Annotated in this window: 89 protein-coding genes and 1 riboswitch (2 of these 90 running past the window's edge); of the genes, 46 read left to right on the top strand and 43 right to left on the bottom strand. The window is 46.4% G+C overall.

Features of this window, described 5'->3' with window-relative positions; translation table 11 throughout:
* From CLV42_RS21150 to CLV42_RS21165, 4 genes are all read left to right on the top strand, one after another.
* Positions 1 to 1,283 carry the 3' portion of a TonB-dependent receptor gene (locus tag CLV42_RS21150; RefSeq protein ID WP_245901706.1) on the top strand. It extends 688 nt beyond the left edge of the window, so only the last 1,283 of its 1,971 coding nucleotides appear in the window; its start codon lies off the left edge, out of view; its stop codon occupies positions 1,281 to 1,283.
* A 3-nt stretch (positions 1,284 to 1,286) separates the two neighbouring features.
* Positions 1,287 to 2,414 carry a DUF5074 domain-containing protein gene (locus CLV42_RS21155; RefSeq protein WP_106603932.1) on the top strand — a complete coding sequence of 376 codons (1,128 nt, stop codon included), beginning with the start codon at positions 1,287 to 1,289 and terminating at the stop codon, positions 2,412 to 2,414.
* 19 nt (positions 2,415 to 2,433) lie between these two features.
* The gene (locus CLV42_RS21160; protein WP_211303506.1) at positions 2,434 to 3,345 is read left to right on the top strand and encodes a hypothetical protein; all 912 of its coding nucleotides are present in this window, start codon (positions 2,434 to 2,436) and stop codon (positions 3,343 to 3,345) included.
* Between the two features lie 110 nt (positions 3,346 to 3,455).
* Positions 3,456 to 4,601, top strand: a complete 1,146-nt coding sequence (locus CLV42_RS21165; protein ID WP_245901707.1) for a family 20 glycosylhydrolase — start codon at positions 3,456 to 3,458, stop codon at positions 4,599 to 4,601.
* A gap of 292 nt (positions 4,602 to 4,893) precedes the next feature.
* Here CLV42_RS21165 and CLV42_RS21170 read toward each other — a convergent pair whose 3' ends face one another.
* On the bottom strand, positions 4,894 to 5,982 hold the full coding sequence (locus CLV42_RS21170) for a fatty acid desaturase family protein (protein ID WP_106603934.1): 1,089 nt from the start codon (positions 5,980 to 5,982) through the stop codon (positions 4,894 to 4,896).
* Between the two features lie 290 nt (positions 5,983 to 6,272).
* Between CLV42_RS21170 and CLV42_RS21175 the strand changes: the two genes are divergently transcribed.
* Positions 6,273 to 6,476, top strand: a complete 204-nt coding sequence (locus tag CLV42_RS21175; protein WP_089836665.1) for a cold-shock protein — start codon at positions 6,273 to 6,275, stop codon at positions 6,474 to 6,476.
* Positions 6,477 to 6,587: 111 nt separating this feature from the next.
* The gene (locus CLV42_RS21180) at positions 6,588 to 7,664 is read left to right on the top strand and encodes an NADH:flavin oxidoreductase/NADH oxidase (RefSeq protein ID WP_106603935.1); all 1,077 of its coding nucleotides are present in this window, start codon (positions 6,588 to 6,590) and stop codon (positions 7,662 to 7,664) included.
* 85 nt (positions 7,665 to 7,749) lie between these two features.
* Here the strand turns inward: CLV42_RS21180 and CLV42_RS21185 are convergent, their stop codons facing one another.
* From CLV42_RS21185 to CLV42_RS21205, 5 genes are all read right to left on the bottom strand, one after another.
* A complete protein-coding gene (locus CLV42_RS21185) occupies positions 7,750 to 8,151 on the bottom strand; it encodes a bactofilin family protein (protein ID WP_170117592.1) in 402 nt (133 codons plus the stop codon).
* Between the two features lie 46 nt (positions 8,152 to 8,197).
* A complete protein-coding gene (locus CLV42_RS21190; RefSeq protein WP_106603937.1) occupies positions 8,198 to 9,253 on the bottom strand; it encodes a ParM/StbA family protein in 1,056 nt (351 codons plus the stop codon).
* A 334-nt stretch (positions 9,254 to 9,587) separates the two neighbouring features.
* Positions 9,588 to 10,562: a terpene synthase family protein gene (locus tag CLV42_RS21195; RefSeq protein WP_106603938.1), complete on the bottom strand. Its 975-nt coding sequence runs from the start codon at positions 10,560 to 10,562 to the stop codon at positions 9,588 to 9,590.
* A 158-nt stretch (positions 10,563 to 10,720) separates the two neighbouring features.
* Positions 10,721 to 12,493 (bottom strand): ATP-binding response regulator, encoded by a 1,773-nt coding sequence (locus CLV42_RS21200; protein ID WP_106603939.1) that lies wholly within the window; start codon positions 12,491 to 12,493, stop codon positions 10,721 to 10,723.
* 232 nt (positions 12,494 to 12,725) lie between these two features.
* A complete protein-coding gene (locus tag CLV42_RS21205) occupies positions 12,726 to 15,326 on the bottom strand; it encodes a M1 family metallopeptidase (protein ID WP_170117593.1) in 2,601 nt (866 codons plus the stop codon).
* A gap of 157 nt (positions 15,327 to 15,483) precedes the next feature.
* Between CLV42_RS21205 and CLV42_RS21210 the strand changes: the two genes are divergently transcribed.
* Together CLV42_RS21210 and CLV42_RS21215 are read left to right on the top strand one after the other, a co-directional pair.
* Positions 15,484 to 17,133 carry a hypothetical protein gene (locus tag CLV42_RS21210; RefSeq protein WP_106603940.1) on the top strand — a complete coding sequence of 550 codons (1,650 nt, stop codon included), beginning with the start codon at positions 15,484 to 15,486 and terminating at the stop codon, positions 17,131 to 17,133.
* A 596-nt stretch (positions 17,134 to 17,729) separates the two neighbouring features.
* Positions 17,730 to 18,710, top strand: a complete 981-nt coding sequence (locus tag CLV42_RS21215; RefSeq protein WP_106603941.1) for a terpene synthase family protein — start codon at positions 17,730 to 17,732, stop codon at positions 18,708 to 18,710.
* Between the two features lie 35 nt (positions 18,711 to 18,745).
* Here the strand turns inward: CLV42_RS21215 and CLV42_RS21220 are convergent, their stop codons facing one another.
* Both CLV42_RS21220 and CLV42_RS21225 read right to left on the bottom strand, forming a co-directional pair.
* Positions 18,746 to 20,539, bottom strand: coding sequence for an ATP-binding protein (locus CLV42_RS21220; protein ID WP_106603942.1), 1,794 nt, complete (start codon positions 20,537 to 20,539; stop codon positions 18,746 to 18,748).
* Positions 20,540 to 20,788: 249 nt separating this feature from the next.
* The gene (locus CLV42_RS21225) at positions 20,789 to 21,952 is read right to left on the bottom strand and encodes a cytochrome P450 (RefSeq protein ID WP_106603943.1); all 1,164 of its coding nucleotides are present in this window, start codon (positions 21,950 to 21,952) and stop codon (positions 20,789 to 20,791) included.
* A gap of 222 nt (positions 21,953 to 22,174) precedes the next feature.
* Between CLV42_RS21225 and CLV42_RS21230 the strand changes: the two genes are divergently transcribed.
* Positions 22,175 to 22,537 (top strand): hypothetical protein, encoded by a 363-nt coding sequence (locus CLV42_RS21230; RefSeq protein WP_106603944.1) that lies wholly within the window; start codon positions 22,175 to 22,177, stop codon positions 22,535 to 22,537.
* 96 nt (positions 22,538 to 22,633) lie between these two features.
* Here CLV42_RS21230 and CLV42_RS21235 read toward each other — a convergent pair whose 3' ends face one another.
* The 3 genes from CLV42_RS21235 to CLV42_RS21245 all read right to left on the bottom strand — a co-directional run bounded on the left by CLV42_RS21235 (position 22,634) and on the right by CLV42_RS21245 (position 29,457).
* Entirely contained in the window at positions 22,634 to 24,142 is a 1,509-nt protein-coding gene (locus CLV42_RS21235) for a reverse transcriptase family protein (RefSeq protein ID WP_106603945.1), read from the bottom strand.
* Positions 24,143 to 24,575: 433 nt separating this feature from the next.
* Positions 24,576 to 26,234 (bottom strand): hypothetical protein, encoded by a 1,659-nt coding sequence (locus CLV42_RS21240; RefSeq protein WP_106603946.1) that lies wholly within the window; start codon positions 26,232 to 26,234, stop codon positions 24,576 to 24,578.
* A 10-nt stretch (positions 26,235 to 26,244) separates the two neighbouring features.
* The gene (locus CLV42_RS21245) at positions 26,245 to 29,457 is read right to left on the bottom strand and encodes a HEAT repeat domain-containing protein (protein WP_106603947.1); all 3,213 of its coding nucleotides are present in this window, start codon (positions 29,455 to 29,457) and stop codon (positions 26,245 to 26,247) included.
* 169 nt (positions 29,458 to 29,626) lie between these two features.
* On the opposite strand from CLV42_RS21245, the gene CLV42_RS21250 reads away from it, so the two are divergent.
* Together CLV42_RS21250 and CLV42_RS21255 are read left to right on the top strand one after the other, a co-directional pair.
* A complete protein-coding gene (locus tag CLV42_RS21250) occupies positions 29,627 to 30,025 on the top strand; it encodes a DoxX family membrane protein (RefSeq protein WP_106603948.1) in 399 nt (132 codons plus the stop codon).
* 3 nt (positions 30,026 to 30,028) lie between these two features.
* Positions 30,029 to 30,967 (top strand): polysaccharide deacetylase family protein, encoded by a 939-nt coding sequence (locus CLV42_RS21255; RefSeq protein WP_106603949.1) that lies wholly within the window; start codon positions 30,029 to 30,031, stop codon positions 30,965 to 30,967.
* Between the two features lie 131 nt (positions 30,968 to 31,098).
* Here the strand turns inward: CLV42_RS21255 and CLV42_RS21260 are convergent, their stop codons facing one another.
* Positions 31,099 to 31,554 carry a YhcH/YjgK/YiaL family protein gene (locus CLV42_RS21260; protein ID WP_106603950.1) on the bottom strand — a complete coding sequence of 152 codons (456 nt, stop codon included), beginning with the start codon at positions 31,552 to 31,554 and terminating at the stop codon, positions 31,099 to 31,101.
* A 105-nt stretch (positions 31,555 to 31,659) separates the two neighbouring features.
* Between CLV42_RS21260 and CLV42_RS21265 the strand changes: the two genes are divergently transcribed.
* From CLV42_RS21265 to CLV42_RS21280, 4 genes are all read left to right on the top strand, one after another.
* Complete coding sequence (locus CLV42_RS21265) at positions 31,660 to 33,102, top strand: sensor histidine kinase (protein ID WP_106603951.1); 1,443 nt, start codon at positions 31,660 to 31,662, stop codon at positions 33,100 to 33,102.
* Positions 33,089 to 33,787, top strand: coding sequence for a response regulator transcription factor (locus CLV42_RS21270; protein ID WP_106603952.1), 699 nt, complete (start codon positions 33,089 to 33,091; stop codon positions 33,785 to 33,787). The genes CLV42_RS21265 and CLV42_RS21270 overlap by 14 nt, the downstream gene beginning before the upstream one ends.
* 85 nt (positions 33,788 to 33,872) lie before the next feature.
* Positions 33,873 to 36,440: an outer membrane beta-barrel protein gene (locus CLV42_RS21275; RefSeq protein WP_106603953.1), complete on the top strand. Its 2,568-nt coding sequence runs from the start codon at positions 33,873 to 33,875 to the stop codon at positions 36,438 to 36,440.
* 6 nt (positions 36,441 to 36,446) lie between these two features.
* On the top strand, positions 36,447 to 37,136 hold the full coding sequence (locus CLV42_RS21280; RefSeq protein ID WP_106603954.1) for a hypothetical protein: 690 nt from the start codon (positions 36,447 to 36,449) through the stop codon (positions 37,134 to 37,136).
* Positions 37,137 to 37,164: 28 nt separating this feature from the next.
* On the opposite strand, the gene CLV42_RS21285 is transcribed toward CLV42_RS21280, so the two are convergent.
* On the bottom strand, positions 37,165 to 39,627 hold the full coding sequence (locus CLV42_RS21285) for a TonB-dependent receptor domain-containing protein (protein ID WP_106603955.1): 2,463 nt from the start codon (positions 39,625 to 39,627) through the stop codon (positions 37,165 to 37,167).
* A gap of 329 nt (positions 39,628 to 39,956) precedes the next feature.
* Between CLV42_RS21285 and CLV42_RS21290 the strand changes: the two genes are divergently transcribed.
* The 3 genes from CLV42_RS21290 to CLV42_RS21300 all read left to right on the top strand — a co-directional run bounded on the left by CLV42_RS21290 (position 39,957) and on the right by CLV42_RS21300 (position 42,944).
* Positions 39,957 to 41,084 (top strand): sensor histidine kinase, encoded by a 1,128-nt coding sequence (locus CLV42_RS21290; RefSeq protein WP_106603956.1) that lies wholly within the window; start codon positions 39,957 to 39,959, stop codon positions 41,082 to 41,084.
* Positions 41,085 to 41,088: 4 nt separating this feature from the next.
* Positions 41,089 to 41,835: a LytR/AlgR family response regulator transcription factor gene (locus CLV42_RS21295; RefSeq protein WP_245901708.1), complete on the top strand. Its 747-nt coding sequence runs from the start codon at positions 41,089 to 41,091 to the stop codon at positions 41,833 to 41,835.
* Positions 41,836 to 42,386: 551 nt separating this feature from the next.
* Entirely contained in the window at positions 42,387 to 42,944 is a 558-nt protein-coding gene (locus tag CLV42_RS21300; protein WP_106603957.1) for an NADPH-dependent FMN reductase, read from the top strand.
* Here the strand turns inward: CLV42_RS21300 and CLV42_RS21305 are convergent.
* From CLV42_RS21305 to CLV42_RS21315, 3 genes are all read right to left on the bottom strand, one after another.
* Complete coding sequence (locus CLV42_RS21305; protein ID WP_106603958.1) at positions 42,916 to 43,917, bottom strand: outer membrane beta-barrel protein; 1,002 nt, start codon at positions 43,915 to 43,917, stop codon at positions 42,916 to 42,918. The genes CLV42_RS21300 and CLV42_RS21305 overlap by 29 nt on opposite strands.
* A 93-nt stretch (positions 43,918 to 44,010) precedes the next feature.
* Positions 44,011 to 45,171, bottom strand: a complete 1,161-nt coding sequence (locus CLV42_RS21310) for a BamA/TamA family outer membrane protein (RefSeq protein ID WP_146154448.1) — start codon at positions 45,169 to 45,171, stop codon at positions 44,011 to 44,013.
* Between the two features lie 32 nt (positions 45,172 to 45,203).
* Entirely contained in the window at positions 45,204 to 45,482 is a 279-nt protein-coding gene (locus CLV42_RS21315) for a SelT/SelW/SelH family protein (RefSeq protein ID WP_089836566.1), read from the bottom strand.
* A 235-nt stretch (positions 45,483 to 45,717) separates the two neighbouring features.
* Here CLV42_RS21315 and CLV42_RS21320 point away from each other — a divergent pair, with 235 nt between their 5' ends.
* On the top strand, positions 45,718 to 47,709 hold the full coding sequence (locus CLV42_RS21320; protein WP_106603960.1) for an ATP-binding protein: 1,992 nt from the start codon (positions 45,718 to 45,720) through the stop codon (positions 47,707 to 47,709).
* Between the two features lie 226 nt (positions 47,710 to 47,935).
* On the opposite strand, the gene ypfJ is transcribed toward CLV42_RS21320, so the two are convergent.
* Complete coding sequence (ypfJ, locus tag CLV42_RS21325; protein ID WP_106603961.1) at positions 47,936 to 48,793, bottom strand: KPN_02809 family neutral zinc metallopeptidase; 858 nt, start codon at positions 48,791 to 48,793, stop codon at positions 47,936 to 47,938.
* A gap of 159 nt (positions 48,794 to 48,952) precedes the next feature.
* Between ypfJ and CLV42_RS21330 the strand changes: the two genes are divergently transcribed.
* The 3 genes from CLV42_RS21330 to CLV42_RS21340 are packed head-to-tail and all read left to right on the top strand — an operon-like array spanning position 48,953 to position 54,040.
* Positions 48,953 to 50,821, top strand: a complete 1,869-nt coding sequence (locus tag CLV42_RS21330) for a DUF4132 domain-containing protein (RefSeq protein WP_106603962.1) — start codon at positions 48,953 to 48,955, stop codon at positions 50,819 to 50,821.
* Positions 50,822 to 50,862: 41 nt separating this feature from the next.
* Positions 50,863 to 51,717, top strand: coding sequence for a formate dehydrogenase accessory sulfurtransferase FdhD (gene fdhD, locus CLV42_RS21335; RefSeq protein WP_106603963.1), 855 nt, complete (start codon positions 50,863 to 50,865; stop codon positions 51,715 to 51,717).
* Positions 51,718 to 51,727: 10 nt separating this feature from the next.
* Positions 51,728 to 54,040, top strand: a complete 2,313-nt coding sequence (locus CLV42_RS21340) for an FdhF/YdeP family oxidoreductase (RefSeq protein WP_106603964.1) — start codon at positions 51,728 to 51,730, stop codon at positions 54,038 to 54,040.
* On the opposite strand, the gene CLV42_RS21345 is transcribed toward CLV42_RS21340, so the two are convergent.
* Together CLV42_RS21345 and CLV42_RS21350 are read right to left on the bottom strand one after the other, a co-directional pair.
* Positions 54,026 to 56,101 carry a BamA/TamA family outer membrane protein gene (locus CLV42_RS21345; protein WP_146154449.1) on the bottom strand — a complete coding sequence of 692 codons (2,076 nt, stop codon included), beginning with the start codon at positions 56,099 to 56,101 and terminating at the stop codon, positions 54,026 to 54,028. The genes CLV42_RS21340 and CLV42_RS21345 overlap by 15 nt on opposite strands.
* 78 nt (positions 56,102 to 56,179) lie before the next feature.
* A complete protein-coding gene (locus CLV42_RS21350; protein ID WP_170117594.1) occupies positions 56,180 to 56,941 on the bottom strand; it encodes a DUF695 domain-containing protein in 762 nt (253 codons plus the stop codon).
* 144 nt (positions 56,942 to 57,085) lie between these two features.
* Between CLV42_RS21350 and CLV42_RS21355 the strand changes: the two genes are divergently transcribed.
* A complete protein-coding gene (locus CLV42_RS21355; RefSeq protein WP_106603967.1) occupies positions 57,086 to 59,563 on the top strand; it encodes an outer membrane beta-barrel family protein in 2,478 nt (825 codons plus the stop codon).
* A 25-nt stretch (positions 59,564 to 59,588) separates the two neighbouring features.
* A complete protein-coding gene (locus CLV42_RS21360; RefSeq protein WP_106603968.1) occupies positions 59,589 to 60,065 on the top strand; it encodes an acyl-CoA thioesterase in 477 nt (158 codons plus the stop codon).
* 168 nt (positions 60,066 to 60,233) lie between these two features.
* Here the strand turns inward: CLV42_RS21360 and CLV42_RS21365 are convergent, their stop codons facing one another.
* From CLV42_RS21365 to CLV42_RS21375, 3 genes are all read right to left on the bottom strand, one after another.
* Positions 60,234 to 62,021, bottom strand: a complete 1,788-nt coding sequence (locus tag CLV42_RS21365; RefSeq protein ID WP_106603969.1) for an ABC transporter ATP-binding protein — start codon at positions 62,019 to 62,021, stop codon at positions 60,234 to 60,236.
* A gap of 407 nt (positions 62,022 to 62,428) precedes the next feature.
* Entirely contained in the window at positions 62,429 to 62,683 is a 255-nt protein-coding gene (locus CLV42_RS21370) for a hypothetical protein (RefSeq protein ID WP_106603970.1), read from the bottom strand.
* A gap of 102 nt (positions 62,684 to 62,785) precedes the next feature.
* A complete protein-coding gene (locus CLV42_RS21375) occupies positions 62,786 to 63,037 on the bottom strand; it encodes a hypothetical protein (RefSeq protein ID WP_106603971.1) in 252 nt (83 codons plus the stop codon).
* A 100-nt stretch (positions 63,038 to 63,137) separates the two neighbouring features.
* Between CLV42_RS21375 and CLV42_RS21380 the strand changes: the two genes are divergently transcribed.
* The 3 genes from CLV42_RS21380 to nfi all read left to right on the top strand — a co-directional run bounded on the left by CLV42_RS21380 (position 63,138) and on the right by nfi (position 65,977).
* Positions 63,138 to 63,809 carry an MgtC/SapB family protein gene (locus CLV42_RS21380; protein ID WP_170117595.1) on the top strand — a complete coding sequence of 224 codons (672 nt, stop codon included), beginning with the start codon at positions 63,138 to 63,140 and terminating at the stop codon, positions 63,807 to 63,809.
* A gap of 13 nt (positions 63,810 to 63,822) precedes the next feature.
* Positions 63,823 to 65,034, top strand: coding sequence for a DUF763 domain-containing protein (locus CLV42_RS21385; protein WP_106603973.1), 1,212 nt, complete (start codon positions 63,823 to 63,825; stop codon positions 65,032 to 65,034).
* Between the two features lie 250 nt (positions 65,035 to 65,284).
* Complete coding sequence (gene nfi, locus CLV42_RS21390; protein WP_106603974.1) at positions 65,285 to 65,977, top strand: deoxyribonuclease V; 693 nt, start codon at positions 65,285 to 65,287, stop codon at positions 65,975 to 65,977.
* A 9-nt stretch (positions 65,978 to 65,986) separates the two neighbouring features.
* Here the strand turns inward: nfi and CLV42_RS21395 are convergent, their stop codons facing one another.
* The 5 genes from CLV42_RS21395 to CLV42_RS21415 form a co-directional block, all read right to left on the bottom strand.
* Complete coding sequence (locus CLV42_RS21395; protein ID WP_106604033.1) at positions 65,987 to 66,616, bottom strand: class I SAM-dependent methyltransferase; 630 nt, start codon at positions 66,614 to 66,616, stop codon at positions 65,987 to 65,989.
* 214 nt (positions 66,617 to 66,830) lie between these two features.
* A complete protein-coding gene (locus CLV42_RS21400) occupies positions 66,831 to 67,598 on the bottom strand; it encodes a TIGR03915 family putative DNA repair protein (protein ID WP_106603975.1) in 768 nt (255 codons plus the stop codon).
* A gap of 127 nt (positions 67,599 to 67,725) precedes the next feature.
* Positions 67,726 to 68,982 carry a putative DNA modification/repair radical SAM protein gene (locus CLV42_RS21405; RefSeq protein WP_106604034.1) on the bottom strand — a complete coding sequence of 419 codons (1,257 nt, stop codon included), beginning with the start codon at positions 68,980 to 68,982 and terminating at the stop codon, positions 67,726 to 67,728.
* A 386-nt stretch (positions 68,983 to 69,368) separates the two neighbouring features.
* On the bottom strand, positions 69,369 to 70,283 hold the full coding sequence (locus tag CLV42_RS21410; RefSeq protein WP_106603976.1) for an EamA family transporter: 915 nt from the start codon (positions 70,281 to 70,283) through the stop codon (positions 69,369 to 69,371).
* Between the two features lie 56 nt (positions 70,284 to 70,339).
* Positions 70,340 to 72,031, bottom strand: a complete 1,692-nt coding sequence (locus tag CLV42_RS21415) for a hypothetical protein (RefSeq protein WP_106603977.1) — start codon at positions 72,029 to 72,031, stop codon at positions 70,340 to 70,342.
* Positions 72,032 to 72,177: 146 nt separating this feature from the next.
* On the opposite strand from CLV42_RS21415, the gene CLV42_RS21420 reads away from it, so the two are divergent.
* The 4 genes from CLV42_RS21420 to CLV42_RS21435 are packed head-to-tail and all read left to right on the top strand — an operon-like array spanning position 72,178 to position 75,746.
* Complete coding sequence (locus tag CLV42_RS21420) at positions 72,178 to 73,065, top strand: decaprenyl-phosphate phosphoribosyltransferase (RefSeq protein ID WP_106603978.1); 888 nt, start codon at positions 72,178 to 72,180, stop codon at positions 73,063 to 73,065.
* Positions 73,065 to 74,396 (top strand): FAD-binding oxidoreductase, encoded by a 1,332-nt coding sequence (locus CLV42_RS21425; protein WP_106603979.1) that lies wholly within the window; start codon positions 73,065 to 73,067, stop codon positions 74,394 to 74,396. The genes CLV42_RS21420 and CLV42_RS21425 overlap by 1 nt, the downstream gene beginning before the upstream one ends.
* 31 nt (positions 74,397 to 74,427) lie before the next feature.
* Positions 74,428 to 75,159: an SDR family oxidoreductase gene (locus CLV42_RS21430; RefSeq protein WP_106603980.1), complete on the top strand. Its 732-nt coding sequence runs from the start codon at positions 74,428 to 74,430 to the stop codon at positions 75,157 to 75,159.
* Positions 75,156 to 75,746, top strand: a complete 591-nt coding sequence (locus CLV42_RS21435; protein ID WP_106603981.1) for an HAD family hydrolase — start codon at positions 75,156 to 75,158, stop codon at positions 75,744 to 75,746. The genes CLV42_RS21430 and CLV42_RS21435 overlap by 4 nt, the downstream gene beginning before the upstream one ends.
* Positions 75,747 to 75,833: 87 nt before the next feature.
* Here CLV42_RS21435 and CLV42_RS21440 read toward each other — a convergent pair whose 3' ends face one another.
* The 4 genes from CLV42_RS21440 to CLV42_RS21455 form a co-directional block, all read right to left on the bottom strand.
* Complete coding sequence (locus CLV42_RS21440) at positions 75,834 to 76,604, bottom strand: acyl-CoA desaturase (protein WP_106603982.1); 771 nt, start codon at positions 76,602 to 76,604, stop codon at positions 75,834 to 75,836.
* Between the two features lie 311 nt (positions 76,605 to 76,915).
* Positions 76,916 to 77,938: an oxidoreductase gene (locus CLV42_RS21445; RefSeq protein WP_211303507.1), complete on the bottom strand. Its 1,023-nt coding sequence runs from the start codon at positions 77,936 to 77,938 to the stop codon at positions 76,916 to 76,918.
* 79 nt (positions 77,939 to 78,017) lie between these two features.
* The gene (locus CLV42_RS21450) at positions 78,018 to 78,908 is read right to left on the bottom strand and encodes a helix-turn-helix domain-containing protein (RefSeq protein ID WP_106603983.1); all 891 of its coding nucleotides are present in this window, start codon (positions 78,906 to 78,908) and stop codon (positions 78,018 to 78,020) included.
* A 20-nt stretch (positions 78,909 to 78,928) separates the two neighbouring features.
* On the bottom strand, positions 78,929 to 80,542 hold the full coding sequence (locus tag CLV42_RS21455) for an ABC transporter substrate-binding protein (RefSeq protein ID WP_245901709.1): 1,614 nt from the start codon (positions 80,540 to 80,542) through the stop codon (positions 78,929 to 78,931).
* A 143-nt stretch (positions 80,543 to 80,685) separates the two neighbouring features.
* Between CLV42_RS21455 and CLV42_RS21460 the strand changes: the two genes are divergently transcribed.
* A complete protein-coding gene (locus tag CLV42_RS21460; RefSeq protein ID WP_106603985.1) occupies positions 80,686 to 82,326 on the top strand; it encodes a M1 family metallopeptidase in 1,641 nt (546 codons plus the stop codon).
* A 74-nt stretch (positions 82,327 to 82,400) separates the two neighbouring features.
* Here CLV42_RS21460 and CLV42_RS21465 read toward each other — a convergent pair whose 3' ends face one another.
* A complete protein-coding gene (locus CLV42_RS21465; protein WP_106603986.1) occupies positions 82,401 to 83,066 on the bottom strand; it encodes an NADPH-dependent F420 reductase in 666 nt (221 codons plus the stop codon).
* 183 nt (positions 83,067 to 83,249) lie between these two features.
* Positions 83,250 to 83,987: a menaquinone biosynthetic enzyme MqnA/MqnD family protein gene (locus tag CLV42_RS21470; RefSeq protein ID WP_106603987.1), complete on the bottom strand. Its 738-nt coding sequence runs from the start codon at positions 83,985 to 83,987 to the stop codon at positions 83,250 to 83,252.
* A 65-nt stretch (positions 83,988 to 84,052) separates the two neighbouring features.
* On the opposite strand from CLV42_RS21470, the gene purB reads away from it, so the two are divergent.
* Positions 84,053 to 85,393, top strand: a complete 1,341-nt coding sequence (purB, locus tag CLV42_RS21475; protein WP_106603988.1) for an adenylosuccinate lyase — start codon at positions 84,053 to 84,055, stop codon at positions 85,391 to 85,393.
* Between the two features lie 372 nt (positions 85,394 to 85,765).
* On the opposite strand, the gene CLV42_RS21480 is transcribed toward purB, so the two are convergent.
* Positions 85,766 to 86,122 carry a YraN family protein gene (locus CLV42_RS21480; protein ID WP_106603989.1) on the bottom strand — a complete coding sequence of 119 codons (357 nt, stop codon included), beginning with the start codon at positions 86,120 to 86,122 and terminating at the stop codon, positions 85,766 to 85,768.
* Positions 86,123 to 86,199: 77 nt separating this feature from the next.
* On the opposite strand from CLV42_RS21480, the gene manA reads away from it, so the two are divergent.
* On the top strand, positions 86,200 to 87,426 hold the full coding sequence (gene manA, locus CLV42_RS21485; RefSeq protein WP_106603990.1) for a mannose-6-phosphate isomerase, class I: 1,227 nt from the start codon (positions 86,200 to 86,202) through the stop codon (positions 87,424 to 87,426).
* 32 nt (positions 87,427 to 87,458) lie between these two features.
* Entirely contained in the window at positions 87,459 to 88,055 is a 597-nt protein-coding gene (locus CLV42_RS21490) for a DUF6580 family putative transport protein (protein ID WP_106603991.1), read from the top strand.
* Positions 88,056 to 88,194: 139 nt separating this feature from the next.
* Here CLV42_RS21490 and lepA read toward each other — a convergent pair whose 3' ends face one another.
* Entirely contained in the window at positions 88,195 to 89,985 is a 1,791-nt protein-coding gene (gene lepA / locus CLV42_RS21495) for a translation elongation factor 4 (RefSeq protein WP_106603992.1), read from the bottom strand.
* A 131-nt stretch (positions 89,986 to 90,116) separates the two neighbouring features.
* Between lepA and CLV42_RS21500 the strand changes: the two genes are divergently transcribed.
* From CLV42_RS21500 to CLV42_RS21510, 3 genes are all read left to right on the top strand, one after another.
* Positions 90,117 to 90,377, top strand: coding sequence for an acyl-CoA-binding protein (locus tag CLV42_RS21500; RefSeq protein ID WP_106603993.1), 261 nt, complete (start codon positions 90,117 to 90,119; stop codon positions 90,375 to 90,377).
* Between the two features lie 80 nt (positions 90,378 to 90,457).
* Positions 90,458 to 91,690: an ornithine--oxo-acid transaminase gene (gene rocD / locus CLV42_RS21505; RefSeq protein WP_106603994.1), complete on the top strand. Its 1,233-nt coding sequence runs from the start codon at positions 90,458 to 90,460 to the stop codon at positions 91,688 to 91,690.
* 42 nt (positions 91,691 to 91,732) lie between these two features.
* Positions 91,733 to 92,377, top strand: coding sequence for a VIT1/CCC1 transporter family protein (locus tag CLV42_RS21510; RefSeq protein WP_106603995.1), 645 nt, complete (start codon positions 91,733 to 91,735; stop codon positions 92,375 to 92,377).
* Positions 92,378 to 92,796: 419 nt separating this feature from the next.
* On the opposite strand, the gene CLV42_RS21515 is transcribed toward CLV42_RS21510, so the two are convergent.
* Both CLV42_RS21515 and CLV42_RS21520 read right to left on the bottom strand, forming a co-directional pair.
* Positions 92,797 to 93,195, bottom strand: a complete 399-nt coding sequence (locus CLV42_RS21515) for a hypothetical protein (protein WP_106603996.1) — start codon at positions 93,193 to 93,195, stop codon at positions 92,797 to 92,799.
* 7 nt (positions 93,196 to 93,202) lie between these two features.
* Positions 93,203 to 95,398, bottom strand: coding sequence for a S9 family peptidase (locus CLV42_RS21520; RefSeq protein ID WP_106603997.1), 2,196 nt, complete (start codon positions 95,396 to 95,398; stop codon positions 93,203 to 93,205).
* Between the two features lie 250 nt (positions 95,399 to 95,648).
* Between CLV42_RS21520 and CLV42_RS21525 the strand changes: the two genes are divergently transcribed.
* Entirely contained in the window at positions 95,649 to 95,891 is a 243-nt protein-coding gene (locus tag CLV42_RS21525; protein ID WP_089838637.1) for a hypothetical protein, read from the top strand.
* Position 95,892: 1 nt separating this feature from the next.
* Here the strand turns inward: CLV42_RS21525 and CLV42_RS21530 are convergent, their stop codons facing one another.
* From CLV42_RS21530 to CLV42_RS21540, 3 genes are read right to left on the bottom strand one after another with little or no spacing between them, the layout of a single operon-like run.
* Positions 95,893 to 96,801, bottom strand: a complete 909-nt coding sequence (locus CLV42_RS21530; protein WP_106603998.1) for a YihY/virulence factor BrkB family protein — start codon at positions 96,799 to 96,801, stop codon at positions 95,893 to 95,895.
* A 49-nt stretch (positions 96,802 to 96,850) separates the two neighbouring features.
* Positions 96,851 to 97,279 carry a hypothetical protein gene (locus CLV42_RS21535; RefSeq protein WP_106603999.1) on the bottom strand — a complete coding sequence of 143 codons (429 nt, stop codon included), beginning with the start codon at positions 97,277 to 97,279 and terminating at the stop codon, positions 96,851 to 96,853.
* A 59-nt stretch (positions 97,280 to 97,338) separates the two neighbouring features.
* Positions 97,339 to 99,798 carry an AsmA family protein gene (locus CLV42_RS21540; RefSeq protein ID WP_170117597.1) on the bottom strand — a complete coding sequence of 820 codons (2,460 nt, stop codon included), beginning with the start codon at positions 99,796 to 99,798 and terminating at the stop codon, positions 97,339 to 97,341.
* Between the two features lie 102 nt (positions 99,799 to 99,900).
* Between CLV42_RS21540 and CLV42_RS21545 the strand changes: the two genes are divergently transcribed.
* Positions 99,901 to 101,682, top strand: a complete 1,782-nt coding sequence (locus CLV42_RS21545) for a glycoside hydrolase family 15 protein (protein WP_106604036.1) — start codon at positions 99,901 to 99,903, stop codon at positions 101,680 to 101,682.
* A 90-nt stretch (positions 101,683 to 101,772) separates the two neighbouring features.
* Here the strand turns inward: CLV42_RS21545 and CLV42_RS21550 are convergent, their stop codons facing one another.
* A complete protein-coding gene (locus CLV42_RS21550) occupies positions 101,773 to 103,944 on the bottom strand; it encodes a bifunctional alpha,alpha-trehalose-phosphate synthase (UDP-forming)/trehalose-phosphatase (protein WP_106604001.1) in 2,172 nt (723 codons plus the stop codon).
* Positions 103,945 to 104,362: 418 nt separating this feature from the next.
* Here CLV42_RS21550 and CLV42_RS21555 point away from each other — a divergent pair, with 418 nt between their 5' ends.
* Positions 104,363 to 105,313 (top strand): aldo/keto reductase, encoded by a 951-nt coding sequence (locus CLV42_RS21555; protein ID WP_106604002.1) that lies wholly within the window; start codon positions 104,363 to 104,365, stop codon positions 105,311 to 105,313.
* Between the two features lie 327 nt (positions 105,314 to 105,640).
* Here the strand turns inward: CLV42_RS21555 and CLV42_RS21560 are convergent, their stop codons facing one another.
* Together CLV42_RS21560 and CLV42_RS21565 are read right to left on the bottom strand one after the other, a co-directional pair.
* On the bottom strand, positions 105,641 to 106,591 hold the full coding sequence (locus CLV42_RS21560; RefSeq protein WP_106604003.1) for an NADP-dependent oxidoreductase: 951 nt from the start codon (positions 106,589 to 106,591) through the stop codon (positions 105,641 to 105,643).
* 23 nt (positions 106,592 to 106,614) lie between these two features.
* Entirely contained in the window at positions 106,615 to 107,901 is a 1,287-nt protein-coding gene (locus tag CLV42_RS21565; RefSeq protein ID WP_106604004.1) for a voltage-gated chloride channel family protein, read from the bottom strand.
* Positions 107,902 to 107,954: 53 nt separating this feature from the next.
* Positions 107,955 to 108,040, bottom strand: a riboswitch (Fluoride riboswitch).
* A 134-nt stretch (positions 108,041 to 108,174) separates the two neighbouring features.
* Between CLV42_RS21565 and CLV42_RS21570 the strand changes: the two genes are divergently transcribed.
* From CLV42_RS21570 to CLV42_RS21590, 5 genes are all read left to right on the top strand, one after another.
* Complete coding sequence (locus CLV42_RS21570) at positions 108,175 to 109,044, top strand: phosphatase PAP2 family protein (RefSeq protein WP_106604005.1); 870 nt, start codon at positions 108,175 to 108,177, stop codon at positions 109,042 to 109,044.
* Between the two features lie 260 nt (positions 109,045 to 109,304).
* On the top strand, positions 109,305 to 111,014 hold the full coding sequence (locus CLV42_RS21575) for a CHAT domain-containing protein (protein ID WP_106604006.1): 1,710 nt from the start codon (positions 109,305 to 109,307) through the stop codon (positions 111,012 to 111,014).
* A 39-nt stretch (positions 111,015 to 111,053) separates the two neighbouring features.
* Positions 111,054 to 112,088, top strand: coding sequence for an AAA family ATPase (locus CLV42_RS21580; RefSeq protein ID WP_106604007.1), 1,035 nt, complete (start codon positions 111,054 to 111,056; stop codon positions 112,086 to 112,088).
* Positions 112,089 to 112,095: 7 nt separating this feature from the next.
* Positions 112,096 to 113,289, top strand: a complete 1,194-nt coding sequence (locus CLV42_RS21585) for a hypothetical protein (RefSeq protein ID WP_106604008.1) — start codon at positions 112,096 to 112,098, stop codon at positions 113,287 to 113,289.
* Positions 113,286 to 115,343, top strand: partial view of a caspase family protein gene (locus CLV42_RS21590; RefSeq protein ID WP_106604009.1) — the 5' portion only. 1,266 nt of this gene lie beyond the right edge of the window; 2,058 of the gene's 3,324 nt are visible here — the first part of the coding sequence; the start codon lies at positions 113,286 to 113,288; its stop codon lies beyond the right edge, outside the window. The genes CLV42_RS21585 and CLV42_RS21590 overlap by 4 nt, the downstream gene beginning before the upstream one ends.

Here is a 115,343-nt window from a genome sequence, read left to right on the forward strand (position 1 = left end):
CAGGTTTGTATGGGCAATTAAAAGACAGCAGCAGCTGGCAGGCAAAAGTGTATTATTATAATTCCACACGGGGATTGCCAGGTGCTATTGTCAGCAATAAGTTCCTGAACGGACAACATCAGTGGGACAGGAATCTGTTTATACAATCATCCTATAAGAAACAATTCGGGAAACGGTATACCATGCTGCTGAACGCGAAGTTCATGTATGACTATGTCCGTTACCTGGATACGGCCATTGTTACGGTGGATGGCCCCTTGATGAACCGTTATCAGCAGAAGGAATATTATTTCTCCTCTGCCAATCAGTATAAGATCACGTCTTTCTGGGATGTGGCTTTGTCTGCCGACTTCCAGGTGAATGAAATGACGGCTGTTAACCTCGATCATTTTGCGATTCCCACCCGTTACAGTACGTTGGCAGCAGCAGCAACGCAGTTGCACCTGGGACCAGTAGAGCTGCAGGGAAATCTGCTGGCTACCGTCGTGAACGAAACCACCAAAGCATATACAGCAGGCCGGGATTTTCATAAGTTAACGCCTACCATACTAGTCTCCTGGCAGCCTTTTCGGGAAGAGGACCTGAAAATAAGGGCATTCTACAAGAACAGCTTCCGCATGCCGACCTTTAACGACATGTATTATAGCACGGTGGGAAATCCCGCTTTGCGGCCGGAGTCTGCCAAACAATATAATATCGGGACAGGGTATACGAGGAGCTCAGGCGGGTTCCTGCAATTCTTTTCGCTGCAGGCGGATGCGTATTACACGCATGTGAAAGATAAGATCGTGGCTTCTCCGGGACGTAATTTTCAATGGATGATGCAGAATATCGGCGCTGTAGATATTTATGGTATTGACGCCAGTGTCCAGTTATCGCCTGTACTGCTGCCCGCTGTGAAAACAGATTTCTCTGTGAAGTATACTTATCAGAAGGCCCTGGACAAGAGCAATCCGGCAGAGGTCAATTATAAGGACCAGATTGCCTATATTCCGGTACATAGCGGATCATTCATTGCGCATGCCTCCTGGCACAAGTGGGATGTGAATTATAGTTTTATTTATGTCGGAGAAAGATATTTCCTGAATACCAATATTCCGCTATATTACATGGAGCCCTGGTATACCAGTGATGTCTCTGTGACGACCAGTTTGTTATTTGGTCGAAAGCTGGTGAAGCTGACCGGGGAATTAAATAATGTATTTAACCAGTATTATGACGTTGTGATTAACTACCCGATGCCAGGGCGTTATTACCGTCTTACTGCCAGTATAAATTTTTAGTCTATGCGTTTTTATATATCACTGCTGGTTGTGTGTGGTTTGCTTACGGGGCTTGCTGCCTGTCGTAAGGGTGCGTCTGTCGTACCGGGTGATGACACACATGTGGGGGCTGACAGCCTGCGTAATGGCTTTTACCTGCTGAATGAGGGTAACATGGGTATGAACCTGGCCACACTGGATTATTATAACAGCAGCACGGGTATTTACAGCAGCAATATTTACAGTGCTATCAATCCCGGTGCCACCAAAGAGCTGGGGGATGTGGGGAATGACCTGCAGATCTATGGAGGTAAACTGTATGCAGTGATTGCCCTGTCTGATAAGGTGGAAGTGATGGATGTGCATACGGCAAAACGTATCGGGCAGATCAATGTGCCCTCCTGTAGGTATATTACTTTTTACAAGGGGAAGGCTTATGTTAGTTCGTACGCCACTACAGCAGGTGGAACATCCGGCGTGAATGGCTATGTAGCCGAGGTTGATACAGCTACCTTACAGGTGATCCGTACTGCAGGTGTAGGCCGGCAGCCGGAGGAAATGGCGATATCGGGAGATAAGATGTATGTGGCTAATTCGGGGGGATATAGCGCCAGTAATTTTGAAAGAACGGTGTCGGTACTCGATATGAATACGTTTAAGGAGATAAAACGTATAGATGTAGCTGTTAATCTGCACCATGTAAAGGCAGATAAATACGGCGATGTTTATGTCACTTCCCGGGGGGATTATTATGACCTGCATTCAAAGCTGTTTGTGATAGATACCCAGCGGGATATTGTAAAAGACTCTTTAGCAGCTGCAGTCAGTGATATTTGGATCTCGGGAGATAGTGCGTATATCTATGGTGTTGAATGGAGTTATGTGACAAACAAGAATACCATCAGCTATGGTATTGTTGATATCAAAAACGAACGTATGCTCACCAATAAGTTTATTACAGACGGGACTGATGCACAGATAACGACGCCTTCCGGCATAGCTGTTGATCCGACTACCAAAGAGATCTATGTAACAGATGCAAAGGATAACCTGCTGCCGGGAACATTGTATTGTTTTAGTCCGGCGGGTAAAAAGAAATGGAGCGTGACCACGGGAGATATTCCGGGGCATTTTGCTTTTGTACGGAATTAACCATTCAACCTGATTGCTTATGCGTATTACCAGAATAATCATTTTAACCGGGCTGCTGGCAGGGGTGCTTGTTTCCTGCTCGAAAGATGATGGAGACCAGCCGGGAGGAGCCGGTATCAGGCCCATTACAGATAGCAGTAGTCCCTATATCAGTGTGGTATATGACTATCAGCCTGCGCCGGGACAATTCGTCAATGAGAGTATCGGCACTCCGGCAGGCGCACAAAAGATCATTGGAGGAACATCAGAACTGCTGCACCTTGGCGCGTTTGGTGGGTATGTAGTATTTGGGTTTGACCATTCTATCCTCAATAAAAGCGGCGCTGATCTGGCTATTTATGGCAATCCGGTAAAGCCGCCTGTGGAGCTGTCGGAACCGGGTATTGTGATGGTGAGTAAGGACGAGAACCGGAACGGTAAGCCTGATGATACCTGGTATGAGCTGGCGGGCAGTGAATATCGTGCAGCCACCACTATCAGGCATTATAAGGTGACTTATTTTAATCCGGGTGGTGTGAAGGATGTTCCCTGGAAGGATAACCAGGGGCGTTCTGGTGCGGTGTTGATCAATACTTTCCACAATCATTCGTATTATCCTTTATTTGCGGCGAACCAGGATTCTATCAGCTTTGAAGGCACCTTACTGAAAAGTACCTCCGGCGTGCTACCAGGAACGGATACTTATGTGAATACGGGGTTTGCCTGGGGGTATGCGGACAACTGGGGTACCGATCCTGTAAAAGATCCTTATGCCACTAACCTGTATAATTCATTTGATCTGTCCTGGGCAGTGAATAGCAATGGGGAGGCAGTGAGCCTGTCTGCCATTGATTTTGTAAAAGTGTATACCGGTCAGCAGGACAAAGGTGATGCGGCGGTAGGGGAGACCTCTACTGAGATCAGGGGTGCCGTTGATCTGAATATGAAATAATTTGCTACTAATTTTTGTTATTTTACGAGGGCTGTTCGCTGAAGGTGGACGGCCCTTTCCATTATTTATGTTCACGTTCAAAATTCAATTCCATGCTTAAAGCCACATTTATGAGAAATGTGCTCCTGCTCTGTATGCTGGCGGCCGTTCTGACTGCGTTCAGGTCTACCAGCAGAACAACAGCCACTCAGGCGCCTGTACCTGACAGTATTATGCCCGTAAGAGGTTTTTGTATCGGAGCGCCCAGGAAGGCTGCGCTCGATGATTTTATCAAATTTATTAAAGAAGAACTGGTTACCCGTAAGGTCAACACCCTTATCCTGCGTGTGGATTACAACTATGAGTACGAAAGTTATCCTGAACTGAGGGAACAGGGGGCGTTATCGAAGGCTGATATCAAAAAGTTGGTGCAGGTATGCCGTCAGAACAAGATCAACCTCATTCCGCAACTGAACCTGTTGGGGCATCAGTCCTGGGCCGGACAGACGAATAACCTGCTGACCAAGTTCCCGCAGTTTGACGAAACGCCCTGGGTAAAGATGCCGGAAAAGTATGAGTGGCCTAATGCTGATGGACTGTATTGTAAGAGTTATTGTCCGCTGCACCCGGAAGTGCACGACGTAGTATTCAAGCTGATGGATGAGCTCTGCGATGTGTTTGAGAGTACAGCTTTCCATGCAGGGATGGACGAAGTATTCTACATCGGAGAAGCGAAATGTCCCCGCTGTGGCGGCCGTGACAAGGCAGAATTATTCGCAGGAGAAGTAAGCCTGTTACGTAACCATCTAGCAGAAAAGGGAAGGAACTTATGGATATGGGGCGACCGTCTCATAGATGGTAAAACCACTGGCATTGGTATGTGGGAAGCTAGCCTGAACAATACCTATCGCGCTATTGACCTGATCCCTAAGGACGTGGTGATCTGCGACTGGCATTACGACCGTCCTGATAAAACGCCAGTGTATTTTGCTATGAAGGGCTTAAAGGTGATCACCTGTCCCTGGAGGAAGCCTGACTTTGCCACACAGCAGGTAAAAGACATGCTGGAATACCGGGCATCTTCAACGCCGATCATGAAAGACAGGTATCAGGGGATGATGCAGACGGTATGGTCTGGTCCGGAAGACTTCATGGATGAATATTATGGCAGGAAACAGCCAAGGCCGCGTGAAGATGGTAAGCCTGCGGATACGGTACATACGCAGACAAAGTGTTTCCGTCAGCTATTTACTGAGATCAATAAGGCGACAATGTAAGCCTGAATTGTTATAAAATAAAAACGGGCGGTCTTGTTAAAGACTGCCCGTTTTTTTAGTGATGTAAGGTTACTTTTCTGCCATTATGAAGAGGGTTTGATACCGCTCTAACTTCGTTCGTATACCGTCTTAAGAATGTTTCACCTATGTTCATCTTACGTTAATCCTACGTCTTTGAACGTAGGATTAACGTAAGATGAACATAGGTGAAACATTGTTTGTACCTGATTATGACGAAGTTAAGGCATATTTTGTTAGGTGCTTGATTGTGTCAAGCAATTAATTGCCTATGTCAACCAGCCAATGCCGGAACCGGTTTCCTACCAAGATCGCGCATAAAGCGGAAGTGGGAGCGTACGGCAGATGTCATGGTAGGCAGGCAGTTATATTGTACGTTGAACTCAGCGCATTTGGCTTCGACGATCTTACTTATTTCAGGGTAGTGTACGTGGCTGATACGGGGGAACAGGTGGTGTTCCACCTGGTAGTTCAGTCCGCCGACAAACCAGGAGATGATCTTATTGCCAGGGGCAAAATTGGAAGTGGTATTGATCTGATGGATCGCCCATTCGTTCTCGATCACTTTCGCTTCGTCGCCGACTACTTCGAAATTAGTCTCTTCTACCACATGTGCCAGCTGGAAAACGATGGCCAATGTAAAGCCCATCACTATGTGCATCGCGGTAAAGCCAATCGCCCAAGCCTGCCAGCCAACTGCGGCAACCGGGATGGCCACATAAAATATGAGATACAGCACCTTGCTGGCCCAGAACGTCACATGATCTTTCATCTTCATTGGCTGCAGCGGTGTTCTATATACTTTGCGGCTAAGGTATTTGACAAAATCCATAATAAATACCCATGCAAAGGAAGAGATCGCGTATATCGCCACAACGTAAATGTGCTGTATACGGTGAGCCGGTGTCCAGGTCTGTGTGCTGCACTGGCGCATTAACGGACTCTTCGCGATATCATCGTCCATACCGTCTACATTCGTATAGGTGTGATGGATCACATTGTGTTTCTGTTTCCAGATGAAAGCATTTCCTCCCAGGGCGTTCAGTGTGAGTCCGAGGAGATTGTTCACTCTTGAATTTTCTGAATAGCTACCATGGCATGCGTCGTGCATGACATTAAAACCGATACAGGCCAGGACAAAGCCCAGTATTGCCGAGAGGGCAGTGCCTAGTAATGCGGACATTGGAAAGGTGAGAAGAGAAAGATAGAGCACCACTGCCAGTGGGATCAGTACAATTGTCTTTATGTAAAGATGCCGGTTGCCCGTTTTTTTAATGTTGTTTTCTACAAAGTATTCTTCTACCGAGGCTTTCAGCGATTGGAAGAAGAGTGCCTTTTTGTTGTTGAATGTAACTTTGGCCATAAAAAAGCTTAAAAAGAGAATTTAGTTCGCGAATCTGTTGTAGGTGGTAATAGTTGGCAATTGATGACAGAACTGAAGAAGAAGTTGAGTCGTTCAAATTCAAAAAAAGTTACATCCCCGTATTGCACAGGCACAAAGTAGACATAAGAATCCATATATAAAAATGTTATAAATATGTTAAACTTATAATACCGGGCAATAGAGGAAAATATTGAGAAATAATGAGTTTTATTTGGTACAGAATGTTTTATGAGTTACCTTCAATCTTTACAAATTTTCAAATAGTACAAATGAACACAAAATTCCAGGGAACTGTAAAGTTCTTTAACGAGACAAAAGGCTTTGGCTTCATTAAACATGAAGAGTCCAATAAAGAGACTTTTGTACACGTAAACGGTCTTATTCACGAAATCCAGGCAGATGACAGAGTAGAGTTCGAGCTGCAGGAAGGTAGGAAAGGTATGAATGCCGTTAACGTTAGACGTATCGACTAAGCTTGCTTTTTCATACATTTAGCAATGAACCCTCAGGCGATGCCTGGGGGTTTTTGTTTTGTATTATTTCTTACCTTTTGTGACTAAAAACGTAAACAAAACAACAGATTGATGGCAGCACTTTTCTCTCCTTTACAGATCAGGAATGTTACATTCAGGAACAGGATCACGGTTTCTCCGATGTGTGAGTACAGTTCAGAAAATGGTTTTGCCAATGACTGGCATTTGGTGCATTTAGGAAGCCGTGCAGTTGGCGGGGCAGGGCTGATTATTACAGAAGCGGCGGCAGTTAGTCCGGAGGGGCGGATATCACCTGCCGATCTCGGTATATGGGACGATGCGCATATTCCTAATCTGGAAAGGATCACCAGCTTCCTTTCTGCTCATGGTGCAGTGCCTGGTATACAACTCGCGCATGCCGGAAGAAAGGCGAGCACAGATGTACCGTGGAAAGGCATCAAACTGGTACCCGCTGATAAGGGAGGTTGGGAAGAGATCTATGCTCCCAGTGCTGTTCCTTTCTCAGAGAAATATGGGCAACCTATTGCTTTGACAACAGCAGGTATTCATAAAGTGATCGCTGATTTTAAAGATGCTGCCGTACGTGTATTAAAAGCGGGGTTCAAAGTGATAGAACTGCATGGTGCGCATGGATATCTCCTTCATGAATTCCTGTCTCCGCTTAGTAATCAACGGACGGATGAATATGGCGGTAGTTTTGAGAACAGGATACGGTTATTGCTGGAAGTGGTGGCAGCTGTGAGAGAAGTCTGGCCGGAAGATTATCCGCTGTTTGTAAGGCTATCTGCGACGGATTGGGCAGATGGTGGCTGGGACCTGGAGAGCAGCACGGAACTGGCGCGCATACTAAAAAATAAAGGCGTAGATCTTATTGATACCTCCTCAGGAGGGTTAGTGCATCATCAGAAAATAACTGTTGGGCCCTTGTATCAGACGCCGTTTGCTGAGCATATCCGTAAGGAGACCGGTATATTGACTGGTGCAGTTGGAATGATTACCACAGCAGCAGAGGCGGAGTCGATTATTGCAGAAGGGAAAGCTGATCTGGTGGTGATGGCGAGGGAGTTTTTGAGGGATCCATATTTTCCTATGCGTGCGGCGCATGAGTTGAAGGATGAGTCATTCGTTTGGCCAGTGCAGTATGAGAGAGCGAAGTTGAGGAGTTAATAAAAAATGATCAATTACAATGAGCAAGTCGTACGCTAAAGCGTAGGTCCTCATCCAAACTTGTAATTGATCATCTAAACTATTCTTAAAACCACGAACTCGCCTGCTCTTCATCTTCAGCCGGCTGTGGCTTTTCAACATCTTCTTCAACAGGTGGGGGAACAACATCATCGGCTTCGGTTGGATGCTTACGGATAGCGCCTTCAATAACGGCATCCTGCTCCACTTCCAACACCAATGCGGTCACATCACCTTTTACATATGCTTTATTGCTGATGACAGCTTTGTTGGTCACAATAATATCCCCATAGACTTTACCGTAGGTAACCAGATCTGTTGCATAGATATTACCGCGGATGTTTGCGCTTTTACCTATGACCAGCATGCCCTCAGTCCGGACATCGCCTCTTATGTTACCATCAATACGTCCGGGAATAGTGGATTCGACAGCGCCCTGCACGGACACCTGGCTTGGGATCAGAAACATGTCCTTTCCAAAAGCCCTTTTAATTAAGTCTTTCAAGGGAAGCACATCACAAGTTTGAGACAGCAGATAAAGTTTCTTCTTCAAAAATAGAAATGATCGAGGACGCATTGCCAAGGTCAAGTCCCACGCTGCGATGATGTTTATCGTCTGATATTCTCAATGAGTTGTACAGATAGCCGATGCTTACAAGATTTTCAGGATTAGGCGCTACTTCTACAGGAATAAAGTCTTTGAACTCTTCCATAAAAGCGTCCGTCAGTTCGCGGTAGTATGCACCTCCACCCATCAGGTAGATCTTGCTACAGTTTTCAAAGTCCTGGTCGGTAAAATAGTTTCTCATCAGCGGAGAGACTACTTCCTTATAATACTGGGTCAATAAAGCCTTGCGTACATCCTTCAGATCAATGCGTTTCCTGTTGGTAAAGATAGAACCTTTCATGAAAGCATCGTCCAGCTGGTGCTCATTTTTCATGTCCAGGTAGTACTGTTTGTTCAGCTCACGGGCCAGGTTGTTAATGGCATATTTAATACCGTGAGAGCTGAAGCAGGTACGGTGAATGAGACCATCAGCTGTTGCCATACCGCCTTCAATGGTACCAAAGCCAAAGCTGACAGCGATGAAATTTTCGGTTTTAGGATCATTGACGGTCTTCTTCAGGCCGATGATACCACCTACAATCTCGGGGATCACTTCATACCGTTCAATGTCCAGCATCCCTTTTTTGATGGCGCCTTTATTGTTAAAAGTATGAGTATCGTATTCTATGAGAAAATGACGCTTGTTCAGAAAGTTCTCTGCTGCGCTTTTGTAGATATTGTAAGTAGAAAAAGGAAAGCCCATTGTAATGGACAATGGTTGCTGTACTTTATCCAGCACGTTCACCAGTCCTGCTTTGAAGAGGATTTCATAATCATCCTCCTGTGGAGCGGCATTGGTGATACGACCGGGATTGATCCCGCCACGCCTTGCCAGGTTTCCGACGATATACCAATTCTCATCTTTTTTGATCTTCAGGCCATTCAATAAGTCTTTTGAGGAATTTTCTGTGTTACCATACGCAGTTTCGAAAACGCTCGGAAAGCTAATGGGTGATACTTTCATGATAGCAGGATTATTATATATGATTAAAACTCAGGTTCTTGTTTTCAATAAATTCAAGGTTCAATCTGTCACGATAACTCCAGGGCCTTAGGTTTTTTCACAGGGGAGGGGCATTACTCCCGCACTACAACAACATTAAATATATAAAATTATATTAAACATTACCAAGCAGAAACTGAACACTTTTTAAAATATATTGATTATCAGACTTTTGGAGGGTTAACAAATTGCTATGAAATGGAAGTGTCAGGAGAAGAACCGGATAAGTTGCAGGAGGACGAATGATGAGGAGAGGTACCTGGCAGGAAAAGGTTCCCGCCAGGGGAAAGTGGTCTTATCTGGCCGTGTAATTGAATTCATACCTGGCAGTGTCATAAATGGACCAATCCATAAAACCCCGTACCATTGTACCTAATGCATCCAGGTGACGCTGGATGGAATAGTCAATGTGTGAGCCAAAGGAAGGTAGTTGCGTTCTCAGCTCGTTGAAAAGCGCTATTTCCCGGTTATGGATAGCCGCTGTTTCGGCAATGGCTTCCTCAAGGCTGATCTGCTGTTCATGTTCAATTACCACCACAAGGTTGTGATCATCTCCGTGAGCCAGTTCTTTGGACAGGGAGAAGAGGTCGTTGGCCCAGCATACTGCCCGCCGTGCAAGATCTACCAGCTTCTGGAACTGCTCATTCTGCAGTACAAAAATGGGGAGGTAGGTCTGTGCCGCTACTTCCAGCATATCTGTACCCAGATTAGCGCCGCTAAAGAACGGACGCATCTGCATGTACTGGAAAACGGATGGATGCCTCCGCTGTTTTGCATTTTCAGCTTCCCAGACGGCTGCTTCGAAGGTCGCCTTAAGACTAAGGGTGAACTGACACTGCCACGATACAGTACTCAATTGCCGCATCTTATTCCAGAAATCGCTGAGGGCGGCCAGCACAGGATTAATATCCCGGCCAACGAATTTGTCATACCGTAGCACGTTCACAAAATCTGTGATCACTTGTTGCAGATAGCCCTGTTCGCGGTACCCTGCTGTTTCAGGAGTAACATGGTCCAGCAGATCGTCCAGTACGAAGAGCCAGGTGTTCAGATCGTTGGCCGTGCACAGGAAGTCCAGCTCTGCATCCGGGTAGGTGCGGGCAGTCATCCATGCAAATTTGTACTTACGGAAGCGGTCGTACGCCTCGTCAGATTGTAACAGATTGAATTCCTGCAGCCACGCAGATGTGTGCTGGTCAATTTCTGATACGAATGGACTGATTTTGGCCTCAAAAGGGCAATTGAGTAACGGAACGTTAATTGGTTGCATAAAAATTGGGTTTAAAAAGTGAGAGGAGTAAAAAACTAATTCAGACAAAAATGTACTCTGATGACGCGACATAATCGCAGTCAAATGACGTGAAATTGAGGAAGATGAGTAGTTGTGCGGCCTGTACCAGGGTAGTCAGGAATCGGGAGAAGAAAAGCTTATAACAATGCCGGGCTATTCAGGCATTGTTTGAGTGCAACATTCAGTAGTTTAAAATCGACCGGTTTGATCAGATAGGCAGTAGCACCTGCCTCGATAGTGGCGATCCTGTCTTCTTCGAAAACATCGCCTGAAATGACAATCACAGGAACTCTGCTGAGCATAGGAGTGCTTCTTACATAGGCCAGGATCTCTCCGGCTTCCATATCTGGTAAATGCCTGTCTGCCAGGATAATATCAGGAGTATAATGATGCAATAATTCTATCGTGTCTGCGCCTGTACCGCAGGATTCCAATTCACATCCGAGCCTGCGCAGGTACTGCGTCAAATAAATCCGGCTCATATCGTCGTCTTCTATAACCAGCACCTTCACACCGGTGTAGACAGCGTTGTCTGTGTGTGTTTCAGGTACTTCTTCCTGAGCAACGGGTACAGCACAGGCCTGTAACGGAAACGTAAAACTGAATTCGGTTCCTTTACCTACTACACTCTCTACCGAAATATCGCCTCCCAGGAGCGTAGCCAGGTGCCGCGCAATGTGCAGTCCCAGGCCAGTGCCACCGGAAAAGCTGTTCCATCCGGTAATAAAAGGATCGAAGATAGGCGCTATCTTGTCCTCACTGATGCCTTCTCCCTGATCTTTTACTTTGATACTGCAGGTGTCATTTTCAACGGTAGCCGATAAGGTGATCGTGCTGTTATCTGCCGTGAATTTTACTGCGTTAAACAAGAGGTTGTTGATGACCTGGGTGAGCTTGACCTTATCTGTTACGAGGAGTGTAGGGAGTTTCCGTTTGTTATAATTCAGCACAATGCGTACGCCTTTTGTTTTGGCGATATATTGGCCCGTATCTACGATATTGTTCAGTAAACCTCTTATTGCAAAGGCTTCATTATGTACCTCATGCAGCTTGCCAGCTTCTATTCTTGATAATTCCAGCACATTATTGATCACATCCAGTGCATGATGACTGGCGGCGCAAAGATGTTCCGCCTGCTTTATATAGGCCGTATCATTATTATTCTTCGCATCCATCAGCAATAACTGGCTGATGGAATAAATGGCATTCAACGGTACGCGGATCTCATGGTTGGTTTCCCGGAGAAAAACACTTTTGTAGTTGTTGGCCTTTTCCAGTTCGCCGGTTCTGAACTGCACTTGTTTTTCCAGGTTCTCACTATGCTCTTTCTGTGCGTTCAGCAATTCATCGTTATGTTTTACATAGAACATGATGATGAGAATATTCAGCGATACAATAACCAGGATAGCAGAATAATGAATGATGATCCTGCTTACAGGGGTAAAATCATATGGGGGAATGATACCTGCCAATCGGTTTACTTCCAGCATAATCAGCGTGATCAGCGCTACTACAATGCAGGTAGTACGGAACATTTTATCTTTTACGATGAGCAGGGAAGTACCTATCAGGAATATAGCCAGCAAACTGGCTTCTACAACACCCGCGAGCAGACAGCCAAAGTAGAATGTAGCTGCATTATGGATCATCTGCAGATAGAATGCAGCTATGTCGTACTTCCTTTTTTTATTGAGGAATATAACGTAGAAACAGGCCGATCCTTCTACGAAAGTACCCAGGAAAAGACCAAGCTTTCCGGAGACAATATAGAAGAATGTCCCAAAGAATAGTGCCATTACACCGGTGACTATGGCAAGAATGTTTACTTTAATGATCCTGCTCCTTTCGTTTAAATCAAGGGTATCTGCACCAATCAGGGTAACTGCTCGAAATATCCCCTTTATACTCATTCGCAATCGGGTTTACTGGAATTACTTCCGGGGTTTGTTAGTGTTGTTATAGGTCTCTATAATATAAAATCTATATGATATAAAAGTTGTCCTGTTTAGTTATGGCCGAATAATAATCCACAATATAAATAATTACCAACAAAAAAAGCCAAAGGGAGAAGCCCTTCTGGTGATAATGAGTACTTATCACCAGAAGGGCTTCTCCCTCAACAAATAATCTTTTCTGTATACGTTATTTAAAATCAGTATCCGTGATACCGCTGTTTATTTTGATGTCGTCTACCTTGAAATCAATCTGTTGTCCACCGATGTTATTCTTCAGCAGGAAAGGGAATTTCACACCATTTACCTCTCTGTAATCACTTGCTTCAATGGCGCCGGTTTCCTGTTCTCCATTGCGGCTTATTTTCTTTACGAGGAAGCCTGTGGCAACATCATAATAAAGTTCGGTAACCAGATCATCATCTTCTTTTACGGTGATGAGATAAGTGTCTTTACCGTTGTCGTCAGTTACAATGTTGGGCGACAGATGTATCTCAACACCATCTTTCAGGTAATCTACTTCAGGGATCAGGGCAAGATTCGCTCTGATGCGTTCTCTTGACGCCGCATCTACCGGAACAGGGTTGCCCATCTGTATAGCAGAAACGCTATCTCCGTTTACAACCAGTTTAGTAGCATGAACGTTCATCATAGGAATGAATACATCCAGCATGAATTTGTCGGGCGATTTGAATTTCCTTGTCATTTTGATCTCAGTGCCCTGCACAGTGCCTGTAGCAGTGGTCACCTGGTCTTTGATCGCTTTTACCTTATCGATACCGCCAATGGCTTGCAGGTACTTGTTGAGAACGTCTTTTGCGGTAACATTAGCTGGTACTTTCTTGGAGCCGCCTGCCCAGATATTGTTGGACGGATCAATATCCGGGAACGCTTTGTCAGGGTCTATTACCACTTTGGTGATCCTGGAGTCTGAATTTTGTTTGAATGTCCAGGTGGAACCGCGTTGCCAGATTTCTGCAGGCAGTTTTACTGTGTCGGTATTTCCTTTGCTGTCGGTGATAGCAAGAACTACCGGAAGTGCCATCTGTTCGAGGTTTTCTATGGTGATCAATGCGCCTTTAGCAGGATCATTGTTTACATATTTTACATCTTTCACTGATTGGTCCAGCTTCCAGCTGTTGAGGAACCAGCCTCTCCAGAACCAGCTCAGGTCTTCACCAGCTACGTTTTCCATGGTACGGAAGAAGTCCCATGGTGTAGGATGTTTAAATGCCCAACGTTCTATGTAAGTACGGAATGCATATTCGAAGCGTTCTTTACCGAGTACATAATCGCGCAGGATGCTAAGTCCCATAGCTGGTTTGTAATAAGCTGCAATACCCAGGTAGCTGCTTTGGATCACGTCGGGAGTGCTCATGATAGGATCTCCGCTCATGGCGCGGCCCATTGACTGTCCCTGTTGTTTCTGGTAAAACTCCCCATTGTTGAACACCTTACCGGAACCATCGTTGATGAACGTATTGAAGCCTTCATCCATCCAGGCGTATTTCCTTTCGTTTGAACCTACGATCATCGGGAACCAGTTGTGACCAAATTCATGATCGGTTACACCCCATAATCCACCGCCAGTGCTTCTGTGGGAGCAGAATACGATACCGGGATATTCCATACCACCTACGATACCAGCCACGTTAGTAGCTACGGGATAGGTATATTCAAACCATTGTTTGGAGTAGATCTCTATACAACCTTTTACGAATTCTGTAGATCTGGCCCAGCCATTAGGCGTTACAATGCTTTCTACAGGATATACTGACTGTGCCAGTGCTTTTTTGCCGCTTGGGAGGTTGATACGGGCTGCGTCCCATACGAATGCAGTAGAAGCTGCCCAGGCCACATCGCGTGCATTTTTACAGATAAAATGCCAGGAGTGCATGCCGCCTCTTGGTTGTGCAGCTACCACTTCAGCGCTGTCTCTGATCATAACAGTTTTGTCGCTGTTCCGCGCTTTTGCCAGTTGCGCCTGTTGTTTAGGCGTCAGTACCTGCGCCTCATTCTGTAACTGGCCGGAACCAGCTACTATCATGCCGGCAGGAGCCGTGATGGTATAATCGAAGTCGCCATATTCCAGGTAAAACTCCGAAGCACCCTGGTAGGGAATGGAGTTCCAGCCCAGTATATCATCGTATACCTCCATACGTGGATACCACTGTGCCACCTCATAGATCCATCCGTAGCGTGTATTCAGACGCCCGGTACGGTCAGTACCGTATTGTGGGACCTCATATGCGTAGTCTACATAGATCTTTGCAACGGCGCCATCTGCTTTCAGGGCTTCCGGCAGGATCAGCTGCATACGGGTATCTGTGATGTTATATTTTACGGCTGTTTTCTTACCGTTGATCACTACGTTTACCGCTTTGATGTTATAACCTTCTGTGAAGGAACGGTTGGCAAAACGGCCGCCTGTTACCACGGTGGTAGCTGCGCCACGGGAGTCTTCCCGGTAGATGTTCTGATCGAGCTGCAGCCAGAGGAAAGGCAGTTTATCAGGGCTGCTATTCTTGTATGTGATGGCTACTGAACCACTGATACGATGAGTAGCGGTATCGAGGACCGCGCTGATGGTGTAGTCCGCCCTGTTCTGCCAGTATTTGTGGCCAGGGGCGCCGGAAGCGCTGCGATACTCGTTGCCGTTGGTAGGATAAAACAGGGGACTAAAAGCCTCGTGCTGGTCATACTTTGAAGTCGCCGTTGTCTGTCCTACTGCAGCATGGACAAAACATGCCAGCAGAAAACCAGAGCAGAGCAGGATTTTGTTGATTGTCATTAGCGTTTCGATTTGGAAATAGCCATAAATATAAGATAATGCTGTTAAGCAAGTAGAGAAAAAGCAAAAAGGACGGTGCAATTTGTCTAGCGGCCAACACACATTTGAAAAATATTATATCTTTACTGTCAGAACGATAGACTTTAACCTATAACCTATGAAAATTTTCCGGACAGGCATGGGCCTGTTTTTCCTGCTATTCACCAGCCACTCTTTTGCACAAACAAATACACCCGCACCGTCAGTACAGCTTAGCCCTACGTTTCCGGAGCCTGGAGAGGGGTTTGACAAGATTGTGCTGCTACCTGGCGGGAATACCTGTTACCTGCATTTTGACAAAAAGCAGGGCATCATAGCGAATATTTATAACGAGCAGCGTGCCGTTGCCGCTACAGAGGTGATCAGGGGAAAGTTATGGGATGCTTCCAATCTGAATGATACTGAAATTGACGGGATCTATTCTATCAATAACCAGGTGGTGATCTTCCTGCAACAGCTGGTAAAGTTCAAACCGAACCTGTATCGCCTGGTGCTGGATGGCAGCAATGGTAAACTCATACAGGAAGATAAGCTGGGTGAATTGCCTACTGTATTGCACAAGGATGTGATGGTGCAGGATAATTTTGCTTCGCATGATTTCTATGTATCCAAAGACCCAAATAGCGGTTACTATGCGGTGGCTTCTTTTGCCGGTGGAGAATTGCAACGTAGGGAATCTTCCGCAGAAAGGGTACAGATACTTCATTTTACGCCGGAACATCAGTTGATCAGGCGTAGTTTCTATGCTGTTTCCGAAGAGAACTATCCTTACCTGGGCTATATGGATATGGCAGTACAGGGTGGAGAGAAAATATACCTGGCTACTGTAGCACTTAACAATCGCAGGAGCCTGAAAGATACGAGCGTAGTGGTCGTGATATCTGCTATTGGCAAAAATGACAGCAGTTTCACGCATACCATGTTGCCTTATACGGCTAACTTTACCGATGTTCATGCTTCCGTGCAATACGCGTCTGCGGTGAACGGCCTGCAGGTATTGCTGACCACCACCGATAACCAGTCGGCTAAAACTGCTGTTCCGGGCACTTACATGAACTACCTGGATGCGGGTACGCTGGCGTTTAAAGCCAATCAGCTGCTGGCAACGGATAAGATCAGCGCCTTTGCACAACAAAAGATGAAATATACCGGTGCTTATACCGGTCAGCCGCAGGCCCTGATCACACATGAAGATGGCAGCAGCACGGTATTGTTGGAAACTATGGACCAGTTTACTACTCCCGGCAGCAACGCATGGAATAAGACCCATACGAATATGAACGATATTGGTGTCAGCAATATTGACGCCGGTGGACATGAGCAATCCGGTTATGGATTGATAAAAATGCAGGTAGCTAATGGGACGTATGAGCCCTTATATTTTCATCGGAAAGAGAAAGGGCAGTGGTTCTTCCGAAACAGGATACAGGTACTGAACACGACGCCTTATTTGTCGTATGATTATCTGCCAACGTCTAAAGCGACCTATATTATCTTCAACGACTATCTCGCTTACCTGGATCAGGGGGGTACTTACCAGGATAAAAAGCCGCTGAAATATCTGACGGAGGCAAATGCGGTTTGTTACAGATGTACTGATGTGAGCCAGGAAAGACTGTTTTTATTTGGTACGCCTGAAACCTTCAAGGGATACTATTGTATGCTGGGAGCATCCGATTACGATGAGAAGAAATATACTTATGCGACTATCATGATCACGCGGAAAGGAGAGGAGAAGAAGGCGTGTATTGCCTGGGTGAAGTTCTGAGAAGAAGCCCCGTATAATCAGAAGAGGATGTATTCAATTGCTGTTTGAATGCATCCTCTTCTGGTTTACGCTAAGTAGCTTCGGTTTCAGTATGGGATGGCGGTCGGCGCCTCTCTGGAATGCTATTGAGCGTTGTCATGCGAGTCAGGGCTGGGATATCTATTGGGCAGCACCGGTCGTGTCACCGGAGAGCCGAAGGCCCGCCATTCCCATCTGAAACCGGTGCTACTTCCGCTGTCGCTGCTATAATTAAGCGTGTACATTATTATGCCCCCAATGTGCTTTTTGTAATTGTAATTATGGACGATGTACAGGCTATCTGCAGAGACTAATTATCCTTACTGGTTATCATTCCTGATTATCTTCACTACAATTGTTTTAATTGTTTTATGATCACTGAAAAATCAGCCTGATCAGAGTTGTGCAAGTATTTGATTTATTCTCCATAAACATGTATATTCCGTTACGCTGTATAAATCCTGTCTGCAGTGTATGCAATAAGCCCTGACTGGGTCTCTTACTTTGTCATGTGATTCACAAGCCCCCCTGTGTAGTGTTCGTTCATTTTCATTATCTAAAACTCAATTCTTCCTATTATGTACACACATCAGTTGCCGGGCTTATACTGCCCTTTTCCGATTGCCCTTAATCCTCATGTAGACAAAGCAGACAGACACACTACTCTTTGGGTAAAAAAACACCAGCTCGTTCCTAATGAAGAAACGTGGACTTATTATCACAGACAAAGATTTACCTGGATGGTGGCCAGGATGTTCCCAACCGCCGATCTGCATGCATTGAGCATTGCGGCTGATCTCAACACTTTACTGTTTGTACTCGACGACCAGTTTGATGAACATGGTGAAGGTACTGATGTGATAAAGCAAAGCGAACAGTTTGAAAGGCTTGTTCATGCACTGATTGGTATTATGAAAAACAACAGGCAGATTTCCTTCGAAAAAGGCGGCCCTGTACTGAGCGCAGTGAGCGACTTTTGGAGAAGGATCCGTAAGCTGGGAAATCTTGGCTGGCAGGTACGTTTTATTGAAAGCCTGCAGCAGGCGTTTGCAGCCAATCTATGGCGCATTGAGCAGGTAAGCCGTGCTCAGTTGCCAACATTGGAAGAGTATATGAAATGGCGTCCTATTTTCAGCGGAGCCAGTTTTTTTGCCTATCTGCTGGAAGCCATTGAAGGCTTTTCCTTACCAGACTATGTATTTCTTGATGGCACTGTGCAGCAGCTGATACAACTTTGCAGCAACACGATCTGCTGGGCCAATGACCTGTTTTCATTCAATAAGGAACTGGAACAGGGCGATGAAATGAATATTGTGATGTTGATCCGTAATACCAGGGACTGCACAATTGATGAAGCCATTACAGCCACGGTACAGATACATGATGAACAGGTGAGGGCGTTTGAACGTTTGTCCCGCCGGCTACCGTCCTTCGGCGCAATCACTGATGCTGAGTTACGCCGTTACATTGATGCATTGGCTGTAATGATGAAAGGTAATATTGACTGGAGTGTAAAAGATACGGAAAGGTATCATTTTACCATGCTGGAAACAGCATGATTTAACAGAACGCCCATCGCTGATTATAGGGGGAATCAGGGGTGGGCGTTTGCTCTCAGGTATTTGGACAGTGTACTATGCAACACCTTGAAATCTATCGGCTTTACAAGATACTCGTTTGCTCCTGCCTGTAAAAGCTCTTCACTGTTTTCCTTAAAGGCGTCACCACTGGCGATGATTACAGGCACATTTTTCAGCACATCGTCTGTACGGATCTGCGCTAATGTATCTTTACCGCTCATACCCGGAATATGGGAATCCAGGATGATGATATCCGGCCTTGAAGCCCTTGCCAGCAGTAATCCTTCCAGACCATCAGCTGCCAATATGATACGGCTGCCCATACCACTGAGGAAACGGGATAATACCATCTGGCTCATTTTATCATCTTCTATGATGAGGATGCTGGTATCTGTCAATGCCACAGATCTGCTGTCGTTATCTATTGCATTATTACATATTGCTGAGGGTATCTTCAGCGGAAGGATAACGGTGAAGGTCGTGCCTTTACCTATTTTGCTGTAGACTTTGATCTCTCCACCCATAGAAGTGACCAGGTGACGTGTAATATGCAATCCCAGGCCGGTACCTTCCAGGAAGATATTCCTTTCTGTCACGAATGCATCAAAAATAGTAGACTGCCGTTCAGTGCTGATACCTTCGCCCTGATCAGTTACCTGCAGGCACCATTTGTACTCATTCTGGAAGACGTCGAGTGTTACCGTACTTTCCTGCCGGGTGAATTTGATAGCGTTGGATAAGAGGTTGTTCAGCGTTTTGGTCAGCAGGATCTTATCGCCCATGATCAGCTGGGGGATCTCGGGATCAAGCGTGGCTTTGACCTTTACGGTCTTCACACTTGCTACATACTGATGCATGTTGATGATACCCTCCATCCATTCCTTTACATTCAGTGGGCCTGCCTGTGGGGTATCCAGCTTACCGGCTTCTATACGGGAGAATTCCAGCACATTGTTGATGATATCGCGCGTATTGTAGCTGGCGGCATATAGATGGTCTGCCAGTTGGCGGATAGGGGCCAGTGAGCGGTCCTGTTCCACTTTCAGCTGTAACAGCTGACTGATGCCAAAGATGGCATTCAGGGGGGTACGGATCTCATGGCTGGTTTCCCGTACAAAGACAGTCTTGGCATCTGTGGCTTTGGCCAGTTGTGCGGTAAGGATCTCGAGATCTCTGTTATGTTCTTTTACGGTGTCCAGCATTTCCTGGACATGCAACATTTCCCGCATCCTGAGTCTTTCGATGTTCCTCACGTAATAGTAGATGACCAGCAGGTCGAGGATCAGGATACTGGGAATGGTGACCCATCTGATAATGAACTGGGCGTTTGTATGATCTTCAGGAGGTACAACGGGAGAAATGAAACCGTTATACATGTTGATCTCGCCGATAAGAAAGGCAAAAATAGTAAAAGCGATGCTGAAGACGCGTCTCGGTTTATCCTTTTCAAATACCAGGAGGGAAAGTCCTACGAGGAAGATGAACAGGAGATGTACTTCGGTGACTCTTCCCATAATAGCGCTGTAGTACTGGATGCTGACATTATTGATAATGATCAGCGATACTCCGGCGGCCGTGTACTGGCCCAGACCATTCATGAGAATAATAGCCGATAACAGGCTGCATTCTATCACAGCCGGGGCTGAAATAGCGACATTGCCTGTAGTAATAAAGCAGCCGAGGCCGAACGCACCCGACATGGCGGCGGTAACGAGTGAAAGGGTATTCACTATTTTGATCGTGCGTCTCTTGTCTTCGTCATGTACTTTACTGTAGCCAGCTGTGGTTAGTAGTTGTAATAGATTCATGCACCAATCATTTACGTTAATAAGGGGACATACAATTACGGAATAATACAGGTTCCCAACTTGTACTTAGTTCCTTGCTGTCAAGTTTTTTCAATCCGGATGTCAGTTAGTAGCTAGTCTGTCTGTAAGCAGTGGGTATAGTTCGAAAATTTTGGGGCCAGTTCCACCTGCAATTTACATACATTCAAATTATATTACTTAGTATAATGAGTATACTTTTTACGTTGTTTCCTTTAGTACTCAATCATATTATTTTTGTTCAAATACAATAGGCAAGTCCAGGAATCCTGCCACGATGGTACTGGGATTCCTGTTGGGAGTAGTGCCCGGCTTCAGTTGTATGTTTTTCATCTTTTCAAAGACGATCTCAAAAGCGATCTTTGCTTCCATTCTGGCCAGCATGGCGCCGATGCAGTAATGCGGACCATGTCCGAAGCTCACCATTTTGATATTGTCCCTGTTGATTTCAAAGGTATCCGGGTCAGTAAATACGGATGGGTCACGGTTGGCTGCTGTCAGCCATACGTTCATAAAATCTCCTTTTTTGATGAGCTGTCCGCCCAGCTCCACATCCATCTTAGCGATGCGGCACATGCTCTGAACCGGGGGCTCATAGCGTAACACTTCATTTAAGGCGGCGGGGAGGAGCTGCATGTTGTTCATCAGATGCAACTGTACTGCAGGTATGGTCGCGAAGGTGTACATAGCGTTGGCAAGGAAGCCATTGGTGGTTTCATTACCTGCTATCAGGAGGGCTATACAGAAGGCAAGTGTGTCGGGCATACTGAGTCTTTCTCCATCTACTTCAGCCTGTAATAGATGGGAGATAAGATCAGCGCGTGGCTCTTTGGATCTTTCTTCCAGTAAGGTCATAAATAGTTTGCCCATTTCCTGCTGGGCCTGGAAATAAGCATCCATGCCTATTACTGCAGGATCGCTGGAGATAGCATTGATCCAGGCATTCACCTGATCATGGTCCTGATCAGGCACCCCCAGTAATTGTGCGGTAACCCTGCCTGGGAGTGGAATAGAGAATGCTTTTACGAAATCCATTTCGCCTTTTTGCAGGTGAGGTTCCAGGAGTTCATTACATTCCTGCCGGATCCAACTTTCCAGTCTGGAGATAATGGATGGAGAGAAGGCCTTTGTTACCAGCGCGCGCAGCTGGCGGTGACGTGGAGGATCTGTCTGGTTCAGATTGCTGCCAAGCAGATTATCATCCGACTTAGGCATGTACTCATTGGAAAAAACTTCATAGTCGCTGAGGACCCTTTGTACATCTTTGTGATGAAATACTTGCCAGGCGCCCTGGCCACCAAAATAGAACCTGAATGATGGATCAAAATAAACTGGTTGCTCTTCCTGCATCTGCCGATGCCAGGATAGAGGGGATACTAGCGTAGTTGGAGTCATACAATCTTGAGTTGTCGTAGCGTACAGATTCGGTTATTGTCCCTGATATAAATAAGATAAGATTAAAACGAGTGCTATATGATAGCTAATTAACATACACCTGACTAAAATAGTTTAATGTGCTGAAGAAAAAGTTAATTGGTTGTTAACGACTTAAAATTTCTCCCCTTGTAAATGTCATTTTCAGAAAAACTAAATAGATTGCTGCGATAATACCTCAATATGAAATACTACTTATCCATTACTATTGCTGCGCTATTCAGCTGTTACGGATGTGAACAATCCGCAAAGCCCCACACCGACGATCCATATGCTTTGGCTGATACGGCAGATTATAAACTTACACAGACATTACAGGGGCAGGGAGGAGTTTATCTGAAAACGGAAGTTTATACGCATAAGAAAGATACATCGCGTTCTTATGTAAAGGTCTTTAACTACAATCAACAGATAGCCGCCGTACAATTTTATAAGCGTGAGAAGAAGGATGGACCAACGATCACCTATAACGAAAAAGGTCAGCGACAACTGGGTACTTACTACAGAAATGATACGATGATAGATATGCATCCATTTAATCAATAAAATTGCTTAATTTTACGATCAGAGATTTACTAATCCTCTATCATAAGAAAGCCCCGTATACATGAAGTATACGGGGCTTTTTGCTATTATAAGCTGTTATAAGATATCCCACCAGGGCTTCTCTCCGTCATTAGTCGTATTATTTTCATTACTGGAAGATGGTGCCGGAGGCGCATCTGATTGTGTTGCAGCAGCGCGTACCTGTGTTTTGATATCATCCCGGTTCAGCAATAGGCGCCATTTATCTTTCAGCTGTTTGCCGGCTTCAGGTTTTACCATCAATACATAGTTGATATAACCCTCCACACTGCTAACGATATTACCTTTACCCCATTGTTTACCTGTTAATCCTGATACTGATATCTGGTGCAGCAGTGCCCTGAACTTCCGTAATGTTTCCCTGTCCAGGCTCAACTTATCATTTACCACAATACCGGTTACTTCTCTCTTATCGCCCTTACGCATTACCTTTAACTTGTCAGGATGGATCACAAAGCCTTCTTCCTTTACCACCTGTTTTACACCCCATATCAGTTTTCCTGCGTCGTCAGCAGCAGGTTCCTTGGCAGAAAAGGTCATATCATCCGCATAGCGGGTATAAGTATAATTGAACCTGCGGGCAAGACCTTCAAAACGGCGGTCCAGGCGGAAGCAGATAATATTCGTAATAGCAGGACTGCAAGGGGCACCCTGGGGCAGATGACGGTTGGTATTAGCTACATAATAGTCCTTTCCATCAAGCGCTACCTGGTCAACTTCCGGTTCTGTACACAACAAGGCGAGTATAGTGGCTACCTGTTCGCTGTAACCCAGTTTGCAGAACATGCCTTTCACACGTTTGTACTCAATAGTGGGGAAGAAGTCGCGCAGATCGATATTAATGACAATATCCTGTGCTACGTGATGTACAGCATTGGTAACGATGGACCTTCCTGGCACAAAGCCATGCGCGGCGTCGCTGTTGGGTACTTTATACAGGATATTCTCCAGTATCCAGTGCTGTGTAGCTTTGAGCTGTGGCATGGGAGCGGAGATCAGGCGTTTACCACCGGATTTTTTCGGTATATAGAACCGCTTATAATGTGTGATATGTCCCACTTTCCTGTTAAAGGCCAGGAAGCGTAATTTACCTATGCTGATACCCATTGCAGCTGCCAGCGCAACGCCGTCGTGGAAGACAGGCAGACCTGTCGCAGTGAGGCGTTCAGTATCAGAAACAGTTTTATTCAGGCCCTGGGATACATCTTCTCCCAGGTATACGATCTGCTTTTCTTTCTGTTCAGCCCATTGAGCAGCTTTCTCTTTACGCTTTTCTTCGTTGCGCAGTTTGGTCTCCGCTCTTTTTGCTTTCGCTGCCGCCATGCGTTGCTTACGCATTTCGATCAGCATCTTTTCCCGGTTCTGGTAACGGCGTTTCTCTTCCATTAACTTGTTAAGTTCTCTGGTAAGGTCGGCCTCCCTATGTATCAATACCTCCGAAGGGGAAGGCATCAGTGTATTTTTTTTCCAGAAACCAAGGCGGGTCATTTCTTCCAGGATGACTTCATCTCTGGTGGATGCTCTGATACGGTCATATAACTGCTGACGCGTCAATCCTTCTGCCATAATCTTTCAGACGGTTTATTGCTGATAAAAGCTGGTATGTTGATGAATAAGCGGGGAGGAAGAAGAGAAGATGGGTTTAACAGAAAACCAATGTAAAGAGGAAATAGCCTTCGTGCAAGCCATTGACTAAATCAATCAACTCCAGGGCGGGGCGTACCTACCGGTAATTTGGAGCCCCCGGGGCTCGTACCGTAAATTACTGGTAGGTACGCCCCGCCCAAAGTAAAGATTGCATTTAGTGAAGCATGATAATGTCATGTTACCTGAGTGACGAAACATCACTCTTCCTGAAACCAGGCGCAAGTGCAAACTTTCCTCTTTACAAAGATCTTTTTTTCTGAATCGAAAGATAGAGAGATTTATTTAAACAACAAATACATATTGCTTTTTTTTCTTTCATTTCTTTCTACATCCTCATCTTCCTTTACTCCGCTTATGCGTTATTGTTACTTTTATTCTTTTCATGTGTCATACGCAGTGCCAGCATATGTTCACAGGGCCCTTTATAAAGCTTGTTCGTGATGTAATCATAACAATCACAATGCCCTGTGCTCATCCTTTCATCGCCATCTATGACGATAACAGGATGGTATGTACGGCGTTCTGCGGTGATCTGTCCTTCTACCTGTAATCCTACTGATGGTACCTGCTGTGCTGAGAAGGTGATCTTGCCTTCCTTCATCAACCGGGTTGCAGATTCTTCCTTCGGATTGGAGAACCTTAACTGATCCAGGGGTAAAGGTTCTCTGCTGAGTTCACGTAAGCGGTATAAACCGGTATGCAGATCGTAGATGACTTTTCCTGCCTGCGTATAAATACCCAGGGTGGCCAATACTTCAGGAACAGATACACCTGTTCTTGCGGATATTTCTTCCGGTTTGCCCATCCACATCTGTTGTAGCTCACTGTATACACGGAGCTTGGTGGCATCTTCCACTGTAGCTCTTGGCGCCATCAGGTCAAACTGGCCGGCACGTGACCAGTCATTGGCTGTCCATCCGGAAAGGCCCAATGTGAATTGCATATCACCCAGGTCTGCTACATAGAAAGAAGGTAATCCGCTTCCTGTCAGATGTACCGTGAATTTCTTTGCTACCGGGATAAGGCGTTCGAGGATCAGCAGGCGCCTGCGGCCCCAGATACGGATCTCCCTGCGCTGTGGACCGGTATAAATAGAACGTGCACAGATAATCTCTTTATTCCAGGGTTCGAATATGGCTTTCACAGGTTTGCCCGGGTCCAGCACAAAACGGATGGAACGAGGACCTTTTTTCTCTTTGAACCTGCGCAGCCAGCTACAGAAGTTGTACACATCCATAGGATGCAGGTCAAAGCTGGCAGCAGGCAACGTCATGGCAGAACTTACCTGCAGGAATCCGCGTACCCAGCTATCCGGCAGGTCTATCTTCACTTCACGGAACATCTCTTCCTGTGTGGTCTGTACAGAGAAGCCTGCAGGATCTACGGTGAAGGTGGTTTCCTTATAATCGCGGATCTTCTGGAATTCATTATACAGTGCGGCGGAGTAGTCTATGTTGGTAGTACCACATTTGAACTCGTTCACCTCTTTGAATACATTATAACTGGCGCTCAGTTTACCATAGGCAGATTCGTCCTGGCTAAAGCATTCGAAGAATATCTCATCCGGATGTACGCTGATGACAGGGTCCAGTACGAACCAGGCATCCCTGTCTTTCTGGTACAGGTAATCAAAGTATGCCTTGCGCGCTTTGTAGTAAGGCGCCTTCACCCTTTCTTTCTCCTGGAAGATGCTGCGTAATTCCTCGTTCAGCGCTGTGATACGGTTATTGGCAGCGGCAGCATCATAATGCCCCATATATTCAGCCAGCCACATCGACTCCTGCTGGGCGGCCCATTCCTTATAGGCGGTTTTATCCTTAGGTTTGAAACGAAGGTCGGAGACCACTACATCATGCAAAGCAGAAATAGCTTCGCGAAAAGCGATTTTCTTACGCAGTTTACCGGCAAAGAATGTCGGCTCACGATGGGTATCAGGTGCAAAAGAGATCCCAGCTGATGTGGCATTGCTATAAACCTCGGTTTGTCCGCTATATCTGTAGTTAAATAACATCTTCAGGGGTTTAAGATTGTTTCACAGGAAATGCTGTAAATCGTACCGGCAGGTCCAGCCCGGGATATGACTGATGAATATTACGCATAATGGCAATACAGCGTGCTTTGTCGCCGATAGCCACTGTAGCCGATATATCAGCAATAATGTTTCCTATGTAGGTAGCTGCTTCCTGCGATTGCAGCGCTTCTTTCTCCAGAAAATTGAAGATCCGCTCCTTAGCCACGCGTGCTTTGTTGACCCTCGATAATACAGACCTGAAATAATGTTCCAGTTCCTTCAGATAAGACAGGTTACCGGCTGCATAATTCTCCAGGTAATTGGTCGCAAATAACTGCATGGCCACCCCAGGATGCTGGCTGAGTTTCATGAGGTAAACAGGACCATCTTCTTCACGGAAGAAGCGGGTCAGCAATTCACGTCCGAAAGCCTGAACAGTAGGATTCACACTGTCGGCAATAGCGACCAGCGATTCAGGCGACCAGTCAGTCGCTTCAAATTTCGTCCGGAAGAATTCAGCTGCAAAGGCGCGGGTATCATCCCAGGTGGCGTCCAGCAGGGTAACAGCAGCGTCTCTTTCATAGCGGATGCGTGTAACGTGCTGTTCGAAGAACCGCCAGCACCATTCCCTTACTGCCTGCAATTCATGATTACCGGCAGCAATGACCTGTTTGATGGTAAGGTTCTCTGCAGGGATATATTTTTCCAGCACCAGCACTCCGAAGGCCTGGGCAGGACGGTAATTGGAATACAATAAACGTAAAGCGGTGGCCTGGTCAATATCCTGAAGATGCCCCACCAGTTCATTGCTTAATACCAGTGCCAGGTCTGCGTGCAGGCCATCAGTAGTTTCCTTACGCATTAGTAGTGGCACCAGTTCATTGACCAGCCATACGGCCAGCGCGGCATACTTTTCCGCAAGGCGTTTCAGCAATGGGCGTATAGCATTCCGTACATCCGTATAAGGAGCCGTGCAGCAGTAGAACAGTAGTCCATGACGTTTTACCAGTTCTGTTTCACTGATCGCGGTGATAACGTCAATACCGGCAGCTCTTACAGGTTGATAGGCATGTTCCAGTAAACTATGCAACAGGCTGTCGGTAATATGATCCAGTTTAACCTCCTGCTTTTTCAACAGCAGCAATCGCGCGGCAAATGCCTGTGCTGCGGCTACCTGACTTTGCAACAGGTCTTCAATGATCTTAAAGTCAAGGTGCATCAGCGCAGCCCCGAAGTATTGTTCCAGGATACGGCAGCCGTCTGTCAGCGTATCGTTGATCTGATTGTCAGCATCTTTGAAAGAAAGGAGATAAGCGATGGTTTTACCAGCCAGCAGTCTGACTTTCTCTTCCGGCAATTTCACCTGTGCCAGTTGCACTCTTGCGAAAGCACGTACGTCTTCATACGGACAGAAGATCAGTTCACGGATGAAGTCAACATCTGCCAGGCAGAGGTCTGGTCTTGCGGCTGCCCATTCCATGCCTTGCCCGCGTGCTTCAGCGGAGGTGCTATATAATAGGGCCAGTATAATAGGCAGCGAAGGATTATTGATATCAAACTTCTCGCGGGCCAGCTGCAAACCATATTCCTGTGGCAGGCGGAAAGGATTGCCCAACAAGGCACGTATTACCTGGCTGTCCATCTTTTCCTTCAAGGTGTTATAGTCAGGATGTTGCAGCAACTGATGCAGGGCAAAGTCATGGATCTCATCGAGTTTGCCTTTTACCAGCAGCTGAATGAATGCCTGTGGGAGTTGTCGCCAGAGATGCAGGAAGGGTACTTCACTATCAGCATCGGAATTTCTAACAACTTGCTCAGCCGAGATAGCCGGCTGTACATCATTGTGTTTACGGCTACGGAACAGAGAGGCTACTTTCTTCAGCAGGCTTTCTCCTTTATTCTCCTGCTTTGGCTGATTGGAACCAGTAGTATTATTGGATGCTTTCATCCATAATGTTCCTTCTGGTACCAGTTGAAGCTCTTTACTATTACCCTGGAGGATATAGTTTAGTAATACTGCTTTGGCATTCGCCGGATGATTGGTAGTAGCAGGGCTGTAGATGGAATTGTAAGGGGCACCGCTCCACCCGTAAGTCTGGGTAATGGGACCGGTATGTTTGGTTACATCATATTGTAATAACATCGCGGTGGCGAACCTCACATACTGAATATCATCGCGTTTGCCCATTTGTTTTAACCTCCGCAATACACGGCGCCGCAGATAAAGACGGGTATTCTTTCTGTATGGTTTATTCTTTTTGTTGGAGTAAGACCCATCTCCCGGGTTTTCCTGTTCCCTTTCAAAACGCTCTGTCAACAGTGAGACCAGTTCATGATCATCTCTTAATTCAGCCTGTTTGAAAAGGTGACGGATATGTTGGAAGAAGTTGATTTTCAATGGTAATGTGCCGAGGAAATGCAATAAGACTTCCCGTACGGTTGGATTGGCAATACTCACTATGTACAGATCTTCCAGTAAAGGATAGGCAGGTTGTACCAATAGCTTTACCCTTTCTTCCAGTAGTTGCTTCAGTTGCTGCTTGCTACCAGATTTCACTGCTTCCTGGAACTCCGGAAGCAGTCCCTTTTCAATCTGCACTATATAATGCTTACGTTCTTCTTCAGGCAGGAGGAGTAGCAGTGCATGTACGGCAATCTGCCGATGGTAGTAAGGATAGCTGCTATTCTCCGCGTATGCTTTCAGTGTAGGGACGTCGGCGTCGCTACCGCAGCGCCCCAAGGCCCATAAGGACGCATAACGCTGCATGGCATCCTCCCGCTCGATCAATTTAGCGATATAGGGAGCGGCTTCCTTGAGACGCAACTCACCGGCTTTCCAGATGACACGGGATGTCTTCCATTCTGTTTTGAATTTGGAATGCCTTTTCAGTGCATATTCCAGGCGTTTCAGCATGGCTACGTGAACAGGGTTTTGCACCTGTGATGTATCAGGAGCAACAAATTCAGCTACCGGTCCGGCATCCTGCTCGGCACTGTACCCCTTGGAGCGTTTTTCTTTTTCCAGGGCGTCATAGATGGCGGTGGCTGATGGCAGATCCACCGGGGACACTGTTTTACTACCTTCTTTTAATGCGCTACCCCGCTTACCATAGCGGAAGTTAACTACATATTGTCCGGGGCCAACTTCACATAAATCAATCTCATAGGTCTTGTCCGAATTCCCCTCTCTAAAGAAAAGCTTTGTTTGCTTTATAAATCGCATGAGCTAACAACATTAAACACAGTAGGCAAAATAATATTATTTTTTATATGAATGGATAATTTTTTATCCAGCCTTCCCGAAAAAGTACAGGATTATCCTCTGATCTTACAAGCAACAAGATCGCTCTTCAACCGAAATTTGTCTCATCAAACAGTTAAACATACACACAATGATCAACAACACAATCAGCTTTTTAATACTGCGGGTAGCCATTGGCGCCACGATGTTCGGACACGGATTAGTGAGATTACCCAAACTCGACAAGTTCAGTGGCTGGATGGTGAAAAGCTTTGAAAACTCCATGTTGCCAGCTTCCCTTGTGAAACCTTTCAGCTATGCACTTCCCATCGCAGAATTCCTGATAGGACTACTGCTTATCATAGGATTGTTCACCAGGCAGTCGCTGGTAGCCGGCAGTATCGTCATGATAATGCTGATATTAGGCACTACTTTGATCGAGAACTGGGAAGCGCTTGTTTCTCAATTGATCCATGCTGCCTTCTTTGCCTTGCTTTTAAGTTACATCACATACAATAGTTACGCAGTGGATAATCTCTTTAAGAAATAACATATGACTACCAGAAAAGAATTTCTCAAAACCGCCGGTCTGTTAAGTATGGCCGGTATGGTCGGGCCATCTGCTTTAGCGGCCAGTCCTGCCAGACAAACAAAACCAGTATCTTCCTGGGCCGATGGCTCCCGGCTTGTAGTGAGTGTATCCATGCAGTTTGAAGCAGGCGGGCAACCGGTAAATGCAGAAAGCCCATTCCCGCAGAATATGGCCAAAGGATACAAAGACCTGCCTTCCGAAACATGGTACCAGTACGGCTATAAAGAGGGTATTCCACGCATGCTTGACAATTGGGATAAACTTGGTATCAAGGTGACTTCACATATGGTTGGTTCCGCAGTACTAAAGAATCCGGCACTGGCCAAAGAGATCGTGCAACGCGGACATGAAGCTGCTGCCCATGGAAGGGATTGGGCTACACAGTATACGATGTCTTATGAAGAGGAAAAACAATTCATTCTCGACGGTGTGAAAGCAGTAGAACAGGTAACGGGCGTTACACCCAAAGGCTATAACGCCAACTGGTTGCGCAGGGGCGAGAATACCTTAAAGATCTTACAGGAACTGGGATTCACTTATCATATCGATGATCTCAGCAGAGATGAGCCGTTTATTATCCAGGTAAATAACAAAGATTTTGTGGTAGTGCCTTATACGCTGCGCAACAATGACATTGTGTTGATCTCCGGTCAGTGGTTCTCTACAGACCAGTTCCTGCAGCAGGTGAAGATGGAATTTGACCAGTTGTATGAAGAATCAGCCTATCGCAGGAGAATGATGTCTGTCAGCTTTCACGACCGCATTGGTGGATCTCCGCAAATGGTAAAAGCGGCTAGTGAGCTGTTCACTTATATGCAGAAGCATAAAGGTGTGGTGTTTAAGAGAAAAGATGAGATAGCGAGACTGGCGTTGGCAGATAAGAGTACGATAAGAGAATGATCCTGATAGAAGCCGAACATTTAATGATAGCGCCCGTATTCCTGTGGATACGGGCGCTATCATTAAATACGATTATGTTGTTTTACGATATTATCGATTCCACAGGTTGAAAGCACAACGTTCCTCCGGTATTATAGTACGCTGATCTTCATCACCACCTTCTTTACTGCAACCGGATCTTTTACCCTGATGTTTGGCATATGCAAATCTGTAGGGAAGAAGATGGCAAACATGCCCTGCTCCAGCTTTGAAAAGAAAGCAGGCGTCTCGCCGAACAGCATAAAATCCGCCGTATCATCATACGCTTTTGATGGCGTCTGGTTCCTCAGAAAATCATGCCCTATCAGTTCCTCACCGCTTACGATATATTGTACGTCGATATATTTCTTATGAGACTCCATTTGCTCGCCTTCCGTAGAGATCGTATCATACTCATTTACAATGGCGATGATAGCCGTACCATCAATTTCATATTTACCCTTCTCTACTTTGGAAAAGTCTGTCTGTTGCAGATATTCAAAAGCTTTTACGAATTTAGGGCCAAGGCCGTGGTAAAGCGCTGCGTTCTTTAAAGTATCGATAATCATGTAGCTCTATTATGCGCTGGCAAGATACGATCAAATGTGAACAAACGTTAATGATTGTTAAAGAATCCGTGGCCGGAAATATTAGAAAGTTAAATTTGCCGGAATATGAGTAAGGTCAGGAAAAGAATATGGTGGATCGCTATACCGGCGTTACTGGCGGTACTGCTCTTCCAGTTGTACTGGTTGCGACAGACCTATCAGTCGCAGCAGGAGGCTTTTGTGGCCACTGCTACTGAAGCATTCCATAATGTATATGACAATGCGATCATTGTTACGGCCAAGGTAAAGTCAGGCGATCCGGAGGCAGAAAAGAAATATACCGTGAAGGCTACAATCGATATGGACAGATCCTCTAAAGGAAAGCCAAACCCTGCTGATAGACTGACCGGCCCTAAAGCTTTCATAATTTATGATTCGACAGAAGAACAGGAGAATAAGTTAACGCCGCAAGACATTCACCTGGATACTTCCATCGCGAACACAAAGATGTCTTTTGACACGATCTCTCCACTGGCACATTTCGTTTCCACTGTCTTTTCCTATTTTACAGATGTATCACCAGATATTGATACACTGAATAAGTACTATCGCAAAGAGTTAGATAAAAGGCATATTCCGCTGCATTTCAAGATTTTAATGGGCAGGAAAGCAATCGACACTACTGTCAACCGGCCTACCTTCATGATCTACCCGGGCATGAATAACCCGGAAAAAGCGATTGGGTTACAGTTCAGCGGACTTACTACCTATGTGTTGAAGCAAATGAGCAGCGCCATTATTCTTTCCATCTTTATTGCTTTCCTGATCATCGGATGTATCTGGACGCTGTGGCGTATCATCCTGCGACAGGAAAAGCTGGAGAGCATGAAGCGGGAATTCATCAGCCATGTGACACATGAATTAAAAACGCCTGTATCTATTCTGAAAGCCACTAACGAGGCCTTGCTCACTTTCCGGGGGATAAATGATCCGGATAAGACAGAACGTTATCTGCGTCATTCCAAAGGGGAACTGGATAAACTACAAGACCTGATCGATAAGATCATGCAGGTGACCAGGGAAGAGCAGGAACATCAGCCATTGTCTGTAACACGTGCGGATATTAAAGCCGTGGTAAATGATGCTGTTATCCGCTTTTCCCATCTTCCGGATGTTACTATCGGCCAACAGTATGACATACAGGACAGCCACTTTCAGACCGATAGAACCGCTTTTAATACCATCCTGAGTAATCTGCTTGATAACGCGGTTAAATACAATGACAAGCCACAAAAAGAGATACTGGTGAGCGTAAAGGAGCTTACAGGACATTACAGCTTTACGGTAAAAGACAATGGGAATGGTATCGAAAAACAACACTTCCCATTCCTCTTTGATAAATTTTACCGGGTTGTACAGGGCGACCGCCATGATACAAAAGGATACGGCCTGGGGCTCAGTCATGTGAAAGCATTATTACACCAATTACATGGCAGCATCAGCATTAGCAGTATGCCTGGCAATGGTACTACCTTTATTTTCCAATTACCGAAACATGAAAAAGATTAAGCTGCTACTGGTTGAAGATGAAATAGTACTGGCAGGCGTTGTCAAAGAAACCCTGGAGGCAAATGGCTTTCATATCAGTCATGCGGAAAATGGTATGCAGGGCTGGGAGCAGTATTTATCTTTCCGGCCTGAAATCTGCGTGGTGGATATTATGATGCCAAAAAAGGACGGGATTGCACTTGTAAAGGACATCCGTGCGGTGGATGAACAAACGCCTGTTATTTTCCTGACAGCCAAAAGCGAGACACAGGATGTTATCAAAGGACTGCAGAGCGGTGCGGACGACTATATCAAAAAGCCTTTCAGTTTGGAAGAACTGATCCTGCGTATCAGGACATTGTTGAAACGTACCCAGCTGACTAATACCCCGGTAAGCCCTAAATCCCACAATGGGATCTATTTGCTGGGGAGCTATGCCTTTGATCATAACAGGCAGGAATTGCGTCATGAGAAGGAAGTTATCCATCTGTCCCTGCGGGAGGCTGATATGCTGAAAATGCTGGCAGAACGGCCCAATGCCACGACCCATCGCCGGAACATCCTGTTGGAATTATGGGGAGACGACAACTTCTTCAATGCCCGTAATATGGACGTTTATATCAGCAAGATCCGTAAATACCTGCAACATGACCCTTCTGTACAACTGATCAATGTACGCGGACTGGGTTACAAACTGGTGTATTAACATTCATTAAGGATATAGCAGGACTCGTTAACGCAGTCCGCTACAACTACCCGCTACTTTTGTATGGTCTGAAAATATAGCGGCCATGCGAAACTATACCATCATTATTTCTTTTCTTTTATTACCAATTGCCAACCTGTTCGCGCAAACGAAAGACACTGTGCGGATGGATACAAGTAAGCCCAGGATACGTGACCTGAAGGAAGTGGTCGTGGAAAGCCGTTCTCCTGTCCGGATGAAAGGGGATACGGTAGAATATAATGCGTCACAGTATAAGACCAAAGAAAATGCCGTAGTGGAGGACCTGCTGAAGAAGCTGCCGGGCGTAAAAGTAGACCAGGGCGGCAATATCACAGCACAGGGAGAAAGAGTCGGTAAGGTACTGGTAGATGGAAAGGAATTCTTTGGTAATGATCCTGCTATTGCTACGAAGAATCTTCCTGCAGATATGGTCGCCAAAGTACAGGTGCTGGATAAGATGAGTGACCAGGAGGAATTCACCGGTATTGATGATGGGAATAAGGTTAAAACCATCAATATCGTTACCAAAAAGAACAGCAAGAAAGGATACTTTGGTAATGTCTCTGCAGGTATCGGACCAGACGGTAAGTATGACGGCGGATTGAATATCAACAGCATCGCTGGTGAACAGCAACTATCCCTGTTATTTAAAGCCAACAACGTCAATAAATCCGGCTTCTCAGCGGCTGAGCTCATTAAGATGTTAAGCGCCAACCCCGAGTTGTTCAATAGTCTTCCGGCTACTGCCATTGCAGAACTGAGCAAGATGAAGGGCGTGCATATCGACAGCGATGATCCTGCGGAAAAGGCACAGCTGGCACGTCCTACAGGTCTCAATAATACACAGTATGGCGGTGTGAATTACAATAATGACTGGAGTGATGCGCTTAAATTGCGTAGCAGCTACTTCTTCAATCGTTTTACATCACGCAACAGTTTTAATTACGACCGCCATTATCTGTTGGCAGATACCGCCTATAACTATCTGCAAAACGGCATTGCATTGCAGGAAAATAATAATCACAGGGGGAATGCAGCCGTTGACATTAAACTGGATAGGTACAACTCCTTAAAGATATCGCCCGCTGTTAATCGAAATACATCTGACATTAAAAGCAACCGGACATACCGCTCGTATTCAGCCGATAATACTTTGCTGCTGAACCAGGGAGAACAGGTGTTGAACAGCAACAACACCAATACGGATGCTACGGCGGATATTCTGTACCGTCATCGTTTCGGCAAGCCTGGTCGTACGATCTCACTTACAGTTACTCCGGAATATCTCCGGCTGGAGAACAAAGGCTTAAATATTGCTAAAAATGAATACTATAACCTGGGAACAAAGGACAGCATTAACCAGCAGACAACAGGTCATTCAGATAATTACTCTCTGAATAATAACCTGATCTATACAGAACAGCTCTCAACACATACTGCCCTGCGGCTTACGGAGCAGTTTAATATTAGCCAGGGTGATTATACACAATTGGCATATAATATCAATCATCTGGACGGACAGTATAATGAATTGGACGACCGCTATAGTGACATCTATAACAGCACTATCACGAGAAATATTGCCGATGTGGCGCTCGCCGGTCGCTATAAAAAGTTCAATTATACGGTGGGGCTGAGTGTAGAGAACAGTCGCCTGAAAGGCAGTTCAGATGCTAAAGCCTATCGCCTCAGCGGTTATTATAATACACTGTTGCCGCATCTTTATGCCAAATACCGCTTCTCGAAGTCGAAGCAGCTGACACTCAACTATAACAGTAATGCCGTTTTGCCCGGTCTTAACCAGTTGCGTCCACTGGAGGATATCAGCGATCCGCTCTACATAAGAAAGGGTAACCCGGATCTGCAACAGGCTGTTAACCATAGTATGACGCTGGCATACCTGAGTAATAACATGTATAGTAATGTCTTCACCAATGCGCAGCTGCGTGTCTCAACCATCAGGAACCAATTTACAGACCAATATACCATTGACAGCGCGGGCAAACAGATCATTTCCCCGGTAAATGCCAATGGTTATTTTTCAGGAAGCCTGCATGGGGAAAGGTCTATGCCTTTCGGTGGTAATGGTTCCAGCCTGACTTTCGGGGCAGAGCTGGCGTACAACAGGTATCCCAGTTATTTCAATGCCGTTGCTGACAGGATCAGGCAATGGGGAATTACGCCTGATATCAACTTCAATTATTATCCTATCACTAATCTCAGCATCACATTAAGAGGAAATGCCAGCTGGAATGATCGTCATAGTGAAGCGAATCCGGGTACCAATCAGCAGTACTGGTTCCTGAACTATGGACTGGACCTGATGGCCATTCTGCCATGGCGGCTGAACGCAGATGCCGGTATTGAGTATTATACAACCACTGGTCTGAGCGGAGCATATAACAATACTGTGGCGCTCCTGAGTGGTGGTCTTTCCAGGGACATCAATAAACGGTTTTCACTCCGCCTGGAAGGACATGATCTGCTGAACCAGAACAAAAGTTTCAACCGGTTGACCCGTAACGGTTATACGGAAGACAGGCAGAATAATGTATTGGGGCGGTACTACATGCTTAGCCTGATCTGTAAGCTGCGTCATTTTGCAATGAATAATCCATCAACACTTAAATAATCCAACATGCAACATTTTATCCGCACACTCATCCTGGCAGCAGGTATTACATGCGTGCAGCAGTACAGTTTCGCACAGGACAAAACACAGGGCGTGATCCATTATGACATCACGTATAACATTCATGCTTCTCTGAAGCCCGACCAGATGCAGTATAAAGACCTGGTGCCGGAAACGATTACCGAAAAGGCCGAACTGAAATATAACGGACAGCGTCTGAAAGCCTATTTCAATGACGACATACAAAAGGAACAGGACGGCGTCAATTCTACTATCAAGATCTCCTCTGAAGATGGCAATGAAAAATATGCGGACATTGACAGGAAAACACTCTGGTGGGTAGACAAGTCAAAGAATCCTCCGGTGTTGGTAGAGAAACCCTTGTTTGAAAAGGAAGAAGACCAGGAAAAGGAAACTGAAAGTACTGAAACAAAGAAGGTCCTCGATTACAACTGCCGGAAACTGATTGTTAAATCCAAGCATGGTCTGCTCACGGTCTGGTATACCACAGAACTGCCCCTGAAAGCTGGCAGTCCGGCGAGCGCCTTTGTTGCTAAAGGCGTCGTGCTTGCCGTGGATAGTAAAAGAATGAGTTTCAGCGCTACCAGTATTGAGTTTGTACCTGTAGCAGAGAAAGACGTCACTCCCCCTGCGGATCTTAAAACAGTGAAGAGTAGCGACCACAAAGGAATATAGCCGTTCTATAAGGGCAGGAGAGGAGAGGTTAATCCTTTCTGATCCTGTCCCTTTCATCTTTTGCCCCTCCCTCCTTGCGGGAACCCTTCAAAGTGCCTGTACCAAAGGGTCTTGCATAGGAAAGCTTAATGATAGGGGAGTAACCGGACTCCAGTTTGATCCCGATATTATTTTTGATATGAAATGCTTCCTCGGCAATAGCCCCATAATACACGTGGAATTTCATCGTAGTGAAAATATCTTCTACAGACAGTTGAAGACTGCCGGCATTATTTTTCAGTTCTTTCTTAAGACCTGCGCTTAGCGTGCCCATGCTGCTCATTTTGACAGTACCATTGTAAGACGGTGTGTTATACCAGCCCGTCAGTTCAGCGGAGAAATGCTTGGGCAGTGTAAACGATTCGGTGAAATTGAAAGAATATCCCCAATAGCTTTTCGTAACAGGCTGTAAGGTGTAATCCGCTTTAAATTGCCGTAATCCGCCGGTAATGCTATAACTCATGTCCCACCAGTCAGTGGCTTTCCAGGGGATGGTAGCCTGAAAGGTGATATTGTTCTGATATGCCAGGTTCTGTGGGGAAATAAACAGCACTTTAGCTGCGGCACCCTGGCTTAACTGGTAGCGCGCAATTGGATGATCATCCCTGCTAAAGAGCAATGAAAAGCTGTATCCGTCATAGTTATAACCCAGTTTGATATTATTTGTGATAGTCGGTTTCAGGAACGGGTTACCCGCATAGATGGCAGTAGGATCACTATAAGCCACAAAAGAGGCCAGGTCATTGTAAGAAGGTCTGGCTATTCTCTTGGTATAGGAGAATTGTAGTCCGGAATGATCGTTCAGTTTTTTGGTCAGGAATATATTGGGGAATAAGGTCGCCAGTTTCCTGTCCACCGTATTTTGTCCTGTCCTTGTATTTTCCATAAGCGTGCGGGCATATTCAAATCTTGTTCCTGCAATGAGGCTCATCGATGGCGTTATCTCTATGTTGGCGGAAACGTAAGCCGCACCAATACCCTCCTTCATTTTCATTTCATTGATTGTTTCCGCTCTGTTTACCCAATGACCGTCAACGAAACTTTCTATCCTGGATAAAGTATTACTACCCGTATAGGTTCCTTTGATACCGGTTTCCAGTTTTATCTTATCGTTTAACTGCCTGTTGTAATCGGCCTTAACAACGCCCACCTGTATCAGCGTATTGGCAAAACCTTTCTGGAGAGGCGAAAAGAGGCTGTCGTTGTTGTCTACCTGTTCGCCGCTTTTCGTGAGGAAAGTGCTGTATACCTGTGATGGATTTTCGTTCTTAAAGTAGAGGTAATCCATGTCAAAACTGAGCTTTGATTTGGGATTGAACTCTTTTTCAAGATATACAGACGATACCAGGTTATGCCAGCTGTTCACCCTGTCTATCCGCCCGTCAAATGTCAGCAGGGAATCAGGCAGCAACAGATAATTGGCTGAAGGGTGATTCCCGGTCGTTGCCCGGCTGATATTATACGTTACATTGGCGCCGATGGTAGTTTTGGTATCCGGTTTTACATCCATTCCCAGTGTAATATCGTGGTTGTTATGTCTCAGCCGGGTAATATCCTGGCCCCTTACTTCCATTCGTCCGCCAAAGACGGGCATATCCTGGTAACTCAGGATATCGATATTACTGTAGCTGTGGTTGAGATTATAGCTATAGGAGCCATAAGTGTTCACTTTCGCTGTATTATGTGACAGGCTGATACTGGCAGCTGCCTTCTCCCGATAGCCATAACCTCCTGTTAAAGAGATTGTTCCGTTGGTGCCTCGCTGTTTATCTTTTTTCAGCACGATATTGATCATACCAGCGCTGCCCTCTGCATCATATTTGGAGGAAGGAGTACTCAGCAATTCTATCTTCTCGATATCATCAGCGCTCATGCCACTGAGCAGGTTAACCAGTTGTTCCATCGGCATGCGTATGAGTTTACCATTCAGCATGACGGTTACCCCGCTTTTTCCGTTGAGTGCGATGTTGTTGTTCCTGTAGTCGATCATAACACCGGGTGATCTTTCCAGTACGGCCAATGCAGTACTACCTTTGGTGAGCAGGCTGCTCTGCACGTTGACGATCATGCCTTCTGCTTGTTGTTGTAATAATGGTTTTTCCGCCTGGATAACTACTTCTCCCAGCTGTTGTGCTCCTTCACTGACTATCTGCAGGCCAAAATCCTTCGTCTTCTGCCGGGCCGTCAGTTCGAACAGGGGAGAGTTCCATGTCTGAAATCCCATACTGGTAAAGCGCAGGATATATTTTCCCGTGGGCGTATTTTCTATAGTGTAAGCGCCGTTTTCATCTGTCAATACGGCTTTTACTAATGTGCTATCTGTTCCATTCAGCAGTATTACATTCGCGAACGGAACCGGTTGTCCGGTGGCAGTGGCAAACCTGCCGGAGATCTGTCCGGAAGCGGTTGTATGCAGAAAAAAGCAACACAGCAGGAAAGCTAATTTTTTCATATTTCATTGATTTTTAAAAAGGGATTCTGTTTAGCCTCATAGTCAATGGAATGACTGTTTATGATTGATGCACGAATACAAAGAAAGGAGCCCTAAATAGTTTTGAAAAACGCAAATGACCAGCAGCGGAAATAGATTGATCAAGTGCAGTAAACAGGGGGAATGACCGGGGGAATCACTAAAAATGGGAGAGGAGCCCCTCTCCTGTAATCAGAGACGCATTTGGTCAATTATTTCATGCAGTTCAAATAGTATTGCTTTAAAATGGGCGGAAACTGGTGTAACTTTCAAAAAGGCCTTTTTATTGAGTGCTGATAAATCCCAGCGAGATGAATGCGTTATTACATAATCCTTCAAAGCAGAACTGGTTGTTGAGGTATAAACTTCACCATATTCCTTTCTGGGCCCTGTATCACTTTATCTGGTGGACGGTTGCCTTGGGTAATCCGGTAAAAGCCTTTGCGGCGATATTCTTTACCGCATTTATATTGAAGTTTTTGTTCTATGTAATATTCCAGGCCCTGGCAGTTTATTTTAACCTTTATTATCTCATCCCGAAATATCTTGAAAAAGGCAGGTTTACACAATACATAGTGTTTTTATTGCTGACGATTATCGGTGTGTCTTTGCTTGTTATTCCAGGATATTACCTAAGCGCTTATGTTTCAGGGCAAACCATGCAGCAGGCTTATGGGCCCAATGGTGATTGTTTCTATGGATATCTGGGGAATACGCTGCCGTCCACACTGGCAGCCATGACACTGGCCATGAGTATTAAGCTGGGAAAGAACTGGTTACAGACGCAACGAAAACAACAGTTGCTGGAAAAGGAAAAACTGGAAACAGAGCTGAACTTCCTGAAGCATCAGTTTAACCCGCATTTTCTCTTTAATACGATTAATTCGATTTTCTTCCTGATCCATAAGAATCCTGATATGGCGTCTGCTTCGCTGGCGAAATTCTCGGAGCTGTTAAGATATCAGTTGTATGAATGTAATGACAAGCAGATCCTGCTGTCTAAAGAGATCTCTTACATGGAAAACTCCATCGAGCTTGAACGATTAAGGCAAAATGACAATGTGGAAGTAATACTTGATATAGATCAGGAAGATAGCAATCAGTGGGGAATAGCGCCATTCATCCTGATGACGTTCGTCGAAAATGCATTCAAGCATGTTTCAAAGCATACAGATAAGCCTAATTGGATCAGGATACGTCTGACACAGGAAGGAGAGACGCTGAACTTTGTGGTATCCAACAGCACATTTGATGTAACCAGCAATGATATTGTTCACTATGGCGGTATCGGACTAAAGAACGTGCAACGCCGGCTGGACCTGATCTATCCCGGTCAGCACAGCCTCGATATACAACATCATAATGACAGATTTGACGTCAGGCTGCAGCTACATCTGACAGCAGGAGAATTGCCACAACCTTTACAGAAAATAGCCTGAATATATGAAGATGAATTGTGTAATTATTGATGATGAGCCACTTGCGAGGGAAGGCCTTTCAAACTACGTCAGAGAGGTTGATTTTCTTCATCTTACTGATACCTGTACCAACCCGGTTGAGTTGATCAAAGTACTGGACCAACATCCGGTGGACCTGATCTTCCTGGATATTCAAATGCCGAAAATGAACGGACTGGATTTTCTGAAGATAGTCCAGAAACCGCCTATGGTCATCATTACAACTGCATTTCCCAGTTATGCGCTGGAGGGATTTCAGTTGAATGTCATGGACTATCTACTAAAGCCAATCACCTTTGACCGATTTTTCAAAGCAGCCAATAAAGCGAAGGAATACTATCAGCTGCTAAATAAAACCACGTCTTCCGAGACACAGAAAATAGAGAAGGAAGAAGATTATTTCTTTATCAAATGCGGTAGCAAATACGAAAAGATCTATTTCAATGATATCCTGTATGTACAGGGGATGCAGAATTATGTAACGATCTATACCCGTAAAGGCAAATACATGACATTGCTGTACCTGAAGAACCTGGAGGAGAACCTGGACAAAAAGGCCTTCATACGGGTACATAAATCCTATATCGTTTCTATCGATAAAATAGAAGGCATTGAGGGGAATGAAATCTTTATTCAGTCAAATAAAATTCCTATCAGCAGGAACTATCATGATATGGTGATTGAGCAGGTAGTGAAGAATAAGCTGTGGGATAAGATTAAATTCTCCGGATAAAGGTTTAAGCAGGAGATATAGACACAATTTCGTTTTATACTCTATTTAACATAATATAAATTATACGTATTATATAGAAAGAAGTTAACTAGCCAGATAGTCGTATAGATCAGCTGTGGAGCTGCATTGTGGGGAGATTTAAATAGCAATTATATGGGTTAATTCCTGAACATCCTTCAGCCATTTTATTCATTTTATTTCAGGTTTCTAAGCCAGATTTGGTGTGAATTTTATCACAAGTAAATCTGTATTTAATTGTGTTTGTTTATAGATAGTATCCGACTTCGGTAGAAATTCGGTTCGCCTATACTACAGGTTCCTACCTATAAGCTCTCTAGTCCTACATTACAGGCACTATTCTATAGCCGTGGCTATACAAAGTGCCTGTAATGCTATAGTAATGGGCCTATAGGATATAGCCTCCACCGAATCTCAAGGCTATCTTAAGCGAATACATACCCCTCAGGATCAGGTGATCCCACTCCCCGGCTAAAACATTATGTTAATCTGAATATAACGGCTAGATTTGTGCCTTGTCAGAAATTTAAACAATGGCGATCAGTATACTTGGAATATCCGGCAGTTTAAGAAGTTCTTCTTCCAATACGGCATTGCTCAGGGCTTGTGCAGCAATGGCACCTGCGGGTGTTAAGATCACGATTTATGAAGGCCTGGATAAGCTGCCTTACTTCAGTCCGGAGTTGGATACGGAAGGCTCCTCGCCTGCTGATACGGTACTTTCTCTGAGAAACCAGATACGCGCTGCTGACGCTGTTATATTCAGCACACCCGAATATGCTTTCGGCATACCGGGCGTGCTGAAAAATGCCCTGGATTGGCTTGTTTCCTCCGGGGAATTCACCCATAAACCCACGGGTGTGATCAGTGCTTCACCACTCGCTACGGGCGGCGACAAAGCACATGCATCCCTGGTACAGACGCTACGTGTAATGACAGCAGATATCCAGGAAGAATATAAGCTGATTATCCCTGTGGTGCGCACCAAGATGGATCAAAATGGAAATATTACCAATCCGGAGCTGGAAAGATCATTGCTGGCATTGATCAATCATCTGACGGCTAAAGTCTCCAACGCAGACCTACATTAGCGCCTAAACCGCCGATATTGATGTAGGATTTCAGGTCGTTTGCCGGCTGATCATTGTTTTTGTAAATGACCTTCGCGCCCTGCTGGCTGACCGGTGTGTTGGAGCTCTGATCCAGCGTAGTGACATACTTTGTATTCCGCTCGGCGGTCGACAAACCATCCAGACCGCGATGCTGCTGAGAGATCAGGGAACCGTTGGCTGGGTTCAACAATGAGATCGTCTCATCATAAGCAGTGACTTCCTTCTTTTTACTTCTCACAGGAATGTTCCTGTACTCAGCTTCAACAAAAATGTCAAGCTTTTTTGCCACCGGGAACACAACGCCCATTGCTCCCTGGAAGCCAATTGTAACATTGGGCTTTACCGTTTCATTGCGGTGAATAGCAGTTTGCGTGAGTACGGTCTGACCACCAACCGTTGCCGTACCACTTTTGCTGGCATCTGTTTCAATCTTCAGGTTGCCCCATAATGGTACGACCATACCGAAACGGACATACGGGTTCACTTTCTGGAATCCCGGACTGATCACAACGCCAGGGGCAAAATCTATGGCTTCCACATAACCGTGGGATTCGATTTTGCCAACAGCCTGGTTGCTGCCTGCCATCGTTGTGATTTCACGGGTCATCAGGTTTTTCTTGCTGCGATAGTAGTTGAACGTTCCTTCAACAGCAATATAACGGTTGATATTCCAGCCGAAGGAGAGTCCTCCCCTCCCACCGGCGCCATACGATCCCGTTAATACCTTTTCTGAAACAGATGTAGAAGATTGTGTTGTAGGATTGTATTCCAGGTGCTGGTCATGCGGCTGGTAACTGCCGACTTTAGGGAATTGCCCGGGAAATACACTGAAATAATAACCTCCTGCGATCTTTACATAAAACCTGGACGTAGATTTAAGACTCTGTGCCTGGGTTGTGGGCATAGAAAGGACAGCGCATAACGCCGCCATTAGGGCTGCTTTTGTTTTCATAATGGAATTTTTGGATAACAAAACTCTGACCGATCTGTGATCGATATGGATAAAGGTACGCAATTTATATGCCCAATAACGGGAATGGAAGCACTAAAATGCTTCGGCAAGAGATAGGTATAATCCCGATTGCCGCTGTTCGCCGGAGCGTTTTTCACCCCAGGCATAATCAATGCGGACAGTCAGCCTGGCGCCTTCGTCGTAGAACCAGCGTACACCCAGACCATAGCTGGGTTTAAAGTGGGACATGGCGATATCATGGTTGTTGAATACTGCACCGGAAGCACCAAATGCTGCCAGCGCAAATTTAGGTTGCATATGTACAAACCAGATATTGATCGGGATCTTCGGGTCCAGGAAATAACGATATTCCACTTGTCCTGCCAGGTAGTTCTGATCTCTGTACCTGCCTGCATAATAGCCACGCATCATGAGATCATTACCCATTTCCGGCAGGAGGTAAAAAGGTAATCTGCTGCCCTGTAATGAGTTAAACAATCCGTTGAAACCAACCGTGCTTTTGGGTGAGATAGAAACAAAATGACGCAGTTGTCCGTCTATCTTCCATAATTCATGTTTGCTGATAAATCCGGGGGCATAGGAAATATTCAAACGTACCCAGGTACCTCTGCGTGTATAGTTCTGGTTATCCCTGTTGTCAAATATGCCTGTGGCGCCAATAAAGGTAACATGACCGCCGTCCTTGTCAACCAATGACATATCAGGATATACTCCTTTATTCTCACGTGCGTTATAAGTGTCCTTCTGGTATAATAAGGAAAGTCCGGCGTAGAAATGACCGGTTATACGACGTTCTGCCTCGAGCTGTACTTTGTATCGCTTATTGTCCAGCAAAGTTGCACCAGCTTTACGTGTCGTATCTCCCAATCCGTAGAAATTGATCGGGAAGTCATGATAACGGAGATTACTTTTAAAATGCCAGTTATTACCATCTGTCCATATATCTGTTTTCAGATCTATTTTCAGCTGACTTTCCGTTGTAACGGAAGGGATGAGATTAATTGTAGAATTGCGTAAGGAAGGATCTTTGGAGGTGTAGAAAGAATACAACATTGCAGCCCCTATTTCCAGTCCTTTTTCAGGTGAATAACCTAATACCGGCAGCGGGAAAAAGCTGCGTTTATGTGGTAAAAGCGTATCTACGGGAACGCCCTGTACTGTATCTTTTTGCTGCGCTGTCAGTCCCTGGCTCAATGCCAGCAGTGTTGCTGTGAAATATATGATCCTTTGCATACTCATCGGGTTGCAAAGAAACAACTTTTAAACTACTTTCGGTCACTATGACCCAGGCTCTTTTCAGGAGCTACCTTATCCCTGATCATTTGCTTAACTTCCTTTATTTCAGGGAAATGGCCCAGCTCCTTCCGGTTGATCAGTGCGATGCCATCTACATAGATAATATAACTACCGTTCACTTCACTGGGTTGTAATGTAACACTGTATATATCATCGGCAAAGGTAGTCAGCAGTTCCTGTGCCATCCACGCCGCGCGCATCAACCATCCGCATTTAGGGCAATATTCAATCGTCACTGTCGGTTTCATCTGTATTTGATTAGTAATTTATAATATACGACCAATGTAGGATTATCCGGCCCAAAGTTTGTATGAACCCCTGGAAAAAAATAATGTTCCTTACACTAGTACTGCTTCTAAGCCCGAAAGTTACAACGAATCATAATATTTTAGATTTCGAAAATTTGCATCCTTTTTTTTTATAATTTTAGCGCAGCATTCAGGTAACCCTTAAAGATCGTTTGTGCCGACAAATAGACTATCAATGTGGATTGTCCGAACTAACTTATATACTTTTATATATCTGGTATTGCTATGTACATTGGTTACCAACGTTTCTGCGCAGGTAAGTGAGCTGGAGAAACATCCCCAAAAGGATACAGTGCGCGTTCGTTTATTAAACCAGTTAAGTCGTAGTTTCTTTCCCAAAGACGCTGCTAAAACAGCACAGTATGCCAGTCAAGCCTTAAAGTTGAGCGATAGTCTCCATTTTAGGGCCGGTACCATGTGGGCTATCCGCAACCTTGCTCTTGCTGAAAATATCAAAGGGAACCTGGAAAAGCAGACAGACCTGACTATCAGCGCGCTTAAGCTGGCCGATGATATCAAAGATGCTTATGCTATGGGTGTGCTCAATACTGATATGGGTAATATCCTTGTGGAGCAGAACCAGCCCAGACAAGCGCTACGTTATCAGAAGAAGGCCCTGCGCATTAAACAGGCGTTGGGACAACCTGCGGAGATTGCCCGGACCTTAAACAGCATCGGCTCCAGTTACATCCGCCTCAATAAACTTGATTCTGCTTTACATTTCCTGCTGGAATCCGAACGGATCAAATTGTCTTTGAACGATCATCCCGGACTGGCCGTTACCTACGAAAACATAGGCCTGGTCTATACAGAGAAACAACAATATGGGATGGCGTTGCCCTATTTTGAGATCTCCGAACAATACTACCAGGAGTCGGACAACCTCAATGGTCTGGTGAAAGCGCATCTGAACATAGGGCTCGCCAGAACGATGTTGCATAGGTATGAAGAAGCTGAACAGGACTTTGCTGAAGCGGCGCGGCTGAACAGCAATCTGAAGAACATGAAGAATACGCTGATCTATCATAAGAACATGGCTACGCTGGATTCCGCTCGTGGTAACTATGCAGGCGCCCTGGCAAATTATAAGCAGTTCAGCCAGTTGAATGAAGAGCTATTCAGCGTTGAAAAGACAAAGTTCATCGCCAATACAAAAGAAAAATACGAGTCAGAAAAGAAACAACATGAAAACAAACTGCTGCGGAAAGAACAGCAGTTACATCTCGCTACCATCAAACAACAGCGGATCTTCGTGATATTCTGTGCCATGTTGCTCCTCGGGCTTTTTGTGATCACTGCAGTATTGTACCTGATGTACAGACGCCAGCAGGAACTGTACAGCCAGTTGAATCATCGGAATACACAGGTACAACAGCAGAACAAGATCATCATGGAACAGAATGCCGAACTTGAAAGCGGCAGCCAGGTAAAGGATAAAATATTTTCCGTTATCTCCCATGATCTGCGCTCCCCGCTGGCTATCCTCGAAGGCTTGCTCTTCCTCTTAAGAGATGATAAGATGTCTGAGGAGCAGTTCCGGCTCTTCTCCCATGAACTCTGGCGGGACATGAAAAATACGGCCTATATGATGGATAACCTCCTGCAATGGGCCAGCAGCCAGATGAAAGGTATTCATGTTACTCCGGATGATTTTGATATCAGCAGTGTCCTCAAGAGTGAATTTGAGTTATTGCAATCACTTGCCAGACAAAAGGAAATAACGCTGACGCATGAATTGCAGCGCCCAATAATGGTATATGCAGATCCCGATATGATCCGGCTCGTACTCAGGAACCTGATCAGTAATGCTATTAAGTTCACACCTATAAATGGCAGCGTAAATATTAACTATCTGTTACTGCCCGATAAACTGGAACTGATCGTACAGGATAATGGCCTGGGTATAGCTGCAACAGATCAGGTAAAAATATTCTCCAATATTTATTACTCTACCAGCGGTACGCGTAACGAAAAAGGTTGCGGATTGGGATTACCATTATCGAAGGATTTCGTTGAACGGAATAACGGCAGCATATGGTTTCATAGCGCTTCCGGAAAGGGAACCAGCTTCCACTTTACCCTGCCCTTGTCTGCGGAAGAAGAAACAGCGAACCGGGGGTATACGATTATTGTGAAGGATAATCATAAACGTGTGCTGAATGATTGAGATAAACGATCTATCATAGAAAAGGCCGTATACCCTGGGGAATACGGCCTTTTCTATGATATGATTATTGTTGGCATACCGATCTTCATTTTTATTTCCCGCCCCGCGGGGAATCATATTTTGTCCCCAGGGTTGCACCCCGGGCTACAAACAACGGGACTCCTAACAGAGTCCTATCATGTTTTGTTAAAGACATTTTCGGTGTTGCATTTGCAGTGAATGAAAACTACAGGTCCGCCGCGTTGAACGTATCTCCTTGTTTAATATCCCCGGTTTCAAATCCTTTCTTAAACCATTTTACCCGCTGTGCAGACGTACCATGTGTAAATGCATCCGGTACCACATGGCCCTGCGCTGCTTTCTGCAAAGCATCATCACCTACAGCGCTTGCTGCGTTGAGGGCTTCTTCTATATCGCCTGGTTCGAGTATATTATGTTTTTTTTGCGCATGGTGTGCCCATACACCAGCCAGGAAATCAGCCTGTAACTCAAGCATGACAGACAGCCTATTATATTCCTTCTCGCTGAGCTGGGAACGCATCGCCTGCACCTTACGGCTGGTACCGAGCAGGTTCTGTACGTGATGGCCTACTTCGTGCGCGATAACATAAGCCATGGCAAAATCGCCTGCTACCTTGAACCTTTGTTCCATTTCAGTGAAGAAGTTCAGGTCAAGATAAACCTTCTCGTCTGCAGGGCAGTAAAATGGTCCCATAGCCGATTGTGCAGCGCCACAGCCAGATTGATCGTAGTCTGTGTACAACACCATGCCGGGGTCCTTATAATTTTTGTTCATCTCAGAAAATAGCTCCGACCATACATCTTCGGTATCTGCCAGTACGGTGGATGCAAACCGCGAGATTTCATCACTGCTACTGTTGACTGTACGGGATTCAGTTTGTGGCGCTCCGCCATTACCTTGTTGGATGGATTGTAATGCCTGTTGCGGATCCTGCTTGAATAACAAGGCCAGCACGACGATAATAATACCACCAATTCCCCCACCAATACCAATTGTTCGCATACCACCGCCACCACGGCGATCCTCTACATTGTCGCTTAATCTTCTGTTTTGCCAGCGCATATTTAGATTTTTTTATATGTCGAAAGTACAGAAATTTTGATACCCTTTTACTTACAACAATTTCCCTGCCCGATTCAGCCATAGTCAGGCTTCATTTTTTTTAATACCTGTTTTTTACATAAATTGGATGGTGCGATACCCTCATTGTTACACCTCTACATGAATGAAGCTATGCAATTTACAGACTTCTGGATCGGGAAAACACAGACGGATAAGCTGCCCGAAGCACTGGACACCGCAGGACTGATTAAATACCTGTCTGTATATACCTCCGATGAGCAATGCTTCCAAATCCTCTTCCAATGGCATGAGACGACCTTAAAACGCAGTAGTGAATGGTGGTTCCCCAGGCAGGAACTCTTAAACGTCGTTCAGGAAAAGATCGGCAGAAAAGGACTGACCGATACCCTGCGTCTCTGCCTGGAACTATTGGATACCTCAGAGAAAAGAACAGTGACGGTAGCGGCTGACAGGGTCAATATCCAGATAGATATCATCCTGCACGGAGGCCCTGAACTGATCGTCAGTCGCCGGGACTCTCTTGGCATACTGGTTGTGGAATTCCTCTCCAATATCAGGAGCAACCGGCAAAAGGAATGCTGGACAGCCTTCATTGATCACTGCCTGAACGCCGGTGAAAGCAGTGCTCCCAACCGCAAATGGTGGAAACGTGCAAAAGAACTGGTAAGCCGTATCAATCCTGAGCATTTTGTGATGAAACTGAAGGACTGGATCTCTTTTTCTCAGGGACTCCTGATGAAACAACACGCAGGACGTACCTACAGTTTCATTGATTATCACATTGATTTTCTGAGTGCTATCAATCATAACCTGTTAAAGGCCATTATATGGTGCAGTGCGATACCAGACAATAAAGAATTGCTGGACATGCTGGAACCGTATGCCCTATGGGCCTATAAGAAAAAAGGTACCGGAGGGCCCCTGTCGGTTAAAACCGGTACGGCCTGTATCTATGCACTTACTTTTCTTCCCTTCCCGGATGCCCTGCTCAGGATCAGCAGGTTCCGCACATTGATCCGGCATTCAGGCATTGTGAAAAGCATTGATAAGATCCTACACGACCTGGCAGAACAGCATAGCATTCCACCCTATGAACTGGAAGAATATATCGTTCCTGATTTCGGGCTGAATGAAGAAGGTACCATCCGTGTACCGGTAGGACCAAATTTTATAGGTGTTTACACCATCAGTAACACCGGTAAGTCGAGTATCTCCTGGGAAAAGGATGGTAAACCGGCCAAAGGGCCTCAGTCCTCCTTTACTCCCGGACAGGAGTTCAAACGACTGGCCAAAGACATTGATCAGGCGCTTGTCGATAACAGCGCCCGGATGGAACGGGCATTTATGCGCATGACCCCATGGCCATACAGCCATTGGAAAACATATTACCTGGATCATCCGTTGGTGAAGACGCTCACCACACGACTGATCTGGAATTTTCAGACTGATGGTGTGCTGACCACAGGCTATTGCCTGGATGGCCAGATCATTGATTATAAAGGCAGACCGGTAACCGTTACCGGAGAGACAGCCGTGAGCCTCTGGCATCCGATGAATGAACCCGCTAAAACAGTGAAAGGCTGGCGCGATTTCCTGGTGCAACGTCAGATAGATCAGCCTTTTAAACAGGTGAACCGTGAAATATATACCCCCAATAATGAAGAACTGGCCGATGGCTTCTACTCTTCCCGTTTCGCCTCACAGGTGCTCGATAAACAGAAGTTTAAGAACGTGATCCTACAGAGGGGCTGGATCCTGAGACAAAAAGCAGCGCATAACTGGGCTTATATTCCCTATATGGTACTGACCGACTGGGATATCAGGGTTAACTTCTTTGCTGACAGGAGACAGGAAGAGACTGTGCTCACGGATATGGTCAATTTTTATAAGGAAGGTGAACCACTTGCACTGAGGGATGTTCCTGCTGTTGTTTTCTCGGAAACCATCAGGGATATCAGTTACTTTGTCAGCACAGCAGGCAGTACAGAACTACATAACCGTTCCTGAATACAGGGGCGCAGGCGCCTTATTTTACGTAACTTTACCCCATGCTGAACCCTGCCATTTCTTACACACGCATAACAAGAGTACAGGATACGATTGTTACCGCAACAGAAGACGCACTGGCAGCTGAAGAACCGCTCGAAATTCAACTGATCTATGGCTCGCTGGCCGACAGACAACAACAGAGCATCTCAGTGACCATGCGCACTCCCGGCCAGGACCCTGAACTGGCTACAGGGTTTCTCTATACCGAAGGGATCATCCGCTCAGAAAAGGACATCAAAGCCATCTGCTCTGACAGCGACGTCACCAATATCATACAGGTAAGCCTGCACGAACATGTGGTCCCCGTGCTGAAAACGGCACAGCGGAACTTCGTTTCCAACGCAGGATGTGGTATGTGTGGCAAAACAGATCTTTCGGCTATTTATACGCCTGTTGCGGCACCGGCACCAACCCAGCCTGTTGCTGCGTGGTCTGCTGACCTGATCCATCGTCTGCCAGATATACTCCGTGACCAGCAACAGTTGTTTGACGACACCGGTGGTATACATGCCGCTGCACTATTCGATCAGTCTTCAGCGTTATTGCTGATGCGTGAAGATATCGGGCGGCACAATGCCGTGGATAAGCTGATAGGCGCAGCCCTGCAGCAACAGCTTTTCCCTATGCAGTCGTATCTCCTGTTGCTCAGTGGCAGGGCAGGATTTGAACTGATCCAGAAAGCTGCTATGGCAGGTATTAAAGTGATTGCCGCCGTAGGTGCTCCTTCCGGAATGGCAGTAAAAATGGCCCATGAATGGGATATCACACTGATCGGATTTCTCCGTCAGCAACGGTTTAATATTTATTCGGGTGAACACAGAATAGCGATCGCATCACCCACCTATCAGAAATGAAAGTCTACCAATGAATCAGCATACTACCACAGACCCATCCCAGAACCCGGAACATTTCACCGGACATGTCCGACTGAGCAAGCCTAAAACAATCGCCGCCGGTATTCCTGCTGTGCTATCCAGCGCTAAACATATCCTCCACGAAATGGATGTGATCCGTGGTATGAAGGCCTTGCTGCAGGTGAACCAGAAGCATGGTTTTGACTGTCCGGGTTGTGCCTGGCCCGACCCCGACGACGACCGTTCTGCTATTGCAGAATACTGTGAAAACGGCGCCAAAGCGGTTGCTGAAGAAGCTACCAGTAAAAAGCTGGATGCCAGCTTCTTTGCAAAGAATAGTGTAGCTGACCTGGCCGCCCTCACAGACTATGAAATCGGCAAAAAAGGCCGTGTGGCGCAGCCGGTATACCTGGCTCCCGGTGCTACACATTACCAGCCTATTTCCTGGGACGACGCTTTTCAGAAGATAGCACAACAGCTGAATGCACTGGCCTCACCCGATGAAGCCATCTTTTATACTTCCGGCCGTACCAGCAATGAAGCGGCCTTCCTTTACCAGTTATTCGTCAGGGAATATGGTACCAACAATCTGCCCGATTGTTCCAATATGTGCCATGAATCCAGTGGTGTAGCACTGTCTGATACCCTGGGTATTGGTAAGGGCTCGGTGACCCTGGATGACCTGCATAAAGCAGAGGTCATTATTATTCTTGGACAAAATCCTGGTACCAACCACCCCCGTATGCTCACCGCCCTGCAAAAGGCGAAAGCGAATGGCGCTACTATTATCTCTGTGAACCCGCTTCCGGAAACAGGTCTGCTGAACTTCCTTAATCCGCAGACTGTCAAAGGGATTTTTCATATCAAGGCGCACCTTACAGACCTGTTCCTGCAGGTAAAGATCAACGGGGATATGGCGTTGTTACAGGCTATCGCCCTCCTGTTGCTGGAAGAGGAAGAACGTCATCCGGGCACAGTCTTCGACCATGGTTTCATTAACAGTAATACCAGCGGATATGCTGAGTATATAGAGCATGTCCGGCAGTTACAGCTGGAAACGCTGGCAGATGCCTGTGGTATTTCGCTGGAACAGATCGGCCAGGCTGCATCTATGCTGATGCATAAGAAGAAGATTGTAGCCTGCTGGGCCATGGGGCTTACGCAGCATAAAAATGCGGTGGATACGATCAAGGAAGTGGTGAACCTCTTGCTGCTGAAAGGCAGTATTGGAAAGGAAGGCGCAGGCACCTGTCCTGTACGTGGGCACAGTAATGTGCAGGGTGATCGTACCATGGGTATCTATGAAAAACCTTCTGAAGCATTGCTAAATAAGATCCAGTCGGTATACGGATTCAATCCGCCGCGCAAGCATGGTTATGATACCGTAGACGCTATCCGCGCCATGCGTGATAACAAAGCGGGTGTTTTCTTTGCCATGGGAGGAAATTTCCTTTCCGCTACACCTGATACGGTTGTAACGGCACAGGCGCTGCGCAATTGTGCATTAACCGTACAAGTGTCTACCAAATTGAACCGCAGTCACCTGATACATGGCCGGGAAGCCATTATCCTGCCTACTTTCGGCCGCAGTGATATGGATATGCAGCAGGGGCAAAAGCAGTTCGTTACCTGTGAGAACTCCATGGGTGTGATACAGATGTCCAAAGGGAATCTGCCGCCTGTTTCCCCTCACCTGTTAAGTGAACCTGTGATTGTTTGCAGGCTGGCCATTGCTACCCTTGGAAATCGATCCAAAGTGAACTGGCAGCATTACATGCAGCATTACGACTATATACGTGAGGATATCGAAAAGGTGATCCCAGGTTTCAATAACTATAACACCCGTGTGAGACATCCAGGCGGCTTTTACCTGCCGAATAATGCACGGGAAGGACGTTTCAATACTACTACAGGCAAGGCCAATTTTAATGTCGCCAGGGTAACCGTGCAACAGCTGGCAGCAGATGAGTACATGATGATGACCATCCGTAGCCATGACCAGTTCAATACGACTATCTACGGATTGGATGACCGTTATCGCGGTATCTACCAGGAAAGAAGAGTGATCCTGATGAATAGCCGGGACATACAAGCTGCCGGCCTCAAACCGAATGATGTGGTTGATCTTGTCAATAACTTTGAAGGTGTGGAAAGGATCGTTCATAAATTCCTGGTAGTGGAATACAGCATTCCGGAGAAGTGCACTGCCACTTATTTCCCCGAAGCCAATGCCCTGGTGCCGCTCAATAGTGTGGCCGACAAGAGCAATACACCCACATCCAAACTGGTCGTTATTAAGATCAGGAAATCACTTGAACTGTAAGAAGGCCGGCGCTCTTATGACGAAGATGTTGAAACGGAAGTCTACCGTAGTGGTGGCTTCCCAGAAGACTGATTTCATAGGCTCCGGCGCATTCGGGTAGTAGTTGGCCGACAGCCTCAGGGTATTGAATGACAGGTTTTCATTGCGTATCTTGAAGCCTAGTCCCAGCCCGGTATAAATAGGGTTTTTGAAGATATTATTACTCTGGTAGGTCAGTTGCGATGCCTGGATAGTAGAGAAGAAATTGAATTTAAAACCGAATATCTTCAAAGGACTGTAGTAAGTCGTTTCTGACCTGACGTTTAAACGCTGATAACCACTCAGCGGCACGTTTTTATATCCCCATACGCCCAGGTCCCTGTTGATGTTGAGCGGGCGATAGAAATAGTTGTTAGGATTGCAGATATAGTCCGCGTACAGGAACTGGCGCAGTTTCCCTCCCCCAAACCGGAAGGCCCGGCTATAGTATTCCACTTTGAGGTGGATCACCGCATCTTCCGACATGCCATTCTGATAAAAGGTACTGAGCCCCACTGTTCCTGAAAGGATGCCTTTACCTGGGGTTACCCAGAATTTTTCGGCCTCCAGTCCTACATAAGCCCGGGTACGCCTCTTCCAGGTCTCCCATCCGGCGGTTGCCGACGCGGTATATCCCAGGGGAATATCTTCCGTTCGCCCGAACCCGAAGAAATGACTTGTTTTGAAGAATTCCTGCCTGAAGGTGACGGCCTGCCACAGATAGAACCTGTGATTATTATAAACAGGGTCCAGTTTATAGATCTCCTGGAAGGGCCTTTGCGTGAACATGAGGTTAAAATGGCGGAACAGGAATGCCAGGTTAGGCTTTCGGCTGTCCGGATTACGGTTGTCCTGTTTCAGGAAGTTGAAACCACCCCATACATCCAGGATGTTATACCGATAGTCGCGATACAGGCTATCGGAGCGTTTGAACATGTTAATGGAATAATTGGAGCTGAAATTGAAACCTCCTATCCATTTAGCCTCGCTTTTATACAGTGGCCTGTCAACGGCAAGGTAGTAGGTCCCCTCATAAGTCCCAGAATCCAGTGTATTGATGTTACTCAAAGTGGTATATCCTCCGGAGAAATCTATGAAGGTACCCAGCAGGTTCGTTTTGGTATATCTGGCCTGCGATCCAAGGGGTGGATTGTCGTTTTCTCTCCAGGAGATCCCAACCATAACACCCTGACCAGCACCGAAGAGGTTGTCATTGGAAACGCTGGCCCTTATACCCGTGGTGCTTAAACTGGACAGGTCGAATCCATATTCGAATACGTCTTTGGTCACGACCAGGAGATCGACAGAATCCTCGGACGCCCCGGTATTAATAATATACAGACGGGCATCCTGTATGAAGGGCCGGCTACGGATGTAACGCTCGTTGTCGGACATCTCATAAGGATTGAGCGTGTCGTTCTGCCTGAAAAAAAGCATTTGTCGTATCACCCACTCCTCTGAATTGAAGTGCAGCCGGTTGGCAAGATGTACCAGCTTCATGGATGTCGAGAAGGTCGTATCCTTGATAGTGCTGGGACCAAACACGTTCACCCGGCGGTAGTAGATATCGCGGATCACTTTACCTGCGAATGGTTTGAAATACTGCTCACTTTTGATAATGCTGCTATCTGTACCTGAGGGTTCAGGCACATTCTGCCGGGTTACTTTTCTGATCAGGGAGTCGCGGTACTGTTTACTCCTGAGGGAATCCCGGTAAGCACGTACACGACCCATCCACGAGTTGGAATATTTCTTTGACACCGGAATGGTATCTCCATGCAGGATCACATCTCCGGGTACGACGGTATCGCCGGGAATGGTCGGGACGATCGGTACGCTGTGGACCCTTGGAATGAGCGGAAAGATGGTATCTTCCGGGATGGGCATTGCCGGAATAGAAGGCTTCACCGGCACCACCGTATCACGGCTAATAGGAAAGCGGGGCCGTTCCTTCCGGAAAGAATTGCCGTACGCCTCCAGCATTCCGAAGGCCAGGCAACAGCAGATCAGGACATAAATTGATATTTTGGGCGATTTTCTCACTTGGTCTTAGCAGTAATAAGCAAGCATCTTCTTTACTTAACGTAAAGATTATGTAACAGTTGTAATAAGTTAACTAAATTATTGCGCCACGATAACAGTTTCCCATCCGTCATAACGTGCATTCATTTCCTGGGCAAGTTCCCAGAGCAACATTACAGCTGCATCGATGCTTTCCTCGTCGGTCCGGTCGTTGCGGGAAAGCCTTAATCCATAGGGATGAGGATCTCTTTCATCAACTGGTCGTGCTTCTATGACGAATCCTAACCGCTGCACCTGCTGTCCGTACAGTTCCCGTTCGGTTTCTGCAGAAAAATATATCCAATGGTCTATGAGGCGGGCCCTTTCGGCAATGTCCCCATGTTGTTTCAGCGTACGCAACACTTTGCGGTTCTGGATACGCTGAAATTCCTGTACATCCGGAAACAGGAAGTCGAAGTACAACTCCCATGTTTTATCTTCCTTTACCCCGAAATCATAATGATAATCGGGGAACTGGATCATGGCATCTGCGATGTATTTGTCGTGCAGGAGGGTGCCAGAGGCATAAAAGTAAAAATCTCTTATTCCATTTGACATAGTACGGCCAACAAAATGTGCCTGCAACGTTGTTTCCAGCTGTTGCACCAGACAGTCCTCAATTTCTCCCAGCATGGTGAACTCATCCCCCTGCGGGAAACCGTCTGCACGGGGATTTTTCAGGTATACCGATATGAAGATGGCATACGGCTTTTTACTTAACGGGGCAAAACGCCGCAGGTCCAGGTCCAGGCCTATAATAGCCGGCTTATCTTCGATATGGCAGGTATAGATGTCCCAGTCTGGTTGGTAAGCGTCAGGCATAATGCATTGATTCGAAATGTAACAGTCAGATGTAAAGATAAGGAACCCTCCGCGCCATTCATCCATTAGTGGATCAATCTTTTTTTAAATCAGACTAATTTTACTGCAGTTACAGGCTTAAATATTAGAAAAGTACTTTGGATCATGCAGAAAATTGTCGCTTTATGTTTGGGAATGATGATCTCGTTCCTGTCAATTACTTATGCACAGCAACCGGCGCGTAAGCCTGCCGAGAATGGCTCCCTATACGGAAAACTCGTCGATGCAAAAACCAATTCTCCTATTGAATATGCTTCCGTTGCCCTGCTTCGCACAGCAGATTCCAGTGTGGCAACAGGTATGCTATCAAAACCAAACGGTGACTTCAATTTCCCTGAAGTGGCTTTCGGTAAGTATATCATCAAAGTGAATTTCATTGGATACGAAACCGTTTATAAAACAATTGCACTTACTGCAAAAAATAACAATATAGATGTTGGAAATATCAAATTGAGTCCCAATGTAAGATCACTGGCTGGTGTGGAAGTCGTAGGCGACAAACCCACCTTCCAGATGGCGATTGACAAACGGGTCTTCAATGTTGATAAAAGTCTTGCCAGCGTGGGAGGTACTGCAACCGATGTACTGAAGCAGGTGCCTTCCGTGAACGTGGATATTGACGGGAATGTTACTGTACGTAACGGCTCTCCTACCATCTTCGTGGATGGCCGTCCTACTACACTGACCCTCGATCAGATCCCTGCAGATGCGATTGCTTCTGTGGAAGTGGTGACCAACCCCTCTGCAAAGTATGACGCAGAAGGTGTGAGCGGGATCCTCAATATCGTGCTGAAAAAGAACCGTAAAGCCGGTATCAACGGCCAGATCAGCGGTGGTCTTTCTTCTCTCGGTGGAGGCAATGCCGGTGCGGACCTGAATATTCGCAGGGAAAAATTCAATCTCTCCCTTAGCTATAACCTGAGAAGCCGCCAGGGTAACGCCCGGTCACATCTCTTCCGTAAAAATATCAGCACCGATACCACTACCTATCTCGACCAGTATAATGATGGTGACAATGGTCGCCGTTTCCAGTTTGGCCGGATCGGTTTTGACTGGTTCATGGATAACCGTAACACTTTCACCATCGCCCAGGGGATTATGGCGGGCGATTTTAAAGACAACAGCGGACTGAGACTGTACGACCTGCAGGAAGATCAGCAGCAGGTACGCTATGGTACCGGTATTGATAATAACAACCATAACTTCCGTAACTACAGCACACAGGTAGGTTATAAGCACACCTTTGCCAAGCAGGGACATGAGCTGACTGCCGACTTGAACTATAACTACGCCACTTCGAAAGATAACTCCGATTATTCGTTACAGTATTATAGTATGGGGCACCAGCCGATCGATTCTCCGAATGTGCCGCAGGAGCGTTATGGTCGCGGGAATGGTAACACTACTTACATCACTGGTCAGATCGATTATGTAAATCCGCTGACAGAAACTTCCAAGATAGAGGCCGGTTTACGCAGTACTACCCGCAAGTTCAATAACCTGCTGAATACAAATGGGAAAGACTTCTCTACGGGCGATTTTGTGTTAGACTCTTCGCTGTCTAACAATTACCACTACTCGGAAACGATCAATGCAGCCTACCTGAGCTACTCCGGCACCGTTGGCAACTTCGGTTACCAGGGAGGTCTGCGTGCAGAACAGTCTTTCTATGATGGTGAAATGAAAAGCATCAACAAGAACAGTTATAAAATTGATTATCCTGTCAGCCTGTTTCCCAGCCTGTTCCTCTCCCAGAAGTTCAAGGGAGATCATGAACTGCAGCTGAACTATAGTCGCCGTGTACGCCGTCCCTGGTTCCGCGACCTGTTGCCTAACCTGGAATACACCGCCCAGAGCGCCAATCGCGGTAACCCTGCCCTACGCCCTGAGTTCACGAACTCTTTCGAGTTAAGTTATCTGAAAGACTTCAACAGGAAACATAACGTACTGGTATCCTTGTATTTCCGGAATACAGAAAAGGCGATTACCGATTTCTATACTGATACTACCCTGACCATTAATGGTGTGTCGCAGAAAGTGGTGCTGTCTTACCCGGTGAACGCAGACACCAGGAATGCCTATGGTGCGGAATTTACCGTTCGTAACCAGATCCTCAAAGGTTGGGATATTACGACCAACCTGAACCTGGCACAGACAAAGATAAATGCGAGCAACCTGCAGAATAACCTTAGCAATCAGGGCTTTATCTGGTTCGGTAAGATCAATAGTAATACAAAACTGCCCTGGAATTCTACCCTGCAGATCACTGGTAACTACGAATCCAAACAGATTCTGCCACAGGGAGAAAGAGCAGCACAGTATTCTGCTGATATCGCTGTACGCAAGGAATTCCTGAAGAAAAAGAACCTGGTGGTATCACTCGCCCTGAATGACATTTTTAATACCGACCGTAACCTGACTTATACCACTACGGCCTACTCTGAACAGGAAAGGTATCGTAAACGTGCTACCCGTGAGCTGAGAATAAACGTATCCTACCGTTTTGGTAAAATGGATACGCAGTTGTTCAAGCGGAAGAATAATAAGAAAGAAGATCAGCAGGAAACTAAAGAAGAATATTAATTTAGTTGTCCAAAACCTATTTCCTATGATCGATATAATCGGCAATACTGTCACGCTTCGCTTTCTTGCAGAACCATCGGATGTGAATTTCGGCGGTAAAGTACATGGGGGCGCTGTAATGAAATGGATCGACCAGGCGGGATACGCCTGTGCCGCTAACTGGAGTGGTCAGTATTGTGTCACGGTATATGTGGGCGGTATCCGCTTCTTCAAACCCATCTCTATCGGAGATATGGTAGAGATCAACGCCACTGTTATTTATACAGGCAATACGAGTATGCATATTGCCATCAATGTACAGGCAGGCAATCCAAGGAAGCAGGAAAGGATAAAAACCACCCATTGTGTGATGGTTTTTGCAGCGGTGGATGATCATGGGAAGACGGTGCCGGTCCCTAAATGGACGCCGGAAAGCGCTGCAGGGGTTGAACTGGAGAATTATGCCAAGAAATTAATGGCATTGAGGCAGAACATTGAAGATGAGATGAAACCGTATATGTAATACAGGTGTATAAAACGAATCGCTATCCGGGTTCCCGGCCTCCGGGAACCCGGGGTTGAAAACCCCGGGCTACAAACAAGACGGCACCTACGGAGCCGATCGCCGCGAATGATTGTGTTGGGACGTATTATATGGCGTCAAAACCCGAGGACAATAATTGCATTAACGTCAATGTGAGAATTGCATTTCGCTCAGATTTCTGTACAACCCGCCTTCCACCAATATCAATTCCTGGTGTGTGCCCTCTTCTACCAATCTTCCCTTATCCAACACGATGATCTTATCTGACTGACGTACAGTGCTTAACCTATGTGCGATAACAATAGAAGTGCGTCCTTCCATGAGCTTTTCCAGGGCGTCCTGTACCAGCCTTTCGGACTCTGAATCCAGGGCGGATGTTGCCTCATCGAGTATCAGGATACGCGGGTTTTTCAGTACAGCTCTGGCAATGGCGATCCTTTGCCGCTGACCACCGGATAGTTGTATCCCCCGTTCTCCTACAATCGTGTCCAATCCATCAGGGAATCGTTCTATAAACTCCCAGGCGTTGGCCTTCCGGGCGGCGGCTTCTACTTCGGCCGTTGTTGCGCCGGGTTTACCGTAAGCGATATTCTCCCGGATGGTACCACCAAAGAGGAATACGTCCTGTGGCACAATGGCCATCTGGCTGCGCAGGGCCGATAAGGGGAAGCTGGCCGCGTCTTTTCCGTTGAAGCGGATCATACCTTCCGACGGACTATATAATCGAAGTAAGAGGGAGACGATGGTGCTTTTCCCTGCCCCACTGGGACCTACCAGGGCTATTTGCTGATCAGGTGCGATGTCGAAGGAGATATCTGATAATACTTCCTGGTCGTCTCTGGTAGGATAACGGAAGGAAACGTTGTCGAAGGAGATCTGTCCGCTGAGATGATTTCCCGGGGCAATGGCAGTGATCTCTTCTACCGGTTCCGCCGGTTCATCCAGTATTTCCAGCAGGTGTTCTGTAGCCCCGATACTCTTTTGTATACTGGCGTATACTTCAGCCAGTCCAGCTACTGATCCTCCGATAAAGCTCGAGTATAAGACGAAGGACAATAACATACCAGGATCCATCTTACCGGCAGCGATCAGCAAGGCGCCTCTCCAGATCACGGCGATCATTGCCCCGAACACGCCCAGTATCATGCTGGCGGTAAAGGCGCCACGGAACCGGCCTGTTTTCATACCGGTGGTAGCTACCTCCCGGATCTTCGTGCTGTAACGCTTCATCTCAAAGAATTCATTGGCGAAGGCCTTGACATTCAGGATGCCTTGTAATGTTTCCTCAACGATCGTATTGGCCTCTGCCACCTGCTTTTGCGCCAGTTTGGAATAACGCCTTACAAAGCGTCCGAAGAAATAAGCGATGATCATAATAACTGGCAGTGTGGTCAGCATCAATAGTGTTAACTGTATGGAAGTATGCAGCAGGAGTACCAGTCCGCCGATAATGATGATGATCTGCCGGATGAACTCAGCGACCGTCGTAGTGAAAGTCTCCTGCAGCAACGAAATGTCCGAAGATATCCTGCTGCCCAGCTCACCTACCCGTCTGCTCAGAAAGAAGCGCATAGGCAGTTTGATGAGATGGTTGTAAATATGCTGACGTAAAGATGCCAGTGAACGTTCTGTTACATTGACAAACAGGATGATACGCAGGTAGCCGAAGACGCCCTGCGCTACCAGTATACCCGCCAGCAACAATCCTATCCGGTTTATTTCATGAGGATCGGTTAATACTTTATGTGTATTGGCGGCATCCACCAGTTCTCCCAACAACTTAGGAAAGGCCAGGTTAGCCAGGCTGGAGATAAAAAGAAAGAATAGTCCCAGGCTAAAGGCCGGCCAGTAAGGTTTTACATACTTATATAATCTGAACGTGCGTTTTAATGCCGCTACGTGGAGCGGTTTTTTCTGTTGTGTACTGTCTTCCATCGGCGGATAAGAATTACTAATAATATGGAGGCATGCTCAATACTGCTCACATCTCTCAGAGGTCGTAAGGTTATGACGGGCTGGGAAGGTAAATATTTTATTCCTACTTAAATAAATAAAGAAAGGAGGCGCCTGGCCTCCTTTTCCCTGTTGACGAATAAACAATCACGTTTAAGATTCTATTGCCTTTTAATGTGTTATCGACTTAATTAGCCAATCTGCGTCGATGCGAAAAGAGTTTCCATATCTTACGATCGGCAATATTTACCAGATGATAATCAGAATATTCCGTGATTGCTACTAATATAAAAGCTCCTGTGGGGAGTAGGTTGTTCTATTGATATAACATCCAATGATGCTTTGTTGTTGATCACCTGGCGCTAATTCCCGTCCGGTTAATCCTGCGATCATTGCTGATGCCTGTTCCTGCTGGAATCTCCCGTACCGGTGCCGTATCGGGAAGAGTCTTCCCCTGGATTAATGGCTCCTGGTGGAATTTCGGCTGCAGCTGTATCCGGTGTTACGGATGCTGTATCCTGACCACCAATTGGAGTTGAATCATTGTTATGGTCCCTGTTTCCTCCGCCGCATGACGCCAGGGACAATCCCCCTACGATGAAGAGCCCTGCGAGGAACAATTTACTTTTATGGTTCATTTTCATAAAAATATTTTTACCAGTTAACAAATACGGGTAATTAGATATATATCGTAGAAATTATTTCTACAGATAGTGGAGGCTAATAAACGGTCCATGCCACAATTATTATTTGATCGGCATGGAGTCTGGTCGCTGTGAAGACGTGTCCGTAGCATGGCTCATGGTATCTGCAGCATTGGTATTACCTGATTGAATAACATTCGCGGTGTCTGTTGTATTACCACTTTCCCTTGAGCTGCCGCAGGCAAACAGGAAGATGCTCAGGATAATGGCAAGACACGTCGTAATACCAATTTTGCACAGCGCCAGGCGCACAGTGATTGCATTATTTCCGAGGTCTTTCTTTTGCTTTCTCATGATAGACTATTTAGGTTAAACAATAAAAATTTAGAATTATGAATCCTGCTATTTGTATAAAGAATTATGCCAAGGCTTACATTTGTAGTTGAACATGCGTATGGAACAGTCTATCTTTCAAGTTATTGAAGAGCATCAGTTGCTGAAGGTGTTGGTGGCATTAGCCGTTGGCGGGGCACTGGGGCTCGAAAGGGAATACCGTCACAAAGCGGCTGGTATGCGCACACTGGCGCTGATCTGTATGGGCAGCACACTTTTTACAATGTTTTCCGTAGAACTGGGGTTTCCTTCCAGCCCCGACCGTGTGGCGTCTAACATACTTACAGGAGTAGGCTTCATTGGCGCGGGGGTCATTTTCAAAGGCGACTATACCATCGATGGGATCACGACTGCTGCCACCATCTGGATAGCGGCGGCCCTGGGTATCGGGATAGGCGTGAGCCATTATCTGCTGGTGGGATTCACGCTTGTCATTGTGTTTGCATTGTTGATCGGTCTGAAAGTGCTGGAAGGTAAGATCGGGGAAATCAGGCAAAAACGAATCTACACTGTCGGATACCATATGGATCTATATGGCCCTGATGAAATAGCCGCCATCTTTAAGCGTTTTAACTTACAATATAAGATGCTGCTGCATACAAGGAATGAAGCGTTCATCATTGAAGATAAATATGAAGTGGCCGGAAAGCAGGACGAAATAGCTGCTATCAATACATTCCTGATGTCAGACAAAAACATTCATCATTTTTCCGTACAGACAAACCCACTTTAGGAGGAATAATACTATGTCAGGAGGCCACGCCGATCTGCCCTTACATTATGGTCATGTACCACCCTGGCTCGCGAAGAGAATGAGCCTGTTGGGCGGTGCTATTATTGAAACGATCGCAGCCGATTATGGAAAGGGCGAAGTATTGCGCCGTCTCAGTGATCCCTGCTGGTTTCAGGCGCTGGGCTGTGTATTAGGCATGGACTGGCATTCTTCCGGTATCACGACCAGCGTAATGGGCGCGTTGAAGAAAGCATTGAATCCCAGGGCGCAGGAACTGGGTATTTATATCTGCGGAGGAAAGGGAAAGCATTCTAAAGAGACGCCTGCAGAATTGCTGGCTATTGCGGAGCGTACCGGCTTGCCCGGACAGGAACTTGTACGCTGCAGTAAGCTGGCCGCTAAGGTAGATAACACCGCTGTGCAGGATGGTTTCCAGTTATACTTGCACTCTTTCATTGTATCCAGTGAGGGCGAATGGGCCGTGGTGCAACAAGGTATGAATGATGCCAATGGGATGGCCCGCCGTTATCACTGGCATTCCGCCGTTTTTAAACAGTTTACCGAAACACCACACACTTTCATATACGGCCGTAATCAGGGACTGATCCTCAATCTGACAGACAAAGATGCTTCAGCTACCAAGTCAGGGATGCTTCAGCTGATCACAGAAAAGCCGGCTCACCTCCTGCCGGAGATCCGGAACCTGATCATGCCTTCCCATCACGATGTGCGGGCTAAGGATGTGGATCTTAAAAGGCTGGGGAGTGTGCTGGCTGTGGCACATGAGCGCCAGTTGCATGATTTTGAATCTCTTCTGTTACTGGAAGGTGTTGGTCCCCGTACGCTGCAATCCCTGACACTGGTCAGTGAAGTGATCCACGGCACGCCTTCCCGTTTCACGGACCCTGCCCGCTTTTCTTTTGCCCATGGCGGAAAAGACGGTCATCCTTTCCCTGTTCCGGTGAATGTGTACGACGAAACAATCAGCGTACTAAAGGATGCGGTGAACAAAGCGAAGATCGGGCAGTCTGATAAACAGGAAGCCATCCGCAAATTGTCTGTACTATCGCAACAGGTGGAGAAGGATTTTATTCCCAATGCCAGGCTGGAAGAACTGATCCAGGAGGAAAGGGACAAATCCTGGCAATATGGTGGCCGTACCGTAATGGGTAAAGCCCAGCCCCCTGACAAGAAGAAAGGCGGATCACAATTAAGTCTGTTCTAAAGAAATCCTCCCCCGTTTTAAAAAGAAATCCCGGCTTAATAGCCGGGACCTCTGATAATTTCTCTGTCCTATTTTCTACGCTGGCATTACCCAGTTCAGATATTTAGGGTTTCATCTCAGGCTGCAATTTGTAGCCACCCCTAGGCTAGGATAGAGAAATTGTTCTGATAAATATAGCGCGAAGTTCATGCCAGAATCGCCGTTTTTCCGGAGTAAATTTTGAATCCTGACAGGCACTTAAAAGTCCGGTATGCTTACATTAAATTATGATACACTGACTGTTACAGCAGCAACACAAATACAGAAAGACCTCAGGGACGACATCGTTATACAAGCCAGGAATTTTCCTGTGAATATCATAGCCGGCGCAGATATTTCCTTCAATAAATTCAGCACCACTGTTTATGCGGGTATCATCCTTATACGATTTCCTGAACTGATCCCGATCGGTTATTCGCTGATAAAAAAGGAAGTGCTTTTCCCCTATGTGCCCGGCTATCTGGCATTCCGGGAAGCATCAGCGTTGATGGGTGCCTGGGAGCAGCTACCTCTTAAACCTGACCTTTTAGTGGTGGATGGTCACGGTATCGCACATCCGCGCGGGATGGGTATAGCCGCTCACTTTGGTGTGCTGGCTAAAACACCTGCTGTTGGTTGCGCGAAGAAAGTGCTCTGTGGAAAGTATGAAGAACCTTCTTCTGAGAAAGGAAGTAGTACACCGCTTATCTTTAAGAATGAAGTTGTAGGTGCAGCCCTGCGGGCCAAAAATGCTGTTAAACCTGTATTTGTTTCTCCCGGTTACGGCATGGATGTACCTGGTACTGTGGAAATTATCACACAGTGTGTAGGACGTTACCGACTACCGGAACCTACAAGACTGGCCCATAATATTGTGAACAGATTCCGCCTGGGAGAAGTACCAGAGGGGTATACTGAGGTATAATGCAGGTAATCAGCGCTTACTTTCCTTTTTGCATGTAATTAAAAAGAAAGGGTAATTTTCAGTTACTGTCGTAATCTCAAATAGTCCGGCGGCGTCAAATTCTGTATGGATTGATGCTTCGTCGTAGAAAAACAGTTTTACGCCACCAAACATCTCATAACGATCTTTACTGATAAATGTGCCCTGACCATAAGTATGCGCTTCTTTTGAAATGACTACGAAAACCATGTAACCATTCTCTGTCAACTGATGATAGCAGTCACGGATCAGGTTCGCTCTTTCATCTTCGTCTAATAAGTGAATTAAAGCATAACAAAATATCCCCTCATACCGGCGGTCATCAAATGGCATATCCGTGACAGAGCCATGATATATAGCCATATCCCCGCCGTAATGTTTTTGCGCCATTTCAATAGCCGTTTTTGATATCTCAATCCCGGTCACATTCATGCCGCGGTCTCTGAAAATCTGCGCATTACGTCCGTAACCAATGCCAGGGATGAGGACGTTTTTCACTCCTTTTTCGACAAAGAAATCCCTCGTTAAGATGGCTGACTTTGAAGGTTCGAAACCCCACATTTCCTGCTTTTCGGCGAAAGCAGACTCCCAGAATGCTGGTTTACCGGTTTTATCTTTCATGATAACTGCATTAAAATGCAACGAAGTTACATTATTAGGAAATAGCATCTAGGATACTACCATTCAAAAAAGTGTTTAATACTACTCCTCAGAAGTGGTTGACAAAGAAGCGGCTGTAACTGGCTCATTATCAGATAGTAGAGAAACATCATGGAACTCGTACGGAGTCCTATCGATGGGAATGAACCCCTTATGCCATCCCGGGTGTATCACCTCATCCCCTCATTTCCGTCAAATATTTCCAATACCGTCTCGGCATATGTTGCAACTGCAACCTGGGATTCTTTCTACCCGGAATATTCACCTCCTTGAAATAGGTATGCCATAGCCGCTGGTACAATTCTTCTTCCGGCGCCCAGACGTTGCTCGTGCTATGATAATAGGGATCGTATTCTCCATTGAAGTGTAAGCGTATCGTCTCTACCTGCTGGAGGTTATAATAAATGCCAAACCGGCGGCGCTCATCATAGATCAGCCAATACTGATCCGCATAGCGGTCTTTAAAATGCCGGGCTATCAGTGGCAGCACATTATACTCCGGCGATACGAGTGAATAATAGATATTATCTCTTGTCAGCTGAAAGCGGACAAACGCCTCCATCCTGTGTTTTTCCTTCAGTACTTTGCGTGCCATCTGGGATACATGCAGGACGTATTTATTCCCAAAATCGCCTGTCACATCCTGTTTACTGGCGAAGACATGCCGGATGAATCCCACCATATTGTCCTCTTCTCCAGGCAGTTCTGAAAGGTAACAGCAAAACAGCTGCTGCAGATTTTCTGCTGATAGTTTCTTACTCAATCCAGCCCATACCCTGTCAGCATTCGCCACCACGGTAGGCGTGAATATTACATTCTCAAACAAGCCACGTACGTGGTCCTGTTCCTTTCTGATCATGACATCTGTCCTCTTCTGCCAGTACAGGTCAAATACGGCAGACAGGAAGCCATCAAAACTTCCATCATACAACCACGTAGTCATTGTAGTAACATTTAACCTACCGCCCGCGGACTACCTACCACAGCACAGGTGGCAGTCCGGCAGACGATAGTAATTGAGGATAATCATAGCAATATCGATATGGTATATCAAGTCAAAGTATATCGAGTCAAAATAAGCTTAGTTGAGTAGTATGTACCCTCAGCCACTTACTATGTGACTGTGTCAGCAATTGCTGGCGGATCTGTTCCGGGGTCAGTTCCCTCCTTTCCAGGGATGCAGACTTACAGGTAACGAAATATCTTGCTCTGCTGATCTGCACACCCATTTGCTTTAGCTGGTCCCATCCCAGTGCGCCATGTGTACGGGCGGCACAGATCTTTTTTGCTGACTCAAGCCCGATACCGGGTATTCTGGCTATCAGCATCTTATCGGCTTTATTGATATCAACGGGGAAACAGTCCAGGTGTCGTAGCGCCCAGGAAAGTTTGGGGTCAATATCAGTGTCAAGGTCCGGATGTTTTTCGTTCAGCAGTTCATGGGGTTCAAATCCATACAGTCGCACCAGGTAATCCGCCTGATACAGCCGGTTTTCCCGTAACAGCGGCACTTGGCTATGCATACCGGGTAGCCTTGTGTCATCACTGATGGGCACATATCCTGAATAGTACACCCGCTTCAGCTGGAATTGGCGATAAAACTGGGATGCCATATGCAGGATCTCCATATCTGTTTCGCCGGCAGCTCCTACGATCACCTGGGTGCTTTGTCCGGCGGGTATAAATGTGGGTACCTTCTTCAGCACCTTCCTTTCATCTGCCAGCCGTATGATCTCATTCTGCAGAAAGCGGATTGGCTTGATCATGGCAGGCCGGGTTTTCTCTGGTGCCAGTAGTTTCAAGCCGGCCTCCGTGGGGAGTTCAAGATTGACACTTAGCCGATCGGCATATAGGCCTGCCTCCTGCATGAGCTCATCACTGGCACCGGGAATTGCTTTCAGGTGGATATAACCGTTGAAGTTATTTTCTGTCCGCAGTTTCTTTGCCACTCTCACCAGCCGCTCCATGGTATAGTCAGGGTCTTTGAAGATCCCGGAGCTAAGGAACAATCCTTCGATATAATTCCGGCGGTAGAAATTAATGGTAAGGTCCACTACTTCCTGCACCGTGAAGGCTGCACGTTTGACATCGTTACTCCTCCGGGACACACAATAAGCACAATCGTAAATACAGACATTCGTCAGCAGTATCTTCAGCAGGGATACACAACGACCATCGGGTGTATATGAATGACAGATGCCCATTCCGGGCGCTGCATTACCTAAACCTTTGGTGTCATTCTTCCGGTCGCTGCCACTGGATGCACAGGAAACGTCATATTTCGCTGCATCCGCCAGTATCGCCAATTTCTCCTGTATCCGTTCCATAGCCATCAACTGAGGCTAAATTACTAATATTTTTAGTAAATACTAATTTAATTGGGTGTAATATTTATCTATATTGAAGCAGGCAGGACCTTTCAGGGGGAATTGTTGCAGGTGTTTTGCTGTTATTAACTGTATGTTTTTGAGTGACTTGCGTTCAGTGATGTAAACCTTTTCTGCCGCTTTGAGAAATCTATTATATGGCTTTCATCAAGGTAGCATATGACCAGGATATTCCTCCGTTCTTCTTCCGTTAAAAACGGAGGAATATCCTAATCATATGCAAGTCATATGCTGGTCAGATGGAGATCGGGGCTTTACCGCTTTGAAATCTTTCCGAACTATTGCATTGTGAACAAAGAAAGAGGCTGATAATGAGCGTCCTTACATTATACCTTTCTTTTCCCTAATGTCATCAGCACTACCCCGCCGATGACGATCATGCAGGCGACCAAAGCCTGGGAAGACAGGTTCTCATGGCCGATGGCCCAACCCAGAAAAAGGGCTACGACAGGGTTCACGTAGGCATAGGTCGACAACAAGCGGGGCGGCGCATTGCGGGTCAGCCAGCTGTACGAAGTAAATCCCACCAGAGAGCCGATCAGCACCAGGTAGGTATAGGCCAGCAACGTACGGGTGGAAATATGAGGCAGCGTATCCCAGGCGCCTGGTTCAGTAACAGCGCTTACGAGGAAACAGAATACGGCGCCGACAAGCATCTGGATGGCGGCAGATTGCATCGGTGAAGGCATCGCAAGCCTTTGTACCGACAATGATCCCAACGCCCAGCAGGCACATCCTCCTGCCAGTATCCCGATCGGCCAAAGTGGATAACTCCGCATGGTAGTGGCAGCAAAGGGATTGAACAAGAGGAACAATCCTGCCAGTCCGACGATGATCCCCGTCGCTGTCATTACCGTAGGTCTTTGTTTACTGAAGAAGGCCCAGTCAAACCCGATAAACCATACGGGGATGGCTGCCACGATCAGCGCCACCAGCCCCGAAGGCATATAATGTACCGCCAGCGCCGTACAGGAGTTGCCGATACCGATCAGCATCAGGCCCACAAAGGCGGCAGACAATACCTGTTTCCGGGAAGGCAGTTGTTTTTCACTCGTTCTGCTGATAAGGGCCATCAGGGTACCTGCCACCAGGAAACGGAATGCAGATAGCAAAAATGGAGGTACTATCTCCGTGGCGATCTTCATCCCGAGATAAGTAGATCCCCATATGATATAGACAGCAAATAGAAAGCTCCAGAGCTTCGTGGTATCCGGTTTAGAAGACACAGTTTCAGTTGTCACAGGTTGTTTAGATAAAGATTAGATAAATAACTGCAATGCATTGGATACTAATCCTTTCACTCCTTTACATACACCTCGATCGTCGCATTGGTAGGACGGCGGGGTGCCAGGAATTCATCCACCTTCCGGTAGTGCTTTTGCAGTTCATGTCTCAGTGCAAACGGGAAAAAGTTATTGTTACCCGGTGCATATTCATACAACACCACATCATAGTGATGGTTCTGTATCTTCCGGGCAAAAGCGTACAGCTGTTTATTGAACATGCCGACCCCCAGATGGTACCACAAAGGATAGTCACTCCCGGTCTCCAGCTGATAAGGCAAGGCTTGCGCCAGAGGGGTTAATTCCGTCATATTCAGCAGTTTAAGTGCTTCCTTCTTTTCTTTTACAATAGGAAGCTGCTGCAAACGGGTCATGCCATGCACCGTGGAAGGTGGCATATAGATCTTATGAAAAGCCCAGAGGTCAGAGAAGATCCATTGGTCTGTAGGGACATCAGTCGTGTCCGTATTGATCATGAAATTATTGCGGGACACAACGTTCTCTCCTGTAGCACTGACCTGTGGATTGTAGATCGCATAAGAGGAGCTGTCGCCCTTCGCCGCATTACCCGCTACCACCCGTTCAGGTGGAATGATACGAGACACGATCCTGTCCAGGTATTTCCAGAAGGAACCTGACCACCAGAGCAGCAGCAGTAAGGTGGCGGCACCAAAGGACGGCCAGCGACCCAGGTCCAGTTTCAGTTGCTCCTGTAAACGGCTGGCAATGAAAGCAAAAGCGAAGCTGTGAAAGAAAATATTATTATCCGGAGGCGTATAACTGGTTACCTGGAAAATGGCTGCTTCTACCAATATACCCAGCGTCAGCAGGGTAAACAGCATAGCCGGCCTGTCATTCCAGAAACTGCGCCACTGGCGGAAGGCGGGTACCAGGCATAAAATCACCAGTAAGAAATATAATTTGATCCATTGCGAGAATCCCATAATCTCCGACAGGATATCGTAAAGAGATAATCTCGAATTGTGCGGCGCCTGACCATGATTAAACCAGTAACCGAAACCGTAAGGTAACAAGGGCACGATGATCACCGCCGCCACGATTCCATAAAAGGCCAGGTAAGCCACAAAATCCAGCCACTTCTTTCCCTGTAAGGTATTGTATGCCAGCAGGGCAAGTGAAAGTAGTAAGGCCAGTCCGCCGCCATCCTGTTTGGTAAAAAAAGACAGGAAGGTGAAAAAGGCAGACAGGAAGAGGAATAAAAAACGCAGCTTTCCCTGTGGGCCCATCAGGTAGCGGAACAGGAAGGCCAGCCCGATCAGCTCATACACGATCACCGTCTGGTTATACCAGGGCCAGAAATTGAAGAACGAGTACGACAATACGAACAGTAACACCGAAAGCACCCGGATGGCCAGCTGTACGTTCAGGCTTCTCAGGATGGAACGGAAAGACAGCCCCGCCAGTATGTTCATGAAAACCTGGGCTTTCACAAGCGATATCAGCTGCGGACCGAATAACTTAAAGAACAATGCGGGCATGAGCCAGAAGCCATAGCCCAGTGGCAGACCGAAATCTTTGTAAGGCACCTGTCCCTGGGAAATTCTGTAGGCGCCTTCCCAGGAAAGAAAAATGTTTACCCTGTAGGGGAACGTTACAAACAAAGGGACCAGCGCAAAACCAATGATGATCAGCAATTCTGCGATAAACGCACCTTTACGGCTGAACGGAGCATGAGTTGACGGCATAAACGGGGATAATAAATTGATGAAAACGAGTATAAATGTAACATGAACGGGCTCAAAAATAGTAGAATTTACGCGAAAATAGCATTTTATGGTGTCGTTGTTCGGCAATCAGTTGTATCTTGGCGGCAATATTAAGTTCAATCCCCGTGCAATATTTAAAACTGTTAAGACCCTCCCATTGGGCAAAGAACCTTTTTTTATACATTCCCCTTTTCTTCGCGGGAGAGATATTCAACCTGCAAAAGGTGATGGAATTATTGATCGGATTTTTTGCATTCAGCCTCATTGCCAGTAGCATCTACATCATTAATGATTATAGAGATGTAGAGGCAGACAGGATACATCCGGTAAAGTGTAAACGCCCCATCGCTTCAGGTGCTGTGGCAAAACCCGCTGCACTGGTTTTCTTTGTGTTATGCCTGGTGATAGGTGGCTTACTGGCCTGGTATGTCAGACCGAAATTTGCATTTGTTGTAGGCATTTACTTCATTATCAATTTATTGTATTCCTTTGGATTAAAGAATATTTCGATCCTGGATATCCTGATCCTCTCAGCAGGGTTTGTATTAAGGATAAAAGCAGGTGGTGTAGCTGCTAATATAGCCGTATCAGAATGGCTGATGATCATGGTGTTCCTGCTGGCATTGTTTATGGCTATCGCCAAACGCCGCGATGATGTGCTGATCAAAACCCAGTCCGGACAGGATATGCGGAAGGCTGTTAAAGGGTATAACATGGACTTCATGAATGTAATGCTGGCCCTCGTATCTGCCGTGATCATTGTGGCATATCTGATGTATACCATGGCACCGGAAACGATGTCACGCTTTGGTACTTACCGCCTTTATTATACATGTCTTTTTGTAATTGGTGGATTATTACGATATTTGCAAATAACTTATGTGGAGAATAATACAGGTTCTCCTACCAAAATCCTATACAAAGACCGTTTCATTCAATTAACCATACTCCTGTGGGTGCTGAGTTTTTATGTGATTATTTATTTACCCACTAACAAAAGTTTTTTTGAGTAATGGAAAAACGGTTGGCAAACTGGGGGAACTACCCCGCTATCTCCTGCGACGAATCAACATTTTCGCAGGAAGAACAAGTGCAGGATTTTATATCCACACATTCATCTGTGATTGCCCGTGGAAACGGGCGCTGTTACGGCGATGCTTCGCTGGCGCAACACAGTGTTTCTACCCTTAAATACGACAAGGTACTCGCTTTTGATACCACTAAGGGCATCTTCGAATGTCAGTCCGGTATTACACTCGATCAGATCCTCGATATTATTGTTCCCCAGGGATGGTTTCTGCCGGTGACGCCCGGTACGAAATTTATTACCGTCGGCGGTGCAGTTGCCTCTGACGTACATGGGAAGAACCATCACGTAGATGGCTCATTTTCAGGTCATATCATCGATATGGACATCATCACGGGTAATAAAGAAACCATTACCTGTTCTGCAAACAATCACTCCGACCTTTTCTGGGCTACCTGTGGTGGTATGGGCCTCACCGGTATTATCACCCGGGTGAAATTCGGTCTGAAGAAGATCAGTACCGCATACATCCGTCAGAAGCAGATCAAGGCCCGCAACCTGGAAGACCTGATCCGCCTCTTTGAAGAATATAAGGATTATACCTACTCCATGGCCTGGATCGATTGTCTGAAGAAAGGTGATGCCTTCGGCCGCGGTATCCTCATTGTTGGCGAACATGCCACCCCGGAAGAACTGAATGAACAGCAACGCAAAGCCCCCCTGCAACTTGCCCCGAAACGTAAACTGTCGGTGCCTTTCAATCTTCCTTCCTTCGTACTCAATACCCTGACTGTCAAGGCATTTAACTGGTTATATTACTTAAAGAATACCAAACGGGAGATCAACGGTGTCATTCCTTACGAACCATTCTTCTACCCCCTCGATGCCATCCTGCATTGGAACCGGGGTTATGGTAAGGCCGGATTTGTACAGTACCAGTTTGTACTGCCCCTGGAAAAGAAAGAAGGACTGGTAGCTATTCTGCAGAAGATCAGTGACGCCGGACTGGGATCTTTCCTGGCGGTACTGAAGGTGTTTGGTAAACAGGACAGCCTCATCTCATTTCCGATGGAAGGATATACGCTAGCGCTTGACTTCCCTGTTCGTAAAGGGCTGTTTGAGTTCCTTGACAAGCTGGACGCGATCGTGCTGCAATATGGAGGCCGTCTGTACCTGTCGAAAGATGCCCGTATGAAACAGGAGGTGTTCTGGCAGAGTTACCCTAATGCGCAAAAATTTGCCGATATCATCAAAACATACAATGGTGCTAAGCTGTTCCGTTCTGTACAGTCAGACCGGTTGCTGCTGACAGAATAATCTTCTACCTAAAATACCGACAATCAATTATATGCCTACTGTTCTTATTCTGGGAGCCGGGTCAGACATGGCTGTTGCCATTGCCCGCGAGTTTGCCAGGAACAAATACGATATTCAACTGGCTGCCCGTAACGTAGCTTCCCTCTCCGCTCTGGAGCAGGACCTTCGCATCCGTTACCAGGTAAGTGCCAGCTCCCATGCCTTTGACGCAACTGATTTTACCAGTCACGCTGCTTTTTACAGGTCCCTTTCGCAAGCGCCGGATATCACCATTACTGTATTCGGTTACCTGGGTTCACAGGAAAAAGGGCAATCCGACTGGACTGAAGCTGCCCGCATCCTGCACACCAACTATACCGGTGCGGTATCCATCCTGAATATTGTGGCAGACGAATATGCGGCCCGTGGCAATGGTACCATTGTTGGCATCAGCTCTGTAGCTGGCGAACGTGGCCGTCAGAGTAACTACCTTTACGGTAGCGCCAAGGCCGGGTTTACGGCTTACCTGAGTGGTCTCCGCAACCGCCTTTTCCTTAAAGGCGCACATGTGCTGAGCGTTCAACCGGGATTTGTGTATACCCGTATGACCGAGAACCTGAAACTGCCCGCTCCCCTGACAGCCCAGCCACAGGATGTTGCAAGGGATGTTTACAGGGCGGTGATCGCAAAGAAAAACGTTATTTATACGAAATGGTTCTGGCGTTATATTATGCTCATTATCAAATCAATACCTGAGGGTATCTTCAAAAAACTCAAATTATGAAGCCAGCCATTGCTTTCTTCGATTTTGACGGTACGATTACCACGAAGGATACCTTGTTCGAGGTCATCCGTTTCCATAAAGGGAATGGAGCATTGTACACAGGTCTGGCATTGTTGTCGCCAGCTTTGGTTATGATGAAGCTGGGATTGATCTCTAAACAGAAGGGGAAAGACCTGGTGTTACAGTACTTTTTCCGTAACACACCTATCGACGAGTTCCGTGATAAATGTGCCGCTTTCTGCCGTAACCGGCTGCCTGGTCTGATCAGGGAAAACGCCCTGAAAGAGATAAATCAGCACCTGACCAAAGGACATCGTGTGGTGGTGGTGACAGCTTCCGCGCAGGAATGGGTAAAGCCCTGGTGTGATGGTGTGGGTATTGAATGTATCGGCACCCAGCTGGAGATCCGGAATGCCAGGGTTACCGGCCGTATATATGGTGTGAACTGCAATGGTGAGGAAAAGGTTCGTCGCATCCGGCAGCAGTACGACCTGCCCATCTTCGGAGATATTTATGCCTACGGCGATACCAATGGAGATCGACCGATGTTACAATTAGCCACCTTTGGCTTCTTCAGGAAGTTCTGAAAACACTCAGGCCATCAATCACAGTCGGTCTGACGGTAGTTGATGGCCTGAAATGCATCTATCTATTTCTACTTACTACTTTCGCTTTTAAGCTGCTGCTTTCATTTTCACTACTTTCACCTTAGCGGTTTTCAGTTTAATGATTCCGATAGCATTGAAGAATTTCATCACCGGATAAGTTGGATCCAGTTCAAACCATTTCTTAGCGAAGTTTGGACTGTCTTTATACTTGTGGTGGTTGTTCTGGAACAGTTCGCCCAGCAACAGGATACCCCATGGAGAGGTATTTTTTGATTTATCACCGTTGTCGAAGCTCTTGTAACCGTATTTATGACCACACCAGTTCACAACAGCACCCTGTACAGGCCCGATCAGGAAATGGATAGGTAATAACAGGAACCAATACCAGGCTGGAGCGAACGCCACATAGAAACCTATGTAAATACCTGCCCATGCCAGGCGTGTAATAGTATGATCACCGAAGCGGTCCATCGCATTCCAAACCGGCAGCGGAGGATTGGTCGTAAATTTCTCGTCCAGTACTTTTTCACCGGTGTAGATGTCATTGTACAGTTTACGAGTCTGCCACATCATGCTCCATACATCTTTGAAGAAGTGAGGAGAATGCGGGTCATGCTCAGTATCGCTGTATTCGTGGTGCATACGGTGCATAGCGCCATAAGCACGCGGTACTAAATAAGATGTTCCCTGGAAGAACCATGTACAGAAGTAAAATATCCGTTCCCAACCTTTACTGGTAGTATACATCTGGTGGGATGCATATCTGTGCAGGAAGAAAGTGTGAAAGAACAAGGATAAGAACCAGTGTGAAAAAAAGAATATTAAAATCGCAGTCATTTTCTCTCTTTAAACGTAATCAATTTAAGTTGTCAAAGGTAGCTTAAAATGAGCGGTAAGCTTCATAAATAATTACGTATCAATTATAGAGGCAGCTTATATAAGTAGTAAAGTAGGCCACAGGGGCGTGTTTAGGGAAATGTTAAAATTTATTTAACAACCGGCCTCAAACACAATAATGACGCTGAAAATTAGTTTAACACAGGTTTTTAGTCCTTCGCATACCTGATGATCAATGATCGTCCCGGCAGCTACTTTAATGTTGTATTTTTCTCCTGTACTTCAGGCCCTATTCCGGTCACCAAACATTGTTACAGGCTTACACCTGTCAGCTGTTCACTTAGCTCCCACAATCTTTCAGCCGCTACCGGATCTATCGCATAAGGGAATACGCCAAACGCTTTGGACGCCACACGTTTGCTGAGATCATTACTGCCCTCGGTTTTATCTTCAGTGGCTATCGGAGATATATCGCTATTCTCACAGTACACACCTCCTATCCCATTCAGTTGCGGACTTACCGCACACCATACACTGGTCGCCGCTCCCTGTTCAATTGTCTTCAGCTGCCTTGCCGGATCAAGTATCGGTTTGCCATCCTCATCAAACACCCCTGCTTTTTGCAGTTCCTCTGCTGACATATGTCGCTTGAGATCAGTATCAACGATACTACCGGGATGTACGGCGAAGGCACGGATACCTTCTTTCTGACCACGTCTGTCCAGTTCTACAGCAAAGAGCACATTGGCTGTCTTTGATTGTCCGTAGGCCTTCCAGCGATCATATTCCCGGTGCTTAAAGTGCAGATCATCAAATATAACCTGGGAAAAACGATGCCCCCAGGAGGACAGCGCCACTACCCTTGCACCATTGGCGCGGCGTAATGCCGGCCAGAGCTTGACCACCAGCTGAAAATGTCCAAGGTGATTGGTGGCAAACTGTGATTCATATCCGCGCTTGTCGAGGGTAAATGGATTAGCCATGATCCCCGCATTGTTCACTATGATATGTAAAGGTTGCCCGCTGGCCAGGAAGCTGTCGGCAAAGGCATCAATGGAAGCCGGATCTGCGAGGTCGAGCGCCGCTATCTGCACCCGCTCAATTCCTTTCAGCGCCCTGGTAGCTTTCGCTATATCCCGTGCAGGAACGATCACGGTGGCCCCTGCTTTACTGAGTACCCTTGTTGTTTCCAGACCGATGCCTGCATAACCACCGGTAACGATGGCCACTTTGCCCGACAGGTCAATACCTTTTAATACATCGGTGGCTGTAGATGCGCCATCAAATCCTGAATCGATTGGTGCCTGTTGTGTCACTATTTTATTCATTTCCATAGATATTAATTTTTCTGATTCAAAGGTAGAATCATCACCTATGGGAACTTTGTGTGCAGCAAACCATTATTTGTAAAAATCAAACCTGACGATAAAGGGAGGGTGCAACCTTTACCCGCTTTTTGAAGAAGTTATTGAAGTGTGCCTGGTCCTCGAATCCCAGGGCAAAGCTGATCTCTGCTATGTTCAGATTAGTATGTTTCAGCATGGCCTTCGCCTCTCCTACCAGTCTGTCGAAAATATGATCTGTAGTCGTTTTGCCGGTCTCGGTCTTCACCGCCCGGTTGAGGTAGTTCACATGAATGGAGAGCCTGTCTGCGAAGTCTTTAGGGCTGCGAAGCAGGATACGGCTGGAGAATAATTCAACCGGGAACTGCCTTTCCAGCAGATCCAGAAAAGCGGTCGTTACCCGTGCGGTGGCATTGGACTCTTTCTGAGGATTGGCCGCAGGCACCAGCTTCATAGCATAATAGATCAATTCACTGACATAACTGCTGATCAGCTCATATCTGTAAGCATAGGTGCTATTGAACTCCCTGAGGATCTTTTCAAACAAATCAGTCACCTCTTTTAAAGTGGTGCCTTCAAGCGCGAAGACTGGCCGTGCATCCGGCATAAAGAGCGGAATCTCTTCCAGTTTCAGCCGCAGGCCTTCCCGGAAGAATTCATCTTTGAATACACAGGAATATCCCGAGATGTCTTCTTTCAGTAGTTCAAATGTATAGGGCACCCTGGAATTCAGGAATAACAGTGTATTATCGCCTATCGTAATACTCTGATCTCCAAAATGTAAGATGCATTCGCCACTAAATAACATGATCTTATAGTAATCCCGGCGGGTGTAAGCAGCATTCGAAACGCCCGACCGTATGTGTTCCTGTAGGGTGTAGACATTAAAATAGGGACCGGGATAATGATCGGTAGTGGGATTACAGGAATGAGCGTCCCACGATTGAATTGTCCTGCTCATAATGCTGCTTTTTGCAAATATCAAACTTTTATTCTGACTTTCCGTAGTTCCAGCAGGTTGAGGGCATTACTAGTAAATCCCTGTACATTGGGTTGTACCAGGTGAATGACCTGGTCGTAGAACAAGGGCACCACAGGGGCATCTGCTACTATCATCCTGTCCATTTCCTGGTAAAGCAGGTAACGGAGGGAGTCATTATTCTCCCGCAGGGCCTGTTCGTACAAGCGGTCGAAGGCGGGATTGGCATATCTTGTATAGTTAGGCGGAGCGCCATTTTTGCTGTAAAATACTGCCAGGTAGTTCTCCGCATCTGCATAATCGCCTATCCAGCTGGCCCGGAAAAAGAGCGCCTGCGACTTGGCGGTTTGCTCCAGCAATAAAGCCTTCTGCAGCACCTCTACCTGTATCGGGATACCTACCTGCTGCAACTGGTTGGCTACATAATTGGCATAGTCTTCATAAATAGGGATCGACAGCAGATGCATAACCGGCAATCCCTTCCCTTCCGGGTAACCGGCCTCCCGCAATAGTTGCCTTGCCTTCGCAGGATCATAGGGATATCCCTTTACCCTGATTGTATCAAAAGAAGGTAAGCCCCTGGGTACAAAACCCGCATTGGCCGGCGTCCCAATGCCATTCCGGAGGTAGGTGATCATCCTGGCTCTGTCAATGCTGTAATTAATGGCTAGTCGTATCTTCTGCAAACGGGAAGGTGAGACCTTTACCACGTCCTTAGTCGTATCTAACAGAAATCCGAAGTATTCGATATTCAAAAAAGGGCTCTTATCGAGCACCAGCTTTCCCTCCCATTCTTTCTTCAACATCCCTTTTTTTGTGAGCACTTCGTCTTTAAAGGAGGCATCGATATCATTCATAAAATCCAGCTGCCCCTGGCGAAACAGCAGGAACTCCGTCGCCTTATTGTCCTGGAATGTGACCTTCACCGCATCAAGATATGGCAGTGAATGGCCCGTGCTGTCCTTTTCAAAATAACGGGGATTACGGTGGAGGACCAACGCCTGTCCTTCTTCCCAGAGTGAGAACATGAAAGGACCAGTGCCACAAGGGTATTTCCGAAAGTCCTTCCCGTACTTCTCCACCACTTCATGTGGTACGATAGAGCAGTATTGCATACTCAGAATACCCAGTACAGGGTGAAAAGGCTGTAACAGGGTAAGTCGGAAGGTGGAGTCGTTCAACGCGCGAAAGCCTGTATCCGGGTCAACTTTCCCGTTAAAGATCCAGGCGCCCGGAGATGCTGTATTGGGATCTATGATACGTTTCAGGCTATACGCCACATCAGCGGCTGTCATCCGGCGTCCTTTACCATCAGAAAATGCAGCATTGTCATGAAAGTAAACGTCTGTACGCAGGTGAAAGGTGTAGGTCTTATAATCAGGGGCCACTTCCCAGCGGGTAGCCAGGGATGGCCGGATATTGAGCTGATCATCAGGCTCTACGAGTGTGCTGTATAACTGTTTTACTGCCCAGATAACTGACTGGTTTTTGGCAAATGCAGGATCGAGGGAGGCAATACCTTCCTGTACATTATAGCGGAATACCTGTCTGCCAGAAGTGGGCGGATGCCCGCAGGCGGCAAGCAGTAAAATGAACGGTATGAAAAGGAATCTCATGTACATGTAGTAATCTTACAGCCATCGACCGCTTCCTGCTTACCGTTCATGTATATCTACAAAAACCGTAAAGCATTGGTCATTCAGCGCGTAGGCATTATTAGTGAAAATTAATACCTTTCCGGGATAAAATAAGATTTTCTATGCGAGGCATACTGATGCTTTTCCTGGTTTTGCTTACGGCGCTTACTGCCGGTGCCCAACATCAACAGACATTTACACGCGCTGATAGCTTACGTGGAACCATCGGCAGGGAACGTGCATGGTGGGATGTGAAATCCTACGATCTGCATGTTAAACCGAATATCAGTGACAGCTCCCTGGAAGGCCACAACGTGATTACCTACAAGGTCCTGAAAGTAGACAGTATCATGCAGATCGACCTGCAGGAACCGCTGGAGATAGACAGTATCACACAGGATAAACAATCCCTCATCTACAAAAGGGAAGGCAATGCCATTTTCGTTACCATGGTTGCCAAAAAGCAGGTGAAAGGTAAAGACAAGAAGATCACCATCTTCTACCACGGAAAGCCAAGAGTGGCGGTGAACCCACCATGGGACGGTGGACTGATCTGGCGGAAAGATAACCAGGGCAGACCCTGGGTGGCTACTGCCTGTCAGGGCCTGGGCGCCAGCGTATGGTGGCCTAATAAAGATCATCAGAGTGATGAACCTAACAACATGACTATCAGCATCACTACGCCTCCCGACCTGGTAGATGTCTCCAATGGTCGCCTGAAAAAGAAAGCAATGGACCACGACGGGAATATCGTTTGGACATGGTATGTCAGCAATCCGATCAACAACTACGACGTAGTGATGAATATCGGCCACTATGCCGAGTTTAAAGACGTTTACTCCGGCGAAGGTGGTAAACTGGACCTGGACTACTGGGTACTTGATTACAATGTGGATACGGCTAAAACGCAATTTGAAGTAGTAAAGCCTATGATGAAGTGTTTTGAAGCCTGGTTCGGTAAATATCCTTTCTATAAAGACAGCTATAAACTGGTGGAATCTCCTCACCTGGGCATGGAGCATCAGAGCGCGGTGGCCTATGGTAACAAGTTCAAAATGGGCTATAAAGGGATTGACCTTTCCGGCAGTGGCTGGGGATTAAAATGGGATTTCATCATTGTACATGAAAGCGGTCATGAGTGGTTCGGTAACAACATCACTACCAAAGATATCGCTGATATGTGGGTGCATGAGAGCTTTACCAACTATTCCGAAACCCTGTTCACTGAATGCGAATATGGTCCGGAGGCTGCTTTCCAATATATCACCGGCATCAGGAAGAACATCAAAAACGATGCGCCTATCATCGGGGCGTATGGTGTAAACAACGAAGGCAGTGGCGACATGTACTACAAAGGCGCTAACATGATCCATACCATCCGCCAGATCGTGAACAACGATTATGTATTCAAGGAGATCCTTCGTGGATTGAACAAGACCTTCTGGCATCAGACGGTGACTACCCGTCAGGTAGAGGAATACTTCAACGAGAAGACAAAGATGAACTTCAACAAGGTATTCGAGCAATACCTGACCCATACATCTATTCCTACACTGGAATATCATATCGAAGGTTCACAGCTGAAGTTCCGTTGGGTAACAGACGTGGAGAACTTTAATATGCCTGTAAAGGTAACACTGACAGATGGAGGATACCGTTTCATCTATCCAGGAAGAAACTGGCAATCAACAGGTATCACCTTGTCAGATCCGAAGAACTTTAAGGTAGATCCAAACTTCTACGTGAACGTAAAGGAGATTTAAGCGTAGCCTGATATCATTGAAAACCCCGGACCAACAGCCCGGGGTTTTCATTTTATAATGGTGTATGTATATCCTTACTTCACCAGCTTGAAGGCATGGCTCCAGGTGCCTGTCCTGAATCCATATGCATACCAGAGTATGCTCAGGGGCTCTATATTCCGGCTCATTTCGATCGTCCCCATATCCACGATATCTTTCCAGCCCATCTCATTCAACAGTGTCGTCACGGCCATTTTCGCTGCCCGTTTATTACCACAAATGAACATTGTAGGTGTTTCCTTTTCCGCTTCCTGCTGGGAGCGGAACATCGATTCGTGACCGATACAACTGAGTGCTTTTACCACATGCGCATCTGGAGGCAGCCATGCCTGCAGCTGTTCGCCTGCCGAGTTGGTGTGACCAATAGAGAAGGTGAGCCGTCCCTGCTGATCAGGACCTTTGCCATCCAGGGGATTGGTGACATCCACCACTACTTTGTTCTTAAAGTTCCATAGTCCGGCAGACTCAATGGCTTTCTGTGTTCCTGCCCAGCTGGTACAGATGACCAGCAACTCTCCCTGGGCGGCTGCATCCCGGAACGGGGCAGCTGTAACACCGGGGCCTCCTTTTTTCTTGATCCATTGCTGAAGGGATTCTTTCGCAGGATTGCGGGTACCGAGTATCACCTCATGACCAGCCCTGATCAATCCTTCCGTTAACGTGAGTCCGACAGGGCCGCTACCCAGGATGCCAATTTTCATGCTGCAGGAATTTGTGTGAACAGATGGGGTAACTAATATAAAGAAAAAAGCTGAATGAGATGCCTAATTGCTTCAGACTGATGCAATTGATATGAGTAGTTGGAGATAATAAAATGTATAGGTAACAACACGATAATGGCGTACCACCAGCGCAGGCCCGCCATTATCGTGTTGTCAACGCCCTTAAACCAGGTAGCTCAGGAAACGTTGCATTCCCTGCCGCTTTGAAGGAGTAAGCGGGTAACTGATGTTCTGGGTGTAATAAGTTGTCAGATCATAAAGCGGATAAGCATTTTCCGCCACAACCGCAGGGATGTTATGTATCCCGATACTATTTGCGTTGCTGAATTCCTGGATAAACTCAACAGGCAGCGGCTTATTGCTGATCCAGGCCGCAAATACGAATGGCAGACTGGTAAACCGCATCCAATGTTCCGCCAGATCATAGATAAAAGGAGATACATGGCGTTGCGCCAGTGCACGGTCGCCGATCACAAGACCCGCATCCGTACCTTTGATCTTATCCTGGTAGTCGCCGGTAGTCTCTATCAGCTCTGCATCCAGTTTCCAGTGCTCCCGCACCAGTACTTTCAGGAGGGCCACAGAAGTACGGCTCTGGTAGTCAAGGTAAATACGTTTGATCTCATTGAGTGGAACATCACTGAAAAGGCAGACAGAAGCAACAGGACCTTCCGCACCAATACAATAATCAGAAATGATATGATATTCTTTCAGTTTCGGGATAATAGCCACAGGTACGAGGGCTACATCTACTTCTCCATCAATCAGCTGCTGGGCAATCTTAGCAGGGTAATCAACACTCAGTTCAAGCATTTTCATCACCGGGTGGTCCCTGAATCCGTATAATAATGGCCTGGTATTCAAATAACTTACTGCCGCTACTTTTACTTTCCGTTCCAATTTCAGTAATTTTGCCGGCTAAATTAGGTAAAAAGTGATAAACGCTCACTTAATCAAATAACATTATGCAATTACAAGCTTTAACCGCCATTTCTCCTTTGGATGGACGCTACAGGAGACAACTGGAAGAACTGGCTCCTTACTTTTCAGAATTTGCACTGATCCGTTACCGTGTGCAGGTAGAGATCGAATACTTCATCGCACTGTCAGAGCAGAAGCTGTTCACGCTCACTAAAGGCCAGGTACCGGCATTGCGTAAGATCTACCAGGATTTTACCATCGAGAATGCACAGCTGATCAAAGAAACGGAAAAGGTGACCAACCACGACGTGAAAGCTGTAGAGTATTTTGTTAAGAATGAGCTGAAAACGCTCGGACTGGACGACAAACTGGAATGGGTGCATTTCGGTCTTACCTCCCAGGACGTTAACAACACCGCCACACCGCTGTTCTGGAAAGACGCGGTAGAACATGTATACATGCCTGCCATCGCCAACCTGATACTGGTCCTGAAAAAGATGGGCAAGTCCTGGATGAAGATCCCGATGCTGGCCCGTACCCATGGTCAGCCGGCTTCACCTACCATCCTCGGAAAAGAGATCCTGGTATTCGTGGAAAGACTGGAAGGACAGGTAAAACTGCTGGGAGAGATCCCCTTCGCAGCCAAATTTGGTGGTGCAACCGGTAACTTCAATGCACACCATGTGGCATTCCCGAAGATCAACTGGGAGAAGTTTGGCGATAAATTCGTGAACAATACCCTCGGACTGCAACGTATGAAATATACCACTCAGATCGAGCACTACGACAATATCTCCGCGCAGTTTGATACCCTCAAACGTATCAACACGATCCTGATAGACTTCTGCCGCGACGTGTGGACATACATCTCCATGGATTATTTCAAGCAGAAGATCAAAGCCAACGAGGTAGGTTCTTCCGCTATGCCACATAAGGTGAACCCGATCGATTTCGAAAATGCAGAAGGTAACCTCGGACTGGCCAACGCCATCTTCGAACACTTGAGTGCCAAACTGCCTATCTCCCGCTTACAGCGTGACCTGACCGACTCCACCGTCCTCAGAAACGTAGGTGTACCATTTGGTCACACCATACTGGCATTGAAATCCGTTCAGAAAGGCTTAGAGAAACTGATCCTGAATGAAGCGAAGCTGCAGGAAGACCTGGAAAACAACTGGGCCGTTGTAGCAGAAGCTATTCAGACGGTACTCCGCAGAGAGAACTTCCCGAAACCATACGAGGCACTGAAAGACCTCACCCGTGGCGGCGAACAGATCAACCAGAAGACCATGCATAAGTTCATCGATGGTTTGAAGATCAGTGCTTCGCTGAAGAAAGAGCTGAAGGCAATTACACCACAGAATTATACAGGGGTGTGGAGCTAAGCGACACAGATTGATTAAGTAGTTTACAATAAAGACGGATTACAGATATTATCACACAACGTGCACATTATCTGTAATCCGTCTTCAATTTTACTGAACCTAATAATTTACAAACACAAAAATATCTGACCGCCAACCACCTCAACGCACTTCCAAGTAGCGGAAGGTTTCAGATGGAGACCAACGGGGCCTTAGCCCTTTGAGATGCTGATGCGATCAACCAGGGGGTTAATAGAATTCAAAAAGCTCAATACGCCTGATAAAGCTCAATAGCAAGGATCGAAAAGGGGTACAGCCCGTGGTCCCATCTGAAACCGCAGCAACTTCCCTCCAATCTCTCTAACCTTCGCTAAGATCAATCAAAAGAGCAACTCAGAACGCATCCTCAAAATGCACCAACTCATACTCCCCATCCGGTCGAAACGTAATCGAAATCACATCAAACCTGATCGCCGGCGGTAACCGCGGCAGCTTATCCATATATACATTCGCTGCCGCCTGAATATGCCTGCGCTTAGCAGCATCCACATGCTGCTCCGGCCAGCCAAAAAGATCCGTCGCCAGTGTCTTCACTTCAACAAATACAAGGCAATCCGGCTTCGCCGCAATAATATCTATCTCCCGACGCTTATGCCGCCAGTTCACCGCTAAGATCTTATACTGTTGATGAAGCAGGAATTCCTGTGCGATCAGTTCCCCTTTTTTGCCCAAAGCTATATGGGATGCCATTGTTTTGACTATTTTTGCTGTTCCTATCGGAAAAGACAACAGGTTAACAATTCTAGGAAAATACAAACATATTACGCATGAGCGAGAAGAAATTATTCAGATTGGAAGGTAAGGTTCAACATTATGCATGGGGTGGATATCATTACATTCCTGCCTTATTGGGTATTCCCGAAAATGGTAAACCAAGTGCAGAGTATTGGATGGGTGCACACCAGAGCGCCCCTGCTGTTATCGCTACCGGTACACAGCCTTCCACGCTGGACCAGCTGGTAAAAGCCGAACCTGAACATGTGCTGGGACCTAAGGTATGGAAACGCTTCGGCGAGTTACCTTACCTGCTCAAGATCCTGGATGTAAAAGACATGTTGTCTATCCAGGTACACCCAACCAAAGCAGAGGCAGAAAAAGGATTTGCCAGGGAAAATGAAGCCGGTATTCCGCTGAATGCTCCTCACCGTAATTATAAGGACGCCAACCATAAACCTGAGATCATGGTGGCCCTCAGTGAATTCTGGCTACTGCACGGATTCCTGCCGGAAGATAAACTGAGAAAGGTATTACAGAACGTAAAGGAGTTCGCGTCGCTCGCTCCCATCTTTGAAAAAGAAGGTTACTTCGGACTGTACAAAGCAGTCATGGAAATGCCGCAATCTGAGGTGAATACGATGTTACGTCCGCTGGCAGAAGTTGTGTCAGAAGCGTACAAGAACGGTCGCCTGGCGAAATCTGACCCTGCATTCTGGGCTGGAAGAGCTATCGTGAATGACCCTCAGGGATTGGAAAACCTGGACAGAGGCATCTTCTCTATATACTTCTTTAACATTATGGAAGTGCATCCAGGACAGGCAGTGTTCCAGGATGCCGGTATTCCACATGCTTACCTTGAAGGGCAGAATGTGGAGCTAATGGCCAATTCTGATAACGTATTACGCGGCGGACTGACACCTAAACATATTGATGTACCTGAACTGCTGAAACATACCCGTTTCGAACCAGTACATCCGAAGATCCTCAGCGGCGAAAGTGTAGCCGGCGGACTGGAAACCATTTACCACTCTCCTGCACCGGATTTCGTGGTAAGCCGTATCGCTATGCAGAATGGTCAGCGCTATGAACATACCAGTGAGGCAACAGAGATCATGCTGGTAATGGAAGGTGCTGCTGAGATCACTGAAGCAGGTGGAGAAACTATCTCCCTGCAGAAAGGTCAGGCCGTGGTTACCTATTACCATACTTCCTATAGCATCACAAGCAAAGCAGGTGTTGTGATCTTTAAAGCAAGTGTGCCTGTTGAATCTATTTAAAATCATATCTTTGGTTAAATAATCAACCCATTATGAAAAAGGATTCCATCCGGGAAATACTGATCGTTGCCATGCTGATCTTCCTGTCTGCATTGTGCCGCATTTTCACAAACCAGATCGGTCTGTGGAACTTTAATGCCATCGGCGCAGCAGCATTATTTGGCGGTATCGTACTGAAAGATAAACGCCTGGCGTATGTCGTTCCGTTATTGTCTTTATTTCTGTCAGACGTTTTCCTGCAATGCTTCACCAGCATACATGCACTGGACCGCGATTACCTGGGACAGCTGCTCTTTGTATATGGCGCATTCCTGCTGATCACCTGGATAGGTACCCTTATTAAGAAGGTGAACGTACTCACGTTACTGTTATCTTCTATCGGTACAGGTATACTGTTCTTCCTGATCTCCAACCTGGGTACTTTCATTACAACTGATCTGTATCCTAAAACAGGCGCTGGTCTGTTGGCTTGTTATGCAGCTGGTATTCCTTTTTATAAGTCAGGAGATATGTTCAGCAGCTTTGCGCTGAATGGCCTGATGGGGAATGTATTCTTTACAGCCGTATTGTTCGGTGCATGGACAGCTATTAAACAGGTAGTGATCACACCGAAAAGCCAGTTGGCTTAACAGGTAAGAAATAATATTAAAAAGGCCGGCTGGGAATGTTCTCAGCCGGCCTTTTTTTGTACCTGGTTTAATATCCATCAATAAAAAAGCGACCAGTTTCCTGGCCGCTTTAATTTCCCAAATTTGATATAAACTGCGCCTAGTCATCCAATTTGAGTACTGCAAGGAATGCTTCCTGCGGTACTTCCACATTACCAATCTGGCGCATACGCTTTTTACCTTCTTTCTGTTTTTCCAGCAGCTTACGTTTACGGGAGATGTCACCACCATAACATTTGGCGGTTACGTCCTTACGCATGGCGCTGATAGTTTCACGGGCCAGGATCTTGGCGCCGATAGCTGCCTGGATAGCGATCATGAATTGCTGACGTGGCAGCAGTTCTTTTAGCTTCTCACACAACTTACGACCGAAGTCCTGCGCACGGCTGCGGTGGATCAGGGCGCTCAGCGCATCCACCTTGTCGCCATTCAGGAGGATATCCATCTTCGCGATATCACTGTCACGGTAACCGATCGGTGCATAGTCGAAAGAGGCATAACCACGGGTCTGGCTCTTCAGTTTATCATAGAAATCGAACACGATCTCTGTCAAAGGCATTTCAAACATTAATTCCACCCTGGAAGGAGTCAGATAGTTCTGATTCAGCAGGATGCCCCTCTTACCAAGGCACAGGGTCATAATGTTACCGATATAATCGGGCTTGGTGATGATCTGTGCTTTGATGAATGGTTCCTCGATACGTTCCAGTTTGCTGGGATCCGGCATCTCGGAAGGGTTGTTCACGATAATAACTTCCTGCCGGGTGCTATGGGCAATGAAGCTAACGTTCGGTACGGTAGTGATCACTGTCTGGTTGAACTCTCTTTCAAGGCGTTCCTGGATGATCTCCATATGCAGCATACCAAGGAATCCGCATCGGAAACCGAAGCCAAGTGCCTGGGAAGTTTCCAGTTCGAAGGTCAGGGAAGCGTCGTTCAGCTGGAGTTTTTCCATACAGTCACGCAGCTCCTCGAAATCTTCTGTGTTTACAGGGAAGATCCCTGCGAATACCATCGGCTTTACCTCTTCGAAACCGTTGATCGCTTCCTGGCTTGGATTAGCGCTCAGGGTGATGGTATCACCTACTTTCACCTCTTTAGCATTTTTGATACCGGTGATGATATATCCTACGTCACCTGTCTTAACAGTTTGTGTAGGCTGCAGCCCCAGTTTAAGGATACCCACTTCATCAGCAAAGTATTCCTGGTCGGTATTGAAGAATTTAACTTTATCGCCTTTTTTAATGGATCCGTTGAATATCCTGTAGTAAGCAATGATACCACGGAAAGAGTTGAACACGCTGTCGAAGATCAGCGCCTGCAGCGGAGCTTCAGGATCGCCTTTCGGAGCAGGAATACGTGTTACGATGGACTCCAGGATCTCCTCGATACCGATGCCGGTTTTACCGGAAGCCAGCAGGATTTCCTCCTCTTTACAACCGATGAGCTCTATGATCTGGTCTTTTACTTCAGGGATCATCGCACCCTCCATATCAATCTTGTTGATCACGGGGATGATCTCCAGGTCATTTTCCAGGGCCAGGTAAAGGTTGGAAATGGTCTGCGCCTGAATACCCTGGGCAGCATCTACGAGTAACAGTGCACCTTCACAGGCAGCCAGTGCACGGGAAACCTCATAGGAGAAGTCCACGTGACCGGGAGTATCGATCAGGTTAAATACATACTGCTGTCCCTGATGAGTATAGTTCATCTGGATAGCGTGACTTTTGATAGTGATCCCTTTTTCTCTTTCGAGGTCCATGTCATCCAGTACCTGTGCCTGCATGTCCCTGTCGGAAATGGTTTTGGTATGTTCTAACAGCCTGTCAGCCAATGTACTTTTACCGTGGTCGATGTGTGCAATGATGCAAAAATTCCTGATATTCTTCATATATGCTTTTAAAACCAGGCGTTTAACGCCCCGCGTCAAGCCGCAAAGGTATTTAAATTTTGCTATTCCCGGATAGGAGAACCTGTCGTATTTGGTACTATTTTGTCTACATTTAATGTAAAAAAAATCCCATGGACCTGCTACAACAGTTCGAAGCGGCCGCAACAGCCAGTAAAACATTGTCCCAAAAGCCTGATAATGAAACACTTCTGCAATTGTATTCCCTCTATAAACAAGGTACCGAGGGAGACGTGAACACCGATCCTCCCACCAATCTTTTCGATTTCGTAGCCAAGGCGAAATATGAGGCCTGGCAGAAGTTGAAAGGTAAATCAAAAGAAGAGGCCCAACAAGAGTATGTAGCGTTGGTTACCAGGCTAAAAGGGGCCTGAAAACACAATAGGGCCTTTTCCGGCTTGTTTTCCTTCCCTGCGTCTAATACATGAGCTGTATTGTGTACCTTTGAATCGTTATGTTACACGCATCTAAGATTACAGAAAGAACACAGCATTTCCTTGACCTGGAAGAACAGTATGGCGCCCATAATTACCATCCGTTGCCGGTAGTATTGAACCGGGGTGAAGGTGTATTTCTCTGGGACGTAGACGGAAAGCGTTATTACGATTTCCTCTCAGGCTATTCTGCTGTTAACCAGGGCCATTGTCACCCCGCCATCATCCGTGCCCTGATAGAACAGGCACAGAAACTGACCCTGACTTCCCGCGCATTCCACAGCGACCTGCTCGGCGAATATGCGGCCTTCATTACGGATTACTTCGGCTACGATAAGGTACTTCCCATGAATACCGGCGTAGAAGCCGTGGAAACAGCCCTGAAGCTGTGCCGCCGCTGGGGATATATGGTAAAAGGTATTCCGGAGAACCAGGCAAAGATCATCGTTTGTGCCAATAACTTCCACGGACGTACCCTGAACGTGGTCTCCTTTAGTACAGATCCTTCTTCCCGGACTGATTTCGGCCCTTTCATGCCGGGTTATGAGATCATTCCCTATAATAACCTGCCTGCCCTTGAAAAGGCATTACAGGACAAGAACGTTGCTGGCTTCCTGGTAGAACCCATCCAGGGGGAAGCAGGTGTCATGGTACCCGACGAGGGCTACCTGTCCAAAGCCCGTCAGTATTGCGAAGACGCCAATGTGCTCTTTATCGCCGACGAGATCCAGACTGGCCTTGCCCGCACAGGTAAAATGCTCTGCTGCGATCATGAAAATGTGCGCCCCGACATCCTGATACTGGGTAAAGCCCTTTCCGGCGGAACATTACCCGTAGCAGCTGTCCTGGCTGACGATGAGATCATGCTCACCATTAAACCAGGTGAACATGGCAGTACCTACGGTGGTAATCCGCTGGCCTGCAAAGTAGCTATTACGGCACTGACCGTCCTGAAGGAAGAGAACATGGCGGAAAATGCTGCTGCCATGGGTGAACTCCTGCGAGAGGAACTTGCAGCCCTCCATTCTCCTTATATCAGCACCATCCGCGGTAAAGGACTGCTGAACGCGATCGTCATTCAGCACGAGCATCCGGAAGCAGCCTGGGACCTCTGTCTGGCACTCAAGGACAACGGACTGCTCGCCAAACCTACACATGGCGACAAGATCCGCTTCGCACCTCCCCTGCTGATCACAGCCGCCCAGGTCAGGGAAGCTGTGCACATCATTGGTAAAAGCCTCGAGACATTATAATTTGAAACATTATAAGTTATAGCAGAAATACTATAGCCGCGCATGCCCAAACAACAGAAAGCCATCCGCAGCAGCGGTTGGAAAACAGACTTCCTGATAGGATTTCCTGACGGATTATTACTCTTATTTTTTACGACTTTCCTGTTGCACGGTATGCCTGTCAGCGTACAGCAATTTTATACAGTGAATATCTGTATCTGGCTGGCAGGAAGCATACTGGTAATGATCAGCGCTTTCCAAGCCAACCGGGGAGATCCGCAACATGATGAAAGTACCTTATCTCCGGAAGAAAGACAGAAACTGGAACGCCTCAACATCAGTGAGCCCATTATAGAAAATATCGCCGCAGAAATGCAAAAGGATGCCGTACAATGGGAAGAAACCCTGGCATCGCAACAGGTACAGGAAAAACATTTCAATCTCGCAGCCGCCATCCGGAGCGGATTGCTGACAGGCTTCTCTTTCTTGCTAGGCGGCATCCTCCCGTTTTTACCCTACCTGCGTAACGAGCATTTCACCGCAGCCGCAAATACCAGCGTGTTGTATGTGTTCATTGCAATGACAGTATTCAGCTTCATTAAATCGAAGATGACCAACCAGTCAACGATTCCAATCATCCTAAGAAATCTTGCGTATGGAGCCGCGGTGTGGTTGGGAGCGTTTATCATTCTATTGGTGTTCAGATAAAATTCTCCGGTTACATTATGTGGGTGGGGGATCATCCGTATTTCCCCGGGGTGAGACACCCCGCGCTACAAACAAAACAACCCCTAAAGGGGTTGATTGATGTTTTGTTAGCTACAAACACAACTCCTAACGTAATCGGTCTGAATTGCGGGCACTCCTCCCATCATCAGCCCTCCCAAAGTAGCGGAAGGTTTCAGGTGGAGACCTAAGGGCCTTATCCCTTAGAGAGCCTGATACGCTTGACAGGGGTTTAATATCCATCCAATGGCCCAATACGACAAAAAACGCCCAATAGCAAGTCTCGAAAAGGGATACAGCCCGTGGTCCCACCTGAAACCGCAGCAACTTCCCTAAACATCCCCCAAAAAACAAAGCCTCGCAGAACTCAATCCGCGAGGCCGTAATAAAAAATTTATCCGTTACTCAACCGGCGCCTTCTCCCCTTTCCCATTACTCAAAATCACACACACAAACGCCACGATCGCCGCCATCACCGACAAATACAGCCCGATCTTCCTCTCAGGACACACACCCATCTCACACCTCGAAAACAGCATAAAGTTCCTGAACGTCCACGCCACTAAAAACGCCGCTACAAAAAGGTTCACCCGTGCTGACCATTTCCCGGGCACAAGGAACAATATGCCCGAAACCACAGCCACAAAGATGCTCAGCTTTCCTGGCTCACCGAAACTGGAACCTGCGGTATTCAACCCTGTAAACGCTAAATGTTTACTCTCAATCGTCAGCCAGGGCAAAAATGCACTGATGATCACAATAACAACCGATATTAATCCGAAAATGGTAGGCTTATTCATAATTAAATTATCTCGCTCCCGGAGGACAATGTTCTTTCAAATAGTTAGTGTATAAAATAGACAGGTGTTTGAAGGTGCCCGCACCTTCACTGATGCTGTGTGTACGGTTAGGATAAGACATAAATTGGAACTGCTTACCATTACGGATCAGTTCATTCTGTAGTAACTCTGCATTCTGAAAATGCACATTGTCATCACCGGTACCATGAACGTACAGCAGATTTCCTATTAAGCCTTTGGTATAGGTTACAGGAGAGCCATTCACATAGTCGTCATGGTTTTCCTGTGGTAAGCCCATATATCGTTCCTGGTAGATGTTGTCATAAGTAAAGAGACTACCTACAGCAGCGATAGCAATACCGGTTTTATAGATCTGCGGATAGCGGAACAGCAGGTTCAGTGTCATGCCACCGCCACCGCTCCAGCCCCACACTGCTACACGGGAAGTATCGAGATAACGGTGACGCTTAAACAGTTCCTGCGCACCCGCAGCCTGATCACGTACGTTTACCTGTCCCACGTTACGGTAGATGCTCTTACGCCACTGACGACCTTTAGGCAAAGGCGTACCCCTGTTATCCATAGAAATGTAAATGTACCCGTCAGCCGCCATATCACCGTTATAGATGAAGTTGCGACCAGCACCATACTGGTCTTTAGCAGTAGCAGCAGCAGGTTCGCCGTATACATAAAATACAACAGGATATTTCTTTGTAGAGTCGAAGTTCGTCGGACGAGCCATCCAGCCATCCATGGTGACACCTTCAGGTGTTGTAACCTGGAAGAATTCCTGTCGTGGAGCAAACCGGGAAGTCTGCAGGTCCATCGCAATATTAGTCTTCAGATCATCTTTATGCGTAGGTAAGAATACAAGCTCACTGTGCGGCTGATAAAAGTGATTGGAAAAGCTATGCACCGCCCACTGCGCATCCGGAGAGATGTCATACTCATGGGTACCTTCCTCAATGATAGGAGACACTCTCTGAGGCTCCCCTTTACCATCGAGAGATACTTTATAAAGGAACTGCTGTGTAGGATTGTCAGGAGAAGCCAGTACATACGCCTGGTTGTTCTTTTCATCTATCCTCAGCAGATTGATGATATCATAATTACCCGGAGTAATGAGCGTTTCCTTGCCGTTCATATCTACATTGTACATGTGCCTCCAGCCGTCTTTCTCACTCATCCATACGAATGACTTACCACCATTAACCCAGTCCCATCCTGTCAGGTCATTATTCCAGCGGGAACGGATATCGATCCAGGCAGAATCTCTTTCTTGGTAGATCTGTTTAGTCTTGCCGGTAGCCGGATCAGCAACATACAACACGCTTTCATTCTGTTTTCTGTTGAGCTGTTGTAATATCAATCCTGTGCGTGCCGGATTCCATTCTACACGGGTGATGTAATGTTGTTGCGGATCGCCGGGTACCTGCAACCAGGTAGTCTTAGCGGTGTTGATATCCACCACGCCTACACGGCAGGAGGAAGGACTCTCCCCTGCTTTCGGATATTCCACCGGAACAGTATAAGAATAAAGCGAATCGGTATTATCCATCATCAGGAAGTCCCTGATCTTACGGGCATCTATCTGCCAATAGGCAATAGAGCGGCTGTCAGGGCTCCAGCGGAAGCCATCGCGGCAATCAAACTCCTCTTCATAAGCCCAGTCAAAAGTACCGTTGATCAGGCGACGGTTACCGTCTTTTGTAAGGGCTTTGATCTTACCACTCAGGATATCTTCAACGTATAAATTGTGTTCACTAACGTAAGCCACCTGTTTCCCATCAGGGGAAATTTTAGCGAACATGAGGGAAGAGGCGGGTAATCCTTTACCCAGTTGTTGCAATTTGCCACTGGGAATATCAAGTAACCAGTAGTCACCCCTCGTCTTATATCGCCAGACTTTCTGCGATTTTGTATAGATCAGCCATTTATTTTCATCAGGTGTATAGGAGAAATCCTCCACCTGTATGGCTGCCTGCCCCTTAGGCGTCAGCAGGCTGCTGGGGATCTTTACGTTCTGCCGTCCCTCTTTTGCGTTGTAACTGGTGATACTGGTGCCGTTGGCCTCATAAATAGACTGGCCGTCTTTGCCCCATTGAGTCTGCTTCCATGGTTGGGCGCTGGCTTTCACTGCCAGCAGGCAGACAAAAAAAGTAAGTGCCCTGCTGCCGGGACAACTAAGATAACGTAAACGCATTGTGTCTGGTGAATTTGAAACGGCAAGATAAATCATTGGGTTCAAATGACCCCTTCCACTTGTGGAAAACTTATTGTGGAAAAGTTTTATACAAGTGAGATACAACTAGTTATTAGTTAAATTTATATATTTATACCGGCAAATCGTGCATGAAAATTGCTAAGGTCATACCGTGAATGATCGTCGAATATATATAGTCTAATTTAACCAATATATTTTTTTATTAATATCCTCTGAAAAACAAATTATCATGATTCAGGTAACATATACCTACAAAAACCGGGAATTCCTCCAATTGGAAGACAATTTTATGAATCAGCTGGCACAATTGGGCGTTCGTCAGATGCATGCCCTATTGGAGCCATTATCAGATTCTCTTGTGAATGAAACAGGGAAGATCCGTATCAACCTCGATCAGCACCCGAAAATTGAATTGGAAGGCTTTAGTAATCCTGTAAAGGACCAGATAGAAATGGTATTGCGCGGAGAGTAGGTCAGCGTACTTCCACATCCGCCAGTTCATAGAAAGTGGCATGACGGAGGGGCTGCATCGGACGATGTTTGAATTCGCTCCATACTTTAGTAAATGCAGCTCCATAATAGAAAATGATGGCACTATAGAAGATAAACAGCATCAACAGCACAGCAGAGGCAGAAGCCCCATACAGGATCCCAATATTGCCCCCATACAGCAAACGGCGTAAGACCAGTTTCCCTATACTGAATAAAATTCCTGTGAGCAATGCTCCCGAGAATGCAACTTTCCACGTAGGACGCGCATCAGGCAGATATCGGAACAACACCGCAAACCAGGATGTTACGATCAGTAATGATGCTATCTGGGTGAATACCCCGCTGAATACAAATGCGGCGCGGGGAAATATGTCGTTGACATAACTTCCCAGGAATGCCTGCACACTTTCTGCCATCAGACTGGCCAGGAAAAGGATACCCGCAGCTCCTATCACCACCAGGGACCGTAAGCGGTCTACTAACGATTGCACAAAGCTTTCCTTCACAGTGATCCGGATCATCCATAACTGGTTCAGGGAACTTTTGATCACCTTCAATAGCGTAGTTGTTACAAACAGCAGGAAAATAAACAGTATAGTGGCCACAGGCACCGTGTGTGCCAAACCACGGAATCCTCTCAGCGTAACAACTACCTGTTTGGCACTTTCATCACCCACCAGTTCTCCCAGCCGCAAGATCAGCTGCCGGCCAATAGACCGGCGATTGAACAGTAATCCTAATACCTGTACAAGGATCAACAGAATAGGAGGAAGCGCGAAACTGGCAAAAAATGCAGTCGCCCCGGCCAGGCGTAAGGGATCGTTTTTTTGTAAAACCTGGAAAGCTGCGCGTAACGTATAAATAAGGCTCTTGATATATGCTCTGGACATTATTGGGAAAAAATGGTCCGCCCTTTACACTGTAAAAACCATGCCCGGCTTAGCGGCTAAGTGTGAAAAAGTGTTGTGTTACCTGCACCCTGTCAGGAATAGGTGCTCCGTCAAATATCAGCGTATTAAATTGAAATGTACTGTCAGTGACACGGGTCACCTCACACAGAGTGGTATCAAGGCGAAAGTAAACATGTGATACCGCCTCGTACGACATCGAATCAAGTTTGTTATCCAGGTAAACGATCGTATTCCCCTTTCCCCGGTCGATCTGGAAATCCATATAGTTAGCTGTTCCCGGGTAATCCTTAACATCATAACGGGTGTAGGCCGTATCTCCGTCCTCCAAAGTATATTCTTTCTCAACAACCTGATGGATATACCACTTTCCATCGTAATCAGGTTGGCGGACTGTCGTGTCTTCTTTCTTATTACAGGCAGCCAGTGTCAGCAGTGCTGGAACCAGTAGTTTCTTCATGGAAAATGATTGATTGTCAGGCGCTAAATTACTATAAAACGGTCGTTCTGATTAAAAAGTTACAGCTCCGGATCTTCTGATTTGTCCTTTTTTCCTCCCAATCCGATCTTCACTTTACCATCCTTTCCATCCTTTGCATGCAGATGCAGTACAATTCCTTTCTTACGTCGGCTCTTCTTTTCTTCCTTATCAACAATGTCTTCATCCCTTTTCGGGTTGCGCAGTGGTACAGTGATGTACATGTCCGTACCTTTTGTCATGGCGTATACGCCTGATACATCCATATACAACGCGCTTGAATTGATCTGCATTGGCGGTACAATGATCTTGTTGCCTTGTAGGGTGAGGGTATTCTGCAGGTTCTCGAAAGTGATATTGCCCAGGTTCCGTCCGCGGAATATCAGATCGCCGATATCTTCCAGCGGCGCAAAATGGATCAGGGCTCCATTCCGCAGATCAAAGGCCAGGGTACCATATATCGACTGTGGCGCCATCTTCCCGTTGTCTTTTACATTACCGCTGACATTTGCCGTGGCGGAAAAAATCCCCTTAAGGTTCTTCGCCTGCAGCGATTGCATGCCAAAATTATCAAACGCATGAAATAGCTGATCGATCTGTACGTCCCTGATACCTGCATTGATCTTAAAACGGTTGTTAACCCCATCCTGCGTGATAGTACCCTTCATATTGATATTGCCCCCTGCATGCGCGAATGACATCTGCTGCAGGTAAATATCCGATTCCTTCAGTGAAAGGTCTGCCCTTACCTGCTGTGCCATAAAGTTGCCATAGGTCAGTTTATCAAGCAATACGGATATACTGATATTACAGCTGTTTAGCATCACATCCAGCTGACTGGCAATCCTGCTTATCTTCCGGCGATTGGCAATGGCTCTGGCACGTTTTCCCTGTTGCCGCTTTCCAAGGAATGACCGGAACTCATCAAGATCTATACCAGTACTTCGCACTTTCCAATCCAGCGCCAGTTTTTCTGGTGCGGAAAAGTATAATCGCGTAATGTTCTTTACACTCCCTTCCATTTGCAAATTACTTTTCCGCGTGCGGATGGTGATATCCTGTAGTGAAAGATCCTGTCCATTGAAATCCAATAAGGCATTACAGTCGCTGAATGCCAGATTGCGCGGGAGATACTCCATCATCCCTCCTTTTAACGCGACTGTCCCTTTCAGATAAGGCACTATCGTATCCCCGGCAATTATTCCGCCCTTATAATATAAGGCTGCTACCGCCGTTCCGCCTGTAAACCGGAATACACCATCATCTCCCTGTGCCTCGTTCAGGTCTGTAAGGGCGAAATCCGACCGGAAATAGCCCATTAAGGTGGGATGCTTCAGATTCGTGATCCGGACGGTATCAGCAGATACCGGGATGCTATACAGCTTTGCTTTGAGACCGTAAATACTGATGATGGAGTTTTCATCTATTCTCGGTTCACCCGGCACCCATTCGTTCGAAAAACTGCCCGCAAAGCTGCATTCCTGCAATTCCATGCCTTTGGTGGTAACAATATTGTCCGCCGTTTTCCAGGTAACATACACCGACGGCTTATCTCCCGGCTGCATATGCCCGTTAATCTTAGCTTCGGCATCTATAGGCTGCTCTATTTTGATGCTATCCAGTTTGGATGATATCCTGGGCGTTAACAGGGATGCCGCCAGGTGCAGTGGGATCTTGTCGGCCAGGATATGTAATGTAAAAGGTCGCGGCTGTGCGCCGAAAGAAAATGAAGCACCCACTGAAATGCTTTGTCCGGCTATACGCAAGGCCTGCTGCGGAATATCCAGTGTTTTCCGAATCCGGTTATAATGGATCTCCAGGTCCATCTGTACAGGCTTCTCCTTCAGGTAACTGCCCTTTTCTGTATTGAACGCCAGGCTAAGTACTCTCAGGGAAGTATTCAGATTACAAACCCAACCAGAATCATTATTCCGCAGATTACCTTTCAGACTGCCAATATCGAAACTGAACAATTTATGCTTCTGCTGGTTCTCTACTATAAAATGGATGTCCGACAGTTGCAGGCGGGTAATATCAGCGACTCTCCCGGGCCCTTTGCCTTCGCCCCGTTTCCTGCTATCCCGCTTCAGGATGCTGGTATTGCTGTAACCAGTGCTGTCCGTAAACAGGTAAATGCTGCCTTTTTCAAGGGAGATCTGCCGCACATCCAGCTGTTTTCTGAGTAAGGAGGAAGTATTTACTTTTACGAAAATACGCGCTACATCCAGCAGCTGATGCTGATGCGTATTCCAGAGACTATCCTTTATAGTGACTCCCTCCAGGGCCACGGAAACATCTGGAAAACTGCGTACCAGCGAAGGTTCCATGTCTTTTATCACAAGTGTTCCTCCATGCAGCCTGTCGTTTAGCTTATCACTGATCTGTTGCAGGATGTCAGCCTTATGCTGACGGATGTACAAAGCAAGCCCCAGCCATAACAGTATAAGCGTACCGAGGAGGCTACCAAAAACAATCAGGGTTATACGAAGCCATTTCTGCATAAGGGGCATGTACGTGAAATGATGAGGTTTTGGTTTTAATTAACACAAAATGTGCCGCAGTTGCCCTTGTTGGAATGGCTTTTGTATTTCAATGAATCACTTATGGAAAAACATACGTATAAGACGGGCATCATTGGCAACTGTGCATACCTGGCACATGTCAATCAGAATACGAACATTGACTGGCTTTGCTGGCCACGGATGGACAGCTCCTTTATCTTTGGCAGTATGCTGGACGCGGGTAAGGGTGGTGAGTTTTCCATTCTTCCTTCCGGGGAATATACATCAAAGCAGTACTACCTGGAGAATACCAATATCCTGTGCACCGAAATTACCAGTGAAAGCGGCAGATACCGGATTACGGATTTTGCACCCCGCTTTTACCAGTATGAGCGGTACTTCAAACCATTGATGCTGATCCGCAAGGTAGAGCCCCTGGAAGGCAACCCGCGCATCAGGGTGAAATGCCAGCCGGTGTGTGATTATGGTAGCGGCTTTCTGAAAGCCCAGCGGGGCAGCAATCATATAGAGTTCCTGGGATGTGAGGACAGCCTTCGGCTTACCACGAATATTCCTATCAGCTACCTTTTTGAAGAAGAACACTTTGTGCTCAATGAAGATAAATACCTGTTGCTGAGTTACGGTAGCCCCCTGGAGGCGGCCCTCAATGCAACGGCAGAAAGTTTCCTCCGGGAAACGACCATCTACTGGCGAACATGGATCAAACATTCCAACATCGCCAACTTCTACCAGCCTGCAGTGATCCGTTCGGCCCTCACCCTGAAGATCCACCAGTACGAAGATACCGGCGCCATCATCGCCGCCAGTACTACCAGCCTGCCCGAATATCCCGGCAGCGGCCGTAACTGGGACTATCGCTACTGCTGGTTAAGGGATACTTATTATGTGATCACCGCACTGAACCATATCGGCCATTTTGAGGAAATGGAAAAGTATTTCAATTATGTGGCGGATATCTCATTTTCCGGCGATTACCGTTATCAGCCTTTATACGGCATTACAGGCAAGAAGAACCTGGTAGAACAGATCTTACCGCACCTGGACGGATACCTCGGGAATCAGCCTGTGCGTATCGGCAATCAGGCGTATGAACATATTCAGAACGATATCTACGGACAGGTACTCATCTCCATGTTACCCTTGTACACCGATCACCGCTTTATATTCTCCGAACGTAAGGACTCAACCTGGTGGATAGAATACCTGCTAAGCAAAATCGAACATACGATCGATGAGAAAGATGCAGGTATATGGGAGTTCCGCAACTTCGCCAACATTCACTGTTATAGTAATCTCTTCCAGTGGGCAGGCTGCTCTGCTGCGGAGAAAATGGCCCGTACCATCGGCAACGAACAACTGGCTGAAAAAGCAGTGTCTCTGAAGAATCGTGCGGCTGCTCATATAGAAAGCTGCTACGATCCCGTAAGGAAAGTGTACACCAATGCGGCTGGTAGCCAACACCTGGATGCCAGTACCCTGCAGCTGATCCTCATGAACTACCTCGATCCTGCATCTGAGAAGGCCAGAGACCATCTTGCGGCGCTTGAAAAAGAACTGAAAACACCGCAGGGACTTTTCTACCGTTATCTGCATTCCGATGATTTCGGTAAGCCTAAAACCACCTTCCTCGTCTGCGCTTTCTGGTATGTTGAAGCATTGGCCTGTGTAGGACGCGTGGATGAAGCCATCCATGAGTTCCGGAACCTCTTGCAATATGCCAATCACCTGCTCTTATTCAGTGAGGATGTGGATGCAGAGAATGGCAGTCAGTGGGGGAATTTTCCGCAGGCGTACAGTCATGTGGGATTGATGAATGCGGCTTATAGAATAGCCATGAAACTGGATGTACCGATATTCATTTAAACAAACCAATAATCAATAGAACAGGTATATAAAAGGAAGGCTGCCCATTGTTATCAGGCAGCCGTCCTTTTATATACAACAATAAAACTACTACGATACAAGTGTTCTTAAAAACGCCCTTACTTCCTGGTGATTCCTCAGGTAATACCTTGCAGCAGATACCTGGCTGCCCACCTTTATGGTGACCGCTTCAGCAGGTAATATTTTAAAGATATCTTCATCGGTATAATCATCCCCTATCGCCAGCATAAAGTCAAACTCTCGGTCCTGCTGCCAGGACAAAGCTGCTTTCCCTTTATTGATCTCGATGTTTTTGATCTCAATGACCTTGTCGCCCGGCAGGATCTGTAAGCCGATATCATTGGTAAAATAACGAAGGGTATTCATCAGTTCATTGGCACGCAATTCACCTAAACCTGTTTCCACTTTACGGTAATGCCACACCAGCGAATAACTCTTTTCTTCTATAAAAGACCCCGGTGTACGGTCCATATAGGTATCAAGTATAGGCAGAATATCCTGCTTCCATTGAGCAGTCAGTCCGGGTAACATCATCCAGTCCTCACCATATTTTTTTGTCCACGCGCCATGTTCTGCAATGAGATCCAGCGGAAGATGTCCCAGCCATTCTTCCAGCGTTTCATGCTTACGGCCGCTGATCATTACAACATGATTCTTCGGATCATCTGAAAGCGTTTTAAGCAGGTGATAAAGGTCCTGGTCAGGCGACGCAAGATCAATGTTGGCCTGGAAGCCTACTAGTGTACCGTCATAATCCAGGAAGATAGCCCGCTTGGTAGATCGTTTATAGGCATTCCTGACGGTCGACTGCATATCGAGGCTCATACGGCGTGCCAGCATCGATTGCTGATATTGCTTGACCTCCTGCAGGCGGTCCATGAACAGCTTCACCCAGTGGGCGATATTGAATTTCGCTACGACCTGCCGCATTTGCTTCATACGGCGTTGTTGTTCTTTCTCCGGCATATTCAGCGCTTCATGTAAGGCCCTGGCAATGGCGCCGATATTATTTGGATTCACGATCAGGGCATCTATCAGTTCTTTGGAAGCACCGGCCATCTCACTTAATATCAGTACACCGTCATTGTTTTTGCGACTGGCCACATATTCTTTACTCACGAGATTCATACCATCCCGCATAGGCGTAACCAATCCAACATCAGCAAAATTATACAGCGCAGCCAATACTTCTACAGGAAATGAACGATAGAAATAATTGATCGGATGCCAGTTGATCGTACGGAAACGGGCATTGATACCTCCAGCCAACATATCTATCGCGTCTCTCAGTTCTTTGTATTGCGGAACCGTATCTCTTGAAGGAACAACGATCATGTACAATATCACCTTCTCAACATATTCGGGATATAACTGCAAGAATAATTCAAAGGCCTGTAATCGCTGGATGATACCTTTACTATAATCCAGTCTGTCGATTGACAGCACCATATGTGTATGCTGAAAACTTTCCTTCAGACTTTCCATCTGCCGCTTTACCTCCGGATCATCAGAGAGCTGTTCAAACTTCTCATTATCGATACCCATAGGAAATGTCTCCGCAATCACTGCACGGTCATTCACCATTACAACGTTGGCAGACGCATTCACCGGTAACAAACGGGTAACGGCGTTAAGGAAATGATGGCTGTCGTCGAAAGTATGAAAGCCCAGCAAGTCAGCACCCAGCATGCCTTCCAATAGTTCGCAGCGCCATGGTATAAGACGGAAAAGCTCATAAGAAGGAAAAGGAATATGCTGAAAATAACCAATAGCAACATCCGGCGCTTCGGAACGGATCATGCCCGGTAATAACAACAGCTGATAGTCATGAATCCAGATAATATCCCCCGGTTCTGCCACCTGCAGTACAATATCCCTGAATTTACTATTTACCTGATAATAAAAATCCCAGTACACCTGTTCATAACGGGCATAAACGGACATATAGTGGAAAACAGGCCACAGTATCTCATTTGAAAATCCCTCATAATAGTTATTGATTTCTTCCTGTGTCAGGTATACAGGTAAAAGATTCAGGGCTTTCAGTTGTTCCCTGATCTGTGGTTGTGCCTCCTCACTCACATCAATGCCCGGCCATCCTATCCAGATATTGTAGCCTTGCCTGTAAATGGATCCCAAGCCTGTAGCAAGACCGCCTTCACTCGGATTCAGCACATATTCTCCATCTTTTTCAGTGATCTTTACCGGTAGCCTGTTAGATACAATAATGGTTTTACTCATAATACAGTTATTAAGTCAAAAAATCTATGCTAATATCAATGCCGCTCCTGTGATACGGAGAGCCTTTAACAAAAAACGCACCTGAAATAGATACGGGAGACAAGCGTAGCCTGCTTTTACGGAATACAATGGATTGTTGTGCCAATGGCAAGAAGGCCAAGATACGGAAATTTATGGTATCTGTTTTGGAACAAACTCGTACATTCATATTCGCACCGATAGGACTCCGGTAGGAGTCCCATTGTTTGTAGCGCGGGGTGATAACCCCGGGGAACACGTTGTTTGTTGCGCGGCGTTCGTACCCCCGGGACCGGGTTCATTTACGTCAATCGTCCCGTGGACGGGACGTGCGCCGCGTGTTTGTAGCGCGGGATGATAACCCGCAACCACATATAAACGAAATAAAAAATCAACGTAAATGGAAAAAAGACAATTAGGCAGATCAGCATTACAAATAGCACCTTTGGTTTTTGGCGGAAATGTATTTGGCTGGACAGCAGACGAAGCCACCTCTTTTTCATTGCTGGATGCATTCGTGAGTGCAGGATTCAATACGATAGACACTGCAGATTCTTATTCTCATTGGGTGCCCGGCCATAGCGGCGGCGAATCTGAAGCGATCATCGGCAAGTGGTTAAAGAAAAGCGGCAAACGTGATCAGGTGATCATCGCCACAAAAGTAGGTGGTGGTAAAGTAAGAGACCTTTCACCTGCTTACATTGAAAAGACCGTAGAAGAATCTCTCCGCAGATTGCAAACAGACTATATAGATCTCTATCAATCACATTACGATGATCCCAATACACCTGTAGATGACACCTTAGCCACCTACGACAAACTGGTAAAAGCAGGAAAAGTAAGAGTGATCGGTGCATCCAACTTCAGTCCTGAAAGACTGTTGCAATCGTTGGAATCCAGTGAAGAAAACGGTTTCCCCAGGTATGAGTCTTTACAGCCATTATACAACTTATACGATCGTCAGAAATTCGAAAGAGAATATCTGCCTATCACACAACAATATCAACTAGGTGTGATCAGTTATTATTCGTTAGCCAGCGGTTTCCTCAGCGGAAAATACAGAAGTAAGGAAGATGCTGCAAAAAGCGCCAGAGGAGAGAAAGCCATCAGCTATCTCGATGAGCGCGGACAATCCATTCTCGAAACACTCGACGAAGTGGCCGCAGATTTCAAAACGACTCCTGCCAGTGTCGCTATCGCATGGCTGGTACAACGTCCTGATATTACCGCGCCTATTGTGAGTGCGACCAATACAAAACAATTGGAAGATCTTGTGAAAGCAACACAATTGGGATTAGACGCAGGGGCAATAGAGAAATTGAATATTGCGAGCGATTATGTTGACGATTGATCTCTTGAACGGATCACGGTTAAATAATTATGCTATAAAAAAGGGCTCCTAACAGAGCCCATCAAATAATATCACACTAGAAGTTTACCGCCTTGCTATTTATTAAGAGACCGCCGCAGCGTTGGTTCAGATAGAGATTGCGGGCATTAGCCCTTGAGAGCGCTCATACGCTTGATGGGAGTTCAATAGATATCCCGCCGCCCAACACGCTTGATAAAGCCCCATAGCAAGGACTCGAAAGGGGTACAGCCCGCGATCCTATCTGAAAACCAACGCCAGAAGGTCGGCGCATAAACGCAGGATCGCGCAATAGCAAATTCCTCAAAATTAGCCAATCTTAATCACCGTCTTCCCCTTCCCCTTCAATTTCCTGCTCGCCTCAATCGCCTCCGGCACCTCCTCCATACTGATCACCATTCCTACCGGCACCTTCAGCGCCCCGCTATCCACCGCATCCGCTAATGTATCCAACGACGCCGGCGTGCCCTGTGTCTCAAAATTCCCTCCGGTGATATTCCGCGCCTTCAGTGCCTCTTTATCCGCCACAAACGCTGTTGTCAGCGCCGCGCCGCCAACCTTCACCAATGACGTCATGGTTTTAAACACTGGCCCGGCACTAACGAGATCTATCAATCCTTCCACACCAGAAGGATAGTTCGCTTTTATCTCCTTCTCAACAGATACTTTTTTGTAATTGATCGTCTCTTTCGCCCCCAATTTCTTCATCCGCTCCGCACCATCTTCATCGCTGACAGTAGCGATAACATAGATACCCTGCATATGGGCCAGCTGTACGATGAAAGAGCCTACGCCGCCGGTAGCACCTACCAGCAACAAGGTTTGTTCATGTTTAAGCCCCAGGCGTTCCAGTAGCTGGAGTGCTGTCATTCCCGCCGTCGGCATAGCTGCCGCTTCCACCAGTGAAATAGTGGTGGGGGCATGAGAGATAGCCGCCTTTTCAGGCACTACAACATACTCAGCATAGGAACCTTCACCAATAGGTGAATGTATAAATTGTCCGTAGATCTTATCGCCTTGTTTGAAATGGGTAACACCTTCTCCAATCGCTTCAACGGTCCCTGCACCATCCACACCAAGCACCATAGGAAAATTGTGCGGCATCTTTCCATCGAGGATGCCATCTATTAATTTCCAATCAAACGGATTGATACCGGCAGCGGCTACACGTACCAGGATGGTCCCTGGTTTTACCTGCGGTTTAGGTAATTCCATTACCTGGGGAATGCCCTTAAACTGGGGAACGGCTACAGCCTTCATAATTTTTAATTCAAATTGTCTGGTTAATCAATATCATGGCTCTTTGGTACTGCTATACGCTGCGCACTGTAGATGCCGGCATGTCCACTGAAATAGTAAGCTGTAAAACAGGCTACCGCGAAGTATAACACATGTGACGTGCCAAAAAGCTCTACACCCATTAAAGTACAGGCAATTGGAGTATTAGTGGCACCTGCAAATACGGCAATAAATCCGAGACCTGCAAACAAATCCACCGGCGCGCCCAAAAGTACGGCCAGTGTATGTCCTAAGGTGGCGCCAATAAAGAACAAGGGCGTCACCTCCCCTCCTTTGAAGCCCATACCAAGGGTAATGGCCGTCAGCAGGAGTTTCCATAACCAGGCCCAGGATGAGATAGGTGTATGACTGAAGGCGGAAACAATGCTAACGCTGTTGAAATAATAACCGGTAACTCCCAGGCCAATATAATCCCTGGTCCCCAACAGCTGACAGGCACCAATAACAATCAATCCTCCTGCAACCGGTATCAGCCAGGCCGGTCGGATCCATTTCTTTGCATTCGCCTTGATACTATGTATACAGATAGAAAAGAGATAGCTGGCAAGCCCGAAAGCCACACCACCTACAATGACTTTCGCCAACAAAAGAAAATCAAACTGTACAAAATGGAAGATAATATTTCCCTGGTCAAAAAGGATCTTGTAATGTGTATGTCTGATACCCCATGCCGAACAGACAATATCTGCAAATACAGCAGCGATCAGGCAGGGAACCAGGGCATCATAGCGGATCAGGCCAATAGCCAGTACCTCGAGTGCAAACACGGCTCCTGTCAGCGGCGTACCGAAAACAGCGCCGAATCCGGCCGCTATCCCTGTCATGAGTATCATGCGCACATCTGCCGCCGATAGACGCATCCAGCGGGCCAGCAGATTTGCCATACTCCCTCCTATCTGTACCGCAGTACCCTCCCTGCCGGCAGAGCCACCAAACAGATGCGTAATGATCGTTGTTGCCAGTACAAGCGGGGCCATTCTTGCCGGTACACCGCCACCAGGTTCATGGATCTCATCCATAATGAGATTATTACCAGCCTCCGCATTGCGGCCCGCTTTTTTATATAAAAAGTAGATCAATACCCCGGCTAAAGGTAGCAGATAAAGCAACCAGCCATGTTCCTGGCGGACAGCAGTCACCTCTTCCAGTAACGAGAGAAATAAAGCCACAAGAGACCCCACTACGAGGGATACGGGAATACTAATCACCGTCCAGCGGATCAGCTGATATGCGATCTTAAATTGTTCAACAGAATGCCTGAGATATTTCATTAGCCCACAAATAAATACGAACGTTGTTGCTCCCTGCTCTAGGGGAGGATTTGTTATTTGCAGGCGCCATCAGACTTGCCCGGGTCAGGTGTGGGCGAAGACGGTTCTTGTGCAGGAAGACACCATTTCCTGGTATAACACAAATATACCATTTGTAGGTGTAAAAAAGTGAAAATATAGTTAAAGACGTGGGATTTTCAGAATGTCTACAGTTTCTTTCGGCAAATTTGTATTAATTTAATGCTAACATACTACAATTTTTGCCAAATAAATATGAGATTGTTCTTACTGCTTAGCCTGCAACTGTCGACATGCATTGCCTTGGCCGCTCCGTCAGATACGACTGTTGTTGGAACCAATATGGATACCACAAAATCTGCAAATGTTGTGCCAACGGGCACATCATCAGAAAAGGATCAGACCCCTGCTCCGGTATTTAATACGAATCTGAATTACAAACACAGCATCCCGAATTACAACGCAAGGCTTGTAAGCATTATCGTTCCTACAGCGATGCTGACATATGGGGCTGTATCACTTGGTGGCGGTAAACTCCGCTCCCTGGACATGTCTACCAGGAAAGAGATTCTGGAAGACCATGGAGGCTTCCATACCAATGTCGATGATTACCTGAAATGGGTTCCTGCAGCTGCAGTATATGCACTGAATATGGCAGGTATTCACGGTAAACACAACTTTGCCGACCGTACCATGTTATTCGGTATGTCTACGCTCATCGCCACTGGAAGTACTTTCGCGATTAAGAGTGCCACCAACAGATTACGTCCTGATGGCAGTACTTATAACTCCTTCCCCTCCGGACATACCGCTATCGCCTTCATGAGCGCACAGTTCATGTGGGAGGAATATCATGAGGTAAGTCCCTGGTATGGCGTGGCCGGTTACGCAGTAGCTGCTACCACCGGTGCACTGCGCATCTACAATAACCGTCACTGGGTAAGTGATGTTGTCACAGGCGCAGGTCTGGGTATCCTGAGTACAAAAGCAGCATATTGGCTGTACCCCAAAATGCAACGCCTCTTTGTACACGATCCGGAACATTCCTCTACACGGATCATGCTGATGCCGAATTACGATGCGCAATGGAAGTCAGCAGGACTTTCGCTGATGTTGACGAAATAATTTGTGGCTAATTCATATTTTCAGGGCAAGGGTCTTCAGGGAGCCTTGCCCTTTTTGTTTTTACCCCCTCTCCTCCCACTTCCCCAAATATTGCCTGTCACTTGTTATTTTGTCGGGAATAGCCTAATTTAAAGGTACAACACCCCAAAGCATGTCAAGTAGTTATGCCTTGTTGCGTCTCTGGACGCCACCAGAACGATCACCATCCGCCTTCTCAGGAACAGTAAAATATTTTAAGAGTTTACAAGCTATTGCTTCAAATGCCTGATATATCTCCATATTTTATTTTTGCTTTCGCTGATCCGGTCGGGAATCTGAAATTCATTGCCGATGAGGAAGAAAAGATCGACTTTCTGCTGGCATATGAACGGTCTAACAATGTATTGGGTTTTCACAGAATACTTAAAGCTACCGGTCCTGATATTATCAAAAACTTTGAAAAGTATCGTCCGCAGGAACCCTGCTTCTTCCATTTCAGTGGCCATGCCAGTCACATAGGACTTTACCTGGAAGATGGCAAAACACAGAGTGCATTAGCGCTGTCTGCCATACTCACTAACAACAGCGCTATTAAAGTCCTTTTTCTCAACGCATGCAGTACCGCCACCCTTGTTAAAGATATCCTTGACCAGACAGGTGTTGAAGCTGTTATAGCCACCCGGACCGACGTGTACGACGAAACAGCGGCTAAGGTGTCCTTATCCTTTTACGAACACTTCGTCGTTCACAAAAGAACACTCCAGGAAGCATATAATTACCTGTATGCCGACTATGAATCAAGCTGCGTAGAGAAAAAAGGTCCGTCAAAAAAGCGGGTCGCCGAAATGGATGAAGAGCTGAAGGCCCTGGATCAAACAGGAAAGTTTGCCTGGGGACTATTTACGAAGAATGCCGAGATATTGAATGCAAGCATCACCAATATAAGGATGCGCTCACAGGTATCCTGGACAGAAAACGAAACCCGGATTCAGCAGCTTGAAGAACAGCTGAAGGAGGAAGAGGAAATAATGCAGGAGGCCATCAACGTGCCAAGGCTATTTGAACGCTCAAAGAAAGAGGTGGAACGCTTAAAAAAAGAGCTGGATGAAGCCAGATCATTAAAAACTACCATCATACAAACCAACAACGCAAAAACAGCTGATGAGATCCTGAAAGAAGATCAGTCGGTGTTTGAGTCAGCGCTGAAGACGCTCAATTACCGCAACCAGCGGAATGTGTTTAAAATGGAAGGTAAACCCATTGGTGGACTGGTCATGACCGGCGACCGTGACAGCGTACTGGATCTCTTGTACTATCATCTCCTGTTTGAAAACAAGGTCTACGAAAACAGCCAGCTTACCTTCCCCTTTGATCCCGCATCCTCTTTCTACGACGAGTTCTGGATAGCACTGATAAAGTGGTTGAATCTGAAGAATATCAATGCTGATAACATCCGGGAGCAGGATAAAAAAGAGATCCTGAAATACCTGATCAGAGATAAATTCTGTGGTGGAGTAGGCATCGCTCACCAGGACATCGTTTTCAAAATAATATGCAGTAATAAAGACCTGAGTCGCCTGGAATTGACGCTGGATGAGTTCTGGCGCTACTGGGATAGCTGCATAGCGGAGTTAAAGTTAATCACCCGGATGCAGCAATGGACACATAAAGTACTGTTCTTCCTGATCGATGAAATGGAAATGCTGGATGCCGGCCGGATGAAGACGTTTACACAGGCAGTGACCCAACTTAAACAGAAAGGCAGGTTTAATGATTGTCTGCAGGTGTTGACACCCGTAGACAGGATGACGGAGGCAGACCTGGAAAGATGGCTGGAATCACAACCCCAGCTGGCCAGAATAGGCCTGAATGCCACACTGGCGAAAGAGATCCATCAGCAAAGCAATGGCACCATCAGACAAATATTGAAGATATTAAAGAGCAAAGTCAAATTTGAAGTACCCTTTATCACACGTTTTCAAATCAACTAACACACATTTCCCGATTCACTAAATATAAATGCGATTGATATGGCTCACCCCTCATATTTAAGCAAACAGTTAAACAGAACGACAGTCGTACAAAAGGGAGAAAGTAAGGAAACTATTTTTCCCTATTTCGCTGATGATGAACTGTGCAAAGCTGTAAACCTGGCATTATTTCTCAACCGTCCCCTGCTGCTCATGGGAGAACCAGGCTGTGGTAAATCCCTGCTGGCTAAAGCCATAGCATACGAATGGTACAAAGGAGAGTTATATAATCAGCAGAAATATTTTGAATGGAATGTAAAATCCACTTCCAAAGCCAGAGAGGGACTATATGAGTACGATCATCTTTTACGGCTCAGAGATGCCAACTTCCAAAATAAGCATGCTAATATGAGGAATAAAGACCGTTACAGATCCTGGGGGCCGATGGCCGAGGCGATGCGGCATAGTGAAGACGGTAGAAAAGCGGTATTGCTGATCGATGAAATAGACAAAGCCGATATTGACTTTAGTAACGACCTGCTGAACGAACTGGAAAGAAACAGCTTTTATATTCCTGAAACGGGCGAGTCGCTTTCTTTTGAACACAAACCGTTTATTGTCATCACCAGTAATGGAGAAAAAGATCTCAGCGATGCATTCCTCCGCCGTTGCGTGTTTCACTACATAGACATGTTCTCCGCACAGAAATTGGAAACGCCGGAAACAAAAGAATGGTTGGAAAGGATACTGAAAGCACGATTCTATGAAACACAGGAAGAAACTGATACACTGATCGAAAAGGCAGTGATGACCTTTGTAGCACTCCGCAAGGGAATGAATACAGAGGCCAGCCTTTACCGGAAGGCCATCAATACCAGCGAATTCATTGACTGGTTCTCTATCCTGAAAGAATGTACCAGTCCCAGTGCTGGCCCTGCTACATTGGCAAACGATCTTTCGTTCCAGGATTGGCTGAACGATAAGACGAATGATAATAATCAGGTACCAGTGCCATTTGGAAACGTGTTGTTTAAAACAACCACTGCCCTGTTCAATTTCAAAACAATGGAGCAACCTTTATCTACGGAGGCATAATACCGCTATGTACAGTCAGGCCGATATAACATTCCCGCTGCAAAATGCATTCCTCGAAATAATGAGGGTGGAAAAAGACATGCCGCATAAAGGTGTGGACCTCTCTTCTTATCTATTATTGATAGATACCCTAAAGAATGGCTATGGGCTTAACTCAAGGGAAGAGTTGTTATTCCTGTGTAAAAAGCTCTGGTTGAAACCATTCCATCTGAGAAGCAATATTATGAATGAACAGGTGCTGGAAGAAATACTCGACAGACACCTGGGTATATATACACAACAGGACTTTCTTCTTCCTGCCGACAAGAAGACCACAGAACGGGAAGCAACAAAAGGCATTGGCAAGGATGAGGGAACAAAGAAACCGTTAACAGCACACGGAAAGGAGGATGTGAGCAATGATCAGGGATCATCCCAAACGACCGAAACCCTTGCTGACGAGGAAGTTGGCGAGCTGAATTTCTATATCAGCGAGGTAAAAGATGATACAGGCGCCACAACAGCAGACCATAATTACAATCATCTTTTCAGAAAAAAGAATTACACTTTTGATAACCGCTACTTACCCGTCAGCCGGCGTTTCATCGAGCAGACCATCCGCTCCCTGCGTTACAAAGTGCCGGGTGCTGGTCGTCCGACAGTAGATATACCTGCTACCGTAGAAGAAGTTGCCCGGAAAGGATATTTCGATGAATGGAAGCTGACAGAAGAAGACGGCTTTGTCACCCGCTGGACCTTATTGATAGATCATGAAGGCTCCATGGTCGCATTCAAAGATCTGACCGATGCTATCGTAGAAAGCGCTACCACCGGCAATGTAAAGAATGAAGGAGATGTCTTCTATTTCCGGAACTACCCTTCAGAATATCTGTTTACCAATCCCGAACATACACGAAGTGTAAAGCTCCGGAAGCTGATCACCAGCCCACCCAGGAACATTCTTATTGTCAGTGATGCCGGAGCTGCAAGAGGCTATTACAGTGAAGACAGGGTAAGAAAAGTATTCAGACTATTATACCAATTACGATCGCATCGTATTGCCTGGTTGAATCCCCTGCCGGAACAAAGATGGAAAGGCACATCCGCAGAAAAGATCAGTACCTACGTAAAGATGTTTGAACCAGGAAATGACAACAGTGATCACATGGGAAATATCATCCAGTTCTTTAAAACCAAAGGCATCACAAATATCGGGCAATGAGTAACAATGGTCATCATCAGGAAGCCAGGGAAACGATTCAGTCGTTTACAAACCGCTATGCGCCACTCTACCCTAATGGAGATCATGTGGAGTTGATACAGCTAGCCGCCTTCCCGGTTGCGGTCACTGTACATCTCCTGTACCAGATATGGGCCAATTTCGGCACGTTTGTAAAGAACGGCATTTCCTGTAAGATAGATGCGCTGGCGGTGAACGATTGTATCCAGAGTAACCTGTTCCGCCAGACCGGACCCGATCTGTTTGAAATGGATACCGATGTGCGGCAATGCCTGCTGGCAGACTTGCGTATAAACAGAGGCACGCCCTTCGTAAAGGAAGAACTGGCTGCATTCCTGTACCAATACTCCCGGCAGAATACCCAGGGAAGCGCCTGGAGAAACTATTACGACGCCCAGCAATGGACGGCGATTATGGAAGTGGATGAAAAAGCAGCTGCTGAGCAGATACTTAGTTCCCTTGCGCAGGAGTTACAAAAGAAGAATACAAGCCGGGGATTGGGTATTGTTAACCTGATAGCAGCGTTGGAAAAGGATAATAAGCAGTTCTCTGGCTTGCTGAAGAATGCCCTGAATAAACCAGATGCGATACAAACAGAGCCAGGCACGGTTACCTCTAAGCGTATTGTGCTTACGGACGAAGTTATTGAAGGCAGAACACCGGTGAGGATCAACTTGCCACCGTCATTGAGTAACAGATTGAAGAAAGTAGTAAAGGGATCTGAAGCGCACAACACTTTGGGAAGAGCTTACGGCATATTCGTCGGCATCAATAACTATGCAGATAAACAATTCAACCTGCATGAATCAGTAGGTGACGCCAGGAAAATGGTAAACACACTGATAAGCAGGCAATTGCTTGAATCTGAAAATGCATCGTTAATTCTTGACAGAAATGCTACAAGAGGTAATGTGGTCAATTCCTTCCTTGAGATACTGTTAGCCGCAAAAAGCGAAGACACTGTTCTGTTTTACTTCAGCGGTCATTCAAGCAATAAGCAAACAGACTCCGCCCTTTTCTTTCACGATCTCGAGCGGACATCTGAGTATACCAGTAGTGTACAAAACGGTATCCTGACAGACTTTGAGTTTAAGGAGATGGTTAAGACAGCACCCAATAATCCAACCATTGTACTAATACTCGACACGCACGGTGGCAGCCGGAACTGGTTGGACGAAAATAATCCTAAGCATATCTCCATCATGGCCACGCACCTGGAAGAAATGTGTTATGAACTGGCCGGCGTAGGCGGAATGCTTACCGAAGCTATCACACAATGCCTCAATAAACAACCTGCGATAAGTTACATCGACCTTTACCAATCGGTACTGAACCGGTTCTTAGCATTCGCTCATGATGGCAACGCATGGCAAACACCGTTATTCATCGTACACAAGGATCACTGGAACGATGTTTTTTTATCTAAGACTGCGGAAACCCCAAATGCTACACCCAGAAGCCAAAAGACCTACGAGTATCTCCAAACAAGAGACACGATACAATGCTTATACTATTCCAAAACAGAACAAGGCGCCTTTACTTTTTACAATCAGATAAAATTCGCTTTGCATGAAAAGAGGGTTGACTTTGAACAGCTGGACACCTGGGCTGCCATTGACAAATCATTCTCTGTTCATAACCGGTTCCCGGATATGATTTTTATTGCTTTGAAAGAATCCATGTATGCCACTGAGCCAAAGTACAATATCGAAAAGCTACTAACTATTGCTGAGGCTATGCAGATTCCAGTCTATTTCATTCTGGAAGACAAAAGTCCACATGATCCGGGAGTTTATAAATCTTATCCCTTATTGCCCGCAGATGAAAAACCAGTGATGTCAGAAGATGATATTACTAAACTGATCGGTGAGCTGGAAACGATCACAGCACCGCTGACTGAATTTTTACAACCCAAGAAAGAAGAAGATGAAACATGGGCGCTAATCATCGGCATCTCAAATTATAGTCATCTTCCGGGTTTGCCGGCCGGCGTACAGAATGCCAGGCGATTTTCCGAATGGGTATCCGGCAGTCTG

It is taken from the genome of Chitinophaga ginsengisoli (genome assembly GCF_003014595.1).
GTDB lineage: Bacteria > Bacteroidota > Bacteroidia > Chitinophagales > Chitinophagaceae > Chitinophaga > Chitinophaga ginsengisoli.

Bases quoted from the DNA above. Each gene is read 5' to 3' on its own strand.
- CLV42_RS21155 (WP_106603932.1), top strand. From the start codon at position 1,287: ATGCGTTTTTATATATCACTGCTGGTTGTGTGTGGTTTGCTTACGGGG.
- CLV42_RS21160 (WP_211303506.1), top strand. From the start codon at position 2,434: ATGCGTATTACCAGAATAATCATTTTAACCGGGCTGCTGGCAGGGGTG.
- CLV42_RS21165 (WP_245901707.1), top strand. From the start codon at position 3,456: ATGAGAAATGTGCTCCTGCTCTGTATGCTGGCGGCCGTTCTGACTGCG.
- CLV42_RS21170 (WP_106603934.1), bottom strand. From the start codon at position 5,982: ATGGCCAAAGTTACATTCAACAACAAAAAGGCACTCTTCTTCCAATCG.
- CLV42_RS21175 (WP_089836665.1), top strand. From the start codon at position 6,273: ATGAACACAAAATTCCAGGGAACTGTAAAGTTCTTTAACGAGACAAAA.
- CLV42_RS21180 (WP_106603935.1), top strand. From the start codon at position 6,588: ATGGCAGCACTTTTCTCTCCTTTACAGATCAGGAATGTTACATTCAGG.
- CLV42_RS21185 (WP_170117592.1), bottom strand. From the start codon at position 8,151: ATGTTTCTGATCCCAAGCCAGGTGTCCGTGCAGGGCGCTGTCGAATCC.
- CLV42_RS21190 (WP_106603937.1), bottom strand. From the start codon at position 9,253: ATGAAAGTATCACCCATTAGCTTTCCGAGCGTTTTCGAAACTGCGTAT.
- CLV42_RS21195 (WP_106603938.1), bottom strand. From the start codon at position 10,562: ATGCAACCAATTAACGTTCCGTTACTCAATTGCCCTTTTGAGGCCAAA.
- CLV42_RS21200 (WP_106603939.1), bottom strand. From the start codon at position 12,493: ATGAGTATAAAGGGGATATTTCGAGCAGTTACCCTGATTGGTGCAGAT.
- CLV42_RS21205 (WP_170117593.1), bottom strand. From the start codon at position 15,326: ATGACAATCAACAAAATCCTGCTCTGCTCTGGTTTTCTGCTGGCATGT.
- CLV42_RS21210 (WP_106603940.1), top strand. From the start codon at position 15,484: ATGAAAATTTTCCGGACAGGCATGGGCCTGTTTTTCCTGCTATTCACC.
- CLV42_RS21215 (WP_106603941.1), top strand. From the start codon at position 17,730: ATGTACACACATCAGTTGCCGGGCTTATACTGCCCTTTTCCGATTGCC.
- CLV42_RS21220 (WP_106603942.1), bottom strand. From the start codon at position 20,539: ATGAATCTATTACAACTACTAACCACAGCTGGCTACAGTAAAGTACAT.
- CLV42_RS21225 (WP_106603943.1), bottom strand. From the start codon at position 21,952: ATGACTCCAACTACGCTAGTATCCCCTCTATCCTGGCATCGGCAGATG.
- CLV42_RS21230 (WP_106603944.1), top strand. From the start codon at position 22,175: ATGAAATACTACTTATCCATTACTATTGCTGCGCTATTCAGCTGTTAC.
- CLV42_RS21235 (WP_106603945.1), bottom strand. From the start codon at position 24,142: ATGGCAGAAGGATTGACGCGTCAGCAGTTATATGACCGTATCAGAGCA.
- CLV42_RS21240 (WP_106603946.1), bottom strand. From the start codon at position 26,234: ATGTTATTTAACTACAGATATAGCGGACAAACCGAGGTTTATAGCAAT.
- CLV42_RS21245 (WP_106603947.1), bottom strand. From the start codon at position 29,457: ATGCGATTTATAAAGCAAACAAAGCTTTTCTTTAGAGAGGGGAATTCG.
- CLV42_RS21250 (WP_106603948.1), top strand. From the start codon at position 29,627: ATGATCAACAACACAATCAGCTTTTTAATACTGCGGGTAGCCATTGGC.
- CLV42_RS21255 (WP_106603949.1), top strand. From the start codon at position 30,029: ATGACTACCAGAAAAGAATTTCTCAAAACCGCCGGTCTGTTAAGTATG.
- CLV42_RS21260 (WP_106603950.1), bottom strand. From the start codon at position 31,554: ATGATTATCGATACTTTAAAGAACGCAGCGCTTTACCACGGCCTTGGC.
- CLV42_RS21265 (WP_106603951.1), top strand. From the start codon at position 31,660: ATGAGTAAGGTCAGGAAAAGAATATGGTGGATCGCTATACCGGCGTTA.
- CLV42_RS21270 (WP_106603952.1), top strand. From the start codon at position 33,089: ATGAAAAAGATTAAGCTGCTACTGGTTGAAGATGAAATAGTACTGGCA.
- CLV42_RS21275 (WP_106603953.1), top strand. From the start codon at position 33,873: ATGCGAAACTATACCATCATTATTTCTTTTCTTTTATTACCAATTGCC.
- CLV42_RS21280 (WP_106603954.1), top strand. From the start codon at position 36,447: ATGCAACATTTTATCCGCACACTCATCCTGGCAGCAGGTATTACATGC.
- CLV42_RS21285 (WP_106603955.1), bottom strand. From the start codon at position 39,627: ATGAAAAAATTAGCTTTCCTGCTGTGTTGCTTTTTTCTGCATACAACC.
- CLV42_RS21290 (WP_106603956.1), top strand. From the start codon at position 39,957: ATGAATGCGTTATTACATAATCCTTCAAAGCAGAACTGGTTGTTGAGG.
- CLV42_RS21295 (WP_245901708.1), top strand. From the start codon at position 41,089: ATGAAGATGAATTGTGTAATTATTGATGATGAGCCACTTGCGAGGGAA.
- CLV42_RS21300 (WP_106603957.1), top strand. From the start codon at position 42,387: ATGGCGATCAGTATACTTGGAATATCCGGCAGTTTAAGAAGTTCTTCT.
- CLV42_RS21305 (WP_106603958.1), bottom strand. From the start codon at position 43,917: ATGAAAACAAAAGCAGCCCTAATGGCGGCGTTATGCGCTGTCCTTTCT.
- CLV42_RS21310 (WP_146154448.1), bottom strand. From the start codon at position 45,171: ATGCAAAGGATCATATATTTCACAGCAACACTGCTGGCATTGAGCCAG.
- CLV42_RS21315 (WP_089836566.1), bottom strand. From the start codon at position 45,482: ATGAAACCGACAGTGACGATTGAATATTGCCCTAAATGCGGATGGTTG.
- CLV42_RS21320 (WP_106603960.1), top strand. From the start codon at position 45,718: ATGTGGATTGTCCGAACTAACTTATATACTTTTATATATCTGGTATTG.
- ypfJ (WP_106603961.1), bottom strand. From the start codon at position 48,793: ATGCGCTGGCAAAACAGAAGATTAAGCGACAATGTAGAGGATCGCCGT.
- CLV42_RS21330 (WP_106603962.1), top strand. From the start codon at position 48,953: ATGAATGAAGCTATGCAATTTACAGACTTCTGGATCGGGAAAACACAG.
- fdhD (WP_106603963.1), top strand. From the start codon at position 50,863: ATGCTGAACCCTGCCATTTCTTACACACGCATAACAAGAGTACAGGAT.
- CLV42_RS21340 (WP_106603964.1), top strand. From the start codon at position 51,728: ATGAATCAGCATACTACCACAGACCCATCCCAGAACCCGGAACATTTC.
- CLV42_RS21350 (WP_170117594.1), bottom strand. From the start codon at position 56,941: ATGCCTGACGCTTACCAACCAGACTGGGACATCTATACCTGCCATATC.
- CLV42_RS21355 (WP_106603967.1), top strand. From the start codon at position 57,086: ATGCAGAAAATTGTCGCTTTATGTTTGGGAATGATGATCTCGTTCCTG.
- CLV42_RS21360 (WP_106603968.1), top strand. From the start codon at position 59,589: ATGATCGATATAATCGGCAATACTGTCACGCTTCGCTTTCTTGCAGAA.
- CLV42_RS21365 (WP_106603969.1), bottom strand. From the start codon at position 62,021: ATGGAAGACAGTACACAACAGAAAAAACCGCTCCACGTAGCGGCATTA.
- CLV42_RS21370 (WP_106603970.1), bottom strand. From the start codon at position 62,683: ATGAAAATGAACCATAAAAGTAAATTGTTCCTCGCAGGGCTCTTCATC.
- CLV42_RS21375 (WP_106603971.1), bottom strand. From the start codon at position 63,037: ATGAGAAAGCAAAAGAAAGACCTCGGAAATAATGCAATCACTGTGCGC.
- CLV42_RS21380 (WP_170117595.1), top strand. From the start codon at position 63,138: ATGGAACAGTCTATCTTTCAAGTTATTGAAGAGCATCAGTTGCTGAAG.
- CLV42_RS21385 (WP_106603973.1), top strand. From the start codon at position 63,823: ATGTCAGGAGGCCACGCCGATCTGCCCTTACATTATGGTCATGTACCA.
- nfi (WP_106603974.1), top strand. From the start codon at position 65,285: ATGCTTACATTAAATTATGATACACTGACTGTTACAGCAGCAACACAA.
- CLV42_RS21395 (WP_106604033.1), bottom strand. From the start codon at position 66,616: ATGAAAGATAAAACCGGTAAACCAGCATTCTGGGAGTCTGCTTTCGCC.
- CLV42_RS21400 (WP_106603975.1), bottom strand. From the start codon at position 67,598: ATGACTACGTGGTTGTATGATGGAAGTTTTGATGGCTTCCTGTCTGCC.
- CLV42_RS21405 (WP_106604034.1), bottom strand. From the start codon at position 68,982: ATGGAACGGATACAGGAGAAATTGGCGATACTGGCGGATGCAGCGAAA.
- CLV42_RS21415 (WP_106603977.1), bottom strand. From the start codon at position 72,031: ATGCCGTCAACTCATGCTCCGTTCAGCCGTAAAGGTGCGTTTATCGCA.
- CLV42_RS21425 (WP_106603979.1), top strand. From the start codon at position 73,065: ATGGAAAAACGGTTGGCAAACTGGGGGAACTACCCCGCTATCTCCTGC.
- CLV42_RS21430 (WP_106603980.1), top strand. From the start codon at position 74,428: ATGCCTACTGTTCTTATTCTGGGAGCCGGGTCAGACATGGCTGTTGCC.
- CLV42_RS21435 (WP_106603981.1), top strand. From the start codon at position 75,156: ATGAAGCCAGCCATTGCTTTCTTCGATTTTGACGGTACGATTACCACG.
- CLV42_RS21440 (WP_106603982.1), bottom strand. From the start codon at position 76,604: ATGACTGCGATTTTAATATTCTTTTTTTCACACTGGTTCTTATCCTTG.
- CLV42_RS21445 (WP_211303507.1), bottom strand. From the start codon at position 77,938: ATGGAAATGAATAAAATAGTGACACAACAGGCACCAATCGATTCAGGA.
- CLV42_RS21450 (WP_106603983.1), bottom strand. From the start codon at position 78,908: ATGAGCAGGACAATTCAATCGTGGGACGCTCATTCCTGTAATCCCACT.
- CLV42_RS21455 (WP_245901709.1), bottom strand. From the start codon at position 80,542: ATGAGATTCCTTTTCATACCGTTCATTTTACTGCTTGCCGCCTGCGGG.
- CLV42_RS21460 (WP_106603985.1), top strand. From the start codon at position 80,686: ATGCGAGGCATACTGATGCTTTTCCTGGTTTTGCTTACGGCGCTTACT.
- CLV42_RS21465 (WP_106603986.1), bottom strand. From the start codon at position 83,066: ATGAAAATTGGCATCCTGGGTAGCGGCCCTGTCGGACTCACGTTAACG.
- purB (WP_106603988.1), top strand. From the start codon at position 84,053: ATGCAATTACAAGCTTTAACCGCCATTTCTCCTTTGGATGGACGCTAC.
- CLV42_RS21480 (WP_106603989.1), bottom strand. From the start codon at position 86,122: ATGGCATCCCATATAGCTTTGGGCAAAAAAGGGGAACTGATCGCACAG.
- manA (WP_106603990.1), top strand. From the start codon at position 86,200: ATGAGCGAGAAGAAATTATTCAGATTGGAAGGTAAGGTTCAACATTAT.
- CLV42_RS21490 (WP_106603991.1), top strand. From the start codon at position 87,459: ATGAAAAAGGATTCCATCCGGGAAATACTGATCGTTGCCATGCTGATC.
- lepA (WP_106603992.1), bottom strand. From the start codon at position 89,985: ATGAAGAATATCAGGAATTTTTGCATCATTGCACACATCGACCACGGT.
- CLV42_RS21500 (WP_106603993.1), top strand. From the start codon at position 90,117: ATGGACCTGCTACAACAGTTCGAAGCGGCCGCAACAGCCAGTAAAACA.
- rocD (WP_106603994.1), top strand. From the start codon at position 90,458: ATGTTACACGCATCTAAGATTACAGAAAGAACACAGCATTTCCTTGAC.
- CLV42_RS21510 (WP_106603995.1), top strand. From the start codon at position 91,733: ATGCCCAAACAACAGAAAGCCATCCGCAGCAGCGGTTGGAAAACAGAC.
- CLV42_RS21515 (WP_106603996.1), bottom strand. From the start codon at position 93,195: ATGAATAAGCCTACCATTTTCGGATTAATATCGGTTGTTATTGTGATC.
- CLV42_RS21520 (WP_106603997.1), bottom strand. From the start codon at position 95,398: ATGCGTTTACGTTATCTTAGTTGTCCCGGCAGCAGGGCACTTACTTTT.
- CLV42_RS21525 (WP_089838637.1), top strand. From the start codon at position 95,649: ATGATTCAGGTAACATATACCTACAAAAACCGGGAATTCCTCCAATTG.
- CLV42_RS21530 (WP_106603998.1), bottom strand. From the start codon at position 96,801: ATGTCCAGAGCATATATCAAGAGCCTTATTTATACGTTACGCGCAGCT.
- CLV42_RS21535 (WP_106603999.1), bottom strand. From the start codon at position 97,279: ATGAAGAAACTACTGGTTCCAGCACTGCTGACACTGGCTGCCTGTAAT.
- CLV42_RS21540 (WP_170117597.1), bottom strand. From the start codon at position 99,798: ATGCAGAAATGGCTTCGTATAACCCTGATTGTTTTTGGTAGCCTCCTC.
- CLV42_RS21545 (WP_106604036.1), top strand. From the start codon at position 99,901: ATGGAAAAACATACGTATAAGACGGGCATCATTGGCAACTGTGCATAC.
- CLV42_RS21550 (WP_106604001.1), bottom strand. From the start codon at position 103,944: ATGAGTAAAACCATTATTGTATCTAACAGGCTACCGGTAAAGATCACT.
- CLV42_RS21555 (WP_106604002.1), top strand. From the start codon at position 104,363: ATGGAAAAAAGACAATTAGGCAGATCAGCATTACAAATAGCACCTTTG.
- CLV42_RS21560 (WP_106604003.1), bottom strand. From the start codon at position 106,591: ATGAAGGCTGTAGCCGTTCCCCAGTTTAAGGGCATTCCCCAGGTAATG.
- CLV42_RS21565 (WP_106604004.1), bottom strand. From the start codon at position 107,901: ATGAAATATCTCAGGCATTCTGTTGAACAATTTAAGATCGCATATCAG.
- CLV42_RS21570 (WP_106604005.1), top strand. From the start codon at position 108,175: ATGAGATTGTTCTTACTGCTTAGCCTGCAACTGTCGACATGCATTGCC.
- CLV42_RS21575 (WP_106604006.1), top strand. From the start codon at position 109,305: ATGCCTGATATATCTCCATATTTTATTTTTGCTTTCGCTGATCCGGTC.
- CLV42_RS21580 (WP_106604007.1), top strand. From the start codon at position 111,054: ATGGCTCACCCCTCATATTTAAGCAAACAGTTAAACAGAACGACAGTC.
- CLV42_RS21585 (WP_106604008.1), top strand. From the start codon at position 112,096: ATGTACAGTCAGGCCGATATAACATTCCCGCTGCAAAATGCATTCCTC.